The following is a 115,343-nucleotide window of genomic DNA, read 5'->3' as shown; positions in this document are numbered from 1 at the left end:
TCAACAGCATCAATAAAGAGCTCACCAAGATCCACAGCTTAATGTCAGCCAATGACATACAGTTTAGTGACGACTCTTGGCGCTTTGCTGATGGGGAACTGCCTGAAGCACTAGCAGATCTAGCCGCTAACATGAATCACGAAACTAAACGTGGAGTTTCGCAAACAGCTAAAATCGTCGATATTCTTGCCGAACAATTAAAACAAGATCAGCTGCCACAAGTTAAAGCAAACAAACTCATTGCCGAAGTGGGTTTCTACTTACAGCGTATCGAAAACCTCCACCAAGTGTGGAACATGCTAATTAAAGAAACCAAAGGCACGCCACTAGCGAAATGGGTTGAGAAAAGCGACAGCCGCCAAGACGACCATATCTTTGCGGCCAGTTTGATCGACGTAGACAGTAAACTCGAACATATGTTGTGGTCACAATGTGGGGCTGCAATTTTAACATCTGCAACATTAACCTCACTCGGTAATTTTAACTATTTCCGTCGCCAAGTGGGATTATTGAATGACGAATCAACGCAGCATCTGCAACTGAGTTCACCTTTTGAATTTGAACAAGCTGAGTTATATATCCCGAACTTAGCCCTAGCACCCAATGAACAAGGTTTCACAGAGTTATTAGGTGAAAAACTGCCTAGTTTATTACCTGACAAAAAAGCATCGTTAGTATTATTTAGCTCATACCGTCAAATGAATCAAGTTGCTGAAATTATCCGTAGTACCACAAAACTTGAACTGTTGGTCCAAAAAGAAACTTCACGGAGCGAGCAATTACAGAAACACGCGGATAACGTCAAAGCGAATAAAACCAGTATTTTATTTGGTACGAGCAGCTTATCTGAGGGTCTTGATTTACCCGGTGATCTACTTACCAATTTAATTATTACCAAGATCCCGTTCTCAGTGCCAACCTCCCCTGTCGAAGAGGCGCAGTCAGAATGGATCACAAAATCCGGTGGTAATCCATTTATGCAAGTATCAGTACCTGAAGCCAGTAAAAAATTGATCCAATCTTGTGGCCGATTGCTGAGAAAAGAAAAAGATTCTGGTAGAATCACACTACTTGATCGTCGAGTTATCAGTAAACGCTATGGACCAGCATTGCTTAATTCGCTCCCCCCTTATAAAAGAAATATAGAATTTTGATGTTAGAGCTTGGTTTAGAACCTTCGGTTTTTATAATTTTATGCAGCGTCGCACTGGTTGCTGGTTTCATTGATGCCATTGCTGGCGGTGGTGGTCTATTAACTGTACCTGCACTACTCAGTGCAGGCCTACCACCGCACCTAGCATTAGGTACCAATAAATTAGCCGCTAGTTTTGGTTCATGTGCAGCGGCGATCACCTTTTATAGGAAACGTCTATTTAATCCCAAATTTTGGTGGCGCTCCTTCCTATTCACCGCTACAGGTGCAATTTGTGGCACCTTAATGGTTAACGTCATTAGCACCGCCTGGTTAGACAAATTATTACCCGTGATCATTATCTTTACCGCTATCTACTCTATTTTTAGTAAAACCCAAGAACACACAGGTGAAACCTTGCCTGATGATAACCCTGAACTGCATAAAAAACAGGGCATGCAAGGTTATATTATTGGTTTCTATGATGGTGTAGCTGGCCCAGGTACGGGCGCATTTTGGACAGTGTCGACGATGGCACTCTACAAGCTGAATATTCTGTTTGCCTCAGGTGTCGCTAAAGCGATGAATTTCACCAGTAACTTTACTTCGTTATTAACCTTTATCTACCTTGGACATATCAATTGGTATCTCGGCTTAAGCATGGGGCTATGTATTATGATTGGTGCTATTGTTGGCGCCCATACCGCAATTCATTTTGGCGCTAAATTCATTCGCCCATTGTTTATTACAGTCGTGATCATTATTGCCTGTAAATTAGCGTACCAAGCATGGCTACAATAAACCGTCAGCAGCAACAGCTAAACCAACTCGCTCAGCGAATTCAACAACTGAGCGTGTTAAGCAAACAGGTAAACTCCAGCCATACCAGCACCATTAGTTACAAGTTACGAGACCGCGCCCTATTCTATCCAGGTTTGTTTATCTCTAAAAATCAAGATATTCATCAATATGTTACTGAATTAGAAAAAAGCATGATCCGCTTACAAGGTTATTTTGATAAACAAGCAACGCAAGGTAATAAACCGAGCATAACGCCAAGCAATTCCTTACCTATAAAAAATGAGTTATCGATAGAAGAAGTACTATTAGAGAAAGTAGCGCATCAATTTAGAGCGATCAACGGCGTATTACAACAATGTCATTTTAGACGTGGTGAAGTTCAAGAACAGCAGAAGAATTATGATGTTATTGCGAAGAAGTTATTGCAGAAATCACATCATTTATATGCCAAATTAGCACAACAAATAGAATATGAACGCCGTTTGCAAGCAATGATAGATCAACAAAGTGATCCGATTCAATTGCAACAAACAATGCAAAGATTACAGCGTTGTCAGACAGCAACAGCCAAAGTACGACAGCAATTACAACGCTATGAACAAAAGAAAGATCTTAGCTAGTTCCGATTTAGCCCTAACGTAAGCGCTAGCAACAAGTCAGTAACTAAGAACCTAACCATTGAACGATAACCGAATAGATTAAGATTCAGCAGGTAACTGAAGAAGGTCCATTACCATTAATTTACGGATAACACTTACATACATCACGTTGATTTTAGCCATTTTAGTAATGTCTGTTAATGAATGACCTTCACGTAATAATTGGATTACTTGGTGCACTTGTTCTTTGTTCATCATAGCCTCTGTATAAAATTGTTAATCAATGAATATGGGCTAATAATATCAGGTTGATTGGGATAAAATATATCGTTACCGATTAAAAATCGGTAGACGTAATATTTCATTAAAATAATGTAATAAAATACTGCAATAGAAATTAAGGATTATTATCATGTCGCTAAAAAACGCGCCAAAACATATACAATTAGCTGTCGATCTTATTCAATTACTAGAAGAAAACCAGATGCAAGCTGATACTGTCGTGAAAGCACTTGCTATCGTACAGCAAGACTTTCAACGTAAGCTTGAAGCTGAAACCACAGATATTACCAGCTAATAAGGCTCATTAATCACCTTGCCTATTGTACTTAGTTACTTAGTTACTTAGTTACTTAGTTACTTAGTTACTTAGTTACTGTGACAGCGTAGCCTCCCGCCAGCAACTCTTCTACAAAGCTCGATGGTTTGCCTTTATTGCACAATAAGTTAACTTGCTGGCGCGCCCGTGTTAAGGCGACATAGAACAAGCGGCGTTCCTCTGCATCAGGGAATCCAGACAGATCAGGTTGTAATATCGCAGCAAACGGGTGACGACGTTTATGGCAAGGGAAACCATGCTCACCAGCCTCCATCGCGAGAACAATCACATGATCAGCCTCTTGGCCTTTCGAGCTATGCACTGTCATGGCTTTGATATCCAATTGCGGGTATTGTAACGATAATGCAGCCAGGGACTTCGCATCAGGTAATTGAAAATTAAAGCGCGCTAGCAATAATACTGATTTTTGTTTGCCTTCGCCTTTCCCCTCACCTTTGTCTTCCACTTTCTTTTTATCTTTCTGTTTGCCTGTCGCTAATTGCGATAATTTCTTTTCTAACAACAGCTCATTTGCTGGTGATGATTTACTTACAGGTTTACTTACAGATGCAGTTACTAACGTATTTACTGGTAATGACGCAGCCTCATAACTCGCTTTCTTCGTACTTTTTTTATTATTGGATTTTTTCTGGTCGTCAGCAAGCTGATAATAACTTATCTGCACACAGGCTTTTTTGGCTTTGCTATGCGTTGTTATCTGTTTATCTAGCTGTTCTTCATTAGCCATCACAAATTTGCTGGCAACCGCGCTGATCTGATCATTGAAACGGAATGTCGTATCCAAGGGTAAGGTACTCGTTATACCAAAGTAATCACTAAAACGTGTAGTCACCGCAATATCGCTGCCAGCGAATTGATAAATAGCCTGCCAATCATCACCAACACAGAATAGCTTACTGTCAGCATCCTGAGCTTGTAGCTGTTTTACCAAACTAGCGCGCGCTTGCGAGATATCTTGAAACTCATCAACGAGGATATGTAACCAAGGCGAGTTAAACTGACCATTGCTGACATAATCGCAGGCTTGGATGATCATCTCATCAAAATCGAGCTCATTACGCTCGTCCAGGTCAGCTTGATAATAGCCAAGTAGTACCTCAACAATCTCATGCGTTAACGCGGCGAAGTCAGTATCGGCTAATTTCTGTAACTTTTGTAAGGTTTGTGATTTATGTTTCGATTTATCTGTAAGGCTATTTTTATACTGCATAGTCAATTCGACGAGTTGACTTAATAGTTTCTTATAACCGCCCTTGCCTGCTAATAATCTTTCTACTTCAGCGTCATGCTTATTCTCAGGCAACTTACCTAGCCAAGCGACATAGGCGTAACAGTACTCACAGAACAACGCTCTAAAGTCTTCATCAGGCGACGTCCGCTCGCATAACAGTTCTGCTATCTTTTGCTTAAAAAATTGTTGCTTGGCATTGTCACTACTGGCAAGTTTACTGACTTTTGGCCTCTCACCATCTACTTGTTTTATGATATCTAACGCTAACGCATGGAAGGTTTTAACCGTGATATTTGCCTGCGGTAAGCGCTCGGTAAGCCTGGATTTCATCTCATGCGCAGCATCTTTTGCAAACGCCAGTACCAATATGCTGTCGGCAGTCGCTTGCTGTGACTCAAGTAAATAAGCGCAACGTCCTAGCATGACACTAGTTTTACCACAGCCTGCACCCGCGAGTACCAAATTGGCATCATTAGCAACAACACAGGCATCTCGTTGCTTTTCAGTCAGTGGGTGGAGTTCGAGGTTATCAAACAAGGTTTTGTGACTTTGTTTATGCTTGTCCATCACCGCTTGGTTATATTTATCCAGATTATCGACCTGACTTTGTTGCCAAAAGCGCAAGTGTGTTAAAGGACTTTTCAGTGTTGTGGGTATCTTATTCATACTCGGTAACATTTCAAACCAATCCGCCCAAGGCGATAAGAGTGATTTTAACCTTAACCATTTTGAATGAGGAATATAACCTTGCTCGATTATCTGAGTAAGCTGCTGATAAAGCGCTAATATTTTAGCTTCATTGCCCATTAATGCATGGAAATATAAGTCATCAATAAGGCTTTTCACGTCAGCTTTAGTCACGCCATTTAACCGTACCCGCTGGTCTTCCCAATTGAGTATGATGGTATCAAAGAAGGACCCACGGTAGTGCTTCAACTTAGGTTCAAAGCTTGCCCAAGGGTAATGGTAGGTTTGTTGTCGCTTAGTGGTAAAAACAGCCCCTTCAGGACGAAATGATAAGGTGCGGCAATTGGCACCAAATAACTGAGCAACATTAGAAAAAGAATAGTCAGGCAATGCAGATAAACTCAAGAATAAACAGTAGGGAAAACATATCACAAACACAGCGATTAATTAATACGTGCCACTCATTTTATCGCATATTAACCTATCGCTAGTCCACTTTAGCCCTTTCTTCAACTGCAAGTCTGTCTGACAATATTTTAGCCAATGCGACTGTCATCGACAGCAATATATACAAAGGCCAAGTAAAACCTTGCGTTAAAAACGTGCCAGCGATACAAAAAGCAATTAGCCCAGCAAAAATACCATCGTTACAAGTCACAATTGTATTTCGCTCATTAATCGGTAACACCCGGCTATCCACTTCAGTACGCCACAAGCGTTTAAACGTCATCGTAATAAGGGCAATAAGCAGTCCTAATCCGACGAAGCCGGTTTCCGCTAATACCTGAAACCAGGTACTGTGTACTGCATGATTTTTACCATCCCAATGCGGGCTAAATAAATAATAATTGAGATAGAAATTATTGATACCAACCCCTGTAAAAGGATTTTCAACCGCCATCCCCCACGCGGCAATCCACGCATAGATACGCCCCATCGCGGACTCGTCAACGCCCTCTTCTGCAGCACCGCCAGACGAACGGTCAGATACCCCCGCCATCACTAATAGAATAGGCAGTAACATAGCACCACCAGCCACTATATAGAGCTTATTTTTAATGCGCTTAAATGCAAAATACCCCGTCACAGCCATGATCCCCATGAGTCCGCCACGACTTTGCGTAGCAATGATGGCCCAAAACAAAATAACATACGCTAAAGCTAAAAGTACTCGGTGAAATTTACCAATTTTAGGCTGCAGTAAATTGGATAAGGTAAACGACATGGGAAACATCAATACGAGCGATAAGTCATTCGGATCGCCAATTAACGAGCCTATATCTCGAGAAATCGTTACCCGCGTCCCCTCAACAAGGCCAATACCTTGTAACTTGTTACTAATTGCTTTTAAGCCGACGAGTACGCCAGCGACAACATATAAATAAGTGGCAATACGAAAGTGATGAATACTGCGTACCAGCCAACAGATCGCGATTGTCATCACCCACACTTTACTTAACACGCCTGTGAACGTGCTAAGCGCAGCACCGCGATTATAAGCAAACATGATCCCAAACGCCGCCCAGCCTAAAAATAAGCAAACTAATGTCAGCTCAGTCGTCCAATATATTTTAATATTATTACTTAAGAATATATGCCAGCCAAGCACGAAAAAAGACGCTAACGAAAATGCTAAAGGAATATGTAAAGGGATCAGTACTGGGAAGGCTTCGTGAATACGAAAGTAGGAAAAAATAATAAAAGTAATGACCACATAAAATGGGATCCTTAACAATGCAATCAACATCAGCGGCGTCGCAACGAATACCACTGGCACCAACCACATTTTAGTTTTATACCACAATAGACCAGCCACAAAGGTTAGTATAAAACTTAACAGTATTTGCACTCGCGGATTAAGCGTATTCATATTTATCATTAAACATCCCTGCTTATTGACCTAATTCTGATGCAGCATTAATAAGTAAAGCAGGGATATAGAGAAATGAGGTTAACATAGCATAAAATAATAAGGTCACGCTCTGATCTGCACTTCAACTTTTATCGCCTAATATTAAATATACTACCGTTCACTTGATTATATTCGATGTCAAAATATTGTTAATTACAACCAGGTAGAGATTAACTATAACCAGTAATCACCGGTGAATTCAGTCAACACATAACTTCACAATCATGACTAAATTAAAGGATGGATATCAAATGTTGCCATTTCTAAATAGGGAGTTGAAAACCATTTTAAAAGATACAGAGTTTTTATATTGGTGGAATCCAGGTAATAAATTTAGAGTAATTCAGAGGGCGTTTAACGTAGGTGATATTTTATCCGCATATATAGTTTGGAATGTGATGCGTGAAAAAAATGAAACAATTAAAATCGATAAAAAACTACTTGCGATAGGGTCTATTATGGATCATGCAAGTGACGGTGACGTCATTTGGGGCTCTGGTTATAATTCAAATAGACAAGATATGCACTATAACTTTACTCAGTTAGATGTCAGGGCAGTGAGAGGTCCTTTAACAAAAACGTTTTTAGAAAATAGAGGCATCTATGTTCCTGAGGTATTCGGAGACCCTGGTCTATTATCGTCTAAATATTTTGCGTCATCGGAAATCAAAGATATTGAGTATCTTATGATACCCCATTACAATGAAGATAAACATAAATTCAAAGCTGAATTCATTTTAGAAACAAAAGGTTCTGTCCCTAAGTTTATGTCTCAAATAGTAAGAGCAAAAAAAGTAATCTCTAGTTCACTGCATGGTATTATCATCGCAGAGTCATTCGGTATTCCAGCTGTTTTATTAAAAGATAATAATGGCGAAGGGATTGAGAAATATGATGATTATTATCAGGGTTCTGGGAGAAGTAATTTCCCCGTTTGTACTTCATTGAACGAGGCGCTATCTGTTACACCAAATGCTTTGCCTGATGTGCATAAAATTCAACAACGATTACTTAATTCCTTTCCTACTTCTTAGCTTTATGTTCATATTTGATTTGATAGAGGTCCATCGACGACAGACTTCTATCAAATCAAGTTAACTAGCCAGTCTAGCTTAACGGACTACAGGCTAATTGAGCTACTTACTCTCAATCGCCAGTGGTATTTCATCTAACATCATAGTGCCTTTAGTCACACCATCTGCTAGTTTTAAATATTCACGCGTAAAAATGGGTCTGAATTTCTCCGCATCCATCGCCATGTAACGATTTAATTGACGATACAGCGTATAAACAAAGTTATCACCAGTCTCGGCTCGTTCAGCTGGAGTCTTACGTTTAAATTTAAATAAACGCTCATAGGCTTTATCATGATCGGAGTGACCCATCAACACAATAGACTCACGCATAATCATATCCGCAACAACAGGTAAACTTGGCGGGAAATCATAAGGTAAGCCATTACTGCGGCGCAAGGTTGGGATCTGTTCTGCGACCTTAATAATAGCTTCAGGTGCATACTTGGTAAATGTCAGTTTCCAGATATTAAATTGTGCCGAATCATAATCATAATTAAATGACGGAAAGCTACTTGCTAGCATGGTGTACATAGTTGCAATTGCTTCTGTTTGTGGCTGAGTTAAATTAATTGTTTGTTCCATACACTCTATATCCAAGTTTAATGTTTTAATCATCGTCGCTATCAGAGAAGCCCGGATCAATAAATTGTGGCGGTAATGTTTTCAATGGTGTCTGCGTATTCGAGTGATCACGAACCATCGGATTCACAAAACCACCATTTTGCTCTGTCATACCAACCGTTAACTTACTAATGCCCATATCTGCCAAAGCTTTATTCAAGTTACTGTCTTTACGACTCGCTTTCGATACATCTTGTTTACCATTAAGTGCTAACGATATCAAACTGTGTACGCTGGTATCATCTTTGAATAACAAACCAAAAGCAAAGTGTACAGATTGATAATAAGGGTCGACTTGTGATCCATCAATGGCTAATTTGAGATCGATTTCGGTGAATACTTGCAAGCGCAGTATCAAGCGGTCACGTTGCTCTGCTGTCATGCGTAAATTAACCCCAACAGCACTTTGTGTACGTTCAACCCAATAATTAAAGATACGCAGCGCTGGCGAGTCAGCCTGGCTCACTTCCATACTATCAGCTAAACTAACCAAGCTTTCGATATTGCCCGAATTAGTAAAGATATCATTAAAATTACGACCTTTATTCACCAAGTCTCGGCGATGGTCAACACCATCAACTGCACGTTTCAGCTCTGCAATCGAATGTAGCATTAACAGGCTATGCAGTTTCTCGAAATGGGCTTGTTTTGGAGCAATATATTGTGACAGCTGTAAACGTTTCGAGCTAAACCAATAATCATAGACTTGCTTAATATCCGCCATTTTTTGCGGATCTTGTCTAATTTGTTGGTAGTTCGGCATAAACCCACTTTGGTTTTGAATATGACGTACACCTTGACGGCTTATCGTTGGTTGGAAAGGCTGACGCGCTTCAGAATGAGGGTTATTAACCGATTGAATACTCGCTGGCGCATTGACCCTGTTCACCGCAGATACATCTTTAATATGCTGTAATTCAGTCGCATCAAGCTCATACCAATCAAAAGCTGGGTTACGGCTGTTTAGCTGAATACATAACACTTTAATGTGTTCGATAGTAAACCCTTGGCGCATAAACTCATCGCAGCGCACACGGAATTTACTGTTATTAAAGTTTAGTCTTTTTTGTGAATACTCAGCAACTAATTCAAATACTTGTTGGAAATATTGCAGGCCAGGATCGGCCGCCTCAACAGGCGCTGGAACTTGTTCTTTAAAGTCTTCATACATAATTGCACTGTTGATGTACAAGCCACTGTCATCTTGCTGAAGATAGTTTTTATTAATCAGTTCAGTAATGCTATGCTGTTTATCTGATTGCAGCGAAAAACGCGAAAAATCCGCAATGCGATCTTTATTCTTTTTGCATAACATCCATACTAATAAGCGAAATGCAGCATCAGAAAGTGATGATGATTGCGCGATATGATCGGGCACGATAAAGTATGTGCTCTCCATTTTTCTATTCATAACTGTTTAACACCACAATGCCATATTTAATTACAACTGAGCAATACGCTAACCTAAAGTCTACCATAGAAGACTTACTTGCACCTTTTGATTCCTTTGCTTTTTCAGACTTTGTTACTGTGAACCCGGTTGCGGCACTAACAGTAAAAAAAGCAGACCAACTTGTGACTGCTCAAGGTTATGAAATTACATTAGATCTTTTGGAACAAAGCGACGAGCGATACATTATCGAAGCGTATTATGATATCACTGATAACAAAAATATCTATGCAATAAATGAATACGCACAGCCAATCAATCTATTAAAAAACCCTAGTTTCACGCGTACTTGCAGTATCTGTCATACCACCACAAACCGTAGCCAAGGACTGATATTTAGTCACTCACAACAAGGTGATTTTTGTGCCCATCTCGGTTGCGTGAAAAAGCGCCTGCCAGAGCTCATGCCATTTGCCAGTTACTTGCAAAAGCTACCGGCATTAGTTGCACAGCTTGAACAGTTACAAAACAGTGTATTTAATCAAACCTATGCATCGGGTGCGCCGCTACGCCTTTACTTAGCCATTGTCGAAGATGAAATTAGCCAACATGGTTTTATCAGTAAACAGGATGCGATTCAGTTCCATCATGATTTTAAACATGCCACTTACAGTAAAGCCGCGCAGCGCTATCAAACATCAGCCTACCCTAAAGACCTGAGTTTTGAATTTGTTGAAAAAGCCATTTTGTATACTAAACAAATGAGATCAACCAGCTTAAACGACAAATTAAAACAGCTCTGTAATCAAAGTGTATTAGCTGAAAATGAATTGGCAACAGCCACCTTAATAATCTCTAATTACATCGTCAACAACCAGGGTTTGTTAAGCCACCAATCGCCACTCGCGACGGACAAAAAGCTCGCTCTGCATAACGATGGCAGCGATATTAGTGAGACATTACGATTAAAAGGGAAACTCGGTGATTATGTACGCTGTCGCATTACCATTAATAGCTGTAAATACCAAGTTATCAACAAGCGTTACGATATCCGTGGCAAAGATGATACCGGCCGTGTGGTGCAATTTAATCACGGTCAAGCTATTACTGAGAAATCATACATTTATGTCAGTGGTTTTATTTCTAAGTTTTATCAAAATCAATATGGTTATACAATATCAGTACTAAAAGGCGTTAAACCGCTGAATGGTAAATAACCATCTTCATCACCAGATAAATACCCGTGATGCACTTGCTACTTGAATCGAATGACGACTCACCACGCGTAATTTAAAGCAAGTGAGCTATTTTATAGATCTACCTCTCACTTATCTGTTTTGTATCACCAAAGCCTCTCCAATTACCAATTTATAGCTAGGTTTGTTTATACCCAATACAAATTGGGGATATGGAACTTACTCAAGCGGGAGGCTATGGCAATGAAAATCAACATGCCAATTACAGATACGGAACAATTTATGAAAGAGGGAGATATCCTTGTCTCCAAGACCGATCTAAAAGGGTCTATCACCTTCGTAAATAGGGCATTTATTGAAATTAGTGGCTTTACTGAGGCTGAATTATTACGTAAAAGTCATAGTATAGTTAGACATCCAGATATGCCACCAGCCGCTTTTAAAGACTTATGGGAAACAATCCAACAAGGTAAACCTTGGACTGGTATCATTAAAAACAGGGTTAAAAATGGCGATTTTTACTGGGTCGTTGCAAACGTCATCCCAATTAAAAAAAATGGCCAAGTTATCGAATTTATGTCGGTAAGAACAAAGCCGACTCAACAAGAAGTGAAAGATGCTGAACTCACCTATCAGGCAATGAACAGCGATAACGTCCCGCGTAGAAATCCACTTGTCACGCTCAAGACATTACTAGTGAATACAGGGTTGAAAGCCAAACTCACCATATTAACGACTTTCATTGCCCTTATCTTCGTGGCTGGAGCGCTTGTTCAATATAATAACGTACACAAAATTGATACAGCTTGGGATAGCTATCAAGCTAATATTTCTGCACGCGGCACTGTCATCAATGAAATTACCGCATCATTAGGCTATGGCGGTATTGTCCATCAATTCAAAAATTATATTCTGCGTCAAGATGAGGCTTACAGACAAACATTTATTCAACGCTATACCAGCCTACTAAACCAGGTCAATCATTACCAAGCTTTATCAGGCATTAGTGCAAAAGAACAAAATGCACTAAAAGACATCGTTAATGTTGCAAAACAATACCGTCAGAATCTCGATAGCGTCCAATCTCTCATTACCAGCGGTGCAGGAATTAAGGCAATTGATAGCAGTGTGAAAGTGGATAGCAAACCTGCGCTTAATGCGCTTCTACTATTACAACAAAATTACGCCTCCCTCACACAGCAGACCACGAATACCCTGCATACCCAAATCAATGATTCCTTTATCAGTTTAGGAGCAGAAAGACTCGTCACGTTCCTCATTTTAGCCTTGCTTTTAATGATTGTACTAAACCGCACAATCATGAAACCAATCAAGCAGCTAATTGGTATTTTCAATCATATTAACGAAGGTAAATACGAGAATAAATTTGAAATTCGCCATAACAGTGAATTTGGCCAACTGTTCCAAGCTATTTACATTACTCAAACCAAGCTTAACTTTGATATTCAAGAGTCACGCTTAACTGCGGAAGAAGCCCTACGTATCAAGAATGCCCTAGACAATGTCACCGCCAATGTCATGGTGGCAGATGGCCAACGTAATATTATCTACATGAATGATTCCGTAAGTAAATTGCTTACTAACGCAGAGAAAGACATCAAAAAAGACTTACCTGATTTTAATGTTGAAAAGTTACTCGGTGCGAATATTGATATTTTCCATAAACGTCCACAACATCAACAGCAAATGCTGCAAGGATTATCATCAACCCATCAAGCAAATATCAAAATTGGTGGCAGAACAATGCAGCTCACCCTAAACCCTGTTACCAACGCAGCCAATGAACGTCTCGGTACCGTGGTGGAATGGAATGATAAAACCGCTGAACTGGCCATTGAACAGGAAATTGACGAAATTGTAGCTGCCGCGGCAAACGGAGATTTATCCAAACGCATTAACCTTGAAGGTAAGAATGAATTCTTTACCAAGTTAAGCAGTGGTTTAAATGAATTACTAGAAAGCTCATCTTTGTTTGTCAGTGATATCGGCGGCTTGTTCTCACGCATGTCTGAAGGTGACCTAACGCAATCAATTGAACAAGAATACAATGGTGAATTTCAACAAATCAAAAATGATGCAAACAACACTATCGATAAGTTAACCACCATTATCAGTCAGATCCGCGAATCAGCTGATACCGTAAGCACCGCATCACACGAAATAGCGCTGGGTAATACAGATCTAAGTCAACGTACGGAAGAGCAGGCTTGCTCATTAGAAGAAACAGCCTCGAGCATGGAAGAGATCACCGCGACCGTGAAGCAAAGTGCAGCGAATACAGATGAAGCGAATAAACTCGCGACCGAAGCCAAAAATAAAGCCCAAAATGGCGGTAAAACCGTACAAGAAGCGGTTTCCGCAATGAAAGAGATTTTGACTGCGAGTAACCGCATCAATGACATTATTGGTGTCATTGATGAGATCGCCTTCCAAACCAATCTACTGGCACTAAATGCAGCCGTAGAGGCAGCCCGAGCAGGTGAGCAAGGTCGTGGTTTTGCGGTTGTTGCAGGTGAAGTTCGCAATTTATCACAACGCTCCGCCGATGCCGCGAAAGAAATTAAAGACCTGATCCGCGACAGCGTTGAAAAAGTAAAAGTAGGTTCTTCATTAGTCAATGAATCGGGAGATACATTACAAGAGATAGTACATTCAGTTGAACACGTGGCCAATATGATTGCTGAAGTCAGTAATGCGGCAACAGAGCAATCTAGCGGTATTGAACAAGTTAACCAAGCCGTGAATCAAATGGATGAAGTGACGCAACAAAATGCATCACTTGTCGAGCAAGCATCAGTAGCAAGTTCTGCGATGTCTGAACAGGTCAATCACATGACCCAGTTAATCCAGTTCTTTAAACTAATACAAGCAGAGCAAGAAGAACGACAAATGCAAAATGTACCGCAGCATCAAGGTACACAACGTCAGCAAGGTACCCGGAATGCGAACCGCCACCAGCGCAGTGGACAGCAACCAACCGCTCTGCCAGTGACGGCGCAGAAAAAGCAATCCAATGACAAGGCAATCGCCGCATTATCCAATAACGACAATTGGGATGAGTTTTAACTCATCATTAAACGCCACCAGATCCCAGGTAAACTGGTAAATCCGGTAGTTAGCCATTTAACCTCACCATCTTTGACAATTAAGATGGTCGGGGTTACTTTCACTTTCCAGTCATTACCCAAATCATAGTTTTTATCGTTGATCACATCAAAGTCATACTCATGATGCTGTATGTATTTTGTCACCCGCAGATCTTCACCAGAACTTAATGCCACCGTCACTACCGGATAGTATTCCGACAAAGTATCAACAGCAGGGCTAACAAAACTACATACAGGGCACCAGGTCGCCCAAAAATAAACAATCACGGCTTGATCTTTACTTAACTCAGCAAGATCGACCGCTTCACCTTTCAATGTCGTGCTAACTAATGCGGGAGGGTTATCTTTTGCTAGATCTTTACCACGCCATACATCGACAGCAGTGGTAATAACCAGCGCTAACAACAAAAATATAACTAATTGCTTGGTCCAACCAAGTAGTCGTTGCTTCATTTAATCACTTCCTTTGACAATATCAATATCGATAGTAATACCGCTATTGATAGCGATACCAATTACACCCAATATCGAATGACTCATTAAATGTAATTGGTAAAAAACGCTTATTATTTGTTACGTTTCGCCGCTAATGCCGCCTTAACTTGTTTCTCTAGTTGCTCATAAGGCACTAGACCACCCACAATTTGGTCAGCAAAAACAAGTGCAGGAGTGCCACTCAGACCAAATTCACGCATCAAGCCCATACTTGTATTAATTGTCGTTTCAACACTTTTACCAGTATCGTCCAACCACTCTTCTGTATCCGTGAGCTTACCGACTTTAGCAATCGCCTCACTATCTAAACGACTTGGACGCGACATCAATTTCTTATGCAGTTCTGCAAATTTTTCAGGTTCATTCTGCCATACTGTCAGCGCTAAATCCGTCGCCTCTTTCGAGCTTGGGCCTAAGATAGGTACTAATTTATACACCACGCGTATTTCAGGATTCTCTTCTACAAGTCTATCAAGTAGCGGTTCAATTTTCTTACAGTAAGGGCAATTGAAATCGGTAAAGTAAGCAATCGTTAGCTCTGGATTTTCAGCACCCATCCACGGGTCCATTTTGTTGTTAAACAACGCTGCGTAATTGTCGTTTAAGCTTTTTCCTTGCTGCTCTTTCACTTTATTTTGTTCATTTTCTTGCAGCGCAATAATAGCGGCTTTTAAGATCTCAGGATTATTAACCAAAGCTTCTTTTACCATTTGATTAAACTCTGCTTGTGGCATTGCAGTTGCTTCAGTTGTAGCCGGAGCTGCCCACGCCATTTGTGTTGCTAGAATACCGATTGAAAGAGCACCAGTGATAGACTTTGATAGTGTTAATAATTTCGTTTTCATGATTATTCCTATTATAAAATTTGTTTAACCCATTAAGATGGGATTAGCTGTAATGATTATTCACCACTCGCGCGTTTAATCGCATTCATCACCGCATCGTCAGTTAAAATAACCGGTAGTGGAATACCGTTTGGCGCTTTCGGGCCGTAAACGATATTAAATGGCACCCCAAAGCGGCCATTGTTTTGTAAATAATTAGTAACTTTTTCAGAACGAACAGTCCAATCGCCTTCCATCGGCACTATATTTTCGCTTTGCAATTTACTGTATACAGGATCTTGTAAAATCACGCCGATCTTATTAGCTTTACAGGTAATACACCAATCAGCTGTGATATTTACAAATACCGTTTTGCCTGCTTGAACTTCCTGTTCGATACGTACCGTATCAAGTTCTTGCCATGCTAAATCTTCAGGTAAACCGTTTGACCATTTACTCGTGGTTAACGACGCTGCTAGCGCGACAGCACTACCAATCAATAAACCAACACTAACGCTAATAAGCACCGCGCGCTTACCTTTCAGTTTGATCATAAAGCCAATAAAGATAAGACTCACAACACTGAATACACCGTAAATAACTAACGTCGGCAAGAAGCTTGAAAGCAAGGTTACTAACCATAAACAGGTCAGCATTAACAATCCTGAAAACACAGTTTTAACCGACCCCATCCAACGACCAGGTTTAGGTAATAGACTGACAAGACTCGGAAAAGTTGCAACTAACAACCACGGCAATGCCATACCGATAGCTAGCGCTGTAAAGATAACAAATAAACTCAGCGTATCAGCACCAAACGCATAAGCAACTGCCGTACCCAAGAATGGCGCACTACATGGCGTAGCTAATAAGGTCGCAAACATACCTTGTAAAAAGTGGCCACGATTACTGTCATCACCAGCAGTAGCCAGTTTCGTTTGTACATTTGACGATAAGCTAAATTCAAATGCGCCAAGCATATTTAATGAGAACACAGCCGTGATCACCACCATGACGGCAATAAACCAAGGGCTTTGGAATTGAATACCCCACCCTATCGCTTGACCTGACACTTTAAGCACGAAAATAAAGCTAGCAAGTAACCAGAACGACACGATAATACCGGCTGCAGATGCAAAGAACTGCTGTCTAATTTTACCTTTTTCAACACGGGGTGCATCGATAATAGTGCTTAATTTCATACCTAGTACAGGTAAAACACAAGGCATAATATTAAGTATCAGACCACCTAATAACGCAAAAAGTACAATGCCAATTAAAGATTCGCCTGTAACGGTAACGAACCCAGCAATAACAGGCGTCGAAAATTCTAATGCTTGCTCAGAGTCGATGACCGTTAAGTTTAATGGCTTATCAATTAATTCCACCTTACCTAACCAACTGCTTGCATCAAACACAGCCGTTATAGTGTCCGCAACTTGATCAACAGCCACCAGCTTAAAGCTAGTATCAAGATCACCATCAATTAATAATGTCGGTGTTCCAGTCCAGTCATAACCTGATACTTTTGCTTGTAACTGGCTTTTTTGTTGATCCCATAGCAACTCAATCGCATTATTATCATCTACTTTTTTCGGTACTTCGACGATACTTTTGTTATACAAAAACATCGCTTCAGCATCAGCTTGCAGATTGTTAATATCAACCGACATATTGATATCATAGTCTGTTAACACACAAATCGTTGTGCATGAAGATAAGGTTAATGTACCGGCTAACTCCAACGGCTTATGAATGTCTTCGAAACGCAGTTGCATTGGGAAGCTAACGGTATCGGTATAACCATAAGTCTCCAATCCAAGCAATGAGAAATGTTTCGGCACTGGCCATTGCCAATCACTATTAACCAGATTGCTTGAATTTTTCCAATCAATACTTGGTGCTATACCACCTTCACCAGGTGAACGCCAATAGGTTTTCCAATCACCTGAAAGTTTTACTTCAAGTACTGCAGGAACAGTATTATTGGTTTTATCCACTTGCCCTGTCAGCATAAAGCGTAACTGGATAGGTGGATGTGACGGGTCTTGCAACCAGCCTGTTGTCTGCGCCGAAATACTCGTCGAGATAAACAGTAAACAAGTTACAAATAAGGCTTTTATTATCTTCAAATCATGTCTCCAAAAAGTACGTAAAGCTATCGTAACGATACTTCAATACCAATTGTATTAAGTCGGTTGCGAATCAGCAGACAGTGTCTACAGATCAGCATAATAGTTCGTTAATATACCTGAGTTACAGAAAAGACTTAAACACTTAATATCAAACAGTTAATATAAATAGATATGTTTAGTCGTGCATTTTCTATAGCGAAGGTAGGACAGAGTATTACTCGTCGAATTTACACAAAATAAGATGACGGCGTTGTGAAGGAACCAGCCGAGTGGTGAGGGACACAGTATTCGGTGTTTGGCGCATGAAGTAATGGTTAAACATAATGATCATCAATATGACCATTACCAGTTCATCCATGTGGGTACTGGCTTTCTGCAATAGCTTTTCGGTCAACTTACACACGCCATCACTGTTATCTAGGTAACTAGCATCGTAAAGTTCAGCATTAACAACCGTACTGACTGTCGAGTTCTCTTGTGAAATACCTTGTGAATTATGTTGTAAATTATCCTGAGAATTTAGCGGATCATTACGAAACTGTTCAGCATTAACAACCGGCTTATTAAACGTATAAGCATTGTTAACCATACAAGCAACCAAAAACGTTACTATTAATAGCAAGCTAATATTGGCATTGTTTGTAGGTTTAGTAATACGCATATATGTTTGTAATTAAGCTTATGGTTAGATTATTCATAGTGCATCTTTTTACCGATAATAGTGAAATATCACAAGTCTGGCTCATTAAAATTACCCTTCTTTACGAAAAATGATTAAAAATGGTCGATATATACTAAAATCTAGTGATGAATTTAATTAACTGCTGGTGTTTTTGTGATTTTAGCCTAGAATCCCGCCTCTAGTTCATTTCTCTTTATCCAGTGTTGATAACAAAACGTATCGCGATGATTAAGTAGAATGAAAAAACACCATTTATAAAAAAACATCACACTTAATAATCGCTAGGAAATAGACTCATGGCTAAAGGCAAAAAGTACGATTTTAATTTGGTATTAGTAGACGGTTCTTGGACTGCTGAAATAGTTAGAAAAATCACATCTAAAAAAACAGTTGTATCAAAAAGCCAAGCTGGTTTTGCTTCAGAATCAGAAGCACAAATTTGGGCTGAGACTGAATTAAAAGGTTTCTTACAAAACCAAATAGACCGTAACGCACGTCGTATCCGCTTAGTTTCAGAAAGCGTTGAAGATAATGTTGAAGAACGCGCTGAAGAATCAGAAGACAACGCTTAATATCCTATTGATATAAGTAAGGTCTGTACCATCGCTAATTATCCTATATTAGCGATGGACTATTTGCATGAACAATAGAGATAAAGACAGTAGTATTAAGCCTTTACATTAAATCCTCTATCGCCTGCAACACACCACCGACTTCGAATGCCTCAATCCTTCTTGTCCCTACATACAATAACGCATCACTTGAGCCGCCGTATGCTTTTGCTAGGATACTATGACGGGTTTTCGCTTCACTGTTGTTATGAATATTCCATTCAATATATTCGATACCATATGAATCAAAACTATCACGCAGGTCACTACAACGACTACAACCTCGACGACTGTAAATAACGACTTTAGGTTGATTAAACTCATCGAAGTGTTGCTTGTAAACACGTTTATCTCGCCAACTAAAAACACTGTCGCCTTTTATTTCGTATAGATACTCATTATAGCTACGTGCATTAAAACCGCTGTAGATGTTATTACCCACGACCAATACCGGTAGCATCGTACTGTCAACGAACTGCTGTAACTGCTTTCTACCTTCAGGATTATCTTTTAGATCTATGATTTCAGGCTTTATTGACTTACTTTTAAGGTGTTCTAACGCTGCACTGCACGGCGCGCCACATTCGTCATGCACAAACAATAATGCTCTTGCGGTGCCACTGGGGTTAAATGCCCCATCTTTTTGCCAAATAAAATTAAATAGGCTTGGGTTATAGTGGTTCATAAACGCGGCCACGACTATCAGCACAATCAATTTATTCATATCCATTCATCCTTTCTACATTCCTAGCATCCATGATCCACACTTACGACTTTAACCATTTAGAAGGTGAAATAACACGCGTGAAACAGGTCAATATCTTACAAATTGTTAATGGGCAGCAGTGTATCGAATTGTGAGTAGGCCAAGCAATAAGGGGATAGTATGAGATGAGTATTAACTTTAAGGTTTAATGCAGAAATAGAAATTCCGAAGTGGAAATGTAACTCTGATAATAGTAGCAATAAAGAGACTGTTAACAGCCCCCTTATTTACGCTAAGTAATGTTACTTATCAGCATGAGTCAACACTAAATTGCTGCCGTCAATTCGAACGTCTTTGTAACCCTTCAAATTTTCAGAAAGTACATCAAGTACTTCTTCAGTAAAGGCTTCATCTGATAGTGCATAAGTTGTTATATTGTTTCCAGAAACAGCATCATTATTTACTGCCGATTGGATGTTATTTAACAGCGCTTTAAGGTCATCATTTTGCATGTGTATACTCTCTATAAATGTACATTGTTTAAGTTTGCTTCACATTTTGTGATGGTAGGCTGTTTGCTGTTTGGTTTCAATATATTGTTTGAAATATCAATGCTAAGTAGAGCAAGTAATAAGCGTAAATGAGCCTTCACTTTCAACGGCTAATGCAAGATCAGAAATAACATGTGGATATGTTCACCCGCAAGGATTTAATAGTGTTAAGCATGGTTTTAATATAACATTCCGCTATATTTTATATGGACAATAAATAGTAGGAAGTTGTAGTAGTATGTCGGACAAAATTGCAATACAGAATAAACCCGCATTAATCTCTTTTATCGTAATGATGGCTGCGGTGTATTTTTTCATTTTTAGTGGTACAGATGATTGGACACCATCAAATGCGATTGTGATCAGCCAAGAATATGATGATTATAATGATGTACTCATTGATATTGCCTATTCATATGATCATAAGCTTTACAATGGCACCCTAGATCAAGATGATATTTATCCTAGTGCAGGACTAGAACCAAGACTTGCACCAAAAAAAGCATTTCCAATCAAAATTAATCCCGACGATCCAACCGAGATCTTAGTTGATTTAGAAGGCCCGAAACATATTTCAGGCATCAACTGGTTAGTGCAAAAATAACCTCAGAGTTCACCGATATTAAAAGCCAGACAGATCAAGTTTAATCGGTGAACCTAACCAATGCACATGCTCGGTATGATCAATTAAATCATCGCCTGTCACTGCATGTATCAACACGGTCAGTCCCTGTCTATTTGCTTTAACCCAAGGGACGAAAGTATCAAAATCATCATGACTAAACGTTGCTGCAAAGCTCCATTGTGGATGAGGCCCCACCAACCGTGTATTTAAATTACCTATTTCTAAGCCAAGTTCATCACGAATAGTAGTGCGTAATGCAGTGGCTAATGCCAGCGATGACTCATCAAAATAGAAATGAGCATGATAACTGTCGTGGCTATTACTTAAATCATGGCTTAGGCCATTACTCAGTGCATTCGTTAAGTCGTAGATTCCAGTATGGGTGATAGAGCTCATAAATACCTCATAGAATTAAAGCGTTAAAAACAACGCGGCCAAGATAGCACAGTTATAATGGCCTTAATACATCCTTTACTTTCTTCACATTCCAGTTAACACCACGCCGTTAAAACCAACATAAAACAACACTAAATGACGTTAACTTACAGTGCTTTACATTGGATTTGAATTTACATTCTTTACCTATAATTTACTAGTCATTGGGGTTTGTTTTACTATATGATATAAGAATACGAACAATTATCATTTGGATTTACAGTAATATGAAACTATCAGTTGTAGCTACTTTCTTTGGATTATTATTCTCAGCCAACGCTTTATCAGAAACCATCACAGTTACCCATCAATTAGGTAAAACCACATTGGAGACTAACCCTCAGCGTGTTGTCGTGATAGGTACCGGTACATTAGATGCGTTAGATTATTTTGGTATTAAGCCCGTAGCATTAAGTAAAGCGACAACGATGCCAGATTATTTGTTGAAATATAAAAGCAAAGAATTCGCGTCTTCAGGTAGCTTAAACGAACCTGATTTTGAAACCATTTACATGCAAAAACCAGATGTGATCATCATCGGTTCTCGCGCGGTCGAATCTTATAAAGAACTATCAAAAATAGCCCCTACAGTAATGTTCGCACCAGAATCAGATGGCTATTGGCAAAGTACCCAACAACAATGGCGTATGCTTGGTGACATCTTTGAAATCCAGCCAAAAGTAGAAGCTAAAATCGCCAGTGTTGATGCTAAGATCACTGAAATCGCAGCTTACAATAAAACTAATGACGTTAAAGCATTAACGGTAATGAGCGCTGGCGGCAATATCACTACGTTTGGTGCACTGTCGCGTTTTTCTGCCATTTATCGTGATTTTGGTTTCCAAGAAGCGGTGCCTAATATTAAAGAATCTCGTCATGGCGACCTGATCTCGTATGAATTTATTAGTAACGTTAATCCAGCTAACCTCTTCATCATCGACAAAGACAAATTGATTAATAAAGACAAGAGCCGTACCCGCGAAGAGTTCGCTAATCCATTAGTTAAATCAACCAAAGCGTATAAAGACGATAAGCTAAATTACTTAGACATTAACGCTTGGTATATTGCCCTGTCAGGTGTCACGGCAACCGACCAAATGATTGAAGATATGCAGCAATCACGCGCACTGTAATTGAGGCTTACCTTGAAAAAGTTATTGTTTGTACTGGTCATTCTCAGTATCGCCTCGGTATTTATCGGTGTCGCAGACCTCTCTTTCGCGGCTATTTTAAGTGGTGATACTGATGCGATAGAGCTGCTGTTAATCAGTCGATTACCCCGCCTATTGGCTATCTTGTTATCTGGCGCAGGGCTGAGTATTGCAGGTTTGATCATGCAGCAAATCAGTCAAAATAGGTTTGCATCACCATCGACCTCGGGCACGATTGAATGTGCCATGCTCGGCTATGTCTTAAGTCTGGTATTCCTTGGTCATGGTGATAGCTTATTACTGATATTTGGTATGGCGATTGCGGGCACCCTGCTATTCATTCAGTTTATCCATCGGATCCAATTTAAAAACGCCATTTACGTTCCGCTCATCGGTATTATTTTTGGTAATGTGGTGTCTTCCGCTGCCACTTTCGTCGCTTATAAATATGATGCAGTACAAAACCTATCAGCATGGACAGTGGCTAACTTTGCCAGCATTTTGCAAGGTAATTACGAGTTACTTTATATCGCCCTGCCTATCTCCGTAATCAGCTACTGGTACGCAACCCGTTTATCAGCGGTTGGGATGGGTAAAGACTTCGCCACCAATATAGGCTTGAATTACAAACAAGTACTCTTCATCGGCATTATGCTTGTGTCTATTATGTCTGCATCTGTCGTGATGATCGTCGGTCAATTACCTTTCTTAGGTCTGATCGTACCTAATTTAGTCGCGCAATTTTATGGGGATAATTTACGTAAGAACATTCCGCTAACGGCTATTATTGGGGCTATTTTGATTTTACTTTGTGATGTGGTTGGTCGCGTGATCATCTTCCCTTACGAGATCCCTATTTCAATGATCATCAGCATATTGGGTGGTGTGGTATTTATCTTCTTCATTGTAAAAGGGAAACAAAATGTCTGATGCAATGAAACTCACCGGACTGGCAGCTATCACGGTACTCTTCACGTTTCTATTCATCGGCGTTGGCTTAGATGCTTCAAACTATGAATACTTTTTATCACGTCGCGTGCCGAAAGTGTTAGCCATGATCATCGCTAGCATTGCCATTGCCCAATCATCATTGGTCTTTCAAACCATTACCCATAATCGTATTTTAACCCCCAGTATTATGGGCTTTGATGCCTTGTATTTACTGACTCAAGTATTGGTCGTGGTTATCTTTGGCGGTTTTAGTGTATTGCTATTAAATCCATTTATTAACTTTGTCTTGTCGGTTTCCATCATGGTGGGCTTTTCGTTATTGTTGTTTGGTTTTTACTTCGCCAGAAATGATGGTAAGAGTAACGTCATAACCTTGTTATTACTTGGCGTTATCTTCGGTCAGTTATTTGATAATGTGTCATCGTTTTTCATGATGCTGGTTGACCCCAATGACTTCTTAACCATTCAAGCAAGCATGTTTGCCAGTTTTAATAACGTCAACCAGGAACTGGTGTACTTATGCGTGATACCGTTACTTATCGTCAGTGCCTTACTATTCAAACTCGCGCCTGTATTAGACGTATTTTGGTTAGACAATGACAATGCGATTAGCTTAGGCGTTGATACACGACGTATCACCAAGCAAGTGCTGATATTGGTTGCCATCATGATCTCGTTATCAACAGCCTTGGTGGGCCCTGTGATGTTCTTTGGCTTATTGGTCGCGAATTTAACCAAAGAGTTCTTTAGTACCTATCGTCATAAAACATTGCTCATCGCAAGTAGCTTAATGGCTATGTCGATGCTGCTATCAGGGCAATGGATCATCGAAAATGTCTTTAGCTTCTCGACCACGCTAAGTGTCGTGATCAACTTTGTGGGCGGCTTGTATTTCTTATCGCTGCTTGTTCGACAAAAAATTCAATAGGTAGCGATTAAATCATCGCAATTAGGGTATATAAAACGTGATTTCATTAACTAATTTATCTAAATCATTTGGCCAACACAAAGTTGTCGATCAAGCTTCAGCCTCATTCATTAAAGGCCAAGTCACTTCTATTATTGGCCCCAATGGCGCAGGTAAAAGTACCGTATTGTCGATGGCATGCCGTTTATTAAATAAAGACAGTGGTAACGTCATTATCGACAACCAAGACGTATTAGATTGGGACACCAAAGCACTGGCAAAAAAACTCGCGGTATTACGCCAGTCTAACAATCTTAATATGCGCTTTACGGTACGAGAATTAGTGGCGTTTGGGCGCTATCCTTATAGTCAGGGTAAGTTAACGGCTAACGACAATGACGTCATTAACAAAGCGATCGGCTACTTAGATTTAACCCCGATTGAAAACAAGTACCTTGATGAACTCAGTGGTGGTCAACGTCAGTTAGCCTTTATCGCCATGGTCGTGGCACAAGATACTGATTATGTATTTTTGGATGAGCCACTGAATAACTTAGATATTAAGCATTCATTACAAATAATGAAAAACATTAAAACCTTAGCGCATGAGTTAGGTAAAGCGGTGGTCATTGTGATCCACGATATTAACTTTGCCTCTTGTTATTCAGACAATATCGTCGCGCTAAAAAAAGGTAAAGTGGTCGCTAATGGGTCGGTTGCAGAAATCATCAACCAAGCAACCTTATCAGCAATTTATGACACTGATTTTGATATTCACGAAATCAATGGTAAGCGCATTTGCATGTACTACGGGCAATAGCCGATCATTAAGGGGGTTAATATGAGTAAGAAACCAAACGGTAGAATAGTCACAGTAATAGACAGCCAACAAATAACACCAAACATGCAACGTATTAGTTTTCAGGCTGATGATTTGTCTGACTTCCCCACTGATGCCGAGGGTGGTTATATTAAGCTATTATTCACTGAACAAGGTGAGACAGACATTTCAACATTACCGGCAGACACCCGTCCTAAAATGCGAACTTATACCATCCGCCATTTACGCCACTCACTCGATCAATTTGACGTTGATTTCGTTCGTCATGGACATGGTGTTAATGAACAAACAATAAGTGAACACGGTGGTTTTGCCGCGGCGTGGTCGCAATCAGCGCGCATTGGTGATTCCATCTCAATAGCAGGCCCAGGGGAAATAAAACCGATAAACCTGCACGTGAATTGGTACTTTTTAGTGGCAGACATGACTGCGCTACCGGCATTAGCCGCGCAACTCAACAAGCTCCCTGCGACAGCCGAAGGTTATGCCGTCATTGAAATTAACCATACAGATGACAAGCAAACCTTAATCAAACCAGATGGCATAGAAGTTGTTTGGGTTCTCGCGAATTCAACTGAGACAGAGCTAGCCAGCCAAGTACAAGCATTAGCTTGGTTATCAGGTGATGTCTCGGTGTGGTGTGCTTGTGAATTTTCAACCATGCGCGCATTACGCCAATACTTCAGAAATGAAAAAGCTGTCGATAAAGACAATCTCTATATCAGCAGCTATTGGAAAGCAGGTTGCACTGAAGACGGTCATAAAATAGCGAAACGTAATGATAATGAAGCGCAGCTAAGTGCTTAATCATTTCATTTTAAGATCGAAAAATTAAACGGGATTAATGAGAATATCTTGTTAATCCCCCTTTTCACTTAATTTTCGCGTAAACTAGCCCCCGTTTTGTATCATTCTAACAACGGGCTAAATCATTTTGCATACTCTATCTCAGCTAAAATCTGGTGAACTAACAGGTATTAAGCGTTTAACATTATCAGAAAACCTAACCGCTTTTCCTCTGGAAATCTTGTCACTTGCCGATAGTTTAGAGATCCTCGACTTATCAAATAACCAGTTAACAACGCTGCCAGTAGAGATTGCACAGTTAACAAAGTTAAAGATTTTGTTTGCCTCAAACAATCAGTTTGTCACCTTGCCTGAAGTACTGGGTCAATGCCCGAACCTAGAAATGGTTGGCTTTAAATCAAACCAGATTAACCAAGTACCGGAAACGTCATTACCAGTGAAATTACGCTGGTTGATCTTAACGGATAACCGTCTTGAAGTATTACCGGACTCATTAGGTGAACGCCCGCGTTTACAAAAACTTGCTCTAGCAGGTAATTGTTTGACAGCTCTACCAGAGACAATGTCTCAGTGTCATAACCTAGAGCTAGTGCGTATTTCAGCTAACCGCCTAACTGAATGCCCAGAGCAGCTATTCGGTTTACCAAAACTGGCTTGGTTTGCCTTTTCTGGTAATCCATTTAGCCAAGCTAACGTATCGATTGATAGCGTGCCGCAGTTAACCTCATCAAGCTATACATTACAAAACGTACTTGGCCAAGGCGCATCAGGCGTGATCTCAAAAGCAGTTTGGAATGGACAACAAACAGAGTTCCCAGACGAAGTTGCAGTCAAAGTATTTAAAGGTGCTGTGACCAGTGATGGTTATCCTGAAGATGAGTTACAAGCGTGTTTAAAAGTAGGTAACCACCCGAGCTTAGTACAATCATTAGCACAAGTAAAAGAAGACGGTTACTTAGCCCTGATCATGAATTTGATCCCTGCACACTACGCTAACTTGGGGCTACCACCATGCTTTAACAGTTGTACGCGTGATACTTTCCCAACTGACTTTACTTTATCTATCACTCAAATTGACAAGATCGTCTCGCAAATGGATGAGGTGTTTACCCATTTACACGACAATCAAGTTTGTCACGGTGATCTGTACGCGCACAATACCCTGTTTGATGTGGATGCGAATATCATCTTTGGTGATTTTGGCGCAGCAACCATGTATCACATGCTAACGGAAACACAGCAAGCGCAAGTGAAACAAATTGAGAATCGAGCATTACTGCACTTTATTGATGATTTATTAAGTGTGAGTGTTGAAACAGATCACGATAGTGAAGCATTTACGCGCCTAACACAACGCCTAACACAGTAGATAGCTTAACAATGAAGGAAGCACCTGTTTGACCCAACCGCAGAGTAAGAGGTTAAACGGGTGCGTGAAGTCTATTTATCGTTAACGAGTTAATAGCGACTAATTATGTGAATTTACAGCTTAAACTTGTTGTTCTTATAACGCGCCATTGCTGCGACGTCTTTATCAACAATAGTCTGCCCTATTGGCGCCAATGAAATAACCGCTAATTTTAGATGCTGCAAGGCAAACGGAATACCAATAATCGTCACGAAACAAGCTATGGCCGACGCTACATGCCCAAGTGCTAACCACACACCCGCAAAAATAAACCACAACGCATTACCAATAAAACCAAAGCTACCAGTTCCAATATCTTCTGCTCGCGTTAGTTCATCACGATATATGGCCTCTTTACCAAACGGGAAAAAAGAAAATCCAGCAATAACAAAACAAGAACGCCCCCATGGAATGCCGACAATACTAATAAACGCTAATACGCCAAATAGTACCCATGCTAACCCCATGACCGCACCACCAAACAGAAACCAGATTATATTACCGATTGTTCTCATATTATCCTCTACGCCTCTGAATAAATAATAAATGGCTAAGTACTGTATTTAATACTACAAGTTTAAGCCTTGTGGTTTTAGACCCTAGATTTTAGACAGTCATACCTCGCTTAAATTCAAACTAAATACTAAAAATAATGATTACATTATAGCTAGCAGCAAAGATTAACGTGTACTTTTTGAGCATTCCATTGGTTAACATAAAATACGACAAGATAATTTATGTTAACCAATCACGCCAAGGAATATCTGTGCCGTGTGTCACCCTATGTGTAATTTACACAATAATATTTTAATAAATCAATTACTATTGCATTTACAAACCAAAACCTCAACATTGAAGCGGGTAAAGTCACATGAAGATCACCCAAACACACACCATTGCTTTTTTCAGTGTGCTATTCATGTTGATGGCCAGTATCTCCTTATTTGCAGTACAAAAACTTCAATATTCAGCATCAGCAGTATTAGCCAGCCGTACCGCAGAAGCGCTCGCGCATACCGTCAACTTAGCGCGTACTTCGTATAGCGCAAATATTGCATCATTAAGAACGCACCCGGACATTACTGTTGAAGCGCTCTACCATGGTAAACCACTCTCAATTCCTAACCCGACAACATTCGCTATTGAGCTAGGTGAAAGTATCTCTAACCCCAATGAAGGGCTTATATTACATACTTATAGCCAATATCCATTTAAAAGTAGAATGCTGACTGGCGGGCCACAAGATGACTTTCAACATGACGCACTTAGCAACTTGACTACTGAAACACCGGTATTTGAACGTATAGAAGAGCTAGGCGGAATGACGGTACTACGTCACGCTGAAGCGATATTTATGGAACAAAGCTGCGTCGATTGTCATAATTACCATCCAGGTAGTCCCAAAAAAGATTGGCAGGTCGGTGATATCCGCGGCGCGATTGATGTCACCCTCCCCTTAGATGGCGGTGACGATGCCCTCGCCTCAACAGTGCAATACTCTTATATTATCTTTATGGCTTTTTCTGTGATCAGCTTGCTATGCATGTTTATCACCTTAAAGCGAACCCATCACCTATCTCGAGAATTAGACAGAAAAGTAAAAATGCGCACAACCATATTAAATAAAATGGCGTATACCGATTCACTCACATTAATTGCCAACCGCCGTTCATATGAAGAATTCAGTGACAATATCATCAATCAGAAATGTTCAAATAGCCTACCGCTAGCGATCATCATTTATGATTTCGACCACTTTAAACAAATTAATGATCAATATGGCCATGACGTAGGTGATGAATGTTTAGTGGCAACCGTAAAAGCCGTTTCAGCAATACTGCCTGAAGATAACGATTTTCATGCTCGCATTGGTGGGGAAGAGTTTGCGATTATTTTAAAGCATGTCTCAAACGAAGAGTTAGAAAATATAATACAGCGCGTACTAGAGAGTGTCAGACAAGTTAACATACCAAAACAACCTGATATCCAGATAACCTGCAGTATCGGTGCTACGCTCGCGAAAGAGCTTAATGAACCGACGATTAAAAACATCGTTAAAGCCGCTGATGATGCCCTCTATGAAGCAAAGTCTCTAGGCCGAGATCAATGGGTTAATAAGCCTTACACGCCAAATAAAAAGTGACGTTAAATATGCTCAGCTAAATTCGGAAATAAATACAGTTCTAACAGGGCATATTTTAATGAATTATATTAATAGGATAAGTTAAAAAAGCTTTTCAAAATATTGGATTGGCATGCCTTGATGAACACCTTGCTCACGGAGCATGAATCCCAGTTTAATGAGAATGTGTTGAGAGGGGGTATTATCAGGTTCAGTAAATGCAAATACTCGCTGATAGCCAAGTTGCGTAGCAAATGCTAATACAGCTTTGCTCGCTTCAAACGCATAACCTTTACCTCTAGCTGAGAGCTTTAAACGGTAACCTAACTCTACTGCGGTAGCATTTTCGTATTCAAATGACTCGATTCCACAATATCCAATAAGATCACCGCTTGACCGTTCAATCACAGCCAGCTTACCTATTCCATGATCCTTAAATGCACTTAAAAGTGAGCTAAAACGGCGCTCAGCTTGAGAAATCGTCATCACGCCCGTTGGCGAATAAGCCATAAAATCCGTATCTGATAATAGATGAATCATAGTCTCTTTATCAGATAGCGAAAACGCACGTAAGTTAAGCTGCCTAGTAACTAGCATCACTATAACTCCTGTATGACACTAACTAAATACCGGTCTAAAAAAGCTACGTTCATAACTCACAATACAGTTTGTATCTTCTGCAAATTGAAACGCTTTAATGCATGCATCGTCATCTACTGATTTAAGGCGATATTCTTCATAAGCCGCTAAGCTTGGAAACGAAAATAAAGCCAATGCGATATTGCTCGCCCCTTCTGAAGGTAAGAAATAACCGCTGTGTTGTCCGCCAAATGTCTCTACAAGCGGTATCCACATTTTAGCGTATTCTTCAAACTCTTTAACCTTCGATGCATCAATCACATACTTTACATAACAAGTTATCATCTATGCTAACTCCCTTTAGGTGATGTTTATATTCTCATATCAAGATTGACATTATTACGACTTTTCACGCGTCAACCACCAGCATATTAACGAGGCGACAGTGACCATCACCACACCTTGCCAAAATTTGGTCGTCAGTTCGATATTAAGTATCATCGCTGAAAAAAATGTCGATAAAATAGGCGTAAAATACGACAACGTCGCCAAAAACACCATATTCCCACCGAGAATACCAATATTCCACAACGCATAACCACTGCCCATGACAATACCGGCAAGTAACAAATCAAACGTCGCCTCGGTAGTAAACTCCATCGCGGGTTCATTACTGATAAAATACTTTATCCACAGCGCTATCGCTGTACCAATAAAGAACCAGGTAATGCCGTTCATACCGTTAGCCAGTTTCTTAGTGATATTACAATAAAATGCCCAAATAAAGGCACCAAAAAATGCCATAGAATAGCTTGCTGGGTTGGTGGCTATATTACTTGTGAGCTGACTAATCGAAATACCTTCATCACCGCCAACCGTCCAGGCAACGCCAAAGAATGACAACGCAATAGCAGGATACAAGAGTTTATTAACTGGTTTATTGCTTATAAACACCGCCATCAACACAGTTAACGAAGGCCATAGATAATTAATCACCCCCATCTCTACAGCTTGGGTGCGATCATTCGCCATACCCAGCGCTAGTGATAAGCAAATTTCATAACTCACAAACAAGCCACCACCAATCAGGAGATAGCGAGGAGGAAAAAGCTTCAGCTTAGGTGCGCCTAAAAACACCCACAAAAATACCGAACTAACGGTATAAATCATAGCTGCGCCACCAATCGGGCCGAGCTGCTCCGCTACATTACGAATAAGCCCAACAATAGTGCTCCATAATAAAATAGCTAAACAGCCTGCGAGGGTAAATTTATGGGTGTTGATCAAGTGGTAACCTTTTGCTTAGCGCTCAATGAATCGTCATCGTTCGTTGGAAGATAAATGCCACGAATACTATCAATATCAACAATATCAATCTGCTGCGATGGTAAATATTCGGTTGCGTATTGACTGTATACGCCAGTCGTTAGGAACAAGTCAAATAATTCCCTATCTAGGTGCTTATCTTTTACCATATTAGCCATGATTTTTAGCGCTAAGCTTAACGGTTTTGCCTCTTTGTAGGGACGATCTGATGCCGTTAAGGCTTCAAAAACATCAGCGACCGCTATGATGCGGCCTTGCAACGGTATCTGTTCACCAGCCAACTCTAATGGGTAACCTTTACCGTCAATACGTTCGTGATGACTACCGGCAATAATCGGAACATTTTTTAAATGCTCAGGGTATGGCAGTTGATCTAGCATCATATAAGTTTGCACGATATGTTCATTAATATTGTAACGATCTTCCACTGTTAACGTCCCCGCTTTAATGCCTAAGTTATATAACTCACCACGGTTATATTGATACATTGGCTGCTTGATTTTAAAGTCTCTTAAACCATTAACTTGCAACTTCTTCTTCTCATCCCAAGCATATAAATGTTCAGTTTTATTAGTAAGTACAGTTTCAACTGCAGGTAATCGTTGTGCTACTTTTTTCACTTTTTCTTGGTGAGAAATGCCAATATCATCAGGTAAAGTACGTAACCAGGTACGTTGTGCGAGTTGCTCCAAACGTGCAATCTTATCATCCGCCATAAATTCACTGCCGAGATTACAATCTGCGACAAAAGCAAACTCATTATCCAACGTTAGTTTTAGCTGCTCACATTGTGCTTGTGCATCTAGCTTATCATTACCCTCAAGTACAGATTCTAAATAACCTATTTCGGCATCACGTTTTAGCACTTCATAGCGCATTCTGACCTCATGAATGCGATCATAAACAGTTTCCAGCTTGGTCGATTTATCCATGATAAAGTCTGGTGTTGATACCTTGCCACAATCATGTAACCAAGCGGCCAACAACAGCTCTTCCCATTGCTTTTTATTCATATCAAAGTTTGCAAATGTCCCCTTATCCGCCACCATCTTCTCCGCCAACATCTGCGTAATGTCAGGTACACGCTTACAATGTTCACCGGTATAAGCTGACTTAACGTCAACGGCACTGGCGGTCATCATCACAAAAGCATGGAATAAATTCGTTTGTGCCTCGGCTGTTTCTAAGTGTTCTAACACCAGTTCGTTAAAACCGATAAATTCTTGCACAAATGCGAGTCGACCACGAATATCAGCATTCACTTTGTCGTTAAAACAAATCAACAGCGCACCGATATTTTGCTTATTGCGATTAAACAGCGGCATAATAAAACCAGCGTGATGTTGCGTTGACAGCAATTGTATTTCACTTGAGCTCAACTCATATATAGTTTGTTCAAAAGCAGCAGGATTACTGTCGAACAGTGCTTGTAAATTCATCTGGCCATATTCACCCATTTTTGCGGCTAATGAAAACTCAGCTCGAGACTGCAACGAGTTCGTAAACAGCAAGCAATCATCTGATTTTAAAATATCTTGAACCTGCAACACCAATGACGATGACATCTCTTCTGGCGCCGTTGAGCGTGCGACCTGTTTCAGGTTTTGAATAAAGTTAAATAACACTTCTTCCATCATCAGCATGGTTTCGTTTATTTGATCTATTTCTGTGATGCCGGAACTCTTATACGGACGTCTTTTAAAACTAAATCGCTGTATATCTTTCAATGATTTAGCTAGAAACGTTAGCGGACGAACCACATGGCGAGTCGCCATGATCACAATCAATAGCGATAACACCACCACGGCTAAAGAGATCAACAATAAGTCATTATAAAAATCATTGGAATCCGCCAGTACCGACTCTAACGAGACTACGTTCACTAAGTATAAAATTTCATATTCACTCATCACCATCGGGGTAATGATTAACTGCCATTCCTGGCCTTGCCAATTAATACGACGGCTTTCACCCTTAGCTCTATTCACATGACTTAAATTTGGAATAAACGCTTTTAACCCCAAATCCTTTAACTCTACTTTTTTGGTGGGATCATCTGTTTTAATTATTTGATTGCTTGCTAATAGGCTTTCTTTCGCCGTAAATAAGTATATTTTAGAATCTGCTGAATAGGCCATTTCAGCCATGACATCGTTAAGTGAATCAAGCGTGAAATCAGCCGCTATCACACTCTTACCATCAAGCGAACGACGCGAAAAAGTAATACCAAAATGCTTGAAAAAGTAAAAATAATACGGTTCTGTCACGTTGATATTGCCACCTTGTTTAGTTTCAATAAACCAAGGTCTCACGCGCGGATCATAATTTTCGTTATCATAAAGAAACTCGGTAATAACTAACATATTTCTATCAAAGAAAATACGGGTTTGCTCGCCATTAAACTGATTGTAATCGACCATAATCACTGAATGTTCAGGCGCACTTAACCGCCCACGATCACTCGCATCATAAATGGGCCTAACAACAAAGGAGTTACCGTTTTCATCGCCAAAATACAGTGTTGATAAATGCGGACTTTTAGCCAATATTTTAGCTAATGTTCCCAGCCAGACACGGTCTTTTACGTCTAATGTGGAATGGACAAAATCGGTAAACGCTAAGGTATCAAGCAAGGTAGCCAAAGGCGTACCCAATAAGCCAATTCGGCCTGTCAGCGCTTCAGCATGACTTGCAACTATATCTTCAGAAAGGCTGGTAGTCACTTCACGTGAATGATTAATACTGACTCGAATTAGCACAATGCTCAACAATAAGATAATAGCGATACAGACAGTTGTGATAAACGCTCTAAAAGAGAGAGATTTTTTCATGGCTAAACGCTCAATAATTGTAAATTAATGATATTAAATAAGGAGGGTTAAATTTAAGCAGTAATAATGCTCTGCTAAAATTCATTAAGCTGTATTTTAAATCTTTGCGGAGAACGAATGTTAATTATCTAACAAAGGTGCCGTATTCGTACATACGGCACCTTTAATTATTGATTCAGCGTTTAACGATTAAGCAAGCCAGATAAATCCGACAAACGTAACCGCAGCCGCAATCAATGTATAAGGTAATTGCGTTATAGCATGGCTCATCAAGTTACAATCAGAACCTTGCGCCGCTAACACCGTCGAGTCAGAATAAAAACAAGCCTGACTGCCAAATGATGATGCCGATAATAGTGCACCAATCACTAACGGAATATCCGCATTAAGCGATTGTGCTAACGGCATTACAATTGGAATAGAAACGGCAAAAATACCCCAGCTAGAACCAGTAACAAACGCTAATATAGACATAGATAAAAATACCACTGCTGGTAATAATTTCGGCGTCATAAATGGCGTTAAATTCTCAATTACATATTGTGACAACAGTAATTGATCGCTCACATCTTTAAAAATAAAAGCAGCAATAACGGTGCAAATCGCCGGTAACATCGATTTAAAACCATCAATCATTTGCTCCATCATTTCAGCTAAAGGCATGATTTTTTGCACGGCATAAAACGGCAATGTAATGACTAATGTCGCTAACAGCCCCATTAAAACATCAATGTCAAAATACACAGTAAAGCCAACTAACAATAGAATAGGCACAACAAAGTTATGTAACTTACCAGTGTCGTCAGCATGCTTAAATTCATCCTCAATGGCTTTAAGTGCGTATTCATCCGAGGTTTGGATCTCGTCTAAATCAACTTGAACCAAAGCCGGTACACCTTGCGCAGCTGCTAACTGTGCTTTCTTCATCGGCCCAAATTCAGGCACGATACCGACAATCACTAATATCACCATGATCACCGAAAGCCACGCGTATAACATATAAGGAATTGCCCCCATGTAGACCGCGATGCCTTGCCCTTCAGCAGCAATACCGTTGTCGACAAGTAAACCGCCGAAAAACACAGCCCATGTCGATAAGGGTACTAATACACAAATAGGTGCCGCAGTAGAGTCAACAACATAAGCAAGCATTTCGCGAGACACTTTAAACTTATCAGTCACGCGCTTCATTGTTGAGCCAACCGTTAATGCGTTTAAATAGTCGTCGATAAAAATAGCGACGCCTAATAAAAATGTCATTAACAAAGACGATTTAGGCCCTTTGGCAAATTTCATCGCATAACGTCCAAATGCCATCGATCCACCCGTTTTAACGAGTAACGCAATGAGGGCACCAAAACCGCCGCAGACTAAAATAAGCCAACCGATAGTCTCATCTGTCATCACAGAGAGGGATATCGCAGAAAAACTGGTTAACGCACTAGTAGACTCAATTAACATGAGTCCGACAAATGAACCAATAACCAACGAAAGGATAGGACGTCGTAATACAACGGCTAACACCAAAACCACCACAGGTGGAATAAGACTTAAGGCTGTCGCTTCTGACATGCTTTAAGATCCTTCTAAAATAGAGCCAAAACGGCTAAGTAAATTAAAAGACTCAAATGGAACAGGTGTTTTTATCTGAGTTTAATGCTGCTTTACATGCGCAAAACACCAGCGGGTAGGAGGTTGCTGGCGCTTGTTTACACTGCTTGGGACAGGGTCGTGAAAACATCGAGCGGAATTTAATCCCGATTTGATTTTGTGTCAACAAAAATTATATTAATTTTCTAATTATATTATATGGTATTTTATGTCGTGAGGAGTATGACTTGCTATGACGGTGCTAACTGGGAGTTATTATGGGGGGATTGCAGAGTGATTGTAGGCTAGTTTACATCGGGGAAATTCCTCGCATCACAGCGGATGCGAGAAACATCAAATCATTATTAGCTACGGCTTGTAACTTCTAATAAGTGGTAACCGAATTGTGTTTTCACTGGACCTTGAACTGTGTTCACAGGTGCAGAGAATACAACTTTATCAAACTCAGGAACCATCATACCAGGACCAAATTTACCTAAATCACCGCCTTGAGCGCCTGATGGGCAATTTGAATGTTGCTTAGCAACTTCAGCGAAATCAGTACCTGCTTCGATTTGTGCTTTAAGTTCATTACATTTTGCTTCGTCGTCTACTAAAATGTGTCGTGCTGTTGCTTGAGCCATGTTTTTTTCCTTTGTTTTACGAGGGGATATAAATTTGAAATAATTGTAAGGCAAAATAATAAAAAAGGCGAGTAATGCAGGAAGGTAGAGAACTTAAAAATGTAGCGGCCTCGTATTGACTAGGATTGCAGCAAATAGAGATCACAATAGCGCAACGCTGATCCTTACCTCTTTCATTTTTTCCGTTTTTGCATATTTTAACGGTCTTAATTAATTCATGATCATAAAAACAATATACATTTACAGAGGAATCATGATGAAGAAAATAGCATTCTCTATTTTTTGCGGTCTATTTGCGAGTGCGTCAGTAAGTGCTGCTGATACAACGCAAACACAGCCTAAATTAGTCTTACAAATTACGATCGACGGTCTGCGGGCAGATCTAATTCAACGCTATAAACACCAATTCGGCGAAAACGGTTTTCGCTATTTAATGGAGCAAGGTACTTACTTCACCAATGCCAATTATGAGCATGCCAACACTGAGACAATCGTTGGGCACGTATCCCTTGCAACAGGGGCGCCACCGAGTGTCCACGGCATGGTTGGCAATGTATGGTTTGATCGTACTCAGGACAGGCTGGTTTATAATATTGAAGATTCAAACTACAATATGCTAACCGAAGGTGCTGGAATCAATAAAGATACCGAAGTCGACCCGACTCAAAAAGCTGCAAAAAAAGACGGTCGTTCACCATTAACCATCTTGTCATCGACATTCAGTGATGAACTCTCTATTGCCACACATGGTCAAGCAAAAATATTCTCTGTATCCGTCAAAGACCGCGGCGCTATTTCACTCGCAGGTGATAACGGTAAAGCCTTCTGGTTTTCCAAAAGTAAGAATCAATTTGTTACCAGTAATTACTATTACCAACTATATCCACAGTGGGTAGAGGCTTGGAATCAGCAAGATCTACCTGCGCGTTATGGTGATAAAGCGTGGACATTGAGCCAAGCAGAAAAAACCTACGCGCCAGTAGTCGGAAATGGAGAACATAAAGTTAATCTTGCCGGATTTAGTAAACACTTTCCGCACCCTTATGGCAGTGCAAAAGGGAAATATTTTGGCACCTTACTGACTCTCAGCCCTGCTGGTGATGAACTGACCGCGGACTTTGCCAAAACCTTACTTAAAGAAGAGCAATTAGGGCAAGACGCGATCACTGATTATTTATCAGTGAGTTTTTCATCTACTGATTACGTATCGCATATGTTTGGACCGTCTACACGTGAAACAGAAGATAACCTGATCCGTTTAGATCGTACGCTCGCAGGTTTATTTAGCACCATAGATAGCCAGGTCGGTCTTGATAATGTGATCATCGCCTTCTCGGCTGATCATGGTGTACCAGAAGCCGCACCCGTATCACAACATACTGGAGAGCACGATGCGCATTACTTTGATAAAGACAAACTCACGAATCCAGCGTTAGCTGCACGGCTACAACAAGAATTTGGATTAGGTAACGAACTTATCCGTTTATATGCTCAGCCTTATATTTATCTGGATACAGACTTAATCAAAAAAAATAACTTATCTACCGCCAAGGTTGAACAGGTTATCGCCGACGAAATCCTCAAAATAGCAGGGGTAAGCGCCGCAATAACTAGAACGGATATTGAAAATAATAGTCTGCCTCAAACTCGTATCAGTAAGTTAGTACAGCAAAATTTCCACCCAAAGCGTTCGGGTAATATCCATCTTGTTTTTGCATCACGAACTTACATTAATAACATGGATGGGCTCACTATTGCCTCGACGCATGGTTCCCCTTGGCGTTATGATACCCATGTGCCCGTTATTTTTGCTGGTTATAAGGTCAAACCTCAAGTCATTAGCCGTGATATTACGCCTTATGACATAGCCCCAACATTGTCGAATATACTCGGCATAAACTTACCAAGTGGCGCGACAGGCAATGTATTAACAGAGATCACACCGTAACCATATAACGACAATCACAGCAGTGAACCGTGAAAATATTAACTTGTACGGTTCACTTTAGGCAATCAAACGAGAGCGAGCCACTAGAACAATGCATTGCAATCATTCCCCTTCTCTCTCATCTAAGCATTTGTACTGCTTTGATGAATTTAATACTCGTTTGCATGAACTCACTTGTGCAAGACTCGTGTTTGATTATGACCTATGCCCCCACCAGAAAATGAATGATCCTCACTACTATTTACATCAAGTCCAACGCCCACAGGTCAGATATACAGCCATTAAACTTAAACATGATGCCACCCTCATATCGCGCAGTTACCAACCACTAAATTCCGGCCTGAGTTTAGTTATTATGTCGATTGATGACGGTGATCTTTGCTTTAATGGCACCTGGATGACAACCTCGCAAATTGCACTTGTTTGCGCAAAATCACATATTCCGTTCACTCTTACTATTCCTGCTAATACCCGAGTATTACTGGCTGAAGTGAATAACATAAGTCATCAACTGCTGGAATTTAGTAACGCCTTAACCCCCTTAGACGTTAATCCAACGTATATGGCTAAATTACGACAGGCAGCAGATATAACAGATAGAAATGATCTTGCAAAAAATCCGCTCGGAGGAACTCGCGCATTGTTAAAACTGACAACAGAACTAAAGGAGCAGATACCGCCATTACGCCCTCAATCACTCAAAGGGCGCAGTCGCTTACCAAGAAAAGTCTTGATGCCAAAAGTAATGATGTTGATGGAAGAAAATAATATCGAGCGTTTTACCCTGAATAACGCCGCTGAGACACTCAATATCAGCACCAAAACAATTAACCTATTGTTTAAACACTACACTGGGTTTTCACCAAAACGTTGTTATCTATTAACCAAGTTATTTGCCTTTCGTCGCGAACTGCAAAAGTCGTCAACCCGCTCAGTCATTCATGCGGCAAGTAATACGAATATTGACGGGTGGAGCCGCTACGCGGTTAGGTATCAACGCTTATTTGGTGAAATGCCATATCAAACATACCAAGCTAATCATCATCCAATTTAATTTAGATAAATGATCCGCCAAGTTCTATTTGTTACAGTTTATCCGTCAATTGTTTAACTATATTGTCAGGTGCGACTTGCTTTAATTTACCGATACATTGCCTCGTTTGAACGACATATCCTTGTGCAATATAGCTTTCACATAACGCATACAAATACTGTGGCGAGCCAGTATTGTCATGCGCTTGCAGATAGAGTTCTAGCGCTTCAGCAGGCTGCGCGGTATTGATCATAACTGCTAACGTGTACGCATAACGACCATTGTTTGGATCATTGTCTATTGCACGACGCAATTCAATTTCAGCTTGTTGAAAATCACCTTGTCGATAATAGCTAAGACCTTGTGCATAATAAAGTTCCGCGGATTGCGGATTTACAGCAATACCTTGAATGAGCGTCTCATGCGCTAAACTTTCCGCGTTATTTTGACGATAAAACTCACTGCCTTGACGATAAAGTTCACTAAGTTGTAAATACCCCACCGCTTGTTTTGGGTATTGCTTAATCAGTGCTTTGTAAGCTTTTTCTGCCGCGATGAATTGCTGCTGATAACGATAAACATTCGCTAATTCAAGCGCTACCTCAAACCCACTCGGTATTTTCTTAAGCGTCGATACATACTGGTCTACCGCGGGCTGTAAATAAGCTTGCTGGTCTGTGTTTAACTCCGCCCACAAGGACACAAGCACGTCACCAGCAGCGGCTTGAACCCTAGTTTCATCATCCATAATCAAAGGAGACACAACATCCCATCGTGCTTTCACACTCCAAAATCGAACAGCCTCAATTGCCGCTAATCGTAATTCATATTGATCTGCACGGCTGGCTCTCGCAATGGCAATTAAGGCATTAGCACCACTGAACTGTCCAAGTTCAATCACGGCTTGAACACGTACAGCAAGCGGCAATTCTAAATTTTGTGACATCTCAGCGATGTATTTCTCATCATTTAGACGTGTTTCCAGTGTTGTTGATTCAGCATGCACACTTTGTAAAGTGAGCACGCTGGCGATAAAGACAAATGCAATCGATCGAAATAGTGTCATGACTTACCCTAACTTGGCTGCTTATGTTGTAATTTATGCTGCTGTTCTGGCATAGCTTGCATTGCATCGGCACTGATAAGATACGTGTGTAATAAATAGATTTTATCGGTGACAGGGAGATTATTTTTTACCTGCCACTGATTAATATAAGGTATTAAAGCCGTGGTCGAAATCTGCTCATCAGCCAATTCTGTATCCATATAGCCAAGCTTGGTTAACGCTTTATTTAACTCAACTAAACTCATTAATGGCGTTTCAAGTTCAATGAATGCGGGCATCAACGTCATTTCAATCGAGTTATAAATAGAAGACGCCACCGTGTAATTTTGCTTAGCTTGCTCATAAGGTTTTTGACAGTCTTCTGCATTTGGTTTCTGCTGGCAAAGGTTGAATAACTCTGCAAATAGCGTGTAGCGACGACTCATTTCCGTATAAGCATTTTTAAACATGGGTTGAACTTGTTCATCGGGAAACACGGTTGCCATCTTAGATTCAACAGCCATCGCCTGAAAACTAGATACACTCAGCGCAGTGCTTAACAATACGCCCTGCAATACCGTAAAAAATTGACCTTTGATATATTTCATCATGATTACCTTATTACTTTAATTTAAGCTGCATTGCTTGACGATTGATCTTCTTATAAACCTTGTGACCCATAGTGTTCACGACCAAGGTAATATAAGGGTCTATATGGCGGAAAAACTTATTCCAACCTGCGCATAAATAATTCAGTCCTTTCTGCCCTTTCAGGGTTTTTAGCAACCTATTTTTTGGGCATTCACCAAAGCATGCAAATTGATAGTCACATTGACGGCATTGATCCGGTAAGGTGCTTTCTTTAGCATAACCAAACGCTTGCTGTTTTTCGGAAAACTGCATGTCTTGCAGCTCATCCTGATTAATGTTGCCTAATTTAAAGTCAGGATAAACATAGTGATCACAAGCAAACACATCCCCATTAGCTTCAATAGCTAAACCTTTACCGCACATCGGACCGAGCGTACATAGTGGGTTAACACGCCCCATCCAGGCTTCAATCGCGGCTTCAAAATAAGGCACATTAATCTTACCAATGTCTTCGTTCAGCCACTCATCAAAAATGGTACATAAAAAGTCACCCCATTGCCCAGCTGATACACACCAAGCTTCTACCACTGAATTGGGATGGCTAGGGTCTGTTTCAGGCGCACCTTGAAATTGTATTTCCGAATCGTCCCAATGTTGTGGTGCGGTATCACGAAAGCTTTTAGCCTCGACAATCGGAATAAACTGCATTTGTGATGAGCGAACAACATCACGTAAAAAACGATAAACCGCGAGTGGCTCTGCACCAGAGACATTGTTAACGCAGGTTAAAGTCGCAAAGTTAATATTATATTTATGTAAAATATCAACACCCTTCATCGTTTGCTTGAACGTGCCACGACCAGCACGGTTAGTACGATAAGTGTTATGGATCATTTCTGGTCCATCAATACTAATACCGACCAAAAACTTATTTTTAGCGAGGAACTTACCCCACTCATCATCAAGTAAAATACCGTTGGTTTGTAAATCGTTCTCAATAGTCACGCCAGGCGGGCAATATTTTTTTTGTAATTTAACCACTTCACGGAAAAACTTAACCCCTAGCAATGTCGGTTCACCACCTTGCCAGTGAAACACAATCTCAGGAAAATTTTGCTGTTCAATGTAAGTGCGGATATAACGCTCTAACATTTCAGGATTCATTGTCGGTTTGCAGCCTTTGTCGTAATCAAGCAGCTGTTGCTTACTCAAATAGTAACAATACGTGCAGTCAATGTTACATGCAGGTCCAATAGGTTTGGTCATCACATTCATGCGCTGTTGAGGTTTGCCATTGTGTTGGCGAATTTGATTATTACTCATATCACTCACTACCTGAACTGTAAAAATACAGTATTTAGACTATTAATATTGATGGTTTTAAAAACCAAAAGGAGCTACACCCGGTATAACCAGATGTAACTTCCTTGTTTACAAATGCTTTAATGCACAATCATTCCAATTGTTTATTTGTACTGTGCATTTTCCCAGATATTCATTTTCTCTACGATCTTATCGATAGAGAATGAGCCAGGTACTTGACGTGGTGGGAATTCAACAAATGTTTGTAACCATTGACCAGTTGCAGCTGCGCCCATATACACATACGGGATACGATCAAACATCCAACTTTCATAAGTACCAGACGTTAACATTGCACTTTCATACGGGTCCTGGCGCAGATTGAAGATATAAGGAACACGCAGTTCTTTCATCGGGCACTGCCAAACTTGGAAGCCAGTACATTCTTGTACTGAGTAAAGCACTTTCCAGTCACCAATACGCACACCTGAAACTGAACCACCATCCGTCACGTAGAAGAAGGTTTTACGCGGCCAATCTGTGTTGTCATCAGCAGTCGTACTTTTACCTTCTTTCAGTTTATCTAACAGGTTGTAGCCATCTAGGTGTACTTTGTATTCTTTGCCGTTAAGGGTTTTACCTTTTTTCAAATCAGCAACGATAGAGTCATCACCAACCGCTGCCATGAATGTTGGGATCCAATCATTATGCGCACCGATTTCGTTAACCACTTGACCTGCAGGGATTTTACCTGTCCAACGGATCATAGCTGGAACACGGAAACCACCTTCCCACGTTGAGTTTTTCTCACCGCGGTAGCGTGCTGTTGCACCATCAGGCCAGGTAAATTTCTCAGCACCGTTATCAGTGGTATAAGAAACAATAGTGTTATCGGCAATTTTTAGCTCGTCGAGTTTGTCGAGTAATTGTCCAACCATGTTGTCATGCTCAACTAACCCGTCACCGTATAAACCACCACGCTTAGAAAGTCCTTTAGAGTCCTCTTTAAGGTGAGTCCAAACATGCATACGTGTTGAGTTAAACCAAACGAAGAAAGGTTTTTTCTCTTTATGTGCTTTGTCGATGAATTTAAGTGTCGCGTCTAAGAATTCCTCATCTACCGTTTCCATACGCTTACGCGTTAGTGAACCAGTATCTTCGATGCGACCGTCTGCATATGAATGGATCACACCGCGTGGACCGAATTTCTTCTTGAATGCGGCACCTTTAGGGTAATCAGCATTCTCAGGTTCTTCTTCAGCATTTAAGTGGTAAAGGTTACCAAAAAACTCATCAAAACCGTGTTCAGTTGGTAGCTGGTCATCACGATCGCCAAGGTGGTTTTTACCAAACTGACCAGTAACATAGCCCTTGTCTTTAAGCATAATCGCGAGTGTTGGATCTTCAGCCCGCATACCTTCTGCAGCGCCAGGAATACCCACTTTAGTAAGACCCGTACGCATTGGGTGCTGACCCGTGATGAATGCAGAGCGACCTGCGGTACAAGAGTTTTCACCATAAAAATCGGTGAATAGCGCACCTTCGTTAGCAATACGATCGATATTTGGCGTCCAGTGACCCGCTTGACCTTGCGTGTATGCACTCAGGTTATCAATACCGATATCATCGCCCCAAATGGCGAGAATATTTGGTCGACTGGTATCTGTAGTCGCGAAACTGGCCGTTGCCGTCGTTGCTAATGCAGCACCAATACAAAGTTGAAGTAATGTTTTACGTTTTAACATTTTATGTACCCATTATTGGTTAAGAATTTTAATTAACAGGCCGATTATGCGATGTAATCATTTATTGAATACCGTAAAACTACTGTACCAAATAGAACGACTCATCATTTGTGCAAGCTAAGTTGACCTGAATCAATTTCAATACAAATAATCTTTAAGCAAGGGTCTGAACGATTGTTAGAGTAGAGAAACTAGTGTTTTTACTACTACTAACAAAATAAGAGGAGTTGTAATATTGAGGCATAAAATAAATAATTATTAAGGCTATATTAATGACAAATTCAATTACATCATTTGAACAACTCTTAATCGAACAATCGTCATTAATAACTTGCGACCCAGATAATTTTGAAAAAAACTGGAATCGACTTGCCAGCCAAGTACTTGACTGGTTTAAACTCGATCGTATGTGCCTTTATCAAAATGACAAATCATTGGGAGAAGAAGCCACCAGCACAGCGACTGAACTTAAATTTATCGGCGTGGCAAGCAAAGATCCTCACACGATAGACAAGGCGCTAATATCGATAGATAGCCAAGGTATTGAAGGTTATTTAAAAATGTTACACGCACAAATCCCCATTCACTTTAGTGCTGAACAGTTAAGAACTCAAAAGAATGGTGTTCTCAGCACACTCTATAAAAATGGGGTTCGCTGGCATACGATTTTACCGTTAAAGATCCACGGTAAGAAATGGGGGGCACTCTCGATGAGTCGATTTGATGAAGATGCCGAGCCTTTAACTCACAATCAATTAATTCTGATCAAGTTACTCGCCGAAATGTGGGCTGTTTATTGGCAGTTTTCTAAACTGTCACGACATTTATCAAGTAAAGTAACGCCAAACAACGCTGTCGAATTGTTAAGTCCACGCCAAAAAGAAGTACTCAGTTTGCTTGCAACAGGAATGACCGCCAAAGAGTGTGCAAAAGCGTTAACCCTTAGTCATCGCACCATTGAGTCACATAAATACCTCATGCTAAACGTGCTAAATTTATCATCTCAGGCAGAGCTAATTAAATTTGCAGTGCAAAATGGACTCGTTGCTCATCATTATCAATCAAGTATTTCACACCATTGATAAAACTTTATGTCAGCAAGCCCTAGCATAGGCAAGTCTTCGTTGGTGTCGCCATACGCGTAAACGGTATCAAAGTCAGTTAAATCAAATCGTTGATTGATTAGTCTGACTTTATTTTCACCACCACAATCGCCCTGCACATAATTACCAGTCAGCACAGCCTGCTTTGATTCCAGTTCACTGCATATCAAATCTAATCCGTGCCTTTGACACCAATAGGAAAGATAGGGATTAAGTGACGCGGACACCACCACAATTTTATCGCCTCGCGTTTTGTGCCATTCAATACGAGCTACTGCATTAGCTCTTAATACTGATGGTAAATATTCACATTCAAACTGCTTTGCGATATGAAATAACTGGGATCCACAGCGCTTCCAAAAAGCAAACTTAGCCAGTAATGGTCTTATTTTCGCCGCAGGATATAGCCCTAATTTATGTAATAAAATGATTGGTGATAATAAGATCATCCCCACAATCAAGCGGTGTTTAGGGGTCGCGTAAAAAATGAATTTGGTGAAGCAATCTTCATTGGTAATCGTGCCGTCAAAGTCAAAAAATGCGATGTTCACGCTAAATACCTTTTTAGTGCTGAGATTATCGGCGGTATAGTGGGAGCGTGAACGCGAGGTATACCTTCAATGTCAAACCAACGTATTTCACGGCACAGGCCTGGTTCAGCATTGATGAGTTCACCTTGCCAATCATCACACACATAAACGTAATGCTGACAATCAACGTTAGGATCAGATAACTGAATTAAAAAATTGAGATTGATAGGATCAACCCCCACTTCTTCTAGCGATTCGCGAATGGCACTTACTTGTGGGGCTTCACCAAGTTCAATTCGACCGCCTGGAAGACTCCACAGCTGATCGAGAAACTCAGTATTTTGACGAAAGCTAAGCAATACTTGAGAGCTTTTGATAAAAACAATTTGGGCTACATCCTGATACATTTTCATTCCTTAAAACATTCTTTTTATACCACTTATTCGTCCTAGCATACAGAGGTAACACAAATAGGTGAAAGCGTTATCTATTATCTAAACCTAGAACAGATGAACAGAAGAAGCTGTTGGATCCGCTTGCAGGATAGATTTAACCATTTCTCTTCTTTCTTTATGCGCTTGATTATTAATATCACGTCGATGATAAAGCATCGAATATGGTACTTTATTCAAATTCATTGGCGGTTCGAATATCTGCAGTTGAAGCATCTCGGAGAAAACCTTGTACATTCTTTCAGTGATGATACAAAGTTTGTCTGATGTCGACACGTATACCAGCTGGGCCATAATTGATGGCGCATCATAAACAACATTTCGGGGTAATGGATTTTCTGCAATGATTGTGAACACATCTTTACCTGATCTTTTCATCACCAAAGCAACATGCTTTTCATTATAGAACTGCTCTTCAGTCAATGTTCCTTGTATTCTTGGGTGATTTTTCGACGCTGCAATATACACCTTTTCTTCCGCAATGTTTTCTACAATAATCGATCCGTCTGAGGTCGTTATAAAATCAACGACTAGATCGACTTTCTGCTTACGTAAATCATCAACAATATCGTCTTGATTACTCGGCGAGTTCTTAATCTCTAAGTCTAAATGATTCAACTGATACACAAACATTTCTTGCGAATAAATCAAGAATGACCTGCTGTGTATAGATTGACTAATCAGTTCCGCCGCTTGCGTTAGCTTCTCTGCCATGAAGATTGCTTGTGACGTGGGCGCTATCGACCTGCCCTGCTTTATGAAAAGTGGCTTATCAATTTGGCTCTCTAGTTTTTTGATTTGCTGACTTACCGCTGCCTGACTAATCCCAATCTCTTCTGACGCTTTCGTATAACTCATGTGGCTATATACTTTCAGGAATGAGTTCAAAAGGTTTAAGTCCATATAACACACCTTATAGTTTAAATGAGGAACAGTGGAAAAACAGAAGCGTTATCTTAAATTAAGGGGACAACTAAAAAAGCCTGATAATATCAGGCTTAATTGTCATTCTTATAATATTTCTAATTAGAAATTATAGCCAGCATTGATGCTGAAAATAGCTTCTTCTAGATTTGAGTTATAATTAATATCACTTTCAATATTAAATCCACTTACAGTGTAGCCAACACCCACTTTACCGTAAACACCCGTTTCAGAATCTGAATAGCGACCAGAATCATCTTTACTCTCAAGGTATAAATACTGAACACCTGTACCATAAGTAAGATAAACGCCTTTATCAACGTCACCATTTAATATTTGTACACCACCAAAGTCTAGACTCGTTGCTGTAAGCTTGTCCTCTGAAGAATAGAAGAACCCTTTATACTCTTGAGTAATACGCTTATGCGCTACTTTTACATGCATTAATGACGCTTCACCAGACCACTGGTAACCAACATTTACATCGTAGGCGTTATCCATTCCATCAACATCGAACCAAGTTGTACTCACTTCGCCGAAAAAGTTTTCACCACCATATTTAAGTCCAGCGTTATACATATCTAAATTGTCACCTGACGATACGCCTAGCGTAAGAGCAAAATCATCGATTCCAATTTGACCTTGAGCTCCAGCGATCGATAAAGAATCAGAAGTAACATACTCAACTTCGACTTTGTGACCCGTATTTGTTTCTGAAGCAACGTGGTCGTTCATATTTGCGAATGCAGGTAAAGAAGTAATGATTGATAGTGCGATAATAGTTTTTTTCATTTCAGTCTCGTTAATTAAGTATGATAACCGTTAAATCCGTTAACAACATGTTTCCATTACCTGTATTCTAAACAAATGCCTGTCTGCTTAAAGTAGGCATAGCTTATTCAATCTATAAGTCACGCTTATACTTTAACCTTGAAAAACACAAATTAGATAAAGGCGGGATAATTAATAACGACTGAATTTAGACTTGAAATGACGCGCTTATAAGAGCAGAAAGCTGAATAATACAGCCTTCAAGTATATACGCGATAGTGGTGTATAGCTGGGGTTGAGGCTAGCTCTACTGGCGCCGAGTATTATGATTTGTTAGTTACTTGCCTCTGGCTTACAATGAAAGTTAAGTTTATTACCATCTAAATCTCTAAAGTAAGCACAATAAAAGCCACCTGAACGCACACCTGGGTCACCTTCATTTTGTCCACCTAAAGCTAATGCTTTTTTGTGCAGCTTATCGACTTCCTCTGTCGAAGACACACTAAGCGCAACCATGGTGCCATTGCCATAACTTGCATCTTCACCATCGAATGGATTTCCGATTGCGAGCATAGGCTTTCCTTCACCAAAGCTCCAAGCTAGAAATGTTTTCGAATCAGCGACTTTTTCCGCGCCCATAACCTTCATCAACGAACCGTAAAAATAACGCGAAACATCAATATTTTGTGAGCCTAACATTACATATCCAATCATTCATATTCTCCTATAAGAAGTTGAGTTTACCTTGCGCTGTATTAAACCAAGCAGGTCTAATATAAGACAGCTCTAATTGTAAAAGTCGATTGTAATAGCTAACAGCCATAACTCATAACCCACGATAGTGTTTTATCTGATATTGGATGCATTATGGACGAGATGACTTTACTTGCTCATACGTTTAGCACAGAGCCTCTAAAGCCCATCTTCGATCATCTGCTTAATAATAACTGCTTTAACAAAGTGATCTAATTGATGGGTTTGTATCCACCACGTCGCCACTTCCATTAGCAACTCAGGGTCATCATTTTTATTCGCAAAAAAGGCATAAAATGAGAGACCGACATTATCGCCTTTACTGTCTATTTTCTTATTACAGCCGTCGATTATTTTGTTTCTTAATTGCTGTTTCATTATTGACTCATTATCATCGTTAATCTATCTACCAACGTCGTATATTATCACTAACCAAACATCTGAATTAACTGGTAACCTAGCAAAACGAAAAATAGTACTACAGTTGAATAAAATGTAAGTGCAAAACCAAACGCTCTTGCTGGTGCACCATTTTTGTAACCTTTAAAAAAACAACATCGTCCAATCGCGAATAAAATCGAACATAGAGGAATAACAGATAACCAAGAACTTGGCATTAATAGGCACCAAGCAGTATAAACCCCAAAAGCGATAACAAACTGCTCCAACGTATTTTGAAGTAAACTTTGAAGTACCATCACCTCATTTGTGCCAGACGTTAATCCACTTCCATCTATATCTTCAGGACTAAAAAAACGGAATTTAGCTAACCGACCAACCGATGCAATTAAAAATAAGATTGGTAATATCAAAGACAGCCCTAAGACCGCTAATCTTTCTGATACCAACTCAAGTTGATAGTAGTTAAGAGGATCAAATACAATCGCCACCACAATAGTCACAATTGAAGCAAGCATCGCTGTCAGCATGCCCTTAAATACGCCACTTTGTTTACTCGATAATGCCATATTTATACCTCTCATCAACGACGCTTTATAACGTCATAAGATAAACAAATTTTGCTCTAATTCTAAAAGGCGTTTTTTTAACGACAAACCACCACCGTAACCGACAAGCTCACCTTTACTGCCAATAATACGATGACAAGGAATGATAATAGCCAATCCATTTGCGCCATTGGCACTGCCAACAGCTCTCACTGCACTCTCGTTATCAATGGCCACAGCTAAATCCAAATAAGTCGCGGTTTCACCATATTTCACGTTGGTTAACTTATCCCATACTGCCTTTTGGAAATCTGTACCAACCAATAATAATGGCATATCAAACACACTACGTTCACCTAAAAAATACTCTTCAAGCTGTGTTTTCGTATTCGTTAAAACAGCATCATTTTGCTCAACAAATGTCGCATTAAGACCGCGCTGTATACGGTTATCAACAGACTCTCGCATTTTTCGATAGCGAAAGTCACACAAGCAAAGTTTACCGTCATATGAACCAAGCACAAATTCGGTGTAAGGATGTTTAAAATATTGAATATTAATTTGATTCATCATCCAGAACTCGTCAAAGAACCAATAAGGCTCGCGACGATATGAGCGCCAGAAAACTGACCAAGCTCATCTAAATGGATGTGTTTAAATTTTTCGAATGCCTCCGCTGAATTATTCGCCCGAATAACATCTCCAACACGCTCAAAACCTTGTGCAACAAGCTGTTCTTTCTCAATTAAAAATATCGGGCTGTTTATGTCCAAGTGTACGACGGTCTCTTCTTTTACATAAAAATGAAATGTTAACATTTGACTACCTCCATATAAATGTCGAGCAACTTCGCTCATGATTATAGATTGCTAAGCCCCTACAAAGCCCTGTTCATCGTTACGCACTTCGTATCAGTCACATTAGCACTTCTTGATGCAGCAGACGACACATTAACAATCGCATCGTGCTACCGCTTTCCTCGTGTCTGCTCGTCTACGCTGAAATAGCTAAAATATAGCAAAAGAATGCCACAAAACTAACGCCACTTCTAACCCAATGCCTAGGGTTCCATTGCTTTAATAATGCAACGACAGCTTCAGGTTCAAGTTTATTTGCAGAATCCAATAACTGATCGTTAATGGGCTTGATGATAAAGATAGTGATCGGTACAACTGAAACTAGAAAAACAGCACCAATCAGCCAATAAATATCACCGGATATAGACCAAGAAATCACACCTAACACAGTCCCGCCGACAGCAAGCGCTATCTGTAATGTTGACGCTTTAGCATACATAGGCGGAAAGAATTTACTGGCAAAGTCGCCACCTGTATCTAAGGTCGCAGGATGTTGAGCAAGGTTAATATATAGCGCAGCACCAAAAAAGGTACCCGCACATAAGACTGCAATAATTTCGATCATAATGTGTTTCCATAATTTGTTAGGACTTAAAAAAGATTCGATAACATTCTATATAATGCTATCGAGCCACAAAGTACACTAACGAAGCAGCATCTATCTTTTATTTACTTTTACTTACAAAGGGATAGATTTTGATGATTGAAATTCTCTATTGATAGACTACATGAAAGCGTTCTAATACAAGCATCATCTCTCCATTAGGTTCTATAGCCAATTCAGTACATTCTTTTGTGAAAAAATTCCAATGCGCTTTGCGCCACCATGCAAGTGAGCAATCCCCCTCGCCTTCTGCATGAGCAAACTCAGCCGTAACCTCGTTGTATTGGCAACGTTCAACTGAATCAATTTGGATAATACAAATCGGTTTACGCTGCCAATCAATAACCACTTGCAGGTGACCTACAGTAGGCATCGGCTCTTCACCCGAATCATACCAATAGCTCAAGCTACAAGTAGCCGTCTTTTGCCCTTTACGGATTAACTCTGCACATAAATTAGCATTGTACTCATCACCGCAAAAGTAGTCGCTACTAAATGATTGATACTGTTGACGTTCAATATTACTTAAAGAGTGAAGGTATATGTCGAGATATTCTTGAGATTGTTCTTCCATGAGAGCCTCTGGATCCTATCGTATATTATTCAAATATGTTCATGATTGATTTATCAATTCAAACGGCTCACAAGCTGTACCTTGGTGATACTTCAATTGCCATTGTGTTCCATTTAACACCCAGACTGATGACCGTTTAGCAAAGTGACTGCTTTTACCTCTAGATCAAAGTAATACACTTATAAACTATCAACCTAGACCCATAATAACAATATGTTACATAAACAATTTCAGTCTCAATACAAAAATGGCGATAGTACCAAGCCTATCGCCATTCAATTTATAACTTACTGATACAAGCTAAAACTAGCTAACGACTTCAAACGAGCTTAGCCCTAAGCCACTGCCCTTATTCACTTTCACTTGCACTGGAATACGTTCCTTTAATGCTTCAACGTGGCTAATTACACCAATCATTTTTCCTGATGCATTTAAGTTATCCAGCGCATCCAAAGCGATGTCTAATGTCTCGGCATCCAGCGTGCCGAAGCCTTCATCAAGGAATAACGAATCAATGCTGGTTTTGTGGCTAACTAAGTCAGATAAGCCCAGTGCTAATGCCAAGCTAACCAAGAAGCTTTCGCCGCCTGATAAGGTTTTGGTATCACGTACCGCATCGGCGAGCCAAGTATCAACAACCTGCAGCGCCAATGCTTCAGAGCCAGAGGCCAATTTACGCTGCAGTTGATAACGGCTGTGTAAACGGTCTAATTGTTGATTAGCTAAAGTGACCAAATGATCCAGCGTTAAGCCCTGCGCAAAGCGACGGAACTTACTGCCGTCTTTCGAGCCAATCAAACTTTGCAAATAAGCTTTGTCATCATAATCAGCTTCACAATCTTTAATCTGCTGATAGAAATCAGCCAAATCGGCACTACGTGCGGCATCATCAGCAAGGCGCTGTTTCAACTCACCTTGACGCTGTAAAGCTTGATTAAGCTCGACTGTCATCGCATCTAACTGCCCAATAATCGTCGCTAATTCAAGTTCCGTAACTTGCGCTTGTTGCAATGTTAATAAGCGTTCATTCGCTTGTTCGTATAATGCCTGACAACGGGTTAAGTTAGCCGTCAGTTGCGACTTAAGCGTCAATAATCGCTGCTTTTCGTCTGCAGGTAATAACGCTTGGTTAAACTCAACATCAGTGGTGAATGGACTCGCGGCTAGCGCCTGCTGCCATACTCCTAAGCAATCCACTGACTCTTGCTGTTGCTGTGCTAAACCTTGCTGTAACGTGGTTAACTCACCTTGCAGCGCGTGTAACTGATTCGACAATGCGGTCGCTTGCGCTGTAATTTCTTGTTGCGCTTGTTCGGCACTATTTAACAATAGCTGCATAGCCTGTCTTGCATCTGCCACACTACGTTGACCAAATAAATTCTGACGTTGCTGTTGTTTATCTGCCAAACTCGCCGACAAGCTAGTTAACGAGTTCAGGGTTTGAGCAATAACAGCATCCAACTTCACTTGCTGTTCACGTAACGGCGTTAACTGGCTGTCTGCAGTAAGGAACTGTTCGCTTGCAGTCTGCAATAGCTGCGCTTGCTGTGTCCATGTTTGCGTTGCTTGGTGGCATTGTGCTAACCAACTGTCGAGTTGGCTCCATTCCGGCAACGATAAACCTAACTCAGTCACGCTATTGGCTAATGCTTGCTGTAATTCGCTTAGTACCTGCCCTTGTTGCTGTGTTTCCCTTATTAGCTTTTTCTCAGTGTCTTGGGCTGCTTGTAAGTCACGGTTCACTAGCTCAATTTGATGTTGCAGTTGAGCACTGTTTTTATCAAATTCAACCAAAGCTTGCTGCGCTTGCTGTAATAGCACTGTCGCGGCTTTTAAACCCTGGATGCGTTGTGACAATTGCTCTAATTGCAGTGCTTGCTGCTGCACAAATGCTTGCGTACTCGTGTTATCGGTAATAACAAGATTGGCATTAAGCTGCTGATTGTATGTTTGCCATTGCGCAATAAACGCATCTAACTGCGGTTGTAAGGTCGCATTACGATTGTTGAGGTTATCTAGCTTAGTGTTTGTAACTTGCAGCTGACTTTTAAGATCCCCTCCCTCGGTTTCAATTTGCTTTAACGCTAGCTCTAATTGCGCTTTACGCTGCGCAGTTGGCGACTCGCTAATGTGTTGGTATTCGACGATCAGTGGGTGTTCTGTCGAACCACATAACTGACACGCTTGCCCCGCTTTAAGTTGGCTGCGTAATTGTTCTAAGCTGGCAATCTTTTGTTCTTGTTCTAATAAACGCTGAACATCGTTGAATTCTTGCTTTTTGGCTTTAAACAGGTCGCGTTTTGCTGCGATCTCAACGTTAACGCTAGCAAGCTGCTGCTGTAATGTATTAATGTTAGCCTTGTTAGCTTCAAACTCTTGCGACTCGCTAATATAACGCTGTTGTAAACCAGACAACTGCTCAACAATACTTTGCGCGCGTGATTGCTGGCTAAACACATTCTCAAGCGCAGCTAACTCATCACCCGCTAACAAGTGAGTCACTTGCTGTTGTGCCTGAATAACCCCATCGTTGACCGACTGCTGACGCTCAGAATTTGCCGTAATAGACGTAGATAATTGTTGTTGCGATGCTTGGCTTTGCTTTACAAGCGCTTGGTTGTCAGCCATTTGCTGGTTTAATGCCGTTAAGCTTTGTTGCTGTTGATTACATTGCTGGATCTGACTTTGCCACAACGGTAGACGTGTACTCAGCTCAGCATCTTTGCTGTGCTGCTGTTGATAAGCCTGACAGTCATTAACCGTTTTTTGGGCTTGCTGCGCAGTTTGCGTTAACTTAGCCAATTGCAGCTGTGTCGTTTGCTGTTCGCTATTCTGTTGCAACTGTAACGACTGGCATTGTTGCAATTCTTTACTTAGTTGGGCGCAATCATTATCCAATGGAATTATTTGGTCATTGATTAAAGTTTCTTGCGCTTGGCTTTGCTGCTTAGCATCATCTAATTCTGCTTGAGTGACTTTGCTTTGGTCTTGATTAGCTGCCACGGCACTTTGCGCTGATGTCACAGATAGCTGCAATGTCTGTTGTTGCTTATCTAATTCCACAAGCTTACTGTTAGCTTGGGTTAAATGCGTAAACGGCAGACGTAACGCCTCAGCTGGTTCGGCTTTTTCGAGCTTATCTAACTCAAGTTGTTGCGCTGTAGTGTCCTGCTCTGCAGTGGTTAAACTGCTTTGTGCTTGGCTAACACCTTGTAGTGCTTGTTCGAGCTGCTCACGCCATTGCTTTTGTTGCTGTAGATCTGTTTGCTGCTTGCTTAATGCTGTTACCTGCTGACTAACTTGAGTTTGTTCCGCGGCTATCTCACTGCGTTGCTCGTCATTCAATAAGTTCACGCCATCGGCTTTGGCACGGAGTTTATCTAATTCTGCTTTCGCAACATTGTGGCTTTCAAATACCGCTTGTGAGATCTGGCCGTAAATCTCAGTGCCAGTCAGTTCTTCTAATAATTCAGCGCGATCATTGGCTGGTGCATTCAAAAACGCTGCAAATTCACCTTGCGACAGCAGCATAGATTTACGGAAACGCGAAAAATCTAACCCCGTGATTTCCGCCACCAGCTGTTTTTTCAATTTAACTTGGCTAGCAAGAATGTCACCCGACACTACCTCAGCCAGTTCCACTTTCATTTCTTGTAAATTACCCTGTGCACTATTTTTAGCACGGCGCTGGCTCCAGCTAGCACGGTAACCTTTACCTTGTACTTCAAATTCAACTTCGGCGGCGCATTCAGCCGTGTTACGGGTCATGATTTCATTTTGAGATTTCGATATCGCTAGACGCGGAGTCTCGTGATATAAAGCCAAACAAATCGCATCAAGAATAGTGGTTTTACCCGCACCTGTTGGCCCTGTGATCGCAAACAAGCCATTACTTAAAAAGGGTTCTTGATCGAAGTTAAGCTGCCACTCGCCTTTTAACGAGTTAATATTTTTAAAGGAAAGACGTTTGATTTTCATTATTTGTCCTCCAGCGTTGCATGCTCGACTTGCTCGACAATCTGTTTAAAGGCTAATTCGATACGTGATTTACGCGCAATTTCTGCATCAGTGGAAAACTCAATTCCCTGCAAACAGCGCTCAAATACATCATTCACTGACAGTTCTGATAAGGTTTCTTTCACTTCGCTATGTAAATGCTGCTCTCTGTCTTTACGTGCGCGGCGCACTTGTAATACTTCCACTGGCAGGTCTGTGGTCATGATTTCAATACGGGTTTGTAAATCCGTAAGGTAGTCCTGCTCTTGCACTTCAATGCTTAACCATAGTGGTAATGGGTCAGTGTGGGCTTTGAAATCGGCTAATTGCATTTCAATACTTTCCAAATTACCTTTAATCGCCTGCATAGGTTGAAAGCGCGGGATAGCTAGCTCAGTAACGGAGTCAAATTTTCCGTCAGTAAAGCTCACTAAGTTAACACTCTTTTGCTGCTTCACTTCATCAAAGCTTAATGGGATTGGCGAGCCGCTGTAACGGATATGTTCTGATTTAGCGACTTTTTGCGCGCGATGAATATGACCAAGAGCAATATAGTCTGCGGCAGGAAATTGGTTGGCAGGGAATGCTTCGAGCGTACCAATGTAAATATCACGCACTGATTCTGTCACCGAAACACCGAGTGCAGTTAAATGTCCGGTAGCGATAATCGGCACTGGCGATCCGTGCTCTTCAATACATTGCTCACGTTTTTTTTCAGCCAATTGATACAAACTAGCGTAATGCCCAGTAATCGCTGCGCCTAAACGCTGCTGCTTTTCTGTGCCTGACTGCCATGCTTCACTTTGCATAACATCACGAGGGCGTACAAACGGTACTGCACACAACAATGCCCCCAGTTGACCTTGGCGATTTTTAAGTTCCAATACTTGCTGATCTAAATCGAGCGAGACACTCGAAATAACTTGGGTATTCAGTTGTGATAATAATTGTTTGGATTCATTCAGCGTTGCGACTGAATCATGATTCCCCGCGAGTATAATTAACTGACAGTTCACCTTGCTCATCGCTACAACAAAGCTGTTATATAGCTCACGTGCATAACTAGGCGGCGTGCCCGTATCAAAAATATCACCCGCGACAATAACCGCATCCACTTGGTGCTGCTCTACTTGTTCAAGTAACCAAGTCATAAAACAACTGTGTTCGTTAGCACGACTTTTAGTAATGAAATGCTGGCCAAGGTGCCAATCTGAGGTATGCAATATTTTCATGAAACGTGGGGGTCCTAGCGATAAAGGTAAGCTATCGCTAGTGTATACCCAAACGACTTCTAGGTGCAGGGGTTAACACTTAAATTATCAATAAATCGGCTGATGGGGTACAACTTATCCGATTGAAAGAAAGTGGCTTTCAGGCATATCATTCAACAGATTATGTATACCTGAAAAACCAACTTAGTTAATTTTCCTTATATGTCTATAACGTCAGCTTATCGGTACTTTCTATCTATAAGCTGACGCACATTTATAGTGAAAACATATGCATTCACTCTGGTACGAGTAAATCACCAGCTTTACCTGCTAGTGATTCCTCTTCACGCTTTTAGTCTTACTCATCTTCGATGATATCAGGTACTGTTCCACCGATTCTTTGGAAGAAAGTCTCGAAGAGCGGAGGAGTCGTACCACTTGCCCCAGTTGCTTCTAACGTAACCATATCATCGACATATCCACTGCCATAGTCTGAGTGACCATGGGGAACAACTATCTCAGGTTGATCAAAAGGAGCGGCTCGACGAAGAATACGTTCATCCGTTAACGTTCGCATCCACGCTGCTATTTTCCCTTGTCGACCAGGTTTTCCTAATAGTTGACCAATAGGCCTAATAGCAGGATCTAAATCTTCATTACCAGGGAAATCACCACCACGCGAATAGAAAGCCACAACATCTTCCAGCGTCAAATATTTACCGTTATGGAAGTATGGTGCTGTTAACTCGATATTACGTAAGGTAGGTACTTTCATATGACCTTTAACTTGTGCTTTCGCTTCACTAGCCGAAAGAAGTGGTAAATGAGGCCACTGTGAATCGTCTCCATTATTTGATTGTGCTGACAATGAAATGAGCCCAAATGGCAGATCTTCTCGTCCTCGTCCTAAGTCTTCGTCTGTTGCGGTAACACCAACATTATAGAACCCTGAGTCATAAAGTCCCATCCCTTGAGAGTTGGCTAATCGCATCGCTTCGACAGGCTCTGCTAACTGAAATTGCAGCGTCGCTGTAGTAAACAATGGTCCATCATGGCATTCGTTACAGCTAGTCCCGCCGCTAAGGAAGCGACTGAAGCCTTCTTTTTCATTCTCGGTCAAATCAACTTCACCACGGGCAAATTGATCAAACTTACTGTCTTCCGAAAGTAGTGTTCGCTCGTAAGCCTGTACTGCGATACCGAATATGAAGGAAAAATTAGCTTCCATCAGACTGTAATCCTCTGCATAACCTTTTTTCGGATCATCCAACGACACTGTGTCGACACTATTCCAATATTGTTCTTGGAAAGCTTCCATGATTAGAGTCTGATAATTAACTGTAAGTCCTTTGTTAGTGCCTGTTGTGTTGGCAAATTCAGCAAGTAAACTATCATCTGCATGCACACCTTGTAACCCTAACGGCATTACAGCACCGTCAAACAATTTAGCAGCAATACCGGGGAAGAAACGAATACTGTCATTCGGGCCGCATGCCATTTCAACATGACTTGTAGCAGGGCCAGTAGCCTGCGACGCTAAAGCTGATATATCAACCAAAAAGTCAGTGTCTTTTACAATCGAACCGTTAACACCGCCCACTGCTTTATAAACACCTGCGTCGGTATCTGCAGGTCCAAATGGATTCTCGCCATTAAAGAGTCTATGCGCACGGCCATCCCAGAACTGGAACACGTTAAACGCGGAATTAATGACTGTTGGTGCTTGTCTACCAGTTCTCTGTCTGAAGTCACTTTGTGGATTTATACACGCATCCCTATCACCCAGCGTTATTTCAACAAACTCTTCATCGATGACCCCTTGGGACCCTAACACCGAGCCACTCGGTAGTGGAAAGCTTGAAAGTGTCGCCAGTAAATTACCCGGACCTTCTGTAAATTGATTTTTTGTTCGCCAATCGGCGCCAGCTAAACTATGGCAACTACCACAAGCCACTTTATTGTCTGAGCTTACTTGTACGTCCCAGAATAAGGCTTTACCCAGTTGTTCAAGGGCTTTATTATCAGCGACAACAAGATCGGAAAGCGAACCTTGCACCACAAAATCACGATCCACGATTACAGGTTCAGGTAAAAATGAAGGGTCTAGGAGATATTCTAGAGCTTCAAAACGAAGGTGATCGATAAAGCTACCTGTCAGTACGCCATCAGGATGTGATACCTCATGAGAAGTGAATACCACTGGCGCGCATAAATTTTCATCGATTAATGCCGTCAACATTGCATCTTTAAGTCGAAGGTTAAATTTAAGTAAACTTAGTTCCGGTAGCGGTTCAGGCGGTCCAACAATGAAATGTACTGGTTGTGGCGGAATTTCAGGTCCAGTGACTACTTCACCCAGTAATTTTCGCGCTGACAAATCCAAACTCAAAAATGACTCGCCTGTGGTGCAATTTTGAAGCTCTATCGTTTCAACTTCTTGCGCGGAGGTAATACCAGCAATGACAACTTCAATATCGTATCTATTACCAAATGTTGCAATACCCACTTCACCACCGACGGGAGCACCATCAGCATCCACTAATTCAACCCCATCAACTAGCTCAAGCAGAGCGTTGAATTCATGATCTGGTTCAGGTGCTTCAACTGCACCTTTAGCTCGACGAATATCAAGTTGAAGTTTGCTCTTATCACGCTTATGCAAAGCTGCTAACAAACGCTTTTCGGCCTTCTGTTCTTTGCCTAATGCTTTAATCTGCTGACGTAAGGCATCTACTTCAGCGTTATCCACTGGCGGTGTATTTCTCACTTCCTCAAGTTGTTGCCTCAAGTCAGCACTCTGAGTTTGGTGTTTATTATGTAGATCCTGTTTTTCAATGTCTTGCTCTTCTAACCCCACAAGAAACTCTTCCAGGACTCCGGCACTCACTGAAGTCCCAGCGATTAGAAAAATAAAACTAATCATCGTTAATGGGACAGTGACAAATTTGGCAAATATCGATCGTTTTTTCATATTTCACCCCGTTGCATACTTCATGATTCCAAATATAAAATTGGATATTATTGTTATTACGGAAGTGAATTAAACATCAACAGCGATGAAACCCCATTCCAATTAGTTAATTTAGCTCAAATAATTTAATTAAGCTCAGTCCCCAAATGTATAAAATGGCCGCGACACCAATCAAAAATGTAATAAATATCTCAAGAATTAATGAAAATATGGTGATTACTCATTGAATACAAAAAAGTTAAATGTAGTATTAATTCGTGTAATATCGTATTCCCGCCAAATTATTTATTTTATTTTTATTTTATCGCATTACACAGAGTTAACGTCTATACGGTTTAACATTAAAAACAATTAAGCACCACAAGGTTAACATTTGAAGTATCATAGCTATAACATCTAGGGCATTTGCGCAACACTGTGTAAAGTCGAATTTAGAGGAATGTTTATTCATGCAGATACACCATATCGAAGGTTATATTCAAACTATTTTGTTAGTCGAATACCCAGATAAGTTGTTGCTACTTGATGGTGGTTGTCGATGTGATGTACCTGTCATAAAAGCCTTCATTACAGACACGCTGCAACGTGACATCAACGACTTAAAACTGGTGTTGATATCGCATATGCATCCTGATCATGCTGGCGGCGCCCACTTATTACGTAAACAATTTGGTTGTAGTATTGCATCGGTAGGTTTTGAAAAGCAGTGGTATCAAGGTTTCAAAGGTCGTGTCGCTCATAGTATAGATATCATGTTGGCACTATATGTGGCACGTCGCAAAGGGAAAAAAATTCAGAATATCTATTATTCTCCTTACCTTAAAACTGATATTATTTTACACGATGAAACACCTGTGCCAGGGTTTGATGAGTGGATTGTGCATTTCACACCAGGTCATACCGACCGTGACTTATCGTTTTTACACCAGCCAACACAGCAGATGTATATCGGTGATATGATTTTAAAACTGCGTAATAAATTTACCTCGCCCTTCCCTATTTATCAGCCCGATGCTTACAAGCAATCATTAAACAAATTATTACAACTCAACATCACTCAAATTTTAATGGCCCACGATGGCTATACCGAAATAAGCCCTGAAGAGATTCAACGATTAATTGACAAGAGCACTAATCACCCACTTACTGTTGTAAATGTAATTAAAAATAAGCTTATGAAACGAAATCGATATAAAAACTGACACCAAACAATAAAGGTTTTTAAAATATTTCGTTTAGCGATTTTTTATCATAAACAATATATGTTGAACCCTATCTAGGCATTATTATCGCCACTCTAAAATTCTTAGTGGTCTTATTATGAAATTGCATAATCCAACGATATTATTACTTTCTATCACTTCCGTTATAGGTTGTGCGACAAGTCCAACTCCTGCACCTGAAGAGATAAGCCAAGCCGCCAGTGAAATTAAAATGCGATTAACCACGCAATCGCCAGATACCTTGCTTGCCGCCAAGCGAACCCAATTACCCACTTTGTATGCAGAGCTGCCCCGTTATCAATCTGAAGATGACGTGCAGCAGATTATTGCGAACTATAATGACGCCCAGACTTATGCCAGTAACTTAGCCGTCCATGCGGAAGACAGCGAAGAGAAAGCGGTATTGAGCCAATACGCTGAAGATCTTGATTACGCCATCAAACCATTACGTGAAAAGAATGGCGATAGCATGTTTAGTCTATTAGGTGGTCCAGCTTATACGCCTGAACAAGGTGCTTTATTGGCCGGTGGTGGTTTGTATTCTTTCACCACAGACCGTAACGACATTGATTTACAACGTTCAAGCATCACCGGGTTTATGATGGTCAACTTCCCGAGCAACGGCAGCATGGGTTATGGTTTTCAATCAAAACAAAACATCTTCTTTAATCATAATAATGCTAAGTACGAAGGTGTCGTCAACTTTGGTCAGCAATCGTCACAATACTTTGGTGTTGGTTATGACAAGGGCTCGACAGTAGAAATGGGGGAAGACACCACGTATGACGCTAATCGTGGTGAATATATCGGTAGTCTTGCTTATCGTTTCTTTGGCGACTGGTACTTTGGTGCCAACGCTGAAATGAACTACGTAAAAGCAACAGAGCAATCAGATTACATCTTAGCAGACCAAGATTTTCAGGATTATGCCGACAAGCCGTTTACATTGGGTCTAGGTTTAGTGCTTGAATATGATTCACGTGATTTTGCTGTGAATGCCAAAGAAGGTCTTTATTTTAAAGCCAATTATTTAAACTTTAATGAAAAAATTGGTTCTGACAGTGACTATTACAAAGCTAATTTCGAGTTCCGATCTTATTACAGCTTTAACCCAACCAATACAATTGCTAGCTTTACCCAGTTCCAAGCAACCAAAGGCGATGTGCCTTTTTATGATCTTGCCACGCTAGGTGGTGCCAATTCTATGCGTGGGATTTTCAAAGGTCAATTTATTGATAAAACAGCCTTTGAAACAACAGTTGAATGGCGTCATACCTTTAGCCGCACGAATGGATTACCGTCTAATCACGGCATGACGTTATGGTCAGGTATTGGTGGTGTGGGCGAGAGCATCGACAAACTATCTAACGATCTGTTCGTCAGTTACGGTGTTGGTTATCGTTATCAAATCCAACCAAAAATGAACATTCGCTTAGATTTAGGCATGAGTGAGTTTGGTAACGGTTTCTACTTTAATTTCACAGAAGCTTTTTAATACTGTGCTAATACACTGTATGTACAGCTATCAATCTGAACATTTGATAGCTTGTTGTACTAATGTTTGCACCCTATAACACATATCACTATAGCGAAATACTGTATGGAAACAGGACTGTAGTAAATAATAATTATATTTCTTAAGTGAAAAATAGGATCATTTACCCTATGTTATTCAACACAATGCCATTAAAAACAATGCTAGCTAATTTGATTAGCCGTCGAAAGACCAAAATGGTTAGCTGTTTATTACTCGCAGGGCTACTGACTGCATGTGCTAATACAGCCGATAGCCCATCACAAAGTGAAGTAGCCGAGCAGCAAGCGCTCGAACAAGCTTGGGCTGAATTTTACACGACCCTTGGTGATGTAGAGCAACAGTTCCGTAACAGCAGCATTTACCAGCGTGATCCACAGCATCGTATTGAAGCCTATGAACTCTTATCTGCAATAACCAATGCTGCGATGAGTGGTGCAATCTCAGGTGGTGATGGTAGCTACCCTCATTTCCGTAACCTACTTGATCCCGGTAAACGCATTGGTATTGATAATCCAGATACTTATTACCGCGCCGCCAATGTAAGTAATAAAGACGGTGAAAATGTCTATATCATCACAGGTAACCGTGGCACAACAGCTGATTTCTTATTAGAGTTATTTGAAGCCGCGAACCCGCAAGGTGCCGTGTCAGTACTTGATGATAACCACATGATATTTGATGCTGACGGTAATTTTAGCGTTACCCTAAGTAAAAATAAAGTACCGGGAAACTGGATGAAATTACCACAGCAACAACAAGATTTAATTGTTATTTCTCGTCATACTCACGCCAATTGGAATACCGAATCAGCGGGTACCATTACCATTAAACGCCTTAGTAGCGAAGGTGTCGCGAGTAAACCTTACAGCGCAGCTGCATTAACAGAACGTATCAACAACGCAACATCAATGATAAGACGCCAGGGGACATTCTGGCCTGATTTTGCTGATAAAATTTCATGGTTACCTAAAAACACCTTGATTGCATTCCGTCCAACAGGTGATATCGGTATTCTCGGGCAATATAACAGCCTCGGTCATTATGATCTGCAAGAAGATGAAGCACTGATCATTAAACTACCTGAGATTGAATCTGACTATAATGGTCTACATACCATGAACTATTGGGCAGCATCACCAGACTGGGTAAATACACAAAGCAGTGTTTCTTGGGGACTTAATGGACAAGCTCAAGCTTACAAGAGTACTGATGGTTACTATTACATCGTGGCATCCCCAAAAGATCCTGAGATCCAAGATTGGGTTGATACCAGCAGCACGCCAACAGGTGTATTGATGTTACGTATTCAAAGCGGCGTTGATGACAAATTAATTACGTCGACAACACCAGAAACAACCGTTGTGAAACTCAGTGAGCTACGTCAGCATTTACCTGCCGACATTCCTATGTTTACTGCCAAGCAACGTAAACAACAATTAATACAGCGCCAGCAACATGCTGCGAAACGTTATCAAACATGGTAATACTCACATAGATTAGAGATAAAGTAGCGTTAAAATACAAAAAGGGCATTCATTTAACTGCATTTAGTCAGTCGGTGAGCGCCCTTTTTATTAGCAATTTTGATTACAGCCGTTAATTAACCGCAGCTAGTACGTGCAGCTCAGTTCTCTTGGTTGGCGATACTCTGCTGGTAACTTAGCGATAGCCTTACGTAAATCTTTAATACGGGTATCATGTGATGGATGCGTTGATAGTAACTCCGGTGGTTGATTCCCGCCTGATGCCGCCGCCATATTCTGCCATAACGCCACACTTTCTTGTGGATCAAAGCCCGCTTTCGCCATTAACTCTAAGCCAACAATATCCGCTTCCGACTCTTGAGTCCGGCCATACGGTAATGCGATACCATATTGAATACCTAAGCCTAACGCTTGCATCGCCGTGTCTTTATAAGCTTGATCTTGTAAGGCGTAGTCTGTCACTTGCAAACCAAGGCCTGTGATCTTAGATTGTGATAAACGTTCATTACTGTGGTTTGCCGTTACGTGTACGATCTCATGACCCATTACCGCAGCCAATTGAGATGGTGTTTTAGCTACTTTTAGTAATCCGGTATACACGCCAATGTGACCGCCCGGCAATGCGAAAGCATTCACTTGCGGGCTATCAAACACAATCACTTCCCAGTCTGTCGATTGATCCACATAGTGCGTGAGTGTATCAGCGATACACTGCACGTAATTATTCAGCTTAGGATCTGTGTTGATTTTTTCTTGCTGTTTGATTTGATCGAATGATTGCGCCCCCAGCTGTCTCATGTCGCCAGATGAATACAATAATACTTGATTGCGGCCTGTTGGCGATGCTGTGCACCCAACAATTAAAGATGATAATACGGCTAAAGGTAAGATTTTCTTAAACATGCGCCCTCCATATTGGCTGTTGTTTTTATTCTTATTATTTGATTCTTATTTTTTAACTATTGTTATTTAACTGTTGTGAATTAATAGTCAAATGCCAGTATAAGGAGGGTTTTAGCAATAGTAAAATGCAAACGATAAGCTCAGCGCTAAAAGCTTTTAAACTGATTAGTTTTTGTGTCGTAATGATAACCTAAGGTATCGAGTTTATCCGCTAGGGCTTCGGTGGGCATGTCATAACTTGCAGAAAGATCATGTAAATCAGGGCATTCTAAACGCAATTTTTCGTTAACAATACTGAGTAAGATCGCAGTATCCATTTGTTCAAAATTACTTAAATCCATCTTCATCACCTATTAATCATTTACAGATAATTTAAGTTTAGAAGAATGGAGATAATTTCACAGCTAAGACGAGATAATTAATTGCTTACGATTTTTTAAACCAGTTACTGATGAAAGAAAAACGGGTCTTCTTACGCTGTACAAGTTTTTCTAAAATAGCTTCATCAATCCATTGCTCTGACATTTTACGCGCGTTATCCAACGCTTTACGATCCATTTTAGTTTCGATCATCTTCAGTACTTTTTTAATATCTTTACGATCTTCGCCATTAAGTTGTGCCGCGTTGAGCCAAGCATAGCCTAAACCGTAATGCTGCTGAATACCTTCGGCGTACACATACATCATACCTAATTGTACTTGTGCTTTAACATAACGCTTACGCGCGGCCTCGGCATACAGTTTAAATGCTTGAATTTTATCAGTGTCTGTACCTAAGCCATTAAAGAACATGCCTGCAAGATTACATTCTGCGGCAGATACTTCGTACTTAATGACTTCAGCTGAGTATGCAGTCGGGTTGCTGGTAAATGAACGAACAGCGATGCTATACCAATAAAAAGCGTCATCAAAATGGCCTCGCGCATGGCACATATCCGCAGCAGCAAGTTGAGAAAAAGGGCTCCCCTTCTCTGCTTCTGAGATGATCTGTAAACCACGGTCTTGTGGTTTTAATTGCGCGTTTTCACTATTATTTGACATGCTTATGCTTACCAATAAAAAAACAAAAAGTCAGCAAAGCCGACTGATAGAATTAACAGCTATACGGATGAACTTACATATAACGACTATGTAATACACCTATGTTTATATACAGCAGTTATTACATTCTACCGAAACAAATACCTCCTGCATAGTTGCGATTGCAACGTTGTTTTTTAACCACTCGCAGACAATTGTTTAAGCGATTTAAACAACCGATTTAACCTTGTTTAAACATTCTTATGTTATTATCGCCTTATTAAAGCCTTACATAAGATAGATAAAAGGACAACAAATGTCACAGCAGACAGCAAACAAAGCCGTATTAGTATTCAGTGGCGGCCAGGATAGCACTACCTGTTTAGTCGATGCGCTACAACGCTATGACAGCGTAGACTGTATTACCTTTGATTATGGCCAGCGCCATAGCCAAGAAATCGAAGTAGCGAAAAAAACAGCTGCTTATTTCGGTGTTAAAAATCATAAAATCATTAATGTTGATCTGCTTGGTGAATTAGCGATTAGCTCGTTAACACGTGACGATATCGCGGTTTCTCATGAACTTATGGATAATGGTTTACCAAATTCATTTGTCCCAGGCCGTAATATCTTGTTCATGACGTTAGCCAGTATCTATGCTTATCAAGTGGGCGCTAATACAGTGATCACTGGTGTATGTGAAACAGATTTTTCTGGTTATCCTGATTGCCGAGATGAATTTATTAAGTCAATTAACCAAGCTTGTAATCTAGGCATGGCGAAAGAGTTTAAATTTGAAACACCATTAATGTGGCTAAACAAAGCAGAAACATGGGCACTTGCAGACTTGCATGATGAACTTGATTTTGTCACTCACCAATCACTGACTTGCTATAATGGTGTTGTCGGTAAAGGTTGTGGCGATTGCCCTGCGTGTTTATTACGTAACAATGGTTTGACTGATTATCTGTCTAACAAGACATTGCATATCACAGCATTAAAAGGCAAATTACCGCGTTTAGCTAGTATTCAAGCTACGTCATAATAGCTTGTAGTAATAAAGTAGCTAAGACTCAATTGCCTGTGTCATTTACACATATGCAATTGAGTCCTCTTCAAGAAACTAACCGTCCCTTCTTTTGTTATTCCGCCATACTTATAAGAACACGTTGAATATTAACGCTGAGATTGCAATCAACCCCATCGTCGTCACGAAGATATTACTTAACGCACCACTATATTGAGCCAAAGCTTCGACTTTATGTATCGCATACATTGGCATCACAAACAAAATCATCGCAATAACTGGCCCCGAGAACATTTCCATCATATTTAAAATACTTGGGTTCATCACCGAAACAGCCCAGATACTGGTAAACAATATAAAAATAGTCAGCTTATTCGTCGCTGCTGGCGTCATGTTTACTTGTTTACGAATCAGACCATTTAACCCTTCTCGCGCACCTAAGAAATGCCCAAAGAATGACGATGTAATAGCAATAAAAGCGATTAAAGGACCTAAAGAAGCAATCAAGGCATTATCTTTCACATTTGCAAGATACGATAAAACCGATATGTTTTGTATTTTAGCTTCTAGCAACTGCGCTGGCGTTAAGCTGAACACACAAGAAAAAACAAAAAATACTACAAACGAAATAAGCATGATAGAAGTACGCTTGAGGATCTGTTCTGACTTCTTTCCTGCTCGTTTACCATAATGACGCTTTTGTGCCGTCGTAAAACTAGAAATAGCGGCGGCATGGCTGAACGCAAATACAGTAACAGGCACGGCAAACCATAATGTACGCGAAAACTCAGCCATATCAGTTGTCATTGATACGTCAGGCACCTGCCAATCTTGGATCATGTAGATTGATAAGCCAGCAAGAATAAGCACCAATGGATACACGATGATCTCAAACGCTTTAAGCACTAACTTTTCTCCTCCCATCATCACGCCGATCATACCAGCAACCAATATACCGGATAGCAACACACGTGAAGGAGAGCCAAAACCAAGCTGATTAACAATAAAACTATCTACTGTATTGGTTAAGCCAACACCATAAATAAGTAAAATAGGATAAATAGATAGAAAATAAAGCACAGAGATAATGCGACCAGCATTAGGACCAAAATGCTCTTCAACCACATCAGTAAAATCAGCTTCAGGATGCTTAGAAGAAAGTACAAATCGAGATAAACCTCTGTGTGCTAAAAAGGTCATCGGCCCCGCGAGTAAAGCCATGATAATAAGTGGCCAAAATCCACCAGCACCAATATTGATTGGTAAAAACAGTATACCGGCCCCTACAGCTGTACCAAATAAACTGAGCGTCCATTTGGTATCATGCGAGTTCCAACTAGAAGACGCCGAGCTAGAATAAGAAGATGAATTAGATTCAGGTTGAGAATGAGATTGACTACTTTTAGTATTTAACACGTATTAATCCTTAAGATGTAGAATGCAGTGCATTTACCTGATTAACAGCGGCAATTCAGATACCTTAACTACCTAAAGCTTGAAAATCAGTATCATGGACAATACATAGTCTTTATATCGATGTAAAGTATCGTTAACTATAATACAACATACGTCACATCAAACTTACAACTTTGTAGGTACAAGTACACATACGGTTATGAAATAACATCAGAATAGTGAAAATGATATGTCACTGTTGAGAGAATAATCCCCGGAAACAGTGCAATTATTTACTATAATCAATTGGCCAGTAGCTGTTAACATAAGGCATTAATGGCTTAGTCCATGCGAATGAAGACCGTATATCTAAAAATATGAGCGTGTAGATGAGTGCCGATGGAAAAAAAATAGAGCAAATTGAATATTGGCACAACCCTATCCTGCCTAATATCGAATTAAGCTCGGCGAATGTTGAAAAATTTTCTTTCGAGCGCCATGTGCATCTTGATTACCATATTGGTATTGTTACCAGCGGTTGCCAGCAATATAGCCACCAAGGTAAGGTGTATCACCTTGCGCCCGGTTTTATCTCAACTTTGAATCCAGATGAAGCGCATAACGGCGATAACATCACCCTTGGCGGTTATCAATCACATGTAATGGCATTACCTGTTGATTATGTTAATGATATTAGCCATGAAATGAATCAATCAGAAACCTTTTTTAACGCTCCTTTAGTTAATAATGTGGCACTATCGAATGCATTTTTGCATTTACACCAGCTGTTAACGACAGAGCAAACAGCGAGTGCCAAACTGCAGATTGAAACCACTATGATGGCTTTTATCACCGAGCTATTTATCCATAATGGAGGAATGCCAGTACCACAATACACCTCGGCAAAAAAGCTTTCTACCCAGCAATTAAACTACATCAGAACCTTGTTTCATGATGAACCAAGTCAATCATTTCAATTGGACGAATTAGCACAAAACCTAGATCTCAGTAAATTTCAGTTTTTACGTCAATTCAAACAATCAATGGGCATGACACCTCACGCTTATTTGAAAAGAGTTCGTTTAGAGTATGCCAAGAAAGCGTTAATGAAAGGCGGAAACCTATCTGATGTCGCCTATCAAGTTGGTTTTTTTGATCAAAGCCATTTTAATAAAGCATTCAAAAATGCCTACCTAATCACCCCATCTCACTTTCAGCGTCGTGTGCTGTAGATTTAACCTTTCCCTGCAATTTTTTCCTATAATGCCTTTTCTTTACACCTTAATATAGTGGCATAATTACTATATTAAGGTTTATCAATGAACATCGAACTGCTTTTATCTCTCGCTATTATTCACGCTGTTGCTTTAGCGAGCCCAGGGCCAGACTTTGCATTAGTTGTAAAACTAGCTAGCCAAGAATCACGCAACACCGCGATTGCCTCTGCAATTGGTATTTCGATTGCTATTTTAATTCATACTATTTTAAGCTTAACTGGCGTGAGTTTGATTATTAAGAGTTCACAAACCTTGTACATCATAGTGCAAATGGTAGGTGCAAGTTACTTAGCATGGATGGGCTTTGGGGCTGTAAAAGGGGCACTGCAGCATTGGAAATCAAAAGTATCTGTCGATGATAATCAACTAAAATTAAATAAATTAACGCCAACACAAGGTTTCATGCAAGGGCTTTGGACTAACTTATTAAATCCGAAATGTATGGTGTTTTTCATCATCTTATTTTCGGCCATGATCACGCCTGATGTGAGCTTTATGACGAAGTTGGTCGCAACCGTTATCATGCTAGTATTATCACTAATTTGGTTTGTATTTATCGCGTTAATTTTATCAAAGCCAACGGTACAAACACGCGTACAAAAAGCAGCGCCAGCAATCAACTTAGTTACCGGCTTACTGTTTATGACAGTATCAAGTGCGATCATGTACAATTTACTTGAAGGCGTGATGGTGTTAAGTGAGAGTACGATTTAGTAACGCTATGATTAAGTCGTGCAGATACTCAATCGATTTTTTTCGTCATATATAAGCTGTACGGATCTTCGCTGTAGTTAGCAAACGGCGCGCACTCCTTAAAACCAAAGTCTCGATACAGCTTTTGAGCTGGTATGAATGAATCTGGCGTGCCCGTTTCTAAGCTTATGGTTGCTATGCCTTGGTCTTTGGCCGCAGCTAAAATATACGTCAGTAACCGCTGAGCCACCCCTTGTCGTAAATGCGTACTCGATGTGCGCATTGATTTTAGCTCAGCATGCCCAGCTTCAATCACTTTGATCGCGCCACAGCCTGCAAGTTCACCCTCTATCCATGCGCTCCAAAATGTCACATCTGGCGCTTGCAGTCCGCTAATATCCAGCGCATGTACACTTTCAGCAGGTGTATGTTCAAGCATGTCTTCATGATGCTCTTGTAATAACAACGCTACTTCTTTACCTGTTAAATCATCAATTCGAATTTCCATTTCAACTCCCATTTATAGTATTCCCTACACTTCATGAATAATAAGGTAATAAACAATTTAGCATCAATAGTTTAACGAAGTAAATTCACATTATGCAATTCATGGCTATTGCTCATTTTATCATTAAAAAATGTTGCCCCTGAAAATGCATAATTCTCTGATAATGAATTCATAAAGCCATGATAATAGCTAGTTTTAATACAGTGAACTTGCGTTAGAGGTGATAATCCAGAAATAATAGAGTCAACGTCGAAGTGTTTTTCCTCACAAGGAAATACCAATGTCACAGGGCAGCAAGGGATAACATCCAGATGGTTTCGGATCTGACTTGGATAGAAACCAATACAGTGTTTAAACACGTTCCATATAGTCAATAATGCACAGCCAACCAAACAGTTTCTATATCAGGCTCCGTCCACGCAACTTTGTGTTTTTGGTGTGCGGGAATGTTCAGGTAATCACCCGCTTTTAACGTCACAGCAGGTTTGTCATCAAAGCCAATAATCGCGCTACCAGCAATAACAATCACCCACTCGCTTTGTTCTTGCTCGTACCAACCAACATCCGGTGATGTGTGCCCTTTTGAAATAATCCGTTCTATTTTAACCTTGTTACTACTAACCAAATCTTCAAATACTTCATTGCTAAGATCCTTTGGTATCGCATCAAAAATATTATTCACTTTAATAATCCTTTTAAAATAAATTTAAACCGAAGGCATTTTTCACCTGCCGTAATACATCATTAGATTCATCTTGAGAACGTTCTGTTCCAGCTTTCAAAATGGAAATGAGCTGTGCTTTATCAGCGACAAACTCTTCTCTACATTGACGGATTGGTTTTAATAAATCCTGTAAGCACTCTTCGAGAACCTTCTTAACAGTGCCATCACCTAAACCACCAGCTGAATATTGTTCTTTCAAATTAGCAACATACTCTTGATCTTGATGAAATGCATCTAAATATGTAAATACCACGTTACCTTCCACTTGTCCCGGATCGCTCACGCGTAAATGATTTGAATCTGTATACATGGCTTTAACCGCTTTAGTGATCTCTTTTTCACTCGAACTGAGCATAATGGTATTACCCATAGATTTAGACATTTTACTTTTACCATCAACACTTGGTAAACGTGAAACTTTGCTTAACAAAGGTTTACACTCAACTAAAATTTCTTGTTGGGCTATGTTATTTAGCTTTCTTACTATTTCATTAGTCTGCTCAAGCACAGGTAATTGATCTTCACCCACTGGCACTAACGTGGCTTTAAATGCGGTGATGTCAGCAGCCTGACTTATCGGGTACGTTAAGAAACCAGCAGGAATAGATCGGCCAAATGATTTACTGTTGATTTCAGTTTTAACCGTCGGATTACGCTCTAAACGGGCAATAGACACTAGATTTGAATAATACATGGTGAGCTCAGCCAATGCAGGAATGCCAGACTGTAAACAGATGGTGGTTTTTAATGGGTCAATACCGACAGCAAGATAGTCAGCGACAACATTTAAAATATTTGACGCGACTTTTTGTGGATTATGGCCATTATCAGTGAGCCCCTGCATATCAGCAACTAATATCGTTTGCTCATATTGATGCTGTAATTTAACCCGCTGTTGTAAGGAACCAACATAGTGCCCGAGATGCAAAGAGCCAGTAGCGCGATCGCCAGTGAGAATTTTTTCTTTAATATCAGCTTTTTGGTTTGAATGAGATGCTTGATTTAAATTAGACGTTTGGTCTAAGTGTAATGATAGGTTATTTTCCATTGTATATCTCCAAGATAGATTACCGGAGACATACATACTTTATTCATCAGTAGCCATCCGGCGATCTGTGAACAAAAGTATTCAACACCGCTCTTATAGAAGAGAGTGCCACCAAGATGTTGTGATAAGTGCAAAAATAGGTTTTAATTTCATTAATTAAAAGTATCAGCCTGCGGAAATTAGCGCAAGCAGTATTTCAATCTACTTTGAACCTTAACCATTAACTATCAAATTGGACTTGCTTGCATGGAAACTATCGTCTTTCTCGACCGCTCTACGATCCCAGAACATATTACTATCCCCCAACCTAATATTGATTATCAGTGGCGAGAATATGCGGCAACAACGCCAGAGCAAGTGATTGAGCGCCTGCAAGATGCCAGCATTGTAATTACTAACAAAGTAATTTTAGATGCGCAACGATTAAGCCAGTGCCCACAGTTAAAAATGATCGCGGTAGCGGCGACCGGCACCAATAATATTGATTTGGATTATTGTCGTCAGCACAACATCACAGTGAGTAATATTCAAGGCTATGCGACTAATTCCGTGCCAGAGCATGTATTAGCCATGATGTTTGCGCTAAAACGAAATCTAGTGGGTTACCATCAAGATATTCAAGCCGGTGTTTGGCAGCAGCAAAAACAGTTCTGTTTCTTTAGCCATCCTATTTCTGATATTGCGGGATCTACGATAGGTATTATTGGCAAAGGTAGTCTAGGTAATGCAGTGGCAACATTAGCCAAAGCACTCGGCATGACGGTACTTTTTGCTGAGCGTAAAGGGGCGAATAAATGTCGTGAAGGCTACACTCTGTTTGAATCAGTCTTAGCACAAGCGGATGTACTGACACTACATTGCCCACTTGCAGAGCAAACGCACAATATCATCAGCAGTGACGAATTTAAGCAGATGAAGAGTACTAGTGTGTTAATTAACGCAGGACGTGGTGGTCTGGTTGATGAGGTCGCGTTAGTCGATGCATTACTTACTCAGCAAATCGCTGGCGCAGGTGTTGATGTATTTACTCAAGAGCCTGCGGATGGCAGCAATCCACTAATTGCGAACGCTCATTTACCGAACCTGATCTTAACGCCACATGTCGCTTGGGGGTCTGACTCAGCGATTCAAACCTTGGTAGATCAGTTAATCAATAATATCGAACAGTTCGTGGCAGGTATACCACAAAACCAAGTTTAACTTTCTAGTTATAAGTAGTCTTGTGATAAATAGCCTTGTTATAAATAATCTCATTGGCATTGAGCTATAACCAGTAACGGCAATCTTGCGCTTTCAAGAAGTCTTCAGCGAATTCACCTTGTAATAGCGCGATGGTTGCCAGCATCCCCGCTTGTACGCAGTTTTGTGCATACACAGTGACTTGAGCAGGTCCATCAGCAACCGGATAGCCTGTTTGAGGGTTTAAGATGTGGCTATAACGCTGACCGTCAACATCAATAAAGCGCTGGCTGTTACCACTACTCGCTAAACCACCTTTGCCTAAGCTAACCATCAGTTTACTTTTACCAAGATGTTGCGGATCTTCAATAGCCACTTGCCAGGCTACCCCATTACGACGTAATCGATTAGCGTAAATGTCACCACCAAAGTTAACCAAAAATGCACTGTCGATTTGTTGCAATCGCATTTCATTTTCTAATAACAGCGCAACCTTATCAACAGCGTATTCTTTGCCAATACCACCAAGGTCAACTTGCATGCCTGCAGGCAAGGTTAATAGCGGGGCTTGCCATTGCACTTGTTGCCAACCGATATGGGGTAATAAGGCGTTAATATCGACGTCACTTGGCAGCGTTGTTTGTTGCTTAAAATGCCACAACTTACCCAGCGCCCCAGCACTGATATCAAATAAACCATCACTCAATCGAAAACATAAATCAGCTAAATTAATCAGTTTTACCGTTTCATCATCAAGCTGTACAGTCCTACCCTTAGCATGATTAAGACTAGCAATAATATTGCCATCACGAAAACGACTGTATTTAACTTCAATGCGTTTTGCTTCTGTATAGGCGAGCGCAACAAGACGATTCGCTTGCGCGGCATCCACATCATCCAATAATATCTGACAGGTGCTCGCCATGACCACAAATTCACCGAGCCAGTGATCGACTTGTCGCGTTAAGTTATAAGCTTTACCCAAACTACTATCCCTCTTACACTCTGACGATACTTAGAACGATGTTAGAAGCGCTACTAGAAGCGATAGAAACTCTGTAGCATGATGGCACTTTTATCAGGATAGAGATCAACCCCCGTCATACCCACGCCTTTCGCTAATGATTCATCACCCGATACTTGCGTTAAGTAATATTCCAGTCGCACGCTAAACTCATTACCTGCAACCGGAAAGCCATACTTCAAGCCAATAGTATAGGTTTGCAGTTCACCCAAGCGATAATCCGCAGTCATGTATTCTGGTATAGGTTGACCGTCATCAAGATAAACCCGATAGAAGTCTGCTGCTTGTTGATTATAATAACGAATATGCGGTTCAATAAAGTGGCTGTTCGCCAGCGACATACGCCATTTACTATCGATGGTATGCGAGGCCATCCCCCAATCATCCCAAAAATAACGATAACTGACATCTAATACTTGCCCAGACGGTTGCAGGTTATATTTGGTACGCCAAAACAGGCTTTGCTTGGTGCGCTGATCTGGGCGGTTTTCATAGACATAATCATTTGCCCAACCGTCGCTATCAATCACTGACAATATTTTAAACGGGTCGGTTTGATAACCGCTAACATCACTAATCGAATAGTTTAATTGCATTAGCGTCTGCCGGTTAATCACTTGCGTTAACCCCAACAGCAGATCTAAAGTTTGCTTCGTCTCACTGTCCTCTAAACGATTATCAGGATCATCGACAGGCGCTCCTGGATTAGGAATACCACCTTCTGGCTCAATGGTATCGTATGCATAAGAAAAGCCGACAGAAGCGGTGGTATTACGATTATTAAAATCACGTGCCAGCGCACTGTTAATCGATAGCGCAAGGTAATCATATTCTTTAGACACGTTTGCACCTCCAGAATAAAGCCACTGGCGGTTGAGTTGTTGTTGATATTGAGAACTGAGGGCAACGCGAGTATCTTTAAAGGTATCATCAAGCGGCGTATCACCTGCAGCCGTAGTGTAGGTTCCATTACCAGAAGGCCGGGTGAAGGTTTGCGCTCTATTTTGAGCCACTGCGCCGTTGGGTGAGGCGCCAGTAAGCACATCAATCACACCTTTAACATTGATACTACGTTCGTCATCAATTTGCTTAGTAACAGAAAGTGCACCTTCATAAGCTTGCACTTGGTCGTCACTTTCGGCATAAATAAGTAACCCCAGATCAACATCCCAGCTATCAATCTCAGAGACTTCAGGGGTAGATAGTTCGGCCATGGCAGGAGCCACCAGCGCGCATGTCGCTGCGGCAAGGGTCAGCGAAATGTTAGCAAAGGTTTTGCTCTTACACTTTAGTTGCATCCACAACCTCCACCAGCAAAACTACCGCCGCCACTAGAACCTTCTTTACTAAAATAAGTATGGTCGTCAAATCCCATTTCCATTGGGTTTTCTGCAAGCTGCATTTCCGGTTTAGCCAGCAAGTCACGCTCCCAAGGTTTGACCCCGAGTGATGAACACGCAGTTAAACTCAACATACAGGCTAATAATAAAATCCGTCTCATAAGCCGCTCCAAACATTAAATAAACTATTACTTATATAAGTTGTTTCCACTCACTTACTTCTATCAACTCTGTTCTACCTGCACATCATTACGGTAATAACGATAAGATCTCTGCTTCGTATTTGTCTAATTCGGATAATCTAAAACCAACGTGCTTATACACAATTTCACCTTGTTTATTAAGTATAAACGAATTCGGTAAACCCATGACTTCATACTGCTCCGCGACAACGCCTTGTGGGTCAAAGGCGATAGTCAGTTTATTTGGATAGCGTGTTAAGAACTTCTTCGCGAGAATTGCTTCTTGATCCATATTAATGGCGATAATTTCAAAACCTTGTTCGCCATATTTTTCAACCATTTCATCCATCCACGGGAACGAACGAATACACGGCGTACACCACGAGGCCCAGAAATCGACCAGCACAACTTTACCGCGATAATCAGCAAGGTTTATTTGGCTATTATTAACACCGGGTAATGAAAAATCAGGAGCAAGCTTTGCATTATTTTCAGCAAATACCGCGGTTGAAAAAACAACACTGATAATAATAGAAGTAGCAATAAAAAAGTCGCGAAGACGGTAACAGATAGATTGATTCATAAACTGAATTCTCAAATAGGCTGAATAGATGTCTGGCTATAATAGTGAAGTTAACTGAGGATTAGTGAAAAAAATGTTGATTATGTGAAAAACAGATATAAAAAAACGCTAACCAGTTACTATAAATAGTAATCAATTAGCGTTCTCTTGAATGGATGGCGGAGGAGGAGAGATTTGAACTCTCGAGGAGCTATTAACCCCTGCTGGTTTTCAAGACCAGTGCATTCGGCCACTCTGCCACCCCTCCGCAGCAATGGAGCGAATATTAGAGCAACCTCTTGAAGTTGTAAAGCTTTATTCATAATAACTATTACACTGCTCATTTTACGTTTAAATATCGTTCAAAAATAAACTTACAACAAAAATAATGCCATTTCTTGATCAAGAATACATCCCGAATAAATCCTAACCCAGGCGTAATAATTCTTGATCGAAATCAATACACCAAAAACAAACTTCAAGCCTAATACACAACATCTTGTGCCACTGCCAAATTCAATGCCTATATATAGTGTCACATTATGATTTTAATTTTGCCTTAAGGAGTATTTTGTGGATCTATTTGTCATCAAACGAGATGGTTGTCGTGTGCCGTTCAACATTCAATGCATACAAGACGCTATTTACGCTGCAGCTAAGTCAGTGCAACAAGAAAACCGTGATTATGCGGCCAATATGGCAAATAAAGTACACCAGCTCCTTATTCAACAAGACGTCTCTAGCGAACATGCTATTGAGATCCACACAATTCAAAACACCGTTGAAGATGTGCTGATGCAAGAAAGCAATAAACTCATTGCTCGCGCTTACATCGAATACCGTCATCAACGTGATATTGCCCGTGAAACACAGAGCATCCTGACTAACGAAATTAAAGGTCTTATTGAGCAAAGTAACGAATCACTGTTGAATGAAAATGCCAATAAAGACAGTAAAGTGATCCCAACTCAACGTGATCTACTTGCTGGTATTGTTGCCAAGCATTATGCCAAGCAACATATCTTACCGCGCGATATTGTTCATGCTCATGAAGCTGGCGACATTCATTATCACGACCTTGACTATGCCCCGTTCTTCCCGATGTTTAACTGCATGCTGATCGATCTTGATGGTATGCTGACGCGTGGATTTAAAATGGGTAATGCTGAAATTGAAACGCCAAAATCAATTACTACAGCAACCGCTGTTACCGCACAAATCATTGCACAGGTAGCCAGCCATATTTACGGTGGTACCACGATCAACCGCATTGACGAGATCTTAGCACCTTACGTGACAGCGAGCTTTGATAAAAATACCCAACTAGCCGAAGAATGGTCAATACCAAATAAAGCAGAGTTTGCACGATCACGCACTGAAAAAGAATGCTTCGATGCATTCCAGTCACTAGAATATGAAGTAAACACCTTACACACCGCAAACGGTCAAACACCCTTTGTAACTTTCGGTTTTGGTTTAGGTACTAGCTGGGAAGCACGTTTAATTCAGCAGTCAATTCTTAAAAATCGTATTGCTGGCTTAGGCAGAAACCATAAAACAGCCGTATTTCCAAAACTGGTGTTTGCCATTAAAGATGGTTTAAACCATAAATCAGAAGATGCCAATTACGATATCAAACAACTGGCACTGGAATGCTCAACTAAGCGCATGTACCCAGACATCCTAAACTATGATCAAGTCGTTAAAGTAACGGGTTCGTTTAAAACCCCGATGGGTTGCCGCAGTTTCTTAGGCACCTATGAAGAGCAAGGCAAATTAATTCATGAAGGCCGTAATAACTTAGGGGTTGTTAGTCTTAATTTACCGCGCATTGCCATTCAAGCAAAAGGGGATGAGTCACGCTTCTATCAATTATTAGATGAGCGTTTAATCCTGTGTAAGCGAGCACTCGAAACCCGTATTTCACGTCTTAAAGGAGTCAAAGCACGTGTTGCCCCTATCCTTTATATGGAAGGAGCTTGCGGCGTTAGACTAAATGCTGATGATGCCGTATTAGATATTTTCAAGCATGGTCGCGCCTCTATTTCTTTAGGCTACATCGGCTTGCACGAAGCGATTAATGCACTATTTGGTAATGCTACTCACCCTTACGATAGTGAAACCTTGCAGCAAAAAGCCATTGCCATGCTTAGCCACATGAAAACCAGTACTGAACAATGGACAGCAGAAAGCGGTTATGCGTACAGCTTATACGCCACACCGAGTGAAAACCTGTGTAGCCGCTTTGCTAAATTAGATAAGACCACGTTTGGTGATATCAAAGACGTCACAGATAAAGGCTATTACACCAACAGCTTCCATTTGGATGTTGAAAAACAAGTGAATCCATACGATAAAATTGATTTTGAAATGCCCTACCCACCTGTTAGTAGCGGCGGCTTTATCTGTTATGGCGAATACCCCAATATGCAGCACAACGTCGAAGCGTTAGAAGATGTCTGGGACTATAGCTATTCACGTGTGCCTTACTACGGTACCAATACACCTATCGATGAATGTTACGAATGTGGTTATACCGGTGAATTTAGCTGTACCAGTAAAGGCTTTACTTGTCCTAAATGCGATAACCACGACATTGCCAAGGTATCTGTAACACGTCGAGTATGTGGTTATCTAGGTAGCCCCGATGCACGTCCCTTTAACGATGGTAAACAAGAAGAAGTAAAACGCCGCGTTAAACATTTATAATGATGGAAACAATAATAACTCGTCCGACCTCAGTTTAATCAACTAGCTAGTCAATGCCTCATTGGCTAGCGTTTAAGAGTAGCTATGCATTATTCCCAATATTATCCAGTTGATGTGATCAATGGTCCAGGTACGCGTGTCACACTATTTGTCAGTGGTTGCGAGCATCAATGTAAAGGTTGTTATAACCAATCTACCTGGTCACCTCGCAATGGTTCCGTCTTTACTCAAGCGATGGAAGATAAAATAATTAATGACTTGAACGATCCACGCATACGCCGTAAGGGCTTAAGCTTAAGTGGTGGAGACCCTCTTTATCTAGGTAATCTAGAACACATATTAAAACTTGTAAAAAGAGTTAAAAAAGAATGTGTTGGAAAGAACGTATGGCTATGGACTGGCTATACTATAGAGCAACTAACACCAGAACAAAAAATGGTAGTGCAATATGTTGATTATCTAGTTGATGGTAAATTTGAGCAGTCGTTATCTGATCCAGCACTTCAGTTTAGAGGCAGTAGCAATCAACGTATTATCACTATTCTCCAAAATGAGAATATTGCCGAATTTACATATAGCATCGAAAAATAAACACCTGTAAACCATAATGAAAAGTTCACTGATACCGCTATCACGAGCAAATATTCTAATTAAAAATTATAAATTGTAAAAAAGTTAAATTCAGCATTTAATACTTTAGTGATACAAATTCACTATGGAACAAATATTCTAATCTTAAAGTCCTAGAGCACACTATTTCTTAGTTAATGAGATAGGTTGAGGGCTTAATAACCCCCTCCTTCCAAAGTCATTTAAAATTAATTATTTTTGACATTAATCACATTAAACAGCGCATCAATATAGCTAGAAAATATCCTTTTTTTATAATGTTTAAAACAAAAGTATGAATGTTTATGGTCATCGCATTAACAGAGAGCCACCAACACAATAAAACATACACATAAGGCATTGATATTAAAGTGCTAATAAAAACCGATCAATGTAACACCCCAAAAATAAACGAAAACAAATAAGACTTTGAATTAGCAATCTAAAATAAGTATTACTTTTAACTGTACGCGCCAATACTTGTTAACAAAATGTAATTAAGTACACTTTAAACTTGTAAAAAATCAGCATGATTATGATTTAAAAAAATCAAGTTTTTACACTAGCCGTTGATTATTTGTTAACAGAATTAATCATTAGATTAAACCAACAACTCGTCACATTACACTGACAGTGTGTTGTAAAACTTGCCATTTTACCAGTTACGTTAACGGCACATCATTGACATTCATTTTAATTTCAATGATATTACTACTACAAAAGTGATACACAATCATTTTAATTAACAGAAATTAAACATAGCTTAGTTAAGGATAATGGAATGAAATACTTAGTTACCGGTGGTACAGGATTTATTGGTCGTTTCTTAATTGAACGTTTAGTAGAAAGAGAAGATGCGCAAGTGTATGTATTAACTCGCCCAGGCTCAGAACACAAATTCAATGCATTACAGGATCGAGTGCATAAGAGTGTTAAAAGTCGTATCAAAATGGTTACAGGTGATATCACTAAAGCTAATTTAGGTATTGATGAACAATGGTTGGCGACACATACTGACCAAATTGACAATGTTTACCACCTTGCAGCAATCTACGATATGAAAGCAGATGCTGAATCACAAGAAACAGCAAATGTTGTTGGTACACGTAACGCAGTTGAAGCATCTGTTCACATTAAAGCGAAAAGCTTCCACCATGTTAGCTCTATTGCAGCTGCAGGTTTGTTCAACGGTACTTTTTACGAAGACATGTTTGAAGAAGCTGAAAATATGGACAACCCATATTTACGCACCAAACATATCTCTGAAAAAGTAGTGCGTGATGAATGTTCTATTCCTTTCCGCATCTACCGCCCTGGTATGGTTGTTGGTCATTCTAAAACGGGTGAAATCGACAAAGTAGATGGTCCTTACTACTTCTTCAAATTGTTGAAAAAAATCCGTGAAACAATTCCAACATGGATGCCTATGATCGGTGTTGAAGGCCGCCGCCTTAATATCGTACCGGTTGATTATGTTGCAGATGCAATTGATTACATCAGTCATAAAGAAGACGTTCATAGCAACTGTTTCCACCTTGTTGATCCAAAACCATTCAAGGTTGGTGAAGTACTAAATATCTTCGCTACTGCGGGTAACGCACCAAAAACAGCATTCCGTATTGATTCGCGTATTGCTAACTTCTTACCAGCGTCGGTACGTCAAGCTATTACTCATTTACCAGCAGTAAAACAACTTACTGAAGGTGTATTAAATGACCTTGGCATTCCAAAAGATGTATTGAACTTCCTTAACTACCCAACAAGCTTTGATGACCGTGAAACAGCACGTGCATTAGAAGGCTCAAATATTAAAGTGCCACGTTTAGATGCATATGCACCAGCGGTATGGGATTATTGGGAACGTAACCTAAATGATGACCTAATCAATGACATGACGCTGAAAGGTAATGTTAGTGGTAAAACGATTGTCATTACCGGTGCAAGTTCTGGTATTGGTGAAGCAACAGCATTAAAACTAGCACCAACAGGCGCGAAATTAATTCTTGTAGCACGTGATGTAACGAAACTAGAAGAAACACAAGCTCAAATCAAGGAACTTGGTGGCGAAGCACATATCTATTCATGTGACATTTCCAACATGGAATCATGTGATGAGTTAGTAAAGAATGTACTTGCAGAGCATAACTTTGTTGATATATTAATCAACAATGCGGGTCGTTCAATCCGTCGTTCAATTGATTTATCATTTGACCGCTTCCACGATTACGAAAGAACGATGCAGCTAAACTACTTTGGTGCGGTTCGTTTGATCATGGGCTTCTCACCAAGTATGCTAGATAATAAAAAAGGCCACGTTATCAACATATCTTCAATTGGTGTGTTAACGAATTCGCCGCGCTTCTCTGCATACGTAGCATCAAAAGCTGCACTTGATGCATTCACACGTTGTGCTGCATCAGAGTTCTCTGACCGTAACGTAAACATGACGACGATTAATATGCCGCTTGTGCGTACGCCTATGATTGGTCCAACAAAAGTATATGACAATGTACCAACACTGGCACCGTCAGAAGCTGCCGATTTAATTGTTGAAGCTATTATCCGTAAGCCTAAACGTATCGCCACTAAAGTCGGTATTATGTCTGAAGTACTTTACTCTCTGTTCCCTAAAGTAAGCGAAATCATCATGAACACGGGCTACCGTATGTTTAATGATTCAGCCGCTGCGAAAGGTAAGCTAGAAGATAAAGATGCACCAACACAAGCAAGTACCGAGCAAGTTGCATTTGCAGCTATCATGCGCGGTGTGCATTGGTAATCTAATCGGTATTATATACTAATTAGCTAATATTAAGGGACCATACTAGATACTCAAGTGTGGTCCCTTTTTTGATCTTAATTGTCACTCCGATATTGATCCAATAACCTAAAATCGTATTAAATTCAGCAATACATCCCGTCTTATCATGTTAATCTATTGTTTTCTTTAACAAGGATGTATAAGAATGAGAAGGTCTACCGGATTTACCCTCATCGAATTAATGATCACCATTTCTATCTTCGCGGTACTCGTTGGTATCGGCGTACCCAGTTACCAAAACATGGTACAACAAAGCCGTATAGACGATGCAACGGGGTTAATAAATAACACCCTCAATTACGCTAAAAGTACAGCTATGGCGCATAATCGCATGTTGTATATGACTACATCCAATAACACCCTCACTTTAGCAGCAGGCATGACTGCGGCTGCCGAGATTATCAATAATACAAAGGTGACAACGGACAGTAGTTCAACATTGTCTTTCACTGCACCTGGAACCGCTACAATCATATTTAGGGCTAATGGCACCATCGCAAAAGGTAACACCATTCGTTATTGTGCAAGTAATTCAGGTATTGAAATTGCTGTCGGTATTTATGGTGAGCCAGTCTCCACAGCGATTAGCTGTTAGTTATTTCGATTATTGATAACTAGTTTGGTATTCACAGGCTTAGCGTTAATACACTAAGCCATAAATAGAGAGCACTTTGTTAGCTAATATTAGTTGCAGGAAGCACTTCTGCGAAATCATTATCCAGCATATCTAATACACTCTCGTAACCATATTTCGGCTGCCACCCTAATTCGACTTGCGCCAAACTTGAGTCATAAACTCGGTCGATACTTTTAGGTAAATGCCAAGTTCGCTCAGCGAAGTCTTTCGCAAGTTTCGGGGCATACTCTTTTACGACATCATCACAATTTAGATAAAGCTGCTCACAACATGCCTTATTAAATGGTGTTTTTCCAGAAATGATGTAACGTTTGAACCCCGAAAGACGTTTTTCGATGGCACAAGCATGAGCATTTGCTACATCTCGTGCATCAATGCCACGCGTAAGACGATAGAGAGCCATTAGATTTGCTGGTTCAGGAAAGCAGCGAGACATTTGCAGTACAGTGACAGGTAAATTAAACAAATTTGAGATGTTTTCCAAAATTTTCTCTGCTTCTATCTTGGATTTGTGATAAATCGTTTTAGGTCTAGGAGTAACAGTTTCATTGACCCAACCTGCAACACCATCAGGTATTGAAGAAAAACCATAGAGAGCTGTAGTACTCGTAAACACAAAATGTTTAACCCCTTTTTTTACTGCTAATAGTGCTAGTTGCTCCGTTGCTTTTATGTTGATATCTTCGAATTCGACGTCGGATACCAAGCCAACATGCGGCGCATGTAATGCAGCTGTATGAACAATAACATCCACCCCCTCAGCAGCTTCAGTTAACAGGCCTATATCACGAATGTCTCCAACATAGTCTGCTGTAGAGCAAGGCGTTATATCTATTCCTACGACTTTGTGAATCTTCATCAATTTTATATAAATGGCACGTCCTACTCGACCAGCCGACCCTGTAACTAAAATTTTCAATTTTTACTACCTGTTTAAATCCAAGAGTCTATTCTATCAGCTTACGAATGGTATGGTCTTCCCCTTCGGTATTAGATTGACTAAAAAGGGGCATAAACAACTTAACGGTTTACACTAAACCCTTTCAGGAAAAATAAGTGATAGACAAAAAAAGCGGCGTTAGATTTACATCTAACGCCGCTTTCAAATTTATAACTTAATGCATGACGCGATTAGCTATAGAATTTTTTATCTTCTTTCGCCATTGCAGTAAGCATTGCACACGGCGCGAAACGCTCACCGTATTTATCTTGATGACGTTCTAGCTTGTCAACAAGTGCAGCAATACCGATTGAATCCATATAGTGGAATGGACCACCTAGGAATGGCGGGAAACCAATACCGAAGATTGCACCGATGTCGCCATCACGTGCGCTACGTAAGATACCTTCATCAAGACAACGTGCAGCTTCGTTCAGCATTAATAATACAGCACGTTCTGCAAGTGCTTTAGGATCCATAGACGCTTCAGGTTTCAGGTTAAATAGCTTGTAGATTGATTCATCAACTTGCTTTTTACCCTTCTTGGCTTTCTTACCGTATAGGTAGAAACCTTTCTCGTTCTTGCGACCTTTACGATCATCAGCCAGTAGCTTATCGAACGCAGCAGGTGCTTCAAAACGGCTACCTAGCTCTTTCGTTAAGATTGGACCGATCTTAGCACCAACATCGATACCAACTTCATCAAGAAGCGTTACAGGACCAACAGGGAAACCAAAATCAACAAGGGCTTTATCAACCGCTTCGATAGGCTCTTGTTCTAAGATAATGCGTGCAGCTTCGTTCATGTAAGGCGCAAGAATACGGTTTACATAGAAACCAGCACCATCTTTAACAACGATTGGCGTTTTGCCTTGCTTACGCGCAAATTCAACGGTTGTAGAGATAGTTTGGTCAGACGTGCCTTCATGCGTAATAATTTCAGCAAGTGGCATTTTGTCCACAGGGCTGAAGTAATGTAAACCAATTACGTTTTCAGGACGCTTCGCTTCAGATGCAATTTGCGTGATAGGTAAAGAAGACGTGTTTGATGCGAAAATAGTATTTTCGTTACAGTTAGCTTCAATATCAGCCACCATTTGGTGCTTCAATTTAAGATCTTCGAATACCGCTTCAATCACAATATCAGCACTTTTCACACCTGTGTACTCAGTCGTACCAGTGATCATAGCCAGTTGACTTTGCATATCAGCTTTAGACATAAAGCGACGTTTAACTTTCTTGTTTAGAATGTCATACGTGTATTTTTGTGCGTTAAGCAGACCTTGTGGTGCAATATCTTTAATACGCACAGGTACTTTCGCTTTAGTTGCAGTAACGTTAGCGATACCGCCACCCATTAAACCACCACCAAGTACGATTGCTTTTTTCACTTTCTTCGGTGCAACACCTTCAACGCCGTCTTCTTTCTTCATCTCTGTCGTCGCAAAGAAAATGCCACGTAGACATGCAGATTCAGATGTCATTGCTAATTCAGCAAAACGTTTTGCTTCAAGTTTTAAACCTGCTTCAAAACCTTTTTCTTGGCCTACTTTAACCACTTCTAGAATGGCTTCAGGCGCTGGGTAGTTACCACGCGTTTTAGAGAATGTTTGCTTTGCAGCTTGATCGAACATGATGTTACGACCAAATTTATTTGTCTCTAATAGCTTACCAGTAAGATCACGTTTCAATTCACGTTTGAACTTACCTTTTTTCGCTAATTTAACCGCAACTTCAAGTAATACAGTTTCTGGTACCACTTCATCAACAAGGCCCATTTTCAGCGCTTGTTTACCACGAATTTGTTTACCAGTAAGCATCAAATCAAGTGATTTAGCCACACCAACTAGACGTGGTAGACGCTGCGTACCACCACTGCCAGGTAATAGACCTAACATGACTTCTGGTACGCCTAATACTGTTTTAGTACTTTCTGTACATACACGGATATGACATGCTAGTGCTAGTTCTAAACCACCACCTAAACAAGGACCGTGGATAGCAGCAACAACAGGGATGTTTAATGCTTCCAGTTCACCCATAACGCGGTGACCTTCAAGTGATAACTTCTCTGCGTCTGCAGCTGTTTCACAGGCATCAATCATCGTCACGTCAGCACCAGCAACAAAGCTGTCTTTCTTGCCACTGATCAGAACGAGACCTTGTAGATCAGAATTTGATTTAATCTCTTTCATCAAATCAGAAATTTCATCAGCGAACTCTGCACGTAAAGTGTTCATCGTTTCGCCGGGTACGTCCATTGTTAGAACGCCAATTTTATCTTCACGGATCTCAAGTGAAAATGTTTTATCTTGCTGACTCATTACGCACTCTCCACAATCATTGCTACACCAAGACCACCAGCAGCACACGCAGCTGTTAATCCTAGACCACCACCACGACGTTTTAATTCATGTAATGTTTGCGTGATCATACGTGCACCAGTCGCTGCAAATGGGTGACCATATGCAAGTGAACCACCGAGTACATTAAACTTGCTTTCGTCAATAGTCGCAACGCGTTCTGCACGGCCTAATTTTTCTTGGGCAAACGTATCAGACTCTAGACATTTTAGGTTTGCTAATGTCTGCGCCGCAAATGCTTCATGCATATCAAACAATGCTAAATCATCGAATTTAATACCTGCACGATCTAACGCTTCAGGGATCGCATATGACGGGCCGATTAGACCATCAACATCAGCAGGTACAGCAGCATAAGCATAGCTACGAATATAACCAAGTACTTCTAGACCCAGTTCTTTCGCTCGACCTTCACTCATTAATAATACCGCCGCAGCGCCATCTGTTAGTGGCGTACTTGTTGCAGCAGTAACAGTACCGTGTTTACGATCAAATGCAGGACGCAATTTAGCGTAACCTTCAACAGCCGAGTTTTTACGAATGTTGTTATCTTCAGCAATAAATGACTTCATTGGCTCTGGATAAGCCGTCATTACTTCATCTTTTAACTTACCTTCTTCCCATGCTTTAGCTGCAAGAGAGTGAGAACGGTGAGCAAATTCATCTTGCGCTTGACGCGTAATACTATAAGACTTAGCCATTTGTTCTGCAGTCTGTCCCATCGTGATACCGGTACTGTATTCTGAAACAGCCGGTGCGACAGGTAATAAATCTTTTAAGCTTAACTGACGGGCAATCTTTAATTTATCGCTTGTAGTCTTAGCTTTGCTCAAGTTAATTAACTGATGAGCTAGTTTTTTAGATACGCCAATTGGCACAACTGAAGATGAATCAGCACCACCAGCAACACCACAGTCAATCGAACCAGCCATAATAGACTCTGTCACGTTTGAAATAGCTTGGAAACTTGTCGCACATGCACGCGATACACTGTATGCATCGGTACCGATGTCCATACCAGTGCCTAATACGATTTCACGCGCAATGTTTGGCGCTTCCGGCATTTGAACAACTTGTCCAAATACAACTTGCTGAACAATTTTAGGATCAATGTCGTTACGAGTAAGCATCTCATTAACAACCATTTTGCCTAAATCTAATGCTGGAACCCCATGAAACGCTGTTGCTTGTTTAGCAAACGGGGTACGTAATCCAGTGACCACCGCGATACGATCGCCGTTGCGGGTGGTTAGGCTTTGTGGTTTAGCCATCACTTATCCTCATTCCGTTAAGTAAGAGAGGTCAGACCTCATAAAATTAAGTCAATATTAACCTTTTGGTCACAATATTCAAACATTAGTTTGAAATTTGAGTCTTTCATCTTAGAAGTGTGACCTAAAAAAAATATTGTATGAAAAAATAATCTTAAATAGTAGTCATAACAACCTAAACAGGTTTTATCTGTAGATATATTACCCACCATTTACACGCTAAAATAGTCATTGCCAGTAAAGTTCTGTAAAACATTTTATAAACGCTATTTATAAACATTTGTAAAAGCACTCTATAAAATAAGTTTGAACTTTTACAGTCAATCAATTGTCGGTAAACTAGTGTTTATATTAACTTTATGCGATAGATAATTATGCCAAAATCAAACTTTAATCAATTAAGAGGCTACCTTAATAGCCAAATTCTTGGGCAAGAAAAACTTGTCGACAATTTATTAATCGCGCTACTCGCAGATGGTCACATCTTAGTAGAAGGTCCACCGGGGTTAGCCAAAACCCGAGCTGTTAAAGCACTTGCCGAGAGCTTGGAAGCTAACTTCCACCGCATTCAGTTCACACCTGATTTACTGCCAGCCGATTTAACCGGTACAGATATCTATCGCGCCGAAACTGGTACCTTTGATTTTCAACCTGGCCCTCTGTTTCACAACATCGTACTGGCGGACGAGATTAATCGTGCACCTGCTAAGGTACAGTCTGCGCTATTAGAAGCTATGGCCGAACAGCAGATAACCGTTGGCAACAAAACCATGTTATTACCAAAGCTATTTATGGTAATGGCGACGCAGAACCCGATTGAGCAAGAAGGTACCTATCCATTACCCGAAGCCCAGCTAGATCGCTTCATGCTACATTTGGAAATTGACTACCCAGATAAAGACACTGAATTACAAATTTTGCGTTTAACAACACAAGAAGCACAACAAAGTGCCAGTGCACCAATGACAAAAATAAGTCAGCAAGCGATCATGCAAGCGCGAACAGAAGTCCTTAACATCCACCTTGCCCCTGCGCTTGAGCATTATCTTGTCGATTTGATTATGGCAACCCGTAATCCGGATACGTTGGATGCACAGCTAGCCAGTTGGATCACGTTTGGTGCAAGTCCACGCGCAACTATTTCCCTAGCTCGTTGTGTACGCGCTCGCGCTTGGCTACACGGCCGTGACCATGTCTTACCTGAAGATATCCAGACTTGTCTATATCCGATCTTGCGCCATCGCTTATTACTAAGCTTTGAAGCTGAAGCTGACGGTATTACCGCCAACCAAGTTATTGACCGCATTTTGTCATTAATTGCATTTTCGTAAACAGAGTTAGCCTATGTCTGCAATCGAAGTGACTATAAAAGAACTACAACAATACAGCTACCAAGCTAACAGCGTGTTGGCAAGCAAGACGTTGGCAAGAGCACAACTTGCAGGCGGTCATTTGTCACCCATCAAAGGCCGCGGTATGGAGTTCAATGAGTGTCGTCAGTACCAACCTGGCGATGACATCCGCAGTATTGATTGGCGTATCACCGCTCGTACAGGTAAAACCTACAGTAAGCTGTTTAGTGAAGAAAAAGAACGCCCAGTTTATGTGCTACTTGACCTTTCATCGAGCATGTATTTTGGTAGTCAGTATCGATTAAAATCGGTACAGGCTTGCCACCTAACCGCATTACTGGCTTGGGCAACAAAGCACAAAAGTGATCGTGTTGGCGGTATTATCATTGGTGAGTTCGGCCATAAAGAATTAAAACCCCAACGCCAACAGCGCGGTATTATGCAGTTACTTAATGAAACCGTAGCCCTACATAACGCACAACTTAGCCATAAAAAATTAGCCAGTGACAACAACGTTGCAACGCCAGAATCGCTGGCTGGGGCCCTCACCCGCTTACGTATACTGTGTAAAACCGGTAGTCACATCATGATCATCAGTGATTTCCTTAATCTCGATGACAAGGCGCAAAAGCAATTGGCATTACTAAAACGTCATAATGAAATTGAAGCCTGGCAAATATTTGATCCTTTAGAACTGTCTCTGCCTGAGATTAGCGCGAATGTACGTCTTGCGGTATCAGACGGTCAGCAGCACGGTTTTGTTAGTCCAGGTGATGCGAACAGCCGTCAGAAATATCAGCAACATGCCGATATTAAACAACAGGCATTAAGACAAGTAATGAACCGGTATGGTATTCGCCATCATAAAATCAGTAGCGGTGAGTCATTACTTAGCCAGATCAAAAGTAAGGGTAAATAAAGCGCATGGATCCGTTAGCACAATTAAAAGATATTCATTTACCCGCGCCAGTATCTGCTTGGCCGCTATCACTGTATTGGTGGTTGGTTATTATCGTGATTGTATTAATCATCGGTTTAGGTATTTATGCTGTATTGCAGTACATTAAAAAAACCAAATTAACCCGCTTAGCATTAGCTGAATTAGCCCTATTACAGCAGCAAGGTTGTGAAGTAAATGAGCTACACCATCTTCTTAAACGCATTGTACTGTCGAGTTTTCCCCGTGAAACTGCGGCATCACTACACGGCGACGCATGGCTGAAATTCCTCGATCAACAAGCCAGTACCAATAAACATGCTTTCAATGCATTCTCAACTAACGCCGCGGCATGGACGCTAGACTTATACAGTGCCAAGCCAAACATGCTAGCTGAATTAATACACTTTAAAACATGCCAAGACTGGATCAAGAAAACCTCGCTTATGCCTGTAGATTACAAAATGAAGAGCAGCATTAAAAACAGATCGGAGAACACCCATGTTTGAATTTAATTGGCCTTGGTTGTTAATCCTATTACCTTTACCCGCCCTGATTCGCTTTTTTAGCCCCGCAGGTCAAGCGCAGACACCATTAGTATTACCAAACCTACCTTACATTGAGACAGCGACAAGCACTGTAAGTCAAAAGTCTCATACCATCTGGCCATTAAGCTTAATGTGGTTATGCTTGGTGATCGCAGCGGCACGCCCTATGTGGATAGGCGAACCACAATCTATTCCTCAACAAGGCCGTGAAATGATGCTAGCAGTGGATCTATCAGGTTCAATGCAAGTTGAAGATATGCAAATTAATAACCGCATGGTAGATCGTTTATCACTGGTAAAAGCCGTCGTTGCTGATTTTATCCAACAACGTAAAGGCGATCGTGTCGGGCTTATCTTCTTCGCTGATAATGCTTATTTACAAGCTCCACTGACGTTTGACTTAAAAACAGTGAGTGGTTATATGCAACAAGCTGTTCTCGGCTTAGTTGGTGAACAAACCGCGATTGGTGAAGGCATAGGTTTAGCGCTAAAACGCTTTGACCAGGCTGACAACCCTCAAAAGGTATTGATACTACTCACTGATGGCCAAAATAACGCAGGTGAAGTGAAACCACTTGAAGCCGCTAAATTTGCTCAAGAGCAAGGTGTTAAAATCTACACGATCGGTGTCGGCGCGGATGCTTATTACAAACGTACTATATTCGGTAATCAGAAAGTAGACCCATCCCGAGATTTAGATGAAACAACATTAAAGACCATCGCACAGCAGACTGGCGGCCAATACTTCCGAGCTCGAGATGCAGAGAGCTTAGCGGCGATTTATGCTGAACTCGATAAACTAGAGCCTGTTGAACAAGCACAGCAACAATTTAGGCCACAAACCGATCTATTCCATTGGCCTTTAGCAATTGCACTGTTGTTGTCAATTTTCGCCTGCTATTTACGTCAAGGGCTTTCTTTAGGTCAAGCTCAACTATTTACATCAGGAAAACGCCATGACTGATTTTATGTTATTACGTCCATTATGGTTATTGGCACTATTACCACTCATTGCACTTGCTTGGTATTTTCGTAAAAATGATCAAGCGAAAGGCTGGCATACAGTACTGTCACCTGAAATTGCTACATTCTTATTATCCCAGCATCAACCAACAACAAAATCGAATAACGTCTTTATCCCACTCGTTTGTATTTGGGTGCTGACCACAATTGCATTATCAGGCCCGAGCTTTAGTTATACCGAGCGCCCTGTTGCGAGTATCTCACAAGCTAAAGTCATGGTATTAGACATGTCGCTATCAATGCGTGCAACCGATCTAAAACCGAATCGTTTGGCACAATTACGCTTTAAAAGCACTGATATCCTGAGTGCGGTCAAAGAAGGTGAAATAGGTTTAGTAGCATACGCTGGTGATGCATTTGTTATATCACCACTCACCACAGACACAAGTACCCTTCTAAATTTGTTGCCAAACTTGTCTCCAGAAATTATGCCAGTAAGAGGCTCGAAACCAACCGCGGGTATTCGCCAGGCAATTGAGTTACTCACCAACGCAGGTTATCAGCAAGGACAAATATTGCTCGTCACCGATGGTATAAATACAGCTCAAGCAGACAGTATCAACGCATTATTAGCAGACACAGATTACAGTTTATCAATTCTTGGTCTCGGCACAGAACAAGGCGCGCCGATTAAACTCAGTGATGGCCAATTGCTTAAAAACAATCAAGGCACCATTGTCGTACCGCAACTTGATGCTCGCCTATTAAAAGACACGGCAAAAACGAATTCAGGACAAGTGCAAGTGATCACCCATGGTAGCCAGCCGCTCAATGATTTATTCAATCACCCTTTAAACTTTGGCAACAATCAGAAAACAGCACTTACCACAGAGCAACGTAATGATGATGGCATTTGGTTACTGCCTTTGATTGCCTTATTAGCAGCATTTAGCTTTCGTAAGCAACTGTTTTTCAGTTTTTTTCTAGTATTCTTACTACAACCAGAACCAAGCTATGCGGCAGACACATCTATATGGAAAAACAATAACGAAAACGGTGCCATATTGTATCAAGACAAACAGTACCAACAATCAGCAGACACCTTTTCGGATCCTAATTGGCAAGCTAGCGCCCTGTATAAGGCTGGTGAATATCAGCAAGCTATCGACCTGTGGGCGGATGATAACAGCAGTGATGCTTTATATAATCAAGGGAATGCCTTAATGCAACTAGGCAATATTGATAAAGCAACCAAGGCTTATGAGCAAGCGTTAAAATTAGATCCTGAAAATAGCGATGCTAAAAGTAATCTTGAACTCGCCAAGCAAATGAAACAGCAGCAAAAGCCACAACAGGGTGATAAAGGTAAAGACGGTAAAAAACCACAAGACAGTCAAAACCAACAAGACAGTCAGAGCCAGCAAGACAGTCAGAGCCAGCAAGGCAGTCAGAGCCAGCAAGACAGTCAGAACCAACAAGACAGTCAGAGCCAACAAGACAGTCAGAGCCAACAAGACAGTCAGAGCCAACAAGACAGTCAGAGCCAGCAAGACAGTCAGAGCCAGCAAGACAGTCAGAGCCAGCAAGACAGTCAGAGCCAGCAAGACAGTCAGAACCAACAAGACAGTCAGAACCAACAAGACAGTCAGAACCAACAAGACAGTCAGAACCAACAAGACAGTCAGAACCAGCAAGATGATCAAGATAACACTGGTTTAGCAGGTCAGGACGATGAAAGTAATGAAAATACAGAGGAAGGTAGCAATCAAGGGTTATCAGCAGCACAACAAACGCCATTAGAACAAGAGCAACAACAACGCTTACAAAAATGGCTGCGGAATATCCCAGATGATCCGTCGTTATTATTAAGAAACAAAATGTATATAGAAAGTCAGCAACGTAATGCTGAATCAAATCAGCAAAACAGTTCGGAGCAAATATGGTAAAGGCAGTACAAACACATCGCCACGATTCTAAACTCTCACTCATGGCGAGCATGCTCATGATTGCAAGCTTGCTATTCACGTTTAGCTTTCAGGCTAATGCAGCATTAAAAATGATTGCATCTGTTAATCAAAACCCTATCGTGCAAGGCAACAGCTTCATCCTTGAGATCCGTGCCAATGAAAGTATCAGCGCCAGTGATTGGGATAATTCAGCACTCCTAGCAGATTTTGTCGTGGGTAGAACATCGACAAGCAGCCAAACCTCTTATATCAATGGTAAGAAATCTCATATAACAACATTCACAACGGTATTAATGGCACGTAACGTTGGTAATTATACTATCCCTGCATTTAGCATTGATGATGCGACAACCAAAGCAATTAGCATAAACGTCATTTCACCTTCCACTGCGGATGAACGTGGTCTTAATAATCGAAATATAGAATTGAAGGTCAATGTAGCCGATAAAGCCGTCTATGTCGGACAGCAGTTTATTTACACAACCACCTTATACATCGCGCAGAATACCGAAATGCAAGCCGGTAACATTACCGAACCAGAAGTGGCTGATGGCACAGTTAAACAAATAGGTAAGGATGAAAACGGCAGTGAAATAATTAACGGCCGTCGTTATCAAACTATCACCCGCCAATTTGCCATTACCATCAATACTGCAGGCGTAAGTGTTATCACGCCGAGTCGATTTGAAGGTCAAGTGAGTACCGCTAAACGAGGTTATCGTTCAGGTCCTGCGACCCCTGTTATTATCCAAGCTAAAACGGTAAATTTAAACATACAAGCACAACCCGCAACCTATAAAGGCGAATGGTTAGTCAGTGACTTTGTGCAATTAAACGAAGAGCTACAACCATTACAAGATACCTATCAACAAGGTGAACCAATAACTCGGACTATTACCTTAACCGCTGCTAATATAGCTAAATCTGCCCTGCCTGATTTAGCTATCACTTGGCCTAAAACCGTTAAAATCTACCCTGATAAACCGCAATTAACCAGCTTCGCACAACAAGGGAATTATTTCGCGCAACAAGTACTTAGCTTTGCGATTATTCCAAATCAAGTGGGTGAACTGACATTACCGGAGGTATCTGTACCCTGGTTTAATAACAAGAGCCAACAACAAGAATGGGCAACCCTACCAGCTAAAACGGTCACTGTCGTAGCCAATGAAAATAATGCAGCCATGATCAACGGTGCTAACGACATCGATGCTCAAGCAAGCTCAACAATGAATAACGACAAGCCAAATATACAAGCTCCACCAGCAGCAACAGGATCACCGGTATGGCGTTGGTTAACCTTTATCTTTGCCGGACTTTGGCTATTAACTTGTGTTACCTGGTTTATGTTGCGTAATAATCAGCTGCAGGCTGCGAAGCTAAGTTCGAATTCACAGGCGCCTGATACAACGACACCCGATAATGTTTGGCCACAATTAAAGTCGGCACTAAAAAGCAATGACGCACAGCAAAGTAGTTTGCTATTACATGCTTGGTTTAAACAACAATATCCCGAGATAAAAAATCCAGATCTAGCCTCACTACCTATCAATGTCGAATGCCAGCAAGCTTGCCAAGCATTATTTAGCTTTAATTATGGTAAAGCAACGAAATCATCAAGCTGGAATGGCGAGCAATTACTAACACAATTAGCCAAGTTAAGAGGCTCAAAACAAGCAGTAACAAAAACACAACAATCAAGTATTCAAGCTCAGCTAAATCCATAATGCTTTACATATAATAAAACCGATTGGCGTCATTCAATGGCGCCAACTTCGTTTATGAAAATAACAACACGCCCAAAATGTTCGAATTCGAACATAAAAAGCACGACAACAAATGCTCGAACATTAAACAACCCCTCTCGAATATGAAAATAATAGATTCATATGAGCAATTAGAGCTTTCATCTGAAAGCTTACTCGCATTAACTGAAAGTTAACAAGTGAATCTACAAATTACATACATTTATCTATTGCCCGCACTGGAAATCCACCTTAAAAAGGCGCAAACTAGATTCAGTTATCGGATTTAATTATTGCTTTATTAGGGAATTGGAATGTCTATACATAAAACACTTGGTGAGTTCATCGTTGAGAATCAAACTGATTTTCCGCATGCTAAAGGTGAATTAACAGCATTATTAAGTTCAATCAAACTTGCTGCTAAAATTGTAAACCGTGAAATCAACAAAGCTGGTCTAGTTGATATTACCGGTGCAAGTGGCATTGAAAACATCCAAGGCGAAGAACAGCAAAAACTCGATATGTATGCCAACGAAGTATTTAAAAATGCTTTGATCGCACGTGGTGAAGTTTGTGGTATTGCTTCTGAAGAAGAAGATCACTATGTATTTTTCGACAATCAAAACAGCCGTAACGCTAACTACGTTGTATTAATGGATCCGCTAGATGGTTCATCAAACATCGATGTAAATGTTTCCGTAGGTACAATTTTCTCTATCTACCGCCGCATCTCTCCAGTTGGCGGTCCTGTATCAATGGATGACTTCTTACAAGTTGGCCGTAAACAAGTCGCTGCTGGTTATGTTGTATATGGTTCATCTACTATGCTGGTATTTACAACCGGTAATGGCGTTCATGGTTTCACTTACGATCCATCAATCGGTGTGTTCTGCTTATCTCACGAAGCAATGACTTTCCCTAAATCAGGAAAAATCTACTCGATTAATGAAGGTAACTACAGCAAATTCCCAATGGGTGTTAAAAAGTACATTAAGTATTGCCAAGAAGAAGATGACACAACGAACCGTCCTTACACATCTCGTTATATCGGTTCTTTGGTTTCTGACTTCCATCGTAACCTACTTAAAGGTGGCATCTACATTTACCCACAAACAGCGCAAGCACCAACGGGTAAACTACGCTTATTATACGAGTGCAATCCTATGGCTTTCCTTGCTGAACAAGCTGGTGCATTAGCGACAGACGGTTACACTCCAATTCTAGATCTAAAACCAACAGAGTTACACCAACGTGTACCTTTCTTCACTGGTTCTGTAGATATGATGGATACAGCACATCAGTTTATGGCTGAGTACAAAGATAAGTAGTACGATAAATAGAAAAGAAGAAGCTTAATGCGGCTCCTTTAAAGTTACTTTTTAAGTAATACATTAGTTATACCTAAGCCACGTCATCCTCTATTGAGAAGATGACGTGGCTTTTTTCGTTATAAGGATTTGTGTGTATTATAAACAACAAGATAGTAAAACGTGACAGACGTGACACTTACCAATAAATAGTCTCAAAAAACATTGACACGGTAGTTTGATCAAGATCACACTTTTGAACATTATCTTTGACAGGATCAAGATAAGAATAACTACTCTAATTAATTTTATTCCGATAACAATTTAATAACAACACGTGTACGCTCAAATAAATCATTTTATTTCAACACCTTAAATAAAAAACAACCTCCAACTATTTTTAACTAGAAACGTCAAGTCTTAATAATCAAACAGTACACCTTGTGATTTTTCTTAATTACAAAGCATGAACAAGCAGTTACTATTTACTCATACTAGCAACTACTGGTCTGACCTGATTACTTTAGAGGTAAACAAAAGGAACTTTGTTTTCTATTAGTAAGCAATATCAGTAGCGAGTTACACAAAATAAAACTTATAAAAATGAGTAATTAACTATGTCTAAATTTCAAAAAACAACGCTTGCTACAGCCCTACTGCTGGTAACTGCACAATCTTCTGCTGCAGGTTTCCAAGTGAGCGAACATTCAGCATCTGGTCTTGGACGAGCTTTTGCTGGTGAAGCAGCCGTTGCTGATAATGCATCTGTTCTAGCACGTAACCCGGCAGCAATGTCACGCTTTAAACAAGCTGAGTTATCAATTGTCGGCTCTTATGTTGAACCAAATGTTGATATTACAGGTACCACAGATTCAGTATTAGGTGGTGGTAGAGATATAAGCAGTTTAGATTCTGATGATATCGTACATAGTGCTTTTGTTCCGGCAGCTTATTTTATTCAGCCAATCAATGATAAATTTGCAGTTGGCGTTGGTCTATTCTCGACTTATGGTGTAACAACTGAGTTTGAAGACGATTATGCTGCAGGAGCAGCTGGCGGAACAACTGATCTATTGACTTTAAACATCAACCCAAGTGTATCTTTCAAAGCAACGGATAAGCTTAGCCTAGGGTTAGGCATAAGCGTTGTTTACGGTTCAGCAACAGTTGAACGTAACTACGGTGATCTAGATGCAGATCCAAGTAGATCTCTTTTTCTCTTAGAAGGTGATGCATGGGCTCTTGGTTGGAATACTGGCGCATTGTATGAAATTAATGAAAACAATCGCATTGGTCTAGCTTATCGATCTCAGGTTGATCTTGATTTTGAAGGCGACTTTACAGGTGCTACAAGTAATGATAAAAAGGTAAGTGCGACACTTGACCTTCCGTTACCAGCAACAGCCGAATTCTCTGGATATCATGCATTAACAGAATCATTTGCCGTATCATACAGTGTGCTTTGGACACAGTGGAGTAAATTTGAAGAACTTAAAGCAACAAGTTCATCTTGCCTCGCTGGCGAATGTTTCCTAAAAGAAGAAAGTTTTGATGACAATATGCGCTATTCAGTTGGCGCAGAATACACAATAGATAAAGTTGTACTACGTGCAGGTTTCGCTCTAGATGAATCAGCAGGCGAAACAACGCTTAGTATTCCTGAATCAGACCGTTTATGGTATACCGCTGGTGTGACTTACACTGTAAGCAACAACTTGAGCGTTGATTTTGCTGTTGCATACATAGATGTTGAATCCGTTGAATTTACAGAAACAACTAAGCCAGGGACTAGCCCAACGCCAGATATTACATACGGCTTTAAATCTTCTGGTGATGCAATCATTGCTTCAGCTCAAGCAAACTACCGTTTCTAATACTGCTTAGATAGTCATATAAATATCTAAATACAGTAAATAAAATAGCGCCTTAAGGCGCTATTTTTATTTTCTACTAACCTTAAAATAAAGCATTATTTTAAGGGAATAATTATGAGTAAAAGTTGTAGCCTTGATTCGTCAATCGTTTATCTAAGTGCAATCTTAAGCCTCATCACCTATTACAGCCCTTTAACGAACGCAGCAAGTTATCAATCCTCAACAACCTCCGCTATCGAACTGGGTACCGCAGGTGCCGGGGCTGCTGCAGATACCAGTAATCTCGCAAATATCGCCGTTAATCCAGCCATTACAGCTGCATTTGAACATCCCAGTATCGCGATTGCCGCTATTTTTGTTACATCAGAGAAAGACATCGAAGGTGAGAGCTATTCAAATGGTGAGCCCGCAGCGTTAGATCAACAAGGCATTAGTGACAATTACGTTGTACCATCAGCCTATTTCGCTTTTCCAATCAATGATAAATGGTCGTTTGGTTTTGCTACATTTTCCAATTACAACGTGCGTAATAACTATGATACGCGATACCCAGCAGGAACCATCACAGGACAACGTTCTTTATTCACCTATGAGATAAACCCTAATATCGCAGTCAAGCTGACAAACAAGCTGTATCTCGGTGCTGGTGTTAGCGCTATCCATGGTAATTATAAGCTAGCAACAAATTACGGTGCACAAAATCCAGCTAATCCGAGCCAAATATATCAAGACTTCCAAGGCACAGGACTAGACTTTAGATATAATATTGGCGTGTTATACAAAATAAATAAACGCCATCAATTTGGGTTATCTTATCGCTCAGCAACAGATATTGAAACCGAAGGTGATTTCACGACACTGGCAGATAATAATGACCTCTTATTTCAAGATTCCACCACACTCTCGATGGCCATACCAAGTGAAACAACCCTATCAGGCTTCCACCAACTTGACCCTCGATTAGCAATACAGTATTCACTCGCTTGGTATGGCTGGGAAAACCTAGATACCATATCGGTCGCACATCCTGACTGCCCCGCTAACCAAGACTTTAACTTATCCCAAGGACAATGTTTAACTGAATCAGTAAATGCAACTGATAGCTGGAAAATTGCATTTGCAGTCAGCTACAAATTAAACGATGTCATCTTACTACGCAGTGGTGCGTCAACTGAAAAATCCACTGAAAGCGCAACCTTCGCCATCCCCTTCGATGAAAGAAGTAGTTTCAGTGTAGGGCTAACCTATTTCGCAAGTCGCTCATTAAGTTTTGATATGGGTTTGACGTATGCGAGATATGCAACGACCCGCATTGAGAATACGGTTGCTCTAGACTCGTTTAGCATCAGCGCTGAAGGTGATAGCACTATGCTTGGCTTACAGCTTAATTATCAATTAATTAACTGATTAGACTACTCATAACCGGGCTTATAAATAAGCAGACCCAATCAGTTAGAGTTTAAACCCTAACTGATTGGGTCTTAAAATACAGTTAATACTATTATCACTAAAACACATTAGATTGTATTAGTACTTAAAAACAACTTAAAACTAAGTCGCTAGCCAATAGTAAATACTAACTTCAAACACTCATTCAAATTTGAATGGCGTTACTAATTACAAATCTCTTGTCCTCACATAAACATGTCATTAAATCCCTATAATAGCCCTGTAATAAATCTAACTCAGGTAGCAGCGTGTACTACGCGTTCGAGTAACACAGTAATTAACATGGATGTATTTACTTCTACATTATTTATATAAGACAGGGATTAGTCATGAAAAAAACCTATTCGTTCAAACAAAAAGTATTCAAAAAAAATGTCATGTCGACAGCAATAATTAAAGCAATGGTAACAGCAACAGTTATGGCCAGTGCGCAAGTATCCGCTGCCGGATTCCAAGTTAATGTGCAATCTGCATCGGCACTCGGTAATGCGAACGCAGGCTTTGCAGCTAACACTGATAATGCTGCAGTAATAGCAACTAATCCAGCTGCCGCAGCATCGTTTGACAAGTTTGCCTTTTCGTTTGGTGGTGCTTATGTAGAACCAACTGTAGAGACAACGGGTGATAATGCCCCACTTGCAGGAAGTTATACCGCTTTAAATCAACTAATCCAAGATGACTTCGCTGTGCCAACTAAGTCTGATTACAATGTTGAAAATTCAGTAAACACCTCAACGATCCCATCTGTTTATGCCGTCATCCCAGTCAGCAGTAAGCTCGCAATTGGTTTAGCTGGTTACACTAACTACGGTACCAACACTGAATTTCCTGATAATTATGCAGCAGGCTTACTTGGCGGTTCAACAAAACTAACAACCTTCAATTTAAACCCAAGTTTAGCATTTAAAGTCGGTTCTAAATTACGCCTTGGTGTCGGGGCTCAAATTGTATATGGTAGCGCAGAACTAGAACGAAATTTAGGGGATGCAGCGGCAGGAACTGCACTTACGACTGTTTTAACCGCAGCGAGTACATCTCCAGATCCGTACACAGCTGCTGATAGCTATGTTTCTAACCCTCAGATAGCCGGTTCATTAGCTGGTATGGCTCGTGGTGAAACAGCTTTTACATTGGAAGGTGATGACATTGGATTTGGCTGGAATGCTGGTGTTTTACTTGATCTCAATGCTAACCATAAAATTGGCGTAAGCTACCGCTCAGAAGTAGAACTTACCTTTGAAGGGGATTATTCAAAAAGATCAGATGACGGCTTAACAATGAATACTGGCACTGGTTCATTAGATTTATCATTACCCGCTATAGCTGAACTCGGTGGTTTCCATCGTTTTGGGGATGTTGCACTGCAATACGGTGTGGTCTGGACAGAATGGAGCAGCTTTGAAGGCCTAAAAGGTATTGCGAGTGAAGACCATTCTGTTTTATTCGAAAAAGGCTACAACTATGAGGACAACATTCGTTATTCAGCAGGCTTATCATACTACTTAGGCAGTAAAGTTATCTTACGCGCAGGTTACGCGTTAGATGAAAGTGCTGGTGATACTACGATCAGTATTCCAGATTCAGAACGCCAGTGGTATACAGCAGGTCTAACATTTAATATAAGTAAAACACTTTCTATTGATCTAGCCGCTGCCTATATTGTTGGTGAAGAAACGTCATTTGAAGAAACAGATAGCAATACCGGTTTAACATATGCGTTTACCAATAAAGCCGAAGCGATTGTTGGATCTGCACAAATGAATCTAGTTTTCTAAGACTGCTTTGAGCTTATAAGATAACGAACTATCCATAAAAATAATAACGAATTAGCTCTTACCTGTAGAGTAAGTGCTAATTCGAAAATATCCACTTACAACGGAATGTTAAGCTCACCAATAGACCAACATCCGCGATCAAAACAAAAGTGCTGGGCACAATGAAAGTCGAGTTTATGCGGGGGCTTACCTAACATATTCCAATTAGCTGCACTGGCATAAATAGCGCGAATAATACCTTTATGACTAACACAGCCAATTCGCCGCTCTACATTCGCAACATCCAAGGTATCAATCCAATCACTAACCCGCTCAGCAACTAAACGAGGAGACTCACCAGTAACAGGCCGTAAATCTAACCCCAAAGACTCTTGTTCAGCAACATATATTGGATCTTTCTGCCTTAATTGGGTCAATGTTTTCCCCTCCCAATCCCCCCAACTCATTTCAATCAACGCCGCTTCAGTATGAACATCAACGCCAAGTAATTCAGCCGTTTGTTGAGCTCTTAATAATGGGCTACTAAACCAAGTGATAGACTGTAATAGATCAGGTAACTGGTAAGCAGCTATTTGTAATCTTCCGATTTCATTTAGTGGAATATCAGTACGACCTTGCAAACGTTTTTCAACATTCCATTGCGTTTGACCATGGCGGATAAAATAAACGTGGATCATGACGGTGTATTATCCTTTAGGTCTGTACTCTCGATAGCTTCATAGATAGCTTCCTCAATCACCAACTTAAGCTGTAACGCGCTGGCGTCGATAGAATGATGTAAGGCAACATACTGAATTGCAGCTTGTTTCATTGCATTTAATTGCGCAGGATCAGTCAACAAATTATCAACCGCTAATGACAAGGCACTCGCGTCATATGCGTCGACAAGAATGCCTGTGACATTATTACTTACAATTGAGCTAACGCCACCTTGATCGCCAGCAACAACGGCTACGCCCGCTTGCTGAGCTTCTAGAAAGATCATGCCAAGGGCTTCATTTATCGCTGGCCAAACTAATAATTCGAAATGTGGTAATAATTGTCTTATTTGACTATTTTCAACAGCGCCAGCAAACTTCACTTGCTTATGTTGTGTGAAAAGAGCCTGCACTTCAGGTTGCATTACACCTTCACCAATAATTAATAATTGATAAGGCTGCTGTAACAAATCAACGACGGTACTAAGTTGTTGATAGGAAGAGAATTTATCTCCACTGCGCATCATCGCGATAGTGATAAGCCAAGGTAAGTTGATGTCCAAACCGTACAAATCAGCCAAATCTTGCCTTGTGACACAACCTGGCACGACTTTGTTCATCGCTGTAGTTTTATGAGGAATACAGCTGTGACTAATACTGCTGTGACGAACAGGTAGATCGTCAATAAAAGCATTTAGAGATACTAGGGGAGAGTTCGATTTTACCAAGCTGCCGGTATAACTAGCGGCATAAGTCTTGGGAAAGAAATCATCATAGAAATCAGTCAGCGCAATTTTATCCCTTGGATTAATACACACAACCTTACTCGCGAGCTTCAACCCCGTAGCGACTTGCTGATGATACAACGCCCAACCGCCAACAGCTCGTTTCTCGGCCCATGACGCCTCTGCCACTATGTATGGAATATTGAGGCTTTGACAAATAATGGGGCCAATGAGATCTGGCGCTTTATAATATAAGTGGTAGGTAAACCAAGCTTGCGGCGTAAAGCTTTGCTGGTGCCAGCGTCGCATGATCCTGCCTGCTTCTTTCTTAGCAAGGTCAATGAGTCGCTGTTGACGCAGGACATCGCCAGCTTTATCAAAAGAACGTAACTGACTCGCCAGTTCAACATGATAACCAGCTTGCTCTAGTGCGCGGATAAATAATCGGGCGATTTTACGATCACCCGATGGGTTTGGGTGTGAGGGTGACTTAAGCGGCGCATAAAATGCGACGCCTATTTTTACTCTTCTATTAAGACCTGCTCTAGCAGCCGTATTAGCCACGATTATCAAACAGCTTTTCTAACTGGTCGATGCCAATTTTGACATCAAAACGTCGGTGCAGCTGCTTTTGCCCTTCTACACCTAAACGTTCACGCTTATCACCATCACGGAGTAAATCGGCTAATGCTTCCGTTAGCTGTGCCACATGATTAGACTCGACTAATACGCCATTTTCACCACTGTCAATCAGCTCTGGGATACCAGAAATATCCGTTGCCAAGCAACATACTGACTGGCTTTGTGCTTCCATCAATACATTCGGCATACCGTCTCTATCGCCATCAGCAACAATCTTACTTGCTAGTACAAACAAATCACTTTCACGATATGCTTCAAGCACGGCTAATTGTGGTTGTGCGCCTTGCCATTCAATGTGCTGCTCAATACCAAGCTCTTTAGCCTGCTGGCGTAACGCTTTCAAAATACCGCCGCCGCCAATATGGGTTAACTGCCAGTGTAGATCTTTTGGCAATTTCGCCAGCGCATTCAATAAGTCATCATAGCCTTTCTTCGGTACCGCACGACCAACACTGATAATTTTTACCGGGTTATCCGCAGAGCTACCATTCACATCAGCACGAGAAACGCGATCTACATGTTGAAAGCGTGTGAAGTCTAAACCGTGATAAACCAAATGTACCTTGCTTGGGTCTTTAGCGAGAGATTGTAAGTAATCATGATTGGCGGCTGTACAAGTCGATAGCCATTCTAATTCTTCAAGCTTTTCTGATAAATCCCATTGCTCAGTTGTCCAAATATCTTTAGCGTGCGCAGAACAAGACCAAGGTAAGTCATTTACCAATGCCGCATAACGAGTTACTGACGCTGGCGTATGCAGAAAGTGTGCATACATTTGTTCAACTCCCTCAGGCATTTCTGCGGCTAATACTAAGCTTTGACCAAAGCGACGAACGCGGCCACGGCTAGTATCACGTTTTAAATCACGGAAAAATTGCTTAAATACTTTAACCAGTGAGAATTGAGTCCCCAACTTCCAAAATGCTTTTAAAACCCGTAATGGTTCATCATGCAAATACTCAGGTAAATACAGTACGTCCGCTTCTATTTGTTGATGGATCGGGTGAGTACTGGTATCAGTCGGATGACGTAACGAAACTAAGGTAATATCGAAACCGCGTAGTTCTAGCGCACGAATTTCTTGCGCAATAAAGGTTTCAGACAGGCGTGGATAGCCTTTAAGTACTAATGCAATTTTCTTCACTACAGACTACCTTAAACTTTTATAATTAAAACATTAACAAGAGATACACTGCAATGTAGGGGAATAACACATAGTGTATTGGTTTAGCGCTTATTTAGCACTTATCTAGCCATAGACTAAGCAAACTAATACTTCGCAGTTGCACCTTTTTCAATAGCCCACTCAATAAGTAATTTAGCGCTTTGTGGTGCGCCTTGATTATCGATATTAACCGTTTCAGCAGTGCTGTTAATTGCATTGTTAATCGCCGCTTTTAATGTGTCGACACTCAACTCATCATTCTTGACGAACTGCAGCACTTTCGCTTCAGCCAGTACTTCACTTCGCGCTAACTGCTCAGTCTCGCCCTCCCCTTCAAACGGGATCACGACAGCGGGAACGCCTGTTAATAATAAATCCATTACAGTGTTATAACCGGCTCTGGAAATTGACACGTAAGCATTACTGAGCTCACTTAAAAAGTCATCAGCAAGATCGACCACTTGTAAATTTGACTGCTGCTGCGCTTGGAAATACGCTTTATCAGCGCAGTCCATATTTGGCCCAGTGATCAGTAACCACTTTTTATCCGCTGCAAATCCACTGTTATACAGCGCCATCACCGCAACTAAAATATCTTTGCCAATACTACCGCCGCCCACGGATACCACTATCGTATCCCTTGTTTTAGGTGAATTAGGTTGATTAACCAATGTCGGGCACACATAGCCAGAATAACTGATTTTATCAGCAATCATATCAGCAACAGGGAAACTTCTTGCTAATGGATAAAAATGCTCATCACCATGTACTAATACATGCTGGTAATAGGTTTTAACTAGATTAACGTATTCTTGTTCTCTGACCGTTGAACGTCGCTGTAAAATATCGCGGATAGATGAAACAAGCACTGGCGGCTTATCTTGCGATTTAGCCCAATCTAGCAGGGGTAACAATTCAAAGCGCATTTGTCTGCGCCCAAATGGATATGTTTCAGTGACAATTAAATCTGGTTGGAGCGTTTCACAAAGCGCTAATAAAGCCTGTGTACGCTGTTTTTTATCATCATCACTGACTGGTGTGCCATCTGCTTTAGCTAAGCCACTAAAACCGGAATCAGCACTCTTTACAGCCATTAACTGGTGCATTGTCGCATTACCAAAAGACATACTCGGCACTGGCATGCCACCAAAAATAACATCAACCTGAGCGCCTTGCTCACAAAGCGCTTGCACAATAAGAGATGACCTACGAACGTGACCAATACCTAATAAATATTGCACATAATACATAATACGCGGTGCTGACATATCTGGTCCTTACGAAAAATAAATTTAAACAATACGACTACATTACTTTGCGACTAGCTCACCAAATCGATCAGCGACAAAGTCTAAACCGTTTAGTAATTTATCGAGTTTATGTTTACTCGGCTTATCCTGCTGTAATAATTTTAAAATGCCGTCAACCATGACTTCTGTTGCGCGTTCTGAATCTAAATCAAGCATAGATAATAACCCTATCGACGCTGCATTACGTGCGCGAATAAGCTGTTCTTCACGTGGTTGTGTACGCGGCAGTATCATTGCGGGTTTATCAAACGATAAGATCTCACAAAACGTATTGTACCCGCCCATTGCGATCACAGCTTCAGCCTCAAACATTAAATGCTCAAGGTGATTACTAAATGTCAGCGCATCAACATGAGGAAGTACTTCAGCTCTGCGCAAAAACTCATTACGTTCAGTGGCTGGCATGAAAGGACCAAGCACAAACAAAGCAGGCATCAAGGATGGATCACTTTCATAAGCACGGAGCACCCAGTCAATCATCTCGATACCATCACCGCCGCCACCAGGGGTAACCAAAATATAAGGGCGCTCGGGGAAATTGATAGAATCGGTATCTATTTTTTGCGGCAACTGTCGAGGTAAATAACCACCAAACAAGGTCTTATCTGTCACCATTTGTTTGATGTCCAGCCCTTTTAATGGGTTCGACACTTCAGATGGACCATAAACCCACAGTTCATCATAAAGATTCTCGAGTAACGGCATAACATTTTTCTTCTGCCACTCTTTCTTCAATAACGCAGGCGAATCCATCACATCACGTAGACCGAGGATGCACTGCGTATCTGTGTCTTTAAAATATTCTAAGGTACTAATAACTTCATCTTTTAAGCCACCCGGTTCTTTATCAACAAGAAAAATGTCCGGCTTGAATACTTTTGAGGTATTAAGAATAATTGATTCACGTAATGCCAATGTATCAGCAAGATCGATAAGTAAGCCGAGTGAAGTGTATTCGCCATTATGCAGTTTGATCACACCGGGTATACGAATAAAATCAACACGGGCTTTGAAATCAAAACGGCCAATAATCGGCGAACCCGTAATAATAAGCACCGACAAGCCCTTGTATCGGTCAACAAGCTCATGCGCGATAGTTCTGCAGCGACGTAAATGCCCAAGACCGAAAGAGTCATGGCTATAGATAAGCAGACGGCTATTATTTAATTTACTGCGCACTTGAACTCTCTTTAACTAAATACAACTAAGACAAATCAGGTTATCAAAAAAAAACAGTCCAAGATAGCGTACTGCTCACTTAACAACCCATTAATAACATTAAATATATACTACGAATTAGTTATAATCCGAATCTATTCTATCGTTCTTTTTAATATCTGCAGACACACTTAATGCCGCTGCAGCACCTACTTTTTCAATCATTTCCGCACTATTCTCAATACTCGCCTGAATATTATCTTTATTTAACTCTTCATGTTGCGTTAATACATGGACTGATCGATGCGCGAACTCAATGCCATTTGCTTTTAGTGATTCTTGCACTAATCTAAATGCTTCACGGCGAATAACCCATTGCTCACCAGGAACACAAGTAAACTTCATGCGGAAAATAAGCGCAGACTCTTCAACCCTCGTTACCCCTTGTGACTTTAGCGGTAATAAGAAATGCTGCCCATATTCAGGATGTAATAACATTTTCTGACCGACTTTTTTTATTAACTTACGAACCTTTTCAACATCGGTTCTGTAATCTAATCTAAACTCTAGTTTCTTGGTGATCCAATCTCGAGATAAGTTACTCACGGTCGCCATTTCACTAAAGGGGATTGTTTGTATCGCACCAAGGTGATGGCGTAAGGTAATTGAACGAATCGAAATACGCTCAACCGTACCACGTAATCCAGCAGCCTCAATGTACTCACCACGGCGAAATGCATCATCAAGTAAAAAGAAAATACCTGAAATAACATCCTGTACCAGTTTCTGAGCACCGAAGCCGACCGCAATACCGACAATACCGGCACCAGCAAGTAATGGTGCAATTTCCACCCCTAGAATGCTTAAAATCATCAATACTACGCACGAAAACAAGAAGACTAATAAAAACGAGCGCACGAGTGGCAGTAGTGTTTCCGAACGCGATGCACCGCCACCGCCACCTTCACCTTCTAGTGTCGATGTGCCACTATCATCAATTTCAACCGGTAAATGGCGTTCTATCGCAGATTGAATCACTTCCCAAATAGCATAAGCGACAATAATAACGATGATGATATCCACAAACATTTGGATGAAGCTACCAAAGCTATTCGCTAATTTTTCCCATGCGTTATGATCAAAACTAGCATCAACGTGATAAAAAATAACAGCGGCAAAAATCACGCGGAGAGCGATGATCACACGATTAATAAACTTATCACAACGTTGTTCAAACGAATGACTCTGCAACCAGGATATGCGCTTAAGCTGACCAAGCGCCACAAAAATAAAACGGTCTAAGATTGGATAGGTAAAGGTTAACCACCAAATAGGCGTAAAGTTATCTGCTTGTTCGTAATAACCCAAAAATTCATACGTAGCCCAAAATACCCAAGCAATGAATAGCCAAATAGTAAATACGCTAGTCCATGTTTGGCGTAGGAATCGTGTAAAGGCTGAACTAGTTTGCTTACCGCTTGCAAACATTGCTTCAATCGTTCTGCGATTAAACCAAATGAAAGCAATAGATAGTATATTCATGATCATACCAGTAGAAGGAATAACCAGAGCAAATAGAATTGGATCTAATGAGAACACCACTAAGATACGCCAGAACGTAGTAATAGTAAGATAAACAGCCATAAAGCCAAGGCTTGACCAATACAAGCGACTTGCCGATTCACAATCTATTTTAAATAGTCGATTACCGCGAGCATAGGGTGCAAAGATCAGCCTTAATATCACTGTAAGCGATCTTATTTTTACAACTAAACCTAAAGCATGCAGGCTGAGTAGTCGGAATGGGTCTGTTTCTGCGTAGTTATAAATAGCAATCAGCGCGGCTGTTAAAGCAAAAATTGCGATACCAACATATTGGAAAAAACCACGCATTAATAAATAATCAAGGTTCTCCTTGAAACTACTGTCTTTTTCTTTAGCAACACCTTCAGAAAAAGAATCCATTTTAAGACTGGCGATACGCTCTACAATAAAACCACAAACCAGCATCAATACAAAAATAGTAAATAAAGATGAGAAACGAGCAGCACCTTGGCCGTCGGTCAGATTATTAATCAATTTTTCTTGATGATCGGGCCACAAAGCCAAGCTAGCCAATAACTTATTCTTACGGTCTTTTGCATCCATTAAGAAAATAAAACGCGCCATATCATCATTTTTATAGTGATATTCTTTATCTTTACCCCATTGTTTTCCAGAACCTAAAACACGCCAGGTTCGCTCTTCATCGGTTATTCTATTTTCATGACCACCACGCTTACGACCTGGAGGTTGAGCTGTTGATTGTTGCTCATCACCTGCGCCCTGCGCGACAGTATTGCTTACTGGTAAGTTATTTTCAGCAGCATAGTCTGGTGATAAATAAACGGCATCATTCGCATGCACTAATGGAATATTACTTAGCATCAACAGCATGCCAATAAATAGTGTGGCAACCATACGGCTGGAGACACTTAAACGAATAATCTTGTGCATAGCAATACCAATTATTTTTTATAAGAATAGGATAAGAATAACTATAGTATCAAAAGTTTATGAACGAATGATATAACGAAAAACAGCTATTATTAATTTTTAATGACGATCTTGGTGAATACAATCAACAGAAACGAATAGATTGGATTACATATCTCAACTGTAAATCGAGATGACGGCTAAGCAGTTGTACAATTTATACTTAAAAAAAAACCGCACACTTTACAGTGTGCGGTTTCATAATCAGTGTTGTTTATAGCAACGAATCAACAGAGTTGATTAGAAGTATACACGAGCACCGATTGTAACTTTTTCATCAGAGTCAGATGAAGCAGAACCATCTACATCAAAATCACTTGAATCGAATTCTACGTATGCTTTAACGTCTTTAACAAGTTCATAATCAGCACCTAGAACGATGATAGAACCGTCGCCTTTAAGTACTGAATCATCAAATTTACCATCTAGTACATCATACATAGCGTATACGCCAGCTTGACCTAATTGGTAATGAGCACCTAGACCATATGCAGAGAAATCTTCGCTACCAACTTCACTTGATTGGTATTGAACACCTAACGTTAATGCGTCAAGTGAGTATTGAGCACCTACGATATAAGTAGAGTTATCTACAACAACTGCATTAACTGTACGGTCATTAGCAATATTGTAAGAACCACCAACTGTTAAGCCAGCAACTTCATAAGTACCACCGATAGCATAAGTATCTTGGTCCATTAATGAAACAACTACAGATGCGCCGCCGAATGATTTAGCATATTTAAGTTGGTCTTCTGAATCAGAACCAAATAAAGCATTATCTTCGTTATAAACACCGTTCTCGTAAGAGAAATCGTTCATTACTAAGTCATCATTCAGACCCATTTGTTTACCTAGAGTAGCAGTACCGTATACGTCATGCTCTAAACCAACAATCGCTTTTTGCATATATAGCGTATCGCCAGTGCTACCGCTATATTTAACTTCTAAATGACCGAAAGCTTTAAGACCATCTTCAATATCTTTAACTGCTTTAATATCGAAACGTGAACCAGCATCTTGGAATTTAACGTCATCAGAACTGTTAACAACAACGTTACCACGGAAAGAACCACCTAGAGAGATAGTTGTGTCATCGTTGCTATAAACTTCAGCAGCGTTTGCAGCGCCAGCTAATAAGATTGCAGAAGCAAGAATAGTCTTTTTCATTTTTGAAATCCTTTATGATTTATAAGTTAACTCATTCATTACTTGAATATCTCGCTGAGATTATTCCACCTGGTAATGATTGGTTAGTCCAAGAGTTAATGTATTCTAACAAGTAATGGTTAATCCAAGGTTTCATCTGAAGTAATTCAAATGAATAAAGGTTTAACAACTACGCTTAAAACTTGGTATAGATTATAGTCATAATAATTTCATGAAAACTATAAGGAAAATCAAGAAGAGATCAAAAATAAGATCACGGGCACATAAAAAGGTATGACAAGAACAAAATGCTTGACAATGAGGAGTTTAAACTCTTGTTGAAAGGTTTTATTGCAAACTAAATGTTTAAAAAAGCAGCATTTATGACTATTTTCTTACAGCGACACTAGTTTAGATTTACTCTGTTGATCACATATATTTGTTTTTCTAATGAGTAAGAACCGCAAAACAACTAAAAGTTCCAACAAATTTAAACTGAATTCATTTAAATGTAATTTAAGCTATGTATTTAGGGTTATAGCCTAGTACTAAGATTAGAATAGTATTAATTTTTAACAAGGTTTGTTATTAATGTATATAAGTTGCGTAATACTGACAATATTTAGACTTTGCTCACGAAACTTAAAATAAGGCGCTAATCTCTCATTACTACATATCATTATTCTCAGGCAAAAAAATACCCCAGCAAGCTGAGGTATCTTATAAACTTATATCGTCAGGACGACACAGCGTAAACGCGGATCAAATAAACGAGCTACTTTTCAGTGGCAGGCTTTTTCTTCGCTACTTTTTTAACTGCTTTCTTAGCTACTTTCTTCTTCTCTTCTTCAACCCATTTGCCATTGATGTAATGCGCTGTCCAACCCGTAGCTTTCTTCTCCACTTCGGTCATCACATATTGTTCCTTGGTTTTACGGCTAAAACGGACAATCGCTTTGTTACCAGCAGGATCTTGCGCTGGCGCATCAGCTAAGTAATAGAACTTCTCTGAAATGCGGTCTCTGAAGCGCACTAACTCTTCAATCAAGGGAGCACGGGTCTCACGAGATTTAGGGAAGGTATTCGCCGCTAAGAAGATACCAGCAGCACCGTCGCGTAGCACAAAGTAAGCATCCGATTTTTCACATTCCAATTCAGGAAGGAAAACAGGATCTTCTTTTGGCGGCGCAACTTCACCACTTTTCAGGATCTTACGCGTATTCTTACATTCTTCGTTAGTACAGCCCATATATTTGCCGAAACGGCCATTTTTAAGCTGCATATCATTCATACAACGGTCACATTCAACGACAGGGCCATCATAGCCTTTTAGCTTAAATTCACCTTTCTCGACTTCGTAGCCAGTACATTCAGGGTTATTACCACAAACGTGCAGTTTACGTGTTTCGTCAATCAGGTAGCTATCCATTGCAGTGCTACATTTAGGGCAGCGACGTTTTGCCATAAGCGCTTCAGTTTCAGCATTCTCATTAAGCAGATCAATCGCTTCTTCACCTGATACCAAGTTAATCGTTTTCTTACAACGTTCTTTTGGTGGCAAGTTATAACCAACACAACCTAGGAATACACCCGTTGTAGCGGTACGGATACCCATCTCACGTTGGCATGTCGGACATTCAATATCCGTGATAACCATTTCGTTAGAGCGCATACCGCCTTCAGCTACTTCAGCACCCGCTGTGATTAGTTGTTTTTTGAAGTCACCAAAGAATTCATTCAGTACATCAATCCAATTAAGCTTGCCTTCAGCAACCCCATCAAGTTGAGACTCCATGCTCGCGGTGAAATCGAAGTTCATTAGCTCTTCAAAGCTTTCGGTTAGACGTTCAGTAACGATCTCACCCATTTTCTCAGCGAAGAAACGACGGTTTTCAGATTTCACATAACCACGATCTTGAATTGTCGTGATAATCGACGCATACGTAGACGGACGACCAATACCACGTTTTTCTAATTCTTTAACCAACGACGCTTCATTAAAACGCGCAGGCGGCTTAGTGAAATGCTGTAATGGATCTACCGCAATCAACTCAAGTTTTTCACCCGCTTCAAGTACCGGAAGATTATTTTCATCTTCAGACTTTTTGCTCATTGGTGGCAGTGCTTTAGTCCAACCAGGGAAACGCATAGTACGTCCCTTCGCGGTAAGCTGATACTCGCCAGCAGCAATCGTCAATTTAGTTGAATCGTATTGCGCAGGTACCATTTGACAAGCAACAAACTGACGCCAAATTAATTCATATAATTTTTTCGCATCATCATCCATACCTTGTAAATCACCTGACATCACGTTGACATCAGAAGGTCGGATCGCTTCATGGGCTTCTTGCGCGCCTTTCTTAGAACCGTATAAATTCGGCTCTTCAGGTAAATACTCTTTACCGTATTTTGTTTCAATGAGACCGCGGGCACTTTCTACAGCATCTTTACTCAAGTTTGTTGAGTCGGTACGCATATAGGTAATGTAACCACCTTCATATAAACGCTGCGCTAAGCCCATCGTACGTTTAACGCCATAGCTATGGCGCGTACTTGCAGCCTGCTGTAGCGTTGACGTAATAAAGGGTGCTTTTGGTTTACTGCTCGTTGCTCTGTCATCACGTTTTAATAACGAATAACTGGCATTTTGTAAGTCAGTAACCGCTTTCGTCGCTTGCGCTTCATTAACAGGTTTAAAAGCTTCACCAGCATATTTAACCGCTTCGACACGTAATGCTTCACCAAGTGAAGTGACTAAGTCGGTATTTATGTCCCAAAACTCTTCTGGGATGAATGCTTTAATATCACGTTCTTTGTCTACGATTAAACGCACAGCTACCGACTGAACACGTCCAGCTGATAAACCGCGGGCGATCTTTTGCCAAAGTAACGGTGATACCATATAGCCAACAACACGATCTAAGAAACGACGCGCTTGTTGTGCGTTAACACAATCAATGTTCAGTTCTGATGGTTGTTCAAATGCTTCTTGGATCGCAGTCTTCGTAATTTCGTTAAACGTAACACGTTGAAAACGAGAATCATCACCACCAATAATTTCCCGCAGGTGCCATGCAATAGCTTCCCCCTCGCGGTCTAAATCGGTTGCGAGATAAACAATGTCTGCTTTTTCAGCTAATTGTTGTAACTCTGCGACGACTTTCTCTTTACCAGGCAAGATCTGATATGTTGCTGCCCAGTCATTTTCAGGATCGATGCCCATACGAGAATATAACGCTTTTTTGTCACGTTTTTGTTTAAATGCAGCTTTTGCTTCAGGCGTCATGCCTTTAGTTTGCTGAGCAAGAGTCGGGGCACCCGCTCTTTTTTTGGCTGCGCCACCACTGGTCGGTAAATCACGCACGTGACCAACACTTGATTTAACAATGTAGTCTTTGCCAAGGTATTTATTGATGGTCTTCGCTTTTGCTGGCGATTCCACAATTACTAGAGATCTTCCCATACAGACGGATTCTTTTAATTTATGAATAATATGAAATTGATGAATGCTATTGATATCAAATCACTTAATAATAACCAAAAAGTGATATTGAATAACTGCGTTCTATTTATATATATACATTGAATACACTTATAG

Annotated in this window: 99 protein-coding genes and 1 tRNA gene (1 of these 100 running past the window's edge); 40 read left to right on the top strand and 60 right to left on the bottom strand. The window is 40.6% G+C overall.

What is annotated here, in order from left to right:
• The 3 genes in view from dinG to priC are tightly spaced (each overlapping or abutting the next) and all read left to right on the top strand, a layout consistent with a single transcriptional unit that may run on beyond the window.
• Positions 1 to 1,154 carry the 3' portion of an ATP-dependent DNA helicase DinG gene (gene dinG / locus JFU56_RS10645; protein WP_198437264.1) on the top strand. 910 nt of this gene lie to the left of the window's left edge, so the window shows 1,154 of its 2,064 coding nt (coding positions 911-2,064); its start codon lies beyond the left edge, outside the window; its stop codon occupies positions 1,152 to 1,154.
• Positions 1,154 to 1,933, top strand: a complete 780-nt coding sequence (locus tag JFU56_RS10640; protein WP_198437263.1) for a TSUP family transporter — start codon at positions 1,154 to 1,156, stop codon at positions 1,931 to 1,933. Before dinG ends, JFU56_RS10640 begins: the two co-directional genes overlap by 1 nt.
• Entirely contained in the window at positions 1,921 to 2,553 is a 633-nt protein-coding gene (gene priC, locus JFU56_RS10635) for a primosomal replication protein PriC (RefSeq protein WP_198437262.1), read from the top strand. Before JFU56_RS10640 ends, priC begins: the two co-directional genes overlap by 13 nt.
• A 78-nt stretch (positions 2,554 to 2,631) precedes the next feature.
• Here the strand turns inward: priC and JFU56_RS10630 are convergent, their stop codons facing one another.
• On the bottom strand, positions 2,632 to 2,790 hold the full coding sequence (locus tag JFU56_RS10630) for a hypothetical protein (RefSeq protein WP_198437423.1): 159 nt from the start codon (positions 2,788 to 2,790) through the stop codon (positions 2,632 to 2,634).
• A gap of 154 nt (positions 2,791 to 2,944) precedes the next feature.
• On the opposite strand from JFU56_RS10630, the gene rsmS reads away from it, so the two are divergent.
• Positions 2,945 to 3,109, top strand: coding sequence for a pleiotropic regulatory protein RsmS (rsmS, locus tag JFU56_RS10625; protein WP_198437261.1), 165 nt, complete (start codon positions 2,945 to 2,947; stop codon positions 3,107 to 3,109).
• 67 nt (positions 3,110 to 3,176) lie between these two features.
• Here the strand turns inward: rsmS and JFU56_RS10620 are convergent, their stop codons facing one another.
• Together JFU56_RS10620 and JFU56_RS10615 are read right to left on the bottom strand one after the other, a co-directional pair.
• A complete protein-coding gene (locus JFU56_RS10620; protein ID WP_242065945.1) occupies positions 3,177 to 5,474 on the bottom strand; it encodes a UvrD-helicase domain-containing protein in 2,298 nt (765 codons plus the stop codon).
• Between the two features lie 82 nt (positions 5,475 to 5,556).
• Complete coding sequence (locus JFU56_RS10615) at positions 5,557 to 6,948, bottom strand: oligosaccharide repeat unit polymerase (RefSeq protein ID WP_198437259.1); 1,392 nt, start codon at positions 6,946 to 6,948, stop codon at positions 5,557 to 5,559.
• 284 nt (positions 6,949 to 7,232) lie between these two features.
• On the opposite strand from JFU56_RS10615, the gene JFU56_RS10610 reads away from it, so the two are divergent.
• Positions 7,233 to 8,015 (top strand): polysaccharide pyruvyl transferase family protein, encoded by a 783-nt coding sequence (locus JFU56_RS10610; protein ID WP_198437258.1) that lies wholly within the window; start codon positions 7,233 to 7,235, stop codon positions 8,013 to 8,015.
• A 102-nt stretch (positions 8,016 to 8,117) separates the two neighbouring features.
• On the opposite strand, the gene JFU56_RS10605 is transcribed toward JFU56_RS10610, so the two are convergent.
• Both JFU56_RS10605 and JFU56_RS10600 read right to left on the bottom strand, forming a co-directional pair.
• On the bottom strand, positions 8,118 to 8,639 hold the full coding sequence (locus tag JFU56_RS10605; protein ID WP_198437257.1) for a hypothetical protein: 522 nt from the start codon (positions 8,637 to 8,639) through the stop codon (positions 8,118 to 8,120).
• A gap of 25 nt (positions 8,640 to 8,664) precedes the next feature.
• Positions 8,665 to 10,089, bottom strand: a complete 1,425-nt coding sequence (locus tag JFU56_RS10600) for a hypothetical protein (protein ID WP_242065944.1) — start codon at positions 10,087 to 10,089, stop codon at positions 8,665 to 8,667.
• A 17-nt stretch (positions 10,090 to 10,106) separates the two neighbouring features.
• Between JFU56_RS10600 and JFU56_RS10595 the strand changes: the two genes are divergently transcribed.
• Positions 10,107 to 11,285, top strand: coding sequence for a hypothetical protein (locus JFU56_RS10595; RefSeq protein WP_198437256.1), 1,179 nt, complete (start codon positions 10,107 to 10,109; stop codon positions 11,283 to 11,285).
• A 222-nt stretch (positions 11,286 to 11,507) separates the two neighbouring features.
• Complete coding sequence (locus JFU56_RS10590) at positions 11,508 to 14,351, top strand: methyl-accepting chemotaxis protein (RefSeq protein WP_374221042.1); 2,844 nt, start codon at positions 11,508 to 11,510, stop codon at positions 14,349 to 14,351.
• Here the strand turns inward: JFU56_RS10590 and JFU56_RS10585 are convergent.
• The 4 genes from JFU56_RS10585 to JFU56_RS10570 all read right to left on the bottom strand — a co-directional run bounded on the left by JFU56_RS10585 (position 14,348) and on the right by JFU56_RS10570 (position 18,507).
• The gene (locus JFU56_RS10585; RefSeq protein WP_198437254.1) at positions 14,348 to 14,845 is read right to left on the bottom strand and encodes a protein disulfide oxidoreductase; all 498 of its coding nucleotides are present in this window, start codon (positions 14,843 to 14,845) and stop codon (positions 14,348 to 14,350) included. The genes JFU56_RS10590 and JFU56_RS10585 overlap by 4 nt on opposite strands.
• 113 nt (positions 14,846 to 14,958) lie before the next feature.
• Positions 14,959 to 15,732 (bottom strand): DsbA family protein, encoded by a 774-nt coding sequence (locus JFU56_RS10580; RefSeq protein WP_198437253.1) that lies wholly within the window; start codon positions 15,730 to 15,732, stop codon positions 14,959 to 14,961.
• Positions 15,733 to 15,788: 56 nt separating this feature from the next.
• On the bottom strand, positions 15,789 to 17,843 hold the full coding sequence (locus JFU56_RS10575) for a protein-disulfide reductase DsbD (RefSeq protein WP_198437252.1): 2,055 nt from the start codon (positions 17,841 to 17,843) through the stop codon (positions 15,789 to 15,791).
• A 217-nt stretch (positions 17,844 to 18,060) separates the two neighbouring features.
• Positions 18,061 to 18,507, bottom strand: coding sequence for a hypothetical protein (locus JFU56_RS10570; RefSeq protein WP_198437251.1), 447 nt, complete (start codon positions 18,505 to 18,507; stop codon positions 18,061 to 18,063).
• A 317-nt stretch (positions 18,508 to 18,824) separates the two neighbouring features.
• On the opposite strand from JFU56_RS10570, the gene JFU56_RS10565 reads away from it, so the two are divergent.
• Entirely contained in the window at positions 18,825 to 19,100 is a 276-nt protein-coding gene (locus JFU56_RS10565) for a DUF3622 domain-containing protein (protein WP_198437250.1), read from the top strand.
• Between the two features lie 103 nt (positions 19,101 to 19,203).
• Here the strand turns inward: JFU56_RS10565 and JFU56_RS10560 are convergent, their stop codons facing one another.
• Both JFU56_RS10560 and JFU56_RS10555 read right to left on the bottom strand, forming a co-directional pair.
• Entirely contained in the window at positions 19,204 to 19,863 is a 660-nt protein-coding gene (locus JFU56_RS10560) for a glutaredoxin domain-containing protein (protein WP_198437249.1), read from the bottom strand.
• A 284-nt stretch (positions 19,864 to 20,147) separates the two neighbouring features.
• Positions 20,148 to 20,357, bottom strand: a complete 210-nt coding sequence (locus JFU56_RS10555; RefSeq protein WP_198437248.1) for a hypothetical protein — start codon at positions 20,355 to 20,357, stop codon at positions 20,148 to 20,150.
• Between the two features lie 277 nt (positions 20,358 to 20,634).
• Here JFU56_RS10555 and JFU56_RS10550 point away from each other — a divergent pair, with 277 nt between their 5' ends.
• Positions 20,635 to 21,000 carry a hypothetical protein gene (locus tag JFU56_RS10550; protein ID WP_198437247.1) on the top strand — a complete coding sequence of 122 codons (366 nt, stop codon included), beginning with the start codon at positions 20,635 to 20,637 and terminating at the stop codon, positions 20,998 to 21,000.
• 18 nt (positions 21,001 to 21,018) lie between these two features.
• Here JFU56_RS10550 and JFU56_RS10545 read toward each other — a convergent pair whose 3' ends face one another.
• Positions 21,019 to 21,417, bottom strand: coding sequence for a DOPA 4,5-dioxygenase family protein (locus JFU56_RS10545; protein WP_198437246.1), 399 nt, complete (start codon positions 21,415 to 21,417; stop codon positions 21,019 to 21,021).
• A gap of 266 nt (positions 21,418 to 21,683) precedes the next feature.
• Between JFU56_RS10545 and JFU56_RS10540 the strand changes: the two genes are divergently transcribed.
• From JFU56_RS10540 to JFU56_RS10515, 6 genes are all read left to right on the top strand, one after another.
• On the top strand, positions 21,684 to 22,589 hold the full coding sequence (locus JFU56_RS10540; RefSeq protein WP_198437245.1) for a siderophore ABC transporter substrate-binding protein: 906 nt from the start codon (positions 21,684 to 21,686) through the stop codon (positions 22,587 to 22,589).
• A gap of 12 nt (positions 22,590 to 22,601) precedes the next feature.
• Entirely contained in the window at positions 22,602 to 23,537 is a 936-nt protein-coding gene (gene vctD / locus JFU56_RS10535) for an ABC transporter permease (RefSeq protein WP_198437244.1), read from the top strand.
• Complete coding sequence (locus JFU56_RS10530) at positions 23,530 to 24,486, top strand: iron chelate uptake ABC transporter family permease subunit (RefSeq protein ID WP_198437243.1); 957 nt, start codon at positions 23,530 to 23,532, stop codon at positions 24,484 to 24,486. Before vctD ends, JFU56_RS10530 begins: the two co-directional genes overlap by 8 nt.
• Positions 24,487 to 24,523: 37 nt before the next feature.
• Entirely contained in the window at positions 24,524 to 25,285 is a 762-nt protein-coding gene (locus JFU56_RS10525) for an ABC transporter ATP-binding protein (protein WP_198437242.1), read from the top strand.
• Positions 25,286 to 25,306: 21 nt separating this feature from the next.
• Positions 25,307 to 26,113: a siderophore-interacting protein gene (locus tag JFU56_RS10520; protein WP_198437241.1), complete on the top strand. Its 807-nt coding sequence runs from the start codon at positions 25,307 to 25,309 to the stop codon at positions 26,111 to 26,113.
• Between the two features lie 127 nt (positions 26,114 to 26,240).
• Entirely contained in the window at positions 26,241 to 27,482 is a 1,242-nt protein-coding gene (locus JFU56_RS10515; RefSeq protein WP_198437240.1) for a leucine-rich repeat-containing protein kinase family protein, read from the top strand.
• Positions 27,483 to 27,595: 113 nt separating this feature from the next.
• On the opposite strand, the gene JFU56_RS10510 is transcribed toward JFU56_RS10515, so the two are convergent.
• Positions 27,596 to 28,036 carry a YccF domain-containing protein gene (locus JFU56_RS10510; protein ID WP_198437239.1) on the bottom strand — a complete coding sequence of 147 codons (441 nt, stop codon included), beginning with the start codon at positions 28,034 to 28,036 and terminating at the stop codon, positions 27,596 to 27,598.
• A 356-nt stretch (positions 28,037 to 28,392) separates the two neighbouring features.
• On the opposite strand from JFU56_RS10510, the gene JFU56_RS10505 reads away from it, so the two are divergent.
• Positions 28,393 to 29,664, top strand: a complete 1,272-nt coding sequence (locus JFU56_RS10505; protein WP_198437238.1) for a diguanylate cyclase domain-containing protein — start codon at positions 28,393 to 28,395, stop codon at positions 29,662 to 29,664.
• 81 nt (positions 29,665 to 29,745) lie between these two features.
• Here JFU56_RS10505 and JFU56_RS10500 read toward each other — a convergent pair whose 3' ends face one another.
• The 6 genes from JFU56_RS10500 to JFU56_RS10475 form a co-directional block, all read right to left on the bottom strand.
• Complete coding sequence (locus JFU56_RS10500; protein WP_198437414.1) at positions 29,746 to 30,240, bottom strand: GNAT family N-acetyltransferase; 495 nt, start codon at positions 30,238 to 30,240, stop codon at positions 29,746 to 29,748.
• Between the two features lie 21 nt (positions 30,241 to 30,261).
• A complete protein-coding gene (locus tag JFU56_RS10495; RefSeq protein ID WP_198437237.1) occupies positions 30,262 to 30,567 on the bottom strand; it encodes an NIPSNAP family protein in 306 nt (101 codons plus the stop codon).
• Between the two features lie 54 nt (positions 30,568 to 30,621).
• Complete coding sequence (gene yddG, locus JFU56_RS10490) at positions 30,622 to 31,509, bottom strand: aromatic amino acid DMT transporter YddG (RefSeq protein WP_305798243.1); 888 nt, start codon at positions 31,507 to 31,509, stop codon at positions 30,622 to 30,624.
• Entirely contained in the window at positions 31,506 to 34,379 is a 2,874-nt protein-coding gene (locus tag JFU56_RS10485) for an HD domain-containing phosphohydrolase (RefSeq protein ID WP_198437236.1), read from the bottom strand. The genes yddG and JFU56_RS10485 overlap by 4 nt, the downstream gene beginning before the upstream one ends.
• A 189-nt stretch (positions 34,380 to 34,568) precedes the next feature.
• Positions 34,569 to 35,951: a Na+/H+ antiporter NhaC family protein gene (locus JFU56_RS10480; protein WP_198437235.1), complete on the bottom strand. Its 1,383-nt coding sequence runs from the start codon at positions 35,949 to 35,951 to the stop codon at positions 34,569 to 34,571.
• Between the two features lie 383 nt (positions 35,952 to 36,334).
• Positions 36,335 to 36,613, bottom strand: coding sequence for a peptidylprolyl isomerase (locus JFU56_RS10475; protein ID WP_019442637.1), 279 nt, complete (start codon positions 36,611 to 36,613; stop codon positions 36,335 to 36,337).
• 253 nt (positions 36,614 to 36,866) lie between these two features.
• On the opposite strand from JFU56_RS10475, the gene JFU56_RS10470 reads away from it, so the two are divergent.
• The gene (locus tag JFU56_RS10470; protein WP_242065942.1) at positions 36,867 to 38,561 is read left to right on the top strand and encodes an alkaline phosphatase family protein; all 1,695 of its coding nucleotides are present in this window, start codon (positions 36,867 to 36,869) and stop codon (positions 38,559 to 38,561) included.
• 355 nt (positions 38,562 to 38,916) lie between these two features.
• Positions 38,917 to 39,615 (top strand): helix-turn-helix domain-containing protein, encoded by a 699-nt coding sequence (locus JFU56_RS10465; RefSeq protein WP_198437234.1) that lies wholly within the window; start codon positions 38,917 to 38,919, stop codon positions 39,613 to 39,615.
• Positions 39,616 to 39,646: 31 nt separating this feature from the next.
• Here JFU56_RS10465 and JFU56_RS10460 read toward each other — a convergent pair whose 3' ends face one another.
• From JFU56_RS10460 to JFU56_RS10445, 4 genes are all read right to left on the bottom strand, one after another.
• Complete coding sequence (locus JFU56_RS10460; RefSeq protein WP_198437233.1) at positions 39,647 to 40,660, bottom strand: lipopolysaccharide assembly protein LapB; 1,014 nt, start codon at positions 40,658 to 40,660, stop codon at positions 39,647 to 39,649.
• A gap of 8 nt (positions 40,661 to 40,668) precedes the next feature.
• The gene (locus JFU56_RS10455; protein WP_242065941.1) at positions 40,669 to 41,250 is read right to left on the bottom strand and encodes a hypothetical protein; all 582 of its coding nucleotides are present in this window, start codon (positions 41,248 to 41,250) and stop codon (positions 40,669 to 40,671) included.
• Between the two features lie 10 nt (positions 41,251 to 41,260).
• Positions 41,261 to 42,553, bottom strand: coding sequence for an anaerobic sulfatase maturase (locus JFU56_RS10450; RefSeq protein WP_198437232.1), 1,293 nt, complete (start codon positions 42,551 to 42,553; stop codon positions 41,261 to 41,263).
• Between the two features lie 143 nt (positions 42,554 to 42,696).
• Complete coding sequence (locus tag JFU56_RS10445; protein WP_198437231.1) at positions 42,697 to 44,277, bottom strand: arylsulfatase; 1,581 nt, start codon at positions 44,275 to 44,277, stop codon at positions 42,697 to 42,699.
• 272 nt (positions 44,278 to 44,549) lie between these two features.
• On the opposite strand from JFU56_RS10445, the gene JFU56_RS10440 reads away from it, so the two are divergent.
• Positions 44,550 to 45,359 (top strand): response regulator transcription factor, encoded by an 810-nt coding sequence (locus JFU56_RS10440; RefSeq protein ID WP_198437230.1) that lies wholly within the window; start codon positions 44,550 to 44,552, stop codon positions 45,357 to 45,359.
• Here JFU56_RS10440 and JFU56_RS10435 read toward each other — a convergent pair.
• The 14 genes from JFU56_RS10435 to JFU56_RS23195 all read right to left on the bottom strand — a co-directional run bounded on the left by JFU56_RS10435 (position 45,335) and on the right by JFU56_RS23195 (position 59,970).
• The gene (locus JFU56_RS10435; protein WP_198437229.1) at positions 45,335 to 45,931 is read right to left on the bottom strand and encodes an HAD family hydrolase; all 597 of its coding nucleotides are present in this window, start codon (positions 45,929 to 45,931) and stop codon (positions 45,335 to 45,337) included. The genes JFU56_RS10440 and JFU56_RS10435 overlap by 25 nt on opposite strands.
• Complete coding sequence (locus JFU56_RS10430) at positions 45,928 to 46,317, bottom strand: NUDIX domain-containing protein (protein ID WP_198437228.1); 390 nt, start codon at positions 46,315 to 46,317, stop codon at positions 45,928 to 45,930. The genes JFU56_RS10435 and JFU56_RS10430 overlap by 4 nt, the downstream gene beginning before the upstream one ends.
• A 93-nt stretch (positions 46,318 to 46,410) precedes the next feature.
• Positions 46,411 to 47,265 (bottom strand): LysR family transcriptional regulator, encoded by an 855-nt coding sequence (locus JFU56_RS10425; protein ID WP_198437227.1) that lies wholly within the window; start codon positions 47,263 to 47,265, stop codon positions 46,411 to 46,413.
• A 123-nt stretch (positions 47,266 to 47,388) separates the two neighbouring features.
• Positions 47,389 to 48,078, bottom strand: coding sequence for a hypothetical protein (locus JFU56_RS10420; RefSeq protein ID WP_198437226.1), 690 nt, complete (start codon positions 48,076 to 48,078; stop codon positions 47,389 to 47,391).
• A gap of 312 nt (positions 48,079 to 48,390) precedes the next feature.
• Positions 48,391 to 48,771 (bottom strand): VOC family protein, encoded by a 381-nt coding sequence (locus tag JFU56_RS10415; protein WP_198437225.1) that lies wholly within the window; start codon positions 48,769 to 48,771, stop codon positions 48,391 to 48,393.
• Positions 48,772 to 48,969: 198 nt separating this feature from the next.
• Positions 48,970 to 49,188 carry a DUF6500 family protein gene (locus JFU56_RS10410; RefSeq protein WP_198437224.1) on the bottom strand — a complete coding sequence of 73 codons (219 nt, stop codon included), beginning with the start codon at positions 49,186 to 49,188 and terminating at the stop codon, positions 48,970 to 48,972.
• 50 nt (positions 49,189 to 49,238) lie between these two features.
• Positions 49,239 to 49,778, bottom strand: coding sequence for an MAPEG family protein (locus JFU56_RS10405; protein WP_198437223.1), 540 nt, complete (start codon positions 49,776 to 49,778; stop codon positions 49,239 to 49,241).
• Between the two features lie 33 nt (positions 49,779 to 49,811).
• Entirely contained in the window at positions 49,812 to 50,327 is a 516-nt protein-coding gene (locus JFU56_RS10400; protein WP_198437410.1) for a methylated-DNA--[protein]-cysteine S-methyltransferase, read from the bottom strand.
• A complete protein-coding gene (locus JFU56_RS10395; protein ID WP_198437222.1) occupies positions 50,327 to 50,575 on the bottom strand; it encodes a hypothetical protein in 249 nt (82 codons plus the stop codon). Before JFU56_RS10395 ends, JFU56_RS10400 begins: the two co-directional genes overlap by 1 nt.
• A 175-nt stretch (positions 50,576 to 50,750) precedes the next feature.
• A complete protein-coding gene (locus tag JFU56_RS10390) occupies positions 50,751 to 51,179 on the bottom strand; it encodes a DUF1772 domain-containing protein (RefSeq protein WP_198437221.1) in 429 nt (142 codons plus the stop codon).
• A 148-nt stretch (positions 51,180 to 51,327) separates the two neighbouring features.
• The gene (locus JFU56_RS10385) at positions 51,328 to 51,792 is read right to left on the bottom strand and encodes an ASCH domain-containing protein (RefSeq protein ID WP_198437220.1); all 465 of its coding nucleotides are present in this window, start codon (positions 51,790 to 51,792) and stop codon (positions 51,328 to 51,330) included.
• Between the two features lie 306 nt (positions 51,793 to 52,098).
• Entirely contained in the window at positions 52,099 to 55,770 is a 3,672-nt protein-coding gene (locus JFU56_RS10380) for an AAA family ATPase (RefSeq protein WP_198437219.1), read from the bottom strand.
• Positions 55,770 to 57,020, bottom strand: a complete 1,251-nt coding sequence (sbcD, locus tag JFU56_RS10375; RefSeq protein WP_198437218.1) for an exonuclease subunit SbcD — start codon at positions 57,018 to 57,020, stop codon at positions 55,770 to 55,772. The genes JFU56_RS10380 and sbcD overlap by 1 nt, the downstream gene beginning before the upstream one ends.
• 337 nt (positions 57,021 to 57,357) lie before the next feature.
• Complete coding sequence (locus JFU56_RS23195) at positions 57,358 to 59,970, bottom strand: cytochrome c peroxidase (RefSeq protein WP_198437217.1); 2,613 nt, start codon at positions 59,968 to 59,970, stop codon at positions 57,358 to 57,360.
• 449 nt (positions 59,971 to 60,419) lie between these two features.
• Between JFU56_RS23195 and JFU56_RS10365 the strand changes: the two genes are divergently transcribed.
• From JFU56_RS10365 to JFU56_RS10355, 3 genes are all read left to right on the top strand, one after another.
• Positions 60,420 to 61,172 carry an MBL fold metallo-hydrolase gene (locus tag JFU56_RS10365; protein WP_198437216.1) on the top strand — a complete coding sequence of 251 codons (753 nt, stop codon included), beginning with the start codon at positions 60,420 to 60,422 and terminating at the stop codon, positions 61,170 to 61,172.
• A gap of 118 nt (positions 61,173 to 61,290) precedes the next feature.
• Positions 61,291 to 62,688 carry a BamA/TamA family outer membrane protein gene (locus JFU56_RS10360; protein WP_198437215.1) on the top strand — a complete coding sequence of 466 codons (1,398 nt, stop codon included), beginning with the start codon at positions 61,291 to 61,293 and terminating at the stop codon, positions 62,686 to 62,688.
• A gap of 170 nt (positions 62,689 to 62,858) precedes the next feature.
• Positions 62,859 to 64,214 (top strand): DUF1214 domain-containing protein, encoded by a 1,356-nt coding sequence (locus tag JFU56_RS10355; RefSeq protein WP_198437214.1) that lies wholly within the window; start codon positions 62,859 to 62,861, stop codon positions 64,212 to 64,214.
• Positions 64,215 to 64,340: 126 nt separating this feature from the next.
• On the opposite strand, the gene JFU56_RS10350 is transcribed toward JFU56_RS10355, so the two are convergent.
• The 3 genes from JFU56_RS10350 to JFU56_RS10340 all read right to left on the bottom strand — a co-directional run bounded on the left by JFU56_RS10350 (position 64,341) and on the right by JFU56_RS10340 (position 66,158).
• Positions 64,341 to 65,117 carry a M48 family metallopeptidase gene (locus JFU56_RS10350; RefSeq protein WP_198437213.1) on the bottom strand — a complete coding sequence of 259 codons (777 nt, stop codon included), beginning with the start codon at positions 65,115 to 65,117 and terminating at the stop codon, positions 64,341 to 64,343.
• A 146-nt stretch (positions 65,118 to 65,263) separates the two neighbouring features.
• The gene (locus JFU56_RS10345) at positions 65,264 to 65,458 is read right to left on the bottom strand and encodes a DUF4250 domain-containing protein (RefSeq protein ID WP_198437212.1); all 195 of its coding nucleotides are present in this window, start codon (positions 65,456 to 65,458) and stop codon (positions 65,264 to 65,266) included.
• Between the two features lie 85 nt (positions 65,459 to 65,543).
• On the bottom strand, positions 65,544 to 66,158 hold the full coding sequence (locus tag JFU56_RS10340; RefSeq protein WP_198437211.1) for a tetratricopeptide repeat protein: 615 nt from the start codon (positions 66,156 to 66,158) through the stop codon (positions 65,544 to 65,546).
• 295 nt (positions 66,159 to 66,453) lie between these two features.
• Here JFU56_RS10340 and queC point away from each other — a divergent pair, with 295 nt between their 5' ends.
• Complete coding sequence (queC, locus tag JFU56_RS10335) at positions 66,454 to 67,182, top strand: 7-cyano-7-deazaguanine synthase QueC (protein WP_198437210.1); 729 nt, start codon at positions 66,454 to 66,456, stop codon at positions 67,180 to 67,182.
• Positions 67,183 to 67,293: 111 nt separating this feature from the next.
• Here queC and JFU56_RS10330 read toward each other — a convergent pair whose 3' ends face one another.
• Positions 67,294 to 68,580, bottom strand: coding sequence for an HAAAP family serine/threonine permease (locus JFU56_RS10330; protein WP_198437209.1), 1,287 nt, complete (start codon positions 68,578 to 68,580; stop codon positions 67,294 to 67,296).
• 368 nt (positions 68,581 to 68,948) lie between these two features.
• On the opposite strand from JFU56_RS10330, the gene JFU56_RS10325 reads away from it, so the two are divergent.
• Together JFU56_RS10325 and JFU56_RS10320 are read left to right on the top strand one after the other, a co-directional pair.
• Entirely contained in the window at positions 68,949 to 69,791 is an 843-nt protein-coding gene (locus JFU56_RS10325; RefSeq protein ID WP_198437208.1) for an AraC family transcriptional regulator, read from the top strand.
• Between the two features lie 87 nt (positions 69,792 to 69,878).
• Entirely contained in the window at positions 69,879 to 70,550 is a 672-nt protein-coding gene (locus tag JFU56_RS10320) for a LysE family translocator (RefSeq protein ID WP_198437207.1), read from the top strand.
• A gap of 28 nt (positions 70,551 to 70,578) precedes the next feature.
• On the opposite strand, the gene JFU56_RS10315 is transcribed toward JFU56_RS10320, so the two are convergent.
• The 3 genes from JFU56_RS10315 to trpS form a co-directional block, all read right to left on the bottom strand.
• Positions 70,579 to 71,037 carry a GNAT family N-acetyltransferase gene (locus JFU56_RS10315; RefSeq protein WP_198437206.1) on the bottom strand — a complete coding sequence of 153 codons (459 nt, stop codon included), beginning with the start codon at positions 71,035 to 71,037 and terminating at the stop codon, positions 70,579 to 70,581.
• A 370-nt stretch (positions 71,038 to 71,407) separates the two neighbouring features.
• Entirely contained in the window at positions 71,408 to 71,719 is a 312-nt protein-coding gene (locus JFU56_RS10310) for a cupin domain-containing protein (RefSeq protein WP_198437205.1), read from the bottom strand.
• 13 nt (positions 71,720 to 71,732) lie between these two features.
• Positions 71,733 to 72,809, bottom strand: coding sequence for a tryptophan--tRNA ligase (gene trpS / locus JFU56_RS10305; RefSeq protein WP_198437204.1), 1,077 nt, complete (start codon positions 72,807 to 72,809; stop codon positions 71,733 to 71,735).
• Positions 72,810 to 73,055: 246 nt separating this feature from the next.
• Between trpS and JFU56_RS10300 the strand changes: the two genes are divergently transcribed.
• A complete protein-coding gene (locus JFU56_RS10300; RefSeq protein WP_198437203.1) occupies positions 73,056 to 74,009 on the top strand; it encodes a D-2-hydroxyacid dehydrogenase in 954 nt (317 codons plus the stop codon).
• A gap of 64 nt (positions 74,010 to 74,073) precedes the next feature.
• Here the strand turns inward: JFU56_RS10300 and JFU56_RS10295 are convergent, their stop codons facing one another.
• The 5 genes from JFU56_RS10295 to JFU56_RS10275 form a co-directional block, all read right to left on the bottom strand.
• On the bottom strand, positions 74,074 to 74,973 hold the full coding sequence (locus JFU56_RS10295) for an FAD:protein FMN transferase (protein ID WP_198437202.1): 900 nt from the start codon (positions 74,971 to 74,973) through the stop codon (positions 74,074 to 74,076).
• A 53-nt stretch (positions 74,974 to 75,026) separates the two neighbouring features.
• Positions 75,027 to 76,310, bottom strand: a complete 1,284-nt coding sequence (locus JFU56_RS10290; protein WP_198437201.1) for a DUF3570 domain-containing protein — start codon at positions 76,308 to 76,310, stop codon at positions 75,027 to 75,029.
• On the bottom strand, positions 76,301 to 76,513 hold the full coding sequence (locus tag JFU56_RS10285; protein WP_198437200.1) for a DUF4266 domain-containing protein: 213 nt from the start codon (positions 76,511 to 76,513) through the stop codon (positions 76,301 to 76,303). The genes JFU56_RS10290 and JFU56_RS10285 overlap by 10 nt, the downstream gene beginning before the upstream one ends.
• 88 nt (positions 76,514 to 76,601) lie before the next feature.
• The gene (locus JFU56_RS10280) at positions 76,602 to 77,117 is read right to left on the bottom strand and encodes a TlpA disulfide reductase family protein (protein WP_198437199.1); all 516 of its coding nucleotides are present in this window, start codon (positions 77,115 to 77,117) and stop codon (positions 76,602 to 76,604) included.
• 156 nt (positions 77,118 to 77,273) lie between these two features.
• Positions 77,274 to 77,364, bottom strand: a tRNA-Ser gene (locus JFU56_RS10275).
• A gap of 305 nt (positions 77,365 to 77,669) precedes the next feature.
• Here JFU56_RS10275 and nrdD point away from each other — a divergent pair.
• The 4 genes from nrdD (at position 77,670) to JFU56_RS10255 (ending at position 83,830) form a co-directional block, all read left to right on the top strand.
• Positions 77,670 to 79,805 (top strand): anaerobic ribonucleoside-triphosphate reductase, encoded by a 2,136-nt coding sequence (gene nrdD / locus JFU56_RS10270; protein WP_198437198.1) that lies wholly within the window; start codon positions 77,670 to 77,672, stop codon positions 79,803 to 79,805.
• An 84-nt stretch (positions 79,806 to 79,889) separates the two neighbouring features.
• Entirely contained in the window at positions 79,890 to 80,396 is a 507-nt protein-coding gene (gene nrdG / locus JFU56_RS10265) for an anaerobic ribonucleoside-triphosphate reductase-activating protein (protein WP_198437197.1), read from the top strand.
• 799 nt (positions 80,397 to 81,195) lie between these two features.
• Positions 81,196 to 83,193 carry an SDR family oxidoreductase gene (locus JFU56_RS10260; protein ID WP_198437196.1) on the top strand — a complete coding sequence of 666 codons (1,998 nt, stop codon included), beginning with the start codon at positions 81,196 to 81,198 and terminating at the stop codon, positions 83,191 to 83,193.
• Positions 83,194 to 83,380: 187 nt separating this feature from the next.
• Positions 83,381 to 83,830 (top strand): GspH/FimT family pseudopilin, encoded by a 450-nt coding sequence (locus JFU56_RS10255; RefSeq protein ID WP_198437195.1) that lies wholly within the window; start codon positions 83,381 to 83,383, stop codon positions 83,828 to 83,830.
• 79 nt (positions 83,831 to 83,909) lie between these two features.
• On the opposite strand, the gene JFU56_RS10250 is transcribed toward JFU56_RS10255, so the two are convergent.
• The 3 genes from JFU56_RS10250 to fadI all read right to left on the bottom strand — a co-directional run bounded on the left by JFU56_RS10250 (position 83,910) and on the right by fadI (position 88,446).
• Complete coding sequence (locus JFU56_RS10250) at positions 83,910 to 84,791, bottom strand: NAD(P)-dependent oxidoreductase (RefSeq protein ID WP_198437194.1); 882 nt, start codon at positions 84,789 to 84,791, stop codon at positions 83,910 to 83,912.
• Positions 84,792 to 85,003: 212 nt separating this feature from the next.
• Positions 85,004 to 87,136 carry a fatty acid oxidation complex subunit alpha FadJ gene (gene fadJ / locus JFU56_RS10245; RefSeq protein ID WP_198437193.1) on the bottom strand — a complete coding sequence of 711 codons (2,133 nt, stop codon included), beginning with the start codon at positions 87,134 to 87,136 and terminating at the stop codon, positions 85,004 to 85,006.
• Entirely contained in the window at positions 87,136 to 88,446 is a 1,311-nt protein-coding gene (fadI, locus tag JFU56_RS10240) for an acetyl-CoA C-acyltransferase FadI (protein ID WP_198437192.1), read from the bottom strand. Before fadI ends, fadJ begins: the two co-directional genes overlap by 1 nt.
• 374 nt (positions 88,447 to 88,820) lie before the next feature.
• Between fadI and JFU56_RS10235 the strand changes: the two genes are divergently transcribed.
• The 10 genes from JFU56_RS10235 (at position 88,821) to JFU56_RS10190 (ending at position 102,363) form a co-directional block, all read left to right on the top strand.
• On the top strand, positions 88,821 to 89,777 hold the full coding sequence (locus JFU56_RS10235) for a MoxR family ATPase (protein WP_198437191.1): 957 nt from the start codon (positions 88,821 to 88,823) through the stop codon (positions 89,775 to 89,777).
• Positions 89,778 to 89,790: 13 nt separating this feature from the next.
• Positions 89,791 to 90,717, top strand: a complete 927-nt coding sequence (locus tag JFU56_RS10230) for a DUF58 domain-containing protein (RefSeq protein ID WP_198437190.1) — start codon at positions 89,791 to 89,793, stop codon at positions 90,715 to 90,717.
• Between the two features lie 5 nt (positions 90,718 to 90,722).
• Complete coding sequence (locus tag JFU56_RS10225; RefSeq protein WP_198437189.1) at positions 90,723 to 91,244, top strand: DUF4381 domain-containing protein; 522 nt, start codon at positions 90,723 to 90,725, stop codon at positions 91,242 to 91,244.
• A complete protein-coding gene (locus JFU56_RS10220) occupies positions 91,237 to 92,247 on the top strand; it encodes a VWA domain-containing protein (RefSeq protein WP_198437188.1) in 1,011 nt (336 codons plus the stop codon). Before JFU56_RS10225 ends, JFU56_RS10220 begins: the two co-directional genes overlap by 8 nt.
• The gene (locus JFU56_RS10215) at positions 92,240 to 94,192 is read left to right on the top strand and encodes a VWA domain-containing protein (RefSeq protein ID WP_198437187.1); all 1,953 of its coding nucleotides are present in this window, start codon (positions 92,240 to 92,242) and stop codon (positions 94,190 to 94,192) included. The genes JFU56_RS10220 and JFU56_RS10215 overlap by 8 nt, the downstream gene beginning before the upstream one ends.
• Positions 94,186 to 95,940 (top strand): BatD family protein, encoded by a 1,755-nt coding sequence (locus JFU56_RS10210; protein ID WP_198437186.1) that lies wholly within the window; start codon positions 94,186 to 94,188, stop codon positions 95,938 to 95,940. Before JFU56_RS10215 ends, JFU56_RS10210 begins: the two co-directional genes overlap by 7 nt.
• A gap of 332 nt (positions 95,941 to 96,272) precedes the next feature.
• Positions 96,273 to 97,286: a class 1 fructose-bisphosphatase gene (gene fbp, locus JFU56_RS10205; RefSeq protein WP_198437185.1), complete on the top strand. Its 1,014-nt coding sequence runs from the start codon at positions 96,273 to 96,275 to the stop codon at positions 97,284 to 97,286.
• Positions 97,287 to 97,882: 596 nt separating this feature from the next.
• Positions 97,883 to 99,139: an OmpP1/FadL family transporter gene (locus tag JFU56_RS10200; RefSeq protein ID WP_198437184.1), complete on the top strand. Its 1,257-nt coding sequence runs from the start codon at positions 97,883 to 97,885 to the stop codon at positions 99,137 to 99,139.
• Positions 99,140 to 99,253: 114 nt separating this feature from the next.
• Complete coding sequence (locus JFU56_RS10195; RefSeq protein WP_198437183.1) at positions 99,254 to 100,546, top strand: OmpP1/FadL family transporter; 1,293 nt, start codon at positions 99,254 to 99,256, stop codon at positions 100,544 to 100,546.
• 371 nt (positions 100,547 to 100,917) lie between these two features.
• Positions 100,918 to 102,363, top strand: a complete 1,446-nt coding sequence (locus JFU56_RS10190; RefSeq protein ID WP_198437182.1) for an OmpP1/FadL family transporter — start codon at positions 100,918 to 100,920, stop codon at positions 102,361 to 102,363.
• 95 nt (positions 102,364 to 102,458) lie between these two features.
• Here JFU56_RS10190 and JFU56_RS10185 read toward each other — a convergent pair whose 3' ends face one another.
• The 8 genes from JFU56_RS10185 to topA all read right to left on the bottom strand — a co-directional run bounded on the left by JFU56_RS10185 (position 102,459) and on the right by topA (position 115,208).
• A complete protein-coding gene (locus JFU56_RS10185) occupies positions 102,459 to 103,040 on the bottom strand; it encodes a histidine phosphatase family protein (RefSeq protein WP_198437181.1) in 582 nt (193 codons plus the stop codon).
• A complete protein-coding gene (locus JFU56_RS10180; protein ID WP_242065940.1) occupies positions 103,037 to 104,350 on the bottom strand; it encodes a glycosyltransferase family 4 protein in 1,314 nt (437 codons plus the stop codon). Before JFU56_RS10180 ends, JFU56_RS10185 begins: the two co-directional genes overlap by 4 nt.
• Positions 104,343 to 105,572: a glycosyltransferase family 4 protein gene (locus JFU56_RS10175; protein WP_198437180.1), complete on the bottom strand. Its 1,230-nt coding sequence runs from the start codon at positions 105,570 to 105,572 to the stop codon at positions 104,343 to 104,345. Before JFU56_RS10175 ends, JFU56_RS10180 begins: the two co-directional genes overlap by 8 nt.
• Before the next feature lie 125 nt (positions 105,573 to 105,697).
• Entirely contained in the window at positions 105,698 to 106,861 is a 1,164-nt protein-coding gene (locus JFU56_RS10170; RefSeq protein ID WP_198437179.1) for a glycosyltransferase family protein, read from the bottom strand.
• A gap of 42 nt (positions 106,862 to 106,903) precedes the next feature.
• Positions 106,904 to 108,082, bottom strand: a complete 1,179-nt coding sequence (locus JFU56_RS10165; RefSeq protein WP_198437178.1) for a glycosyltransferase family protein — start codon at positions 108,080 to 108,082, stop codon at positions 106,904 to 106,906.
• A gap of 117 nt (positions 108,083 to 108,199) precedes the next feature.
• On the bottom strand, positions 108,200 to 110,557 hold the full coding sequence (locus JFU56_RS10160; RefSeq protein WP_198437177.1) for a mechanosensitive ion channel family protein: 2,358 nt from the start codon (positions 110,555 to 110,557) through the stop codon (positions 108,200 to 108,202).
• A gap of 279 nt (positions 110,558 to 110,836) precedes the next feature.
• A complete protein-coding gene (locus JFU56_RS10155; RefSeq protein WP_198437176.1) occupies positions 110,837 to 111,766 on the bottom strand; it encodes a porin in 930 nt (309 codons plus the stop codon).
• A 754-nt stretch (positions 111,767 to 112,520) separates the two neighbouring features.
• Positions 112,521 to 115,208 carry a type I DNA topoisomerase gene (gene topA, locus JFU56_RS10150; protein ID WP_198437175.1) on the bottom strand — a complete coding sequence of 896 codons (2,688 nt, stop codon included), beginning with the start codon at positions 115,206 to 115,208 and terminating at the stop codon, positions 112,521 to 112,523.
• Positions 115,209 to 115,343: the final 135 nt, after the last annotated feature.

The organism is Moritella sp. F3, from assembly GCF_015082335.1.
Taxonomy (GTDB): Bacteria; Pseudomonadota; Gammaproteobacteria; order Enterobacterales; family Moritellaceae; genus Moritella.
Note: the sequence above shows the minus strand (reverse complement) of the source record. Positions and strands in the feature narration are given on the sequence as shown.

What these genes read in the sequence shown, in the direction of transcription:
- JFU56_RS10640 (WP_198437263.1), top strand. Translation starts at nt 1,154, where the DNA reads ATGTTAGAGCTTGGTTTAGAACCTTCGGTTTTTATAATTTTATGCAGC.
- priC (WP_198437262.1), top strand. Translation starts at nt 1,921, where the DNA reads ATGGCTACAATAAACCGTCAGCAGCAACAGCTAAACCAACTCGCTCAG.
- JFU56_RS10630 (WP_198437423.1), bottom strand. Translation starts at nt 2,790, where the DNA reads ATGATGAACAAAGAACAAGTGCACCAAGTAATCCAATTATTACGTGAA.
- rsmS (WP_198437261.1), top strand. Translation starts at nt 2,945, where the DNA reads ATGTCGCTAAAAAACGCGCCAAAACATATACAATTAGCTGTCGATCTT.
- JFU56_RS10615 (WP_198437259.1), bottom strand. Translation starts at nt 6,948, where the DNA reads ATGATAAATATGAATACGCTTAATCCGCGAGTGCAAATACTGTTAAGT.
- JFU56_RS10610 (WP_198437258.1), top strand. Translation starts at nt 7,233, where the DNA reads ATGTTGCCATTTCTAAATAGGGAGTTGAAAACCATTTTAAAAGATACA.
- JFU56_RS10605 (WP_198437257.1), bottom strand. Translation starts at nt 8,639, where the DNA reads ATGGAACAAACAATTAATTTAACTCAGCCACAAACAGAAGCAATTGCA.
- JFU56_RS10600 (WP_242065944.1), bottom strand. Translation starts at nt 10,089, where the DNA reads ATGAATAGAAAAATGGAGAGCACATACTTTATCGTGCCCGATCATATC.
- JFU56_RS10595 (WP_198437256.1), top strand. Translation starts at nt 10,107, where the DNA reads ATGCCATATTTAATTACAACTGAGCAATACGCTAACCTAAAGTCTACC.
- JFU56_RS10590 (WP_374221042.1), top strand. Translation starts at nt 11,508, where the DNA reads ATGAAAATCAACATGCCAATTACAGATACGGAACAATTTATGAAAGAG.
- JFU56_RS10585 (WP_198437254.1), bottom strand. Translation starts at nt 14,845, where the DNA reads ATGAAGCAACGACTACTTGGTTGGACCAAGCAATTAGTTATATTTTTG.
- JFU56_RS10580 (WP_198437253.1), bottom strand. Translation starts at nt 15,732, where the DNA reads ATGAAAACGAAATTATTAACACTATCAAAGTCTATCACTGGTGCTCTT.
- JFU56_RS10570 (WP_198437251.1), bottom strand. Translation starts at nt 18,507, where the DNA reads ATGCGTATTACTAAACCTACAAACAATGCCAATATTAGCTTGCTATTA.
- JFU56_RS10565 (WP_198437250.1), top strand. Translation starts at nt 18,825, where the DNA reads ATGGCTAAAGGCAAAAAGTACGATTTTAATTTGGTATTAGTAGACGGT.
- JFU56_RS10560 (WP_198437249.1), bottom strand. Translation starts at nt 19,863, where the DNA reads ATGAATAAATTGATTGTGCTGATAGTCGTGGCCGCGTTTATGAACCAC.
- JFU56_RS10555 (WP_198437248.1), bottom strand. Translation starts at nt 20,357, where the DNA reads ATGCAAAATGATGACCTTAAAGCGCTGTTAAATAACATCCAATCGGCA.
- JFU56_RS10550 (WP_198437247.1), top strand. Translation starts at nt 20,635, where the DNA reads ATGTCGGACAAAATTGCAATACAGAATAAACCCGCATTAATCTCTTTT.
- JFU56_RS10545 (WP_198437246.1), bottom strand. Translation starts at nt 21,417, where the DNA reads ATGAGCTCTATCACCCATACTGGAATCTACGACTTAACGAATGCACTG.
- JFU56_RS10540 (WP_198437245.1), top strand. Translation starts at nt 21,684, where the DNA reads ATGAAACTATCAGTTGTAGCTACTTTCTTTGGATTATTATTCTCAGCC.
- JFU56_RS10530 (WP_198437243.1), top strand. Translation starts at nt 23,530, where the DNA reads ATGTCTGATGCAATGAAACTCACCGGACTGGCAGCTATCACGGTACTC.
- JFU56_RS10520 (WP_198437241.1), top strand. Translation starts at nt 25,307, where the DNA reads ATGAGTAAGAAACCAAACGGTAGAATAGTCACAGTAATAGACAGCCAA.
- JFU56_RS10510 (WP_198437239.1), bottom strand. Translation starts at nt 28,036, where the DNA reads ATGAGAACAATCGGTAATATAATCTGGTTTCTGTTTGGTGGTGCGGTC.
- JFU56_RS10505 (WP_198437238.1), top strand. Translation starts at nt 28,393, where the DNA reads ATGAAGATCACCCAAACACACACCATTGCTTTTTTCAGTGTGCTATTC.
- JFU56_RS10500 (WP_198437414.1), bottom strand. Translation starts at nt 30,240, where the DNA reads ATGCTAGTTACTAGGCAGCTTAACTTACGTGCGTTTTCGCTATCTGAT.
- JFU56_RS10495 (WP_198437237.1), bottom strand. Translation starts at nt 30,567, where the DNA reads ATGATAACTTGTTATGTAAAGTATGTGATTGATGCATCGAAGGTTAAA.
- JFU56_RS10485 (WP_198437236.1), bottom strand. Translation starts at nt 34,379, where the DNA reads ATGAAAAAATCTCTCTCTTTTAGAGCGTTTATCACAACTGTCTGTATC.
- JFU56_RS10480 (WP_198437235.1), bottom strand. Translation starts at nt 35,951, where the DNA reads ATGTCAGAAGCGACAGCCTTAAGTCTTATTCCACCTGTGGTGGTTTTG.
- JFU56_RS10475 (WP_019442637.1), bottom strand. Translation starts at nt 36,613, where the DNA reads ATGGCTCAAGCAACAGCACGACACATTTTAGTAGACGACGAAGCAAAA.
- JFU56_RS10470 (WP_242065942.1), top strand. Translation starts at nt 36,867, where the DNA reads ATGATGAAGAAAATAGCATTCTCTATTTTTTGCGGTCTATTTGCGAGT.
- JFU56_RS10465 (WP_198437234.1), top strand. Translation starts at nt 38,917, where the DNA reads ATGTCGATTGATGACGGTGATCTTTGCTTTAATGGCACCTGGATGACA.
- JFU56_RS10460 (WP_198437233.1), bottom strand. Translation starts at nt 40,660, where the DNA reads ATGACACTATTTCGATCGATTGCATTTGTCTTTATCGCCAGCGTGCTC.
- JFU56_RS10455 (WP_242065941.1), bottom strand. Translation starts at nt 41,250, where the DNA reads ATGATGAAATATATCAAAGGTCAATTTTTTACGGTATTGCAGGGCGTA.
- JFU56_RS10450 (WP_198437232.1), bottom strand. Translation starts at nt 42,553, where the DNA reads ATGAGTAATAATCAAATTCGCCAACACAATGGCAAACCTCAACAGCGC.
- JFU56_RS10445 (WP_198437231.1), bottom strand. Translation starts at nt 44,277, where the DNA reads ATGTTAAAACGTAAAACATTACTTCAACTTTGTATTGGTGCTGCATTA.
- JFU56_RS10440 (WP_198437230.1), top strand. Translation starts at nt 44,550, where the DNA reads ATGACAAATTCAATTACATCATTTGAACAACTCTTAATCGAACAATCG.
- JFU56_RS10430 (WP_198437228.1), bottom strand. Translation starts at nt 46,317, where the DNA reads ATGTATCAGGATGTAGCCCAAATTGTTTTTATCAAAAGCTCTCAAGTA.
- JFU56_RS10425 (WP_198437227.1), bottom strand. Translation starts at nt 47,265, where the DNA reads ATGGACTTAAACCTTTTGAACTCATTCCTGAAAGTATATAGCCACATG.
- JFU56_RS10420 (WP_198437226.1), bottom strand. Translation starts at nt 48,078, where the DNA reads ATGAAAAAAACTATTATCGCACTATCAATCATTACTTCTTTACCTGCA.
- JFU56_RS10415 (WP_198437225.1), bottom strand. Translation starts at nt 48,771, where the DNA reads ATGATTGGATATGTAATGTTAGGCTCACAAAATATTGATGTTTCGCGT.
- JFU56_RS10410 (WP_198437224.1), bottom strand. Translation starts at nt 49,188, where the DNA reads ATGAAACAGCAATTAAGAAACAAAATAATCGACGGCTGTAATAAGAAA.
- JFU56_RS10405 (WP_198437223.1), bottom strand. Translation starts at nt 49,778, where the DNA reads ATGGCATTATCGAGTAAACAAAGTGGCGTATTTAAGGGCATGCTGACA.
- JFU56_RS10400 (WP_198437410.1), bottom strand. Translation starts at nt 50,327, where the DNA reads ATGAATCAAATTAATATTCAATATTTTAAACATCCTTACACCGAATTT.
- JFU56_RS10395 (WP_198437222.1), bottom strand. Translation starts at nt 50,575, where the DNA reads ATGTTAACATTTCATTTTTATGTAAAAGAAGAGACCGTCGTACACTTG.
- JFU56_RS10390 (WP_198437221.1), bottom strand. Translation starts at nt 51,179, where the DNA reads ATGATCGAAATTATTGCAGTCTTATGTGCGGGTACCTTTTTTGGTGCT.
- JFU56_RS10385 (WP_198437220.1), bottom strand. Translation starts at nt 51,792, where the DNA reads ATGGAAGAACAATCTCAAGAATATCTCGACATATACCTTCACTCTTTA.
- JFU56_RS10380 (WP_198437219.1), bottom strand. Translation starts at nt 55,770, where the DNA reads ATGAAAATCAAACGTCTTTCCTTTAAAAATATTAACTCGTTAAAAGGC.
- sbcD (WP_198437218.1), bottom strand. Translation starts at nt 57,020, where the DNA reads ATGAAAATATTGCATACCTCAGATTGGCACCTTGGCCAGCATTTCATT.
- JFU56_RS23195 (WP_198437217.1), bottom strand. Translation starts at nt 59,970, where the DNA reads ATGAAAAAACGATCGATATTTGCCAAATTTGTCACTGTCCCATTAACG.
- JFU56_RS10365 (WP_198437216.1), top strand. Translation starts at nt 60,420, where the DNA reads ATGCAGATACACCATATCGAAGGTTATATTCAAACTATTTTGTTAGTC.
- JFU56_RS10360 (WP_198437215.1), top strand. Translation starts at nt 61,291, where the DNA reads ATGAAATTGCATAATCCAACGATATTATTACTTTCTATCACTTCCGTT.
- JFU56_RS10355 (WP_198437214.1), top strand. Translation starts at nt 62,859, where the DNA reads ATGTTATTCAACACAATGCCATTAAAAACAATGCTAGCTAATTTGATT.
- JFU56_RS10350 (WP_198437213.1), bottom strand. Translation starts at nt 65,117, where the DNA reads ATGTTTAAGAAAATCTTACCTTTAGCCGTATTATCATCTTTAATTGTT.
- JFU56_RS10345 (WP_198437212.1), bottom strand. Translation starts at nt 65,458, where the DNA reads ATGGATTTAAGTAATTTTGAACAAATGGATACTGCGATCTTACTCAGT.
- JFU56_RS10340 (WP_198437211.1), bottom strand. Translation starts at nt 66,158, where the DNA reads ATGTCAAATAATAGTGAAAACGCGCAATTAAAACCACAAGACCGTGGT.
- queC (WP_198437210.1), top strand. Translation starts at nt 66,454, where the DNA reads ATGTCACAGCAGACAGCAAACAAAGCCGTATTAGTATTCAGTGGCGGC.
- JFU56_RS10325 (WP_198437208.1), top strand. Translation starts at nt 68,949, where the DNA reads ATGAGTGCCGATGGAAAAAAAATAGAGCAAATTGAATATTGGCACAAC.
- JFU56_RS10320 (WP_198437207.1), top strand. Translation starts at nt 69,879, where the DNA reads ATGAACATCGAACTGCTTTTATCTCTCGCTATTATTCACGCTGTTGCT.
- JFU56_RS10315 (WP_198437206.1), bottom strand. Translation starts at nt 71,037, where the DNA reads ATGGAAATTCGAATTGATGATTTAACAGGTAAAGAAGTAGCGTTGTTA.
- trpS (WP_198437204.1), bottom strand. Translation starts at nt 72,809, where the DNA reads ATGGAAAATAACCTATCATTACACTTAGACCAAACGTCTAATTTAAAT.
- JFU56_RS10300 (WP_198437203.1), top strand. Translation starts at nt 73,056, where the DNA reads ATGGAAACTATCGTCTTTCTCGACCGCTCTACGATCCCAGAACATATT.
- JFU56_RS10290 (WP_198437201.1), bottom strand. Translation starts at nt 76,310, where the DNA reads ATGCAACTAAAGTGTAAGAGCAAAACCTTTGCTAACATTTCGCTGACC.
- JFU56_RS10285 (WP_198437200.1), bottom strand. Translation starts at nt 76,513, where the DNA reads ATGAGACGGATTTTATTATTAGCCTGTATGTTGAGTTTAACTGCGTGT.
- JFU56_RS10280 (WP_198437199.1), bottom strand. Translation starts at nt 77,117, where the DNA reads ATGAATCAATCTATCTGTTACCGTCTTCGCGACTTTTTTATTGCTACT.
- nrdG (WP_198437197.1), top strand. Translation starts at nt 79,890, where the DNA reads ATGCATTATTCCCAATATTATCCAGTTGATGTGATCAATGGTCCAGGT.
- JFU56_RS10260 (WP_198437196.1), top strand. Translation starts at nt 81,196, where the DNA reads ATGAAATACTTAGTTACCGGTGGTACAGGATTTATTGGTCGTTTCTTA.
- JFU56_RS10255 (WP_198437195.1), top strand. Translation starts at nt 83,381, where the DNA reads ATGAGAAGGTCTACCGGATTTACCCTCATCGAATTAATGATCACCATT.
- fadJ (WP_198437193.1), bottom strand. Translation starts at nt 87,136, where the DNA reads ATGAGTCAGCAAGATAAAACATTTTCACTTGAGATCCGTGAAGATAAA.
- fadI (WP_198437192.1), bottom strand. Translation starts at nt 88,446, where the DNA reads ATGGCTAAACCACAAAGCCTAACCACCCGCAACGGCGATCGTATCGCG.
- JFU56_RS10235 (WP_198437191.1), top strand. Translation starts at nt 88,821, where the DNA reads ATGCCAAAATCAAACTTTAATCAATTAAGAGGCTACCTTAATAGCCAA.
- JFU56_RS10230 (WP_198437190.1), top strand. Translation starts at nt 89,791, where the DNA reads ATGTCTGCAATCGAAGTGACTATAAAAGAACTACAACAATACAGCTAC.
- JFU56_RS10225 (WP_198437189.1), top strand. Translation starts at nt 90,723, where the DNA reads ATGGATCCGTTAGCACAATTAAAAGATATTCATTTACCCGCGCCAGTA.
- JFU56_RS10220 (WP_198437188.1), top strand. Translation starts at nt 91,237, where the DNA reads ATGTTTGAATTTAATTGGCCTTGGTTGTTAATCCTATTACCTTTACCC.
- JFU56_RS10215 (WP_198437187.1), top strand. Translation starts at nt 92,240, where the DNA reads ATGACTGATTTTATGTTATTACGTCCATTATGGTTATTGGCACTATTA.
- JFU56_RS10210 (WP_198437186.1), top strand. Translation starts at nt 94,186, where the DNA reads ATGGTAAAGGCAGTACAAACACATCGCCACGATTCTAAACTCTCACTC.
- fbp (WP_198437185.1), top strand. Translation starts at nt 96,273, where the DNA reads ATGTCTATACATAAAACACTTGGTGAGTTCATCGTTGAGAATCAAACT.
- JFU56_RS10200 (WP_198437184.1), top strand. Translation starts at nt 97,883, where the DNA reads ATGTCTAAATTTCAAAAAACAACGCTTGCTACAGCCCTACTGCTGGTA.
- JFU56_RS10195 (WP_198437183.1), top strand. Translation starts at nt 99,254, where the DNA reads ATGAGTAAAAGTTGTAGCCTTGATTCGTCAATCGTTTATCTAAGTGCA.
- JFU56_RS10190 (WP_198437182.1), top strand. Translation starts at nt 100,918, where the DNA reads ATGAAAAAAACCTATTCGTTCAAACAAAAAGTATTCAAAAAAAATGTC.
- JFU56_RS10185 (WP_198437181.1), bottom strand. Translation starts at nt 103,040, where the DNA reads ATGATCCACGTTTATTTTATCCGCCATGGTCAAACGCAATGGAATGTT.
- JFU56_RS10170 (WP_198437179.1), bottom strand. Translation starts at nt 106,861, where the DNA reads ATGTCAGCACCGCGTATTATGTATTATGTGCAATATTTATTAGGTATT.
- JFU56_RS10160 (WP_198437177.1), bottom strand. Translation starts at nt 110,557, where the DNA reads ATGCACAAGATTATTCGTTTAAGTGTCTCCAGCCGTATGGTTGCCACA.
- JFU56_RS10155 (WP_198437176.1), bottom strand. Translation starts at nt 111,766, where the DNA reads ATGAAAAAGACTATTCTTGCTTCTGCAATCTTATTAGCTGGCGCTGCA.
- topA (WP_198437175.1), bottom strand. Translation starts at nt 115,208, where the DNA reads ATGGGAAGATCTCTAGTAATTGTGGAATCGCCAGCAAAAGCGAAGACC.